This is a genomic window from Arthrobacter sp. N199823 (genome assembly GCF_002929705.1).
Classification (GTDB): domain Bacteria; phylum Actinomycetota; class Actinomycetes; order Actinomycetales; family Micrococcaceae; genus Specibacter.
In genome coordinates, this window is the sequence record NZ_PJIN01000001.1 from 556,915 (window position 1) to 672,257 (window position 115,343).

A 115,343-nucleotide genomic window follows, 5' to 3' on the forward strand; every position below is an offset into this window, starting at 1 on the left:
AGGAGTTGGTGTACATGATCACCAACCCTTAAAACCCCTGAATGGGGAGTCGGTTCAACCGGCATCCCCGCCGTTGTGTCCATAGCTCTATTTTATGAGAGGGTACTGACATTTAAGGGCCGTAGAAGCCCCTGTGGGGACAACTGCAACCCAGCAGTCCCTGTGGAGGAATGAACACCCGTTTTTAGGCTGGAATCTCAACCCTAGGAAGGATTCTCCAGTCTCAGCGCCGGATAGGATTAGTACTATGAACGGCGCCGCAACAAACCCTGATCAGAACGGTCAGACCCGACCCCATCAGCTGCCAGCGGCAGCTCTCAACTCTGCCCCCATCAAACTTGACCCTGCCCGCTTGAAGTCAGAGCTGATGCATCCGCGGGGAGACTTTGGGCGCGTTGATGTGGTGGACTCAGCGGGGTCGACCAACACCGATTTGGCCGCTGGCGCTGCAGACGTCCAGCAGTACTTTCCGTCCCTGAGCGTCTTGATTGCCGATGCTCAACCTGCCGGCAAAGGTCGGCTTGGGCGGGCGTGGGAAGTACCAGCTGGAGCTGCCATGATTTCCAGCGTCTTGGTGTGGCCGGGGGAGCAGTGCGCCGCAGGCGAGTCAGGCGTAGCCAACCCGACAGAAACAGCTTTTGCTGCCACGGGCTACGGATGGCTGTCCATTCTGGCCGGAGTGGCACTCTGTCAGGCGCTGCGGACTCTCACGGGCGTTCCGGCCACGCTGAAGTGGCCCAATGATGTGGTGGTCAACGGCAAGAAGCTGGCGGGGATCCTCGCCCAAGTGGTCCCCAAGCCGATGGCTCCTACCTCACAGATGCCCACATCCCAGGTGCCCACATCCGCAGGTCAGACAGCGCACCAGCTTTCAAGAGCCCGCACGTCAGGCTCCCACCCTTCACAAGCACAGCCCTCACAAGCACAGCCTTCAGCAGTCACCGGAAGAGTGGGGGAACGCACTCAGTCGGGAATCGGCGTCGTGGTTGGGGTAGGGGTCAATGTCAGCGCAGAGCAAACTGACCTGCCTACTGAAAGGGCCACCTCGTTGTTGATTGAGGGGGTTCAGGGGTCAGGGTTGGATAGGAATGAGCTGTTGCCGGCCTACCTGAATAATTTTGCCCGGCTGTACCAGGCGTTTGTAGCTGTGGGTGGGAATGCGCAGGCCCCTATGCAAGGTGGTGCCAGCGCTGTGGATCTGGCCCGCAACCTCATGAGCACGCTAGGTCAGGAAGTGCGGGCAGAATTACCCGGCGACACCCTGCTCTACGGCACGGCTGTGGACTTGAATAGTGACGGCAGTTTGCTGTTGCGCGTTGCCGCCGGCACCGAACATACCGTCAGCGCCGGCGACGTGGTCCACCTGCGCAGGACTGGTCCGGATGGTGCCCTTGGCTATGCATAAGTTGATGCTCGAGCACGAACAGGTGGAGATTCGCTGCCATCCGCATTCGCGAACGTTGGTGGGACCCATTTCCGTGGGTTTGCTGGTCATCATGCTGGGATCTGCGGCGTTGGCGAAACTTCAGCCCCTGACGTTTGCGGAATGGGCGCCTGCTGCGGGGCCATGGCGCCAACCGCTGGTGGTGGTTGTGGTGGCGGCGGTGTGTTTGCTGCTGCTGGTCTATCCGATCAGGCGGGTCTTGCGGTGGGCTGGGACCAAATACACGCTGACCAATCAGCGCTTACTGGTACGCCAAGGCCTGGTGGGCAGGAAGCTGCAGATACACGTCCTGGCCCACATGCAGGAGGTGCGCGCCGTTCAGAATTGGCGCCAACGAATGGTGGGTTCTGGTGATTTGCAACTGATCGCACACCCGGACACAGTAGTGACGGTGCGGGAAATACCGCACTGGAACCAGTTTAATAAGGATGCCCAACAATTTTGGGCCACGGAGTTCCGAGCGTCCATGCAGCAAACTCCCCAAGATCGGGACTACGCTTGGACCGTAGGTATGAGCGAGAAGGAGCTGCGCAAGCTTGGAAGAGACCACTGATCCACCCGAGCCATCGTTAACGCCTGCCTCGCATAATCAAACCAAGGCATTGGAAACGCAGCTTTTGGGCGGCGAACGGACCATGAAGCGCCGTGATGTAGCCGCCGGAGTTGGCGTTTCATTGCTGTCTGCCCGCAAAATTTGGCGCGCCATGGGTTTCCCCAATCTGGGCGACGAAGACGTGGCGTTCACTGAGCGTGACCAGGAAGCGCTGCAAATAGTGGTCACCATGGTGCGCGAGGGTCTGCTGACTGAAGAAACTGCCATTTCCGTCACCCGTTCCATCGGCCAGATGACGGACCGTATGGCTGTCTGGCAAATCGAGGCCCTGGTGGAAGACCTGGTGGTGGAACACGGTGTCAGCGACGCTGAGGCTCGCCGCGCCGTTGTTTCCGAGCTGCCCAACTTGATTCCGCCACTGGAAGAGCTGTTGGTGTATTCCTACCGACGCCAGCTCAACGCTGGCATCCAGCGTCTTGCCGTGCGCGCCCAGGAAGGCTTGGCCTCCAGTGAATTAGGGCGCGACGGCGACGAAGATGACGCGCCGTTGCCCCTGGCCCGCGCCGTGGGCTTTGCCGACTTGGTCAGCTATACCTCTTTGTCTCGGCGCATGAATGAGAAGACCCTGGCTCGGCTGGTTCAGCGTTTTGAAAACATTTGTGCCGAGATCATTAGCGTCGGTGGCGGCCGCTTGGTGAAGACCATTGGCGATGAAGTGTTGTTCAACTGCGAGACGCCTGTGGCTGGTGCTCAGATTTCTCTGGCTCTCGCAGAGGCCATGGCGGCCGACGATTTCCTTCCCGAAGCCCGTGTTGCCATGGTGTGGGGCCGTGTGCTCTCCCGACTGGGCGATATTTACGGTCCAACCGTGAACCTGGCCGCCCGTCTGACATCGTTGGCGCAACCCGGAACCGTCCTGATTGACTCGGTCACGGCCTCGGCGCTGTCCGGCGACGACCGCTTTATCCTGACTCAGCTCCCCGTGGAAAATGTCCGTGGATTCGGCGAAATTGCGCCGGTTCTGCTGGGGCGCGGCACGGGCAAGGGCCTCGTCGTCGACTAAAGGCGGCCTTTTGCTGCCGGCAATGCTGGGCGTAGGGCCTGCGATCCCGTGCCCGTTTCCTTGATCTCGTGTGCCCGTAGCTAGGCCTGTTTCCTTACCTGGCCGCACTGCCACGTACGACGCCGGGTCCCGGCTTCCAGCGTGCCCTCACCGAGGTGCGGCTAGGGTGAGCGCACCCCCAGCGTGTGTCTGTGAGTTGTTGTGTCTCAATTGCGTCTCGACAAAGAAAAATCTGTTGACACTCGAAACCGTGACATGTCATATTTTACTGACAAGCGAAGTGTGATCTAGATTACGTTTGCCAGGCGAACGGGTTATCCCGAACAGCTCGGCCGCGTTGTCACGTCAAAGGAGCTGTAGGCAATGAAACTTCGAATTCCCAAGGTATTGGCTGTAGGGGCCGTGGCCGCAGCGCTCATGGCAACCACTGGCTGTGGTGGCATTCTCAGCGGGGGAGATGAAAATGCGTCGGGCGATTCCGGCCCTATCAAGATTGCTGCGGTCATTCCCTTGTCGGGCTCCAGTGCACCTACTGGCACCTACATGAAGAACGGCATGCAGATGGCGATCGATGAGATCAATGCCAAGGGCGGGGTGCTTGGCCGCCAGCTGCAGTTTGATCCGGAGGACGAGGCCTGTGATCCCACTCAGGCTGCCGCCGCTGCCAACAAAGCGGTCTCCAACGGAGCTGTGGTCTCCGTGGGTGGTTATTGTTCCGGTGCCACCTTGCCTACTCTGCCCATCTTCGCCAAGGCGAACATCCCCATGATCATTCCGGCGGCCAACTCCCAGGAGCTGGTCAACCAGAAGCTGCCCAATGTGTTCCTGATCAATGGCACCGGAGCCCAGCAGTCGGCGGCAGCGGTGAAGTTCATGGCCAAGGACGGCGTGAAGTCGGTGGCTCTGGTCGATGACAACACCAGTTACTCCAAGGACATTGCGGCTCAGACCAAGAAGGATTTGGAAGCGGCAGGCGGCATTAAGGTAGCGCTGGCCACCTCGGTCACGGCCGGTGAAAGCGATTATTCTTCAGTGGTTCACGACATCACAGGCGCCAATCCGGACATGGTCTACTGGACCGGTTATTACCAGGAAGGTGGCCTGATCATCAACCAGCTCAAGGCTGCTGGCTTCAAGGGCAAGATTATGGTCGCAGATGGCAGTGTTGACGCCTCATTGATCGAGATTGCCGGCGGTACCAGCGCTGAGGGCGTCTTCGCCACCATGACTCAGACCCCCGACACCATCAAGGGAGCCGAGACCTGGATCGCCGACTACACGAAGAAGTTTGGCTCGGCCCCGGGCCCTTACTCCACCCAGTCCTATGACGCAGTCCGTCTCGCTGCTGAAGCCATCACCAAGGCAGACAGCACCGACGGGGATAAGATCATCGCCGCTTTGGCCGCCATCGACGGCTTCGAACTGTTCTCCGGACCGCTTAAGTTCACACCGGAACACACGCTCAGTAGCGGTGGATTCCAGATCCTCGTGGTCAAGGATGGCAAGTTCACCCTGCATGACGATCTGAGCTAACCCGCCAAGGGAAAACCACAATGGTCGGGGCGGGTGTTGAAGATGATGCCCGCCCCGGCTGCCATCCTTGAATCAAGGCAGGTCCCATGACACAGCTCCTTTGGAATGGCCTCTTCGTCGGGTCATTCTATGCATTGATTGCCCTTGGCTATTCCATGGTCTACGGCATTATTAAACTCCTCAACTTCGCCCACGGTGACCTTTACATGTTGGGGGCATTCATTGGTTATGCGATGCTCAGCTCCGTCGGCGTCATCCCGGCTTCCATGTCCATCACAGCCCTTCTCATAGTGCTCTTGCTGACCATGATCATCTCGGGTGGCATCGGTGTGGGCATTGAGCGTCTCGCCTACCGACCACTGCGCGGCTCGCCGCGACTCGCGGTCCTGATTACCGCCGTCGGCGCCTCCTTCACTCTCGAATACGGGGTCAGCGCCATCGCCGGCCCCAACCCCCGGGTTTTCCCGGTCCGGCTTCAGGGCGAGACCTTCGATATTCTCGGGGCGCGGGTATCGGCCCCGCAAATTGTTCTCATGGTGATCGCCGTGTTGCTCATGCTGAGCCTGAACTCCTACATTCAACGCACCTCCATGGGCAGGGCCATGCGCGCCATTGCCCTGGACCCCAAGGGCTCACTGCTCATGGGTATCAACGTCAACAAAGTCATCACCTGGACGTTCTTCATTGGCTCCGCGCTGGCAGGTGCCGCGGGAGTCATGGCTGGTGCATATTACGGCAAGATTGATTTCCTCATGGGCTTCATTATTGGGCTCAAGGCTTTTACCGCTGCCGTGATTGGTGGCATCGGCAACATCAAGGGCGCCATGCTCGGCGGTTTGCTCCTGGGCCTGCTGGAAGCCTTCGGGTCCCAGTGGTTGGGCGGGGAATGGCGGGATGTGTTCACCTTTGCGGTGCTCATCGCCTTCCTGACTTTGAAACCCACCGGCCTGCTCGGCGAACGAGTGACGGAGCGTGTCTAAATGAGTGAAAACGTTGACAGCTCCACCGCTCCACGCCTGATCGGCAAACCGGCCAGTGTTGTCTCGCGGCTCTTTGAAAGCAAGCAGTTGGGCTGGGCGGGGTTTGCCATTGCCGTGATCTTCCCCTTTCTGGTCGCCAACAATTACGCGATGAACATTGCCACGACGGCGGTCATCTTCATTCTGTTGGCCTCCGGGCTGAACATCGTGGTGGGCTACTGCGGCTTGCTGGACCTTGGTTACATTGCCTTCATGGCGGTGGGTGCTTATACCGCCGGCATTGTGTCCAAGGCGTGGGAGCTGCCCATCCTGTTCACGATCCCGGCCGTGCTGCTCATGACTGTCCTGGCCGGACTGATCATTGGCGCACCCACCCTGCGGCTACGAAGTGACTATCTGGCCATCGTGACACTGGGATTCGGTGAAATCATCCGCCTCACAGCCAACAACCTGACCATCACTGGCGGACCTTCTGGTATTTACGGCATCCCCGGCGTGGAGTTGTTTGGCCTGGACCTCTCCAGCCCCGTGATGTTCTATTTCTTCTGCGTGGTGGTGGTGAGTTTGCTGGTGCTGGGCTCGGCTCGGCTGGGTAAATCACGGCTCGGACGGGCGTGGCGCTTTGTTCGGGAGGACGAGGACGCCGCCGAAGCCATGGGCATCCACACGTATAAGGTCAAGCTGGCGGCCTACATCTTCGGCGCCATGTGGGGCGGCATAGGCGGGATGCTCTTCGCCGCGCATCTCTCCGCGATTTCCCCCCAAAGCTTCGTGTTCCTGCAATCGGCACTGGTGCTCATGGCCGTTGTGCTCGGCGGCATGGGTAACACCCGGGGCGTGGTGGTGGGAGCCGTGGTCATCTCGCTGCTGCCGGAGTTCCTGCGCGACATGGGCAACTTGCGGTACGTGATCTTCGGTGTGGTGCTGATCGCTGTCATGGTGCTGCGGCCTCAGGGCTTCTGGCCCACCCGGGCGTATGAACCTGAAAAGGCCGGGCCTGACCGGGACGGACATGACCAGGACGACGGCGGCTCCGGACCGGGTGCCCACGGCAGGAAACGCTCCCGGAGGGAACACAGGAAAGTAACCAGCTCCGGCCAAGAGAGAGGAGAGAACGCATGAGCCCGCTCTTGGAAGTCAGTGATCTGCAAATCGCCTTTGGTGGTGTGAAAGCCGTCAATGGGCTGAGCTTTAGCGCGGACGCCGGGGAAATTGTCTCCGTCATCGGCCCCAACGGCGCCGGCAAGACCAGCGCCTTCAACTGCATCACGGGCTTTTACAAGCCTGTGAGCGGCCACGTGAAGGTTGACGGCAAGGACATCACAGGCAAACGCCCCGCCGTCATTGCCGCCACTGGAGTGACCCGCACCTTCCAGAACCTCCGGCTCTTCCCGGACCTGACAGTGCTGGACAACGTCCGCGGCGGGATGCACCTCTACGGCGGCCAAAACGCCCTAGACGCGCTATTTCATACGCCCAGATACCGCAAGAGTGAGGAGTACTTCACGGCTGAGGCGCACCGCTGGCTGGACTTTGTTGGTTACAAGGGAGGGCGCGGCATCCCCGTGCGCAACCTGGCCTACGGCCAACAGCGGCAGGTGGAAATGGCACGTGCCATGGCCCGCAAGGCCAAATTGGTGCTCCTAGATGAGCCGGGCGCTGGCCTCAACCACTCGGAAAAACGTGAGTTGCTGGAACTGTGCCGCAAAATCCGGGACTTGGGTGCCGCCGTCGTACTCATTGAGCACGATATGAGCGTGGTCATGGAGGTCAGCGAACGGGTTGTGGTCATGAACTTCGGCAAGGAAATTGCTGACGGGACCCCGGCCGAAGTGAAGAAGAACCCGGCCGTGATTGAGGCGTATCTGGGTAAGGAAGACGAACCGGAACGTGGCGCTGATGCGCAAAAGGAAGAGGGTGAGTCCTGATGGCCATGCTCGAATTTGAGAACGTGGAAGTTTTCTACGGCAAGATCCAGGCCCTGCGCGGGATCACCGTCCGGGTCGAGGAGGGAGAGATTGTCTCGCTGTTGGGCAACAATGGCGCGGGCAAGACCACAACGTTGTCAGCGGCGTCGGCCATTGTGAAATCGCACGCCGGCAGGATCAGTTTTGCGGGCCAAGAAATTACGAAAGCAAAGCCGTGGGAAGTGGTCGCGGCCGGACTGATCCATGTACCGGAAGGACGGCGCATCTTCTCCACCCTCTCCGTCATGGAGAACCTGCAATTGGGCGGCTATCTGGTGAAGGACAGAGGGGCCGTGCAAAAACGCATTGCGGATGTTTTGGAGCTGCTGCCGCTCTTGGCCGAGCGTCGCAACCAGCAGGGCGGCACGCTCTCCGGCGGTGAGCAGCAGATGCTGGCCATTGGCCGGGCGTTGATCGCCGGGCCCAAGATGCTCATGTTAGATGAGCCGTCCATGGGGTTGGCGCCGCTCATTGTTGCCCAGGTCATGCAGGTGATTAAGGAAGTTAACGCGAACGGCACCACTGTCTTGCTGGTGGAGCAAAATGCGCGGGCCGCCCTGAAGATCACCAGTCGCGGCTACGTCATTGAAAGTGGAGTCACGACCCTGACAGGGACGGGGTCTGAGTTGCTGGCTGACTCCAGGATTGTGGAGGCCTATCTGGGGGCCTAGGCAGGCGCTGCGGTGATGGCTGTCCAGAATTGACGAGTCCCTTGTGTAATGTCATATTGCACTGAGTGGTTTTAGTGATTTTCCGGAACGAGCACATTGGCGAGAGCAAAGCGGCAAGCAGGCAGTTTCAAACAATTTGTACTGGGACGAAGGGTGATCGGCGCGCGTGGATATTCATGACTGGAGCATTGCCACAGTGGACTATCACACGGCGGGGGAGCCGTTCCGAATAGTTCCCGAGTTGCCGTTTGAAATAGCAGGGGACACCGTGTTGGCCAAGCGCGTGAATGCCGCCACCGGCCCTGCCAACGCCCTGCGCCGACTGCTGGTCAATGAGCCGCGCGGTCATGCCGATATGTACGGCGGATTCATCGTCCCGCCCAACGACCCCGGCGCTCACTTCGGTGTCTTGTTCTGGCACAAGGACGGCTTCTCGACGGCGTGCGGCCATGGCACTATCGCGTTGGGGGCATGGGCCGTGCGCAGTGGAATGGTGCCCGCCCAGGACGACGGCGTGACGGAGGTGGTGATCGACGTTCCCTCGGGGCGCGTCACGGCCCAGGTGACAACCGTGGCCGGGTTCATTGAATCCGTCACCTTTTGCAATGTACCTTCCTATGTCGCAGCCCGAAATATTGCTGTACAGACCCCTGACTTCGGCACCCTCACAGTGGATGTGCTCTGGGGTGGGGCACTGTACGCCTCACTTCCGGCACGGGCGGCGGGACTTCATATCACGCCGTCGGACCTCAATGCGCTCATTGCAGCTGGCCGGCAAATCAAGGCCGCGCTCGCAGACCACCCGGCAGCCATACATCCCAGCGAGCCTCGGCTGGACGGGATTTACGGCACCATTTTCCATGAAGACGCCGAGCCGGCCGGCGCTCTACTGGCGCAACGCAACGTGACGATCTTTGCCGACGGGCAGGTGGACCGTTCGCCCTGCGGATCCGGTACGGCCGCCCGTGTTGCTGCCTTGGATGACTCGGGGGAGTTGCTTCATGGCGCCGAGCTGGCACATTTTTCCATCGTCGATTCGTGTTTTACCGCCTCGGTACTGGGGCGCGAAGATGGTTCGGTGGTGGTGGGTGTCCGCGGAAACGCCTATCCGGTAGGGGTCTCCACCTTCACCCTGGACCCCCGGGACGAGCTCGGGTTGGGCTTTGTGCTGCGCTAAGAGACGGTCGATTTGCGCCGCGCTAGGACCACATCGGGCATGCCGGGTGCGCCCATTCCAATCGGGTTCCTGATTCATCGAAAAAGCTATTGTGTGTGACCTGCATCTACATTAGGCTTCTGTAACATGTCACACACTACAATCGATTGCGAGTGCTAATTATGGGGCAAGGAATATCAATGGAGGCGCCCGCAATGCGCCAAGCTTCAGGAACAAGTGCTGTGAATCCCGGCAAAGGTGTGCTGCGTCCGCTGGCAACAGCTGCCGTCAAGATCACGGGGGGACTGTTGGCCCAATGGCAGCAGCGCAACCGCACGGCGACGATCCCACACTCACTGACAGAACTCCGCAAATCGGGGAATCTGGAAAATTTCCGCACGATCATCAACGGGAATGGGTTGGACTTTGTGGGCCGCTATCCGTTCCTCGACACCGACATCTACAAAACCCTTGAAGGGCTGGTCTACGAGCTCGCCCGAGACGGTGCCAGTGAACTTCTCGAGGAACGTGACTTCTACGAAGAGGCCGTCGAGCTCATAGTCGGTGCCCAGTCTGCAAACGGTTACTTGAGTACTTACTACCAGAACCCTACAACCGGTAAGGAAGCCTGGTCGGATCTGACCTGGGGCCACGAACTTTACAATCTCGGGCACTTGATTCAGGCGGCCGTGGCGGCCAAGCGCCAGCTCGGTGATGATCGCCTGCTGGAGGTTGCTCGCCACTTTGCGGACCACGCATTTGAGACTTTCGGCCCTGACGGCATCGAGCAGGTGTGCGGCCATCCGGAAGTTGAAATGGCACTGGTGGAACTGTCTCGGGAAACTGGCTGCCCCAACTACCTTGAACTTGCCACGCTGTTTATTGACCGTCGTGGCCGGGGGCTAGTTGAACTCAACCATTTCCCCGCGGAGTACTTCCAGGACAATCACCCGCTCCGAGAGCTTCCTTCAGTGACTGGGCACGCTGTCCGCATGGGCTATCTTGCCGCCGGAGCAGCGGATGTTGCCGCGGAAACGGCCGACACTACTTTGTTTGCCAGCTTGGAGCGTCTCTGGCAAGACATGGTGAATAGCAAGCTTTATATCACCGGCGGGCTCGGAAGCAGGCACTCCGACGAGGCGATTGGGGATCGCTACGAACTTCCCTCAGAGCGTTCATACAGTGAAACGTGCGCCGCCATCTCCATCATGCAGTGGGGCTGGCGGATGTTCCTGGCCACAGCAGACACCCGCTACATCGATGTCTTCGAGACTGTTCTGTACAACGCCTATGCAGTGGGCCTGTCGCTGGAGGGTACCAAGTTCTTCTATGACAACCCGCTGCAGCGTCGAGGCGATCACGAGCAGCGCAGTGGTGCCGAAACCGATGGGGACCTGCTGCGACGCAGTTGGTTTGGCTGCCCCTGCTGCCCACCGAATGTGATTCGGTGGATGTCCGAGCTCCAGGACTACATTGCTGTTGAGAAGCAGGATTCACTGTTTATCGCGAACTATGCAACCGCCACAATTCGCTCGGGGACGATGGCTGTTGATATGAAGGCGAACTATCCGTGGGATGGCAATGTGCTGACCACTGTGACTGAAGCACCGGAAGGTGAATTCATGCTCGCTTTCAGGGTCCCTGCCTGGGCTAAGGGGGCTACGTTAGCTGTCAATGACGAGGCGGCAGTGGAGGTTGGCTCTGGCTGGGCTCAAGTGGAACGGGAGTGGCGCACAGGGGATCGGGTGCAACTAGTTGTGCCCATGGTTGTGAGCGCTCACATCTCACATCCGCACCTCGACGCGACCCGGGGCAGTGCAGCAGTTGTCCGGGGTCCTCTCGTCTACTGCGCGGAACAACAGGATAACGAAACAAGCGTCGATGACTTGATCATTGACTCTGCAGGTGTGGCTCAGGCGCGGACGTTGGATGCCGCAGCTCCGTCGCTAAGTTCTACACCCGCGCTGGGGGCCGACGTCGTGACGCTCACCATGCCAGTTCGCGTTGCCGAAGCTGCGGATGCCGAGCTGTATCCGCTGCTCGGCCACAGCGGCACGGACACTGTTTTCACACCCGGCACGGCCACCCTGGTTCCGTATTTCCTCTGGGGCAACCGCCAGGCTCAACCCATGAGGGTCTGGCTACGCACTTACTAAAGCAGGCCTTTTTTCGACTGATCTGTCAGTTCAAACAAACGAAAGAGATTTAGATGAAAACCAGGAATCTAGTTCTAGGTGTGGTACTTGCGGCGTCTCTGGCACTGACCGCATGTGGTGGCGGGACCAAGGGCGACGGCGGTGACGGTGCAGACTCTGATGTGCCGCAGAAGGGCGGAACGCTCAGTGTTCTACTCAACGCCGACTACTCCCATCTTGACCCGGCCATGGGATTCGATGGCGGTGTCAACAACTTCTACCGCCTGATCTACCGAACGCTGACGACCAACTCCACGGAGTCGGGAAAAACCTCGGAAATGGTGCCCGATCTGGCCACGGACCTGGGCACGCCCTCCGATGGCGGCAAGACTTGGACATTTACGCTCAAGGACGGACTCAAGTTTGAAGACGGCACTCCCATTACCAGCAAAGAGGTGAAATTTGGCGTCTCGCGGGTCTTTGATCCGGCTCAGGGCATCGGTTCACCCTATGCGAAGACTTTGCTGGATGACGGCTCCGGCTACCAGGGTCCCTACATTGACAAAGGCAAAGACTTTGCCGCCATCTCAACCCCTGATGAGAAGACTGTGGTCTTCCATCTCAACCAGCCCTATGCCGACTTTGCCTCAGTAGTGGGGCAGAACTCCTTCGTGCCGTTCCCTCTGGGCACCGGTGGAGGCACTGCGTTTGATGCCAAGCCCATCGCTTCCGGTCCTTACAAGGTGGAGAGCTACAACCGGGGCAGCGAGTTGACGTTGATCCGGAACACCAACTGGAGCGAGTCGACGGACGCCGTCCGCCTTGCCTACCCGGACAGTTTCGAGTTCACGTTCGGTCTCGATGGCGCCACCATCGACGAGCGCATGCTGGCCGACCAATCCGGGGATAAGAACGCCATCTCCGGAGGCTCATTGCAGCCCGCCAACGTCTCGCGCGTGCAGACACCGCAGATCCAGGACCGGGCCGTGAAGACCACCGCCGTATGCACTACCTACATGGGTTTGAACACCACCAAAGAAAACCTGTCCGACCCTCGAGTCCGCCAGGCCATCAACTACGCCGTGGACAAGTCCTCCCTCCTGACCGCGGCCGGCGGTAGCCAGCTGGCCACGGTGGCCAACACCATCATGGTTCCCTCACTGCTGGGTCGCAAGGATTTCAACTTGTACCCGAGCACCGACAACAAGGGTGATGTCGAAAAGGCCAAAGCACTGCTGGCCGAAGCTGGTCTCCCTGACGGATTTGAGATGGTTATAGACACCCGCGGGCAGCCAAAAATGACAGCACTCTCCGAAGGTATCCAGCAAGCACTGGCCAAGGTTGGCATCAAAGTGACCTTGAACGTCATCGATTCGTCCACGTTCTACGAAGTCATTGGGACCCGCTCGCAGCAGCACGATGCCGCAATCACCGGCTGGTGCCCGGACTGGGCTTCAGGAGCAACCTTCCTACCGCCCTTGTTTGATGGTGCGAACATCGCTGACAAGGGTAATTCCAACCTGGCGCAGATCGATGACCCGGCGGTGAACCAGCAGATCAAGGATATTGCTGCCATGACAGATGTGGACGCAGCCAATGCGGCCTACGGCGAGCTGGATGAGAAAATCATGGAGCTGGCACCGGTTGTTCCGCTCCTTTACGAGAACGGCCTACAGCTGACCGGAAGCAACATTGGCGAGAGCATCACCGGATTCAACGGCGGCATTGATCTTGTCACTGTCGGACTGGTCAAGCCGGGTAAGTAAAGCCCATGACCACAACGCCAACGCAATTGGCCGTTGCGGCCGAGGAAAAGGGGTCGCCGCTCAACGGTGGCGGCCCCACCTCGGCCCGTCGCGTCATTCACACCATGCGTCGCTCACCGGCGGTGCTTTTCAGTGCAGGCTTTATTGTCCTCATTGCACTCATGGCCATCTTCGCGCCTCTGCTGGTGCAGCTTTCCGGCTGGGGCCCTTATGAATACGACGCGAATGCCGTCAACCCGGACCTAGGTGGACTTCCTCACGGGTCCCTAGGTGGCATCGGTGCTGACCATTGGTTGGGAGTTGAACCGCAAAGCGGCCGAGACATCTTCGCCCGCATCGCCTACGGAGGGCGGGTCTCACTCTCAATTGCCGTCAGCGCAACTCTATTGACCACCTTCATCGGCGTTGTCCTGGGCACCGTGGCAGGATTCTTTGGCGGGGTTGCCGACCAGATCATTTCACGCCTGATGGACTTCCTGATGGCGTTCCCCAGCCTGATCTTCATGATCGCTCTGCTCTCAGCCCTACCTGCCGGGAACCGTCCTGTGCTGTTGGTACTGGTGCTGAGCGTTTTTGGTTGGCCCTACATGGCACGCGTCATACGCGGCCAGAGCATGTCCATCAAGAACCGAGAGTTTGTCGAGGCAGCCTACGCATCAGGAGCCTCCAAGCTGCAAATTGTCTTCCGTGAAGTGCTACCGAACCTGACCGGTACCATCATCGTCATGTGCACGCTGTCCGTGCCCGGCTATATCGGCACGGAAGCCGGGTTGTCCTTCCTAGGTGTTGGTGTCACACCTCCCACCGCGTCATGGGGGCAAATGATTGCGGCGGCGGTCCCGTGGTACGCCACCGATCCCATGTTCTTTATGGTCCCAGGAACATTCCTGTTTCTGACAGTTCTGTCGTTCACCGTGTTCGGCGACCACCTCAGCAAGGCCATAGACACCGGAGAGGCTCGCTAATGGTCAGTTACTTTTTGAGGCGGCTATTCAGCGTCGCCGTAATCCTGTTCTTCGTCAGCTTCCTGACGTTCGTCATTTTTTTCCAGCTCTCACCTGATCCTGCCGTCATGATTTGCGGAAAAACCTGCACCCCCGAACGGATCGAGCAGATCCGGGAACAGCTAGGAGTGAACCAGCCGTTCCTCACGCAGTTCTTCACCTTTCTAGGCGGCATATTTGCCGGCCGGAGCTACGGTGCCGGCGAGGCCGCCATTCACTGTGCGGCACCCTGCCTGGGCTTCAGTTTCCAGACCAGCCAGTCCGTCATGGATATGATCGTCTCGCGATTGCCCGTCAGTATCACCATTGCTGCAGGTGCTGCTGTGCTGTGGCTCCTGATTGGCGTCTCTGCCGGACTAATCAGTGCCATCAAGTCCGGCACATGGTGGGACAAGGGAGCCATGATGTTCGCCTTGGGTGGCATCTCCTTGCCGAATTACTTCATCGCACTGGTGCTCCAATACGTTCTCGTCGTACAACTGCAGATCCTGCCGTTTCCGTCCACCCCAGACTTCGCCGAAGACCCCCTGTTCTGGTTCCAGTCCTACATCATGCCGTGGTCGGTGCTCGCCTTTGGTTACGCGTCCATGTACGCACGGCTGACGCGGGCCAATGTGCTGGACACTTTGGGGGAGAATTTCATGCGGACGGCCCGGGCCAAGGGGCTGCCACCGCTGCTGGTGTTGCGTCGGCATGCCCTGCGCCCGTCATTGACCCCGATCGTGACCTTGTTCGGCATGGATTTTGCTGGCCTGCTGGGCGGGGCGCTCATTACCGAGACTGTCTTCGGCCTCAACGGCGTTGGAAAACTGGCGGCAGACTCCATCGGAAAAAATGACCAGCCAGTCATCATGGGTGTGACTCTCATGGCGGCATTGTTCGTGGTGGTGGCCAATGTGGTGGTTGATTTGCTGTACGCGTTCCTTGACCCGCGAGTGAGGATAAAAGCATGAGGCACGATCAAAAAGGCAGTATCCCCGCGAACCACCTGCTGGCCGTCACCGGGCTCGGCGTGAGGTTTCCAACCCCTAAGGGGCCCGTCGACGTCGTGAAGGACTTGTCCTTCACCCTTGATCGGGGACAAACGCTGGGCATCGTGGGCGAGTCGGGTTCAGGGAAGTCCATGACTAGTCTGGCCATCATGGGCCTGCTGCCTAAGGATGCCAAGGTCACCGGGAGTATCCTGCTCAACGGCTCACAGACGGTGGATCGCTCCGATGCAGAGTTGCGCAAATTGCGCGGTGACAGCATGGCCATGGTGTTTCAAGACCCCTTATCTTCACTCAACCCCTACTACACGGTGGGCCTGCAGATCACGGAAGCTTACAGGGCGCACCGGAATGTCAGCCGCAGGGCTGCACGGGCGGTAGCGCTGGAAGCAATGGCGCAGGTGCAGATCAAGGACCCGCAGCTGCGCATTGACCAATACCCGCATCAGTTCTCCGGTGGAATGCGCCAACGCATCATGATTGCCATCGCGTTGTGCTGTGAACCTGATCTGATTATCGCCGACGAGCCAACCACCGCCCTGGACGTGACAGTACAGGCACAGATTCTGGCGCTCATGGCCGATCTTCAAAAAGAGACAGGGGCTGGGATGATCTTCATCACCCATGACCTTGCCGTGGTGAGCCAAGTAGCGCAAAACGTCATCGTCATGAACACGGGCAGACCGGTTGAAAGCGGCACCACCGAGCAGATTTTCTCTGCCCCGGCGCACCCCTATACCCGGGCACTGCTCAACGCCATTCCACGACTTGACGACGATCTTGAGGAGCTCAAAATGGTTCAGGAATTTACTCGCCCCAAAGTCACTCCGGCGGCGGTGACCACCTCATGAGCGCAACTACGAAGACACTGCCGGAGAGCGAACCGGCCCTGCTGGAAGCCCGAAACCTGGTTATGGAATTCGGCACAGCCTCCGGCGGCGTCCTGACTCAGAAGAAGAGTGTTTTCCGGGCTGTTGACGACGTCAGTTTGAGCGTGCGCCACGGCCGCACGCTAGCTGTCGTTGGAGAATCAGGCTCCGGGAAGTCAACCACCGCTCGCATCATAGCGAAGCTGCTACCGGCCACAAGCGGCAGTATCTTCGTTGAAGGAGAGGACGTCACCGATGTCAGCAAGGACGCGCTCAGGCGCTTCCGCCGGCAAGTGCAGGTGGTCTTTCAAGACCCATTTTCTTCGCTCAATCCGCGGCACACGGTGGATAGAATCATCACGGCTCCGTTGGACTATCAAGGGATCACCGTCCCCGGCGGGAAGCGACGACTGGTCAAGGAACTCATGGAGAGGGTGGGGTTGGACCCGGATCACAGCGGTCGGTACCCATCCCAATTTTCTGGCGGCCAGGCGCAGCGCATTGGCATTGCCCGGGCCTTAGCCGTTAAACCGAAACTACTGATCTGTGATGAAGCGGTGTCGGCCCTGGACGTCTCCGTTCAGGCACAAGTCATCAATTTGTTCAAAAGCCTGCAAGCCGAAAACGGCTACAGTATTGTCTTCATCGCCCACGACCTCGCCGTTGTCCGCCAAATTGCCCACGATGTCATGGTCATGAACCGGGGCGCTGTCGTGGAACAGGGGAGCCGGGACGATATTTTTGACCGGCCGCAAGAGCAATACACAAAGACGCTGTTGGCAGCAATTCCCACCATCAATCCGGAGTGGGAAGCGCGGCGTCGGATGAACGAACAGCGAGTGGGGGCAGCCACGTGATAATCAGCCAATACACGATCCCCTCCATGACAGTGACAGACCGCCGGGTAACCGTGCCGCTCGACTGGTTCGAGGAATCGAGCAACGAGACCATTTCCGTCTTTGCTCGAGAGCTCGTCGATCCTGGTCGCCGTCATGAGGACCTGCCGGTCATGGTGTTTTTGCAGGGTGGGCCTGGTGGCAAAGGACCGCGGCCAACCGTCCGTGACGGCTGGATCGGCCAAGTCCTCAAAACTCATCGCTTGGTGCTGCTAGATCAGCGTGGTACGGGCCGCAGCACCAGAGTAGATGCGGACTTCATGTCCCGTTTCGCCGGAAACGGTGCCAGCAACAGTGCTGGGGCCGCGGCGGACTATTTGCTCCACTTCCGAGCTGATTCCATCGTTGCCGACGCCGAACATTTGCGAAAGACCGTCTATGGGGGCCGTCGCTGGACCACACTGGGGCAAAGTTATGGCGGGTTCCTGACACTGACATACCTTTCGCAGGCGCCAGAGGGTTTGACTGCTTCCTATGTGACCGGCGGACTGGCCAGTATTTGTCCCGATGCCTCGGAAGTGTACCGGCGCACCTATCCGCGAACCCGAGCTAAGAACCAGCAATTCCACAGCCGATACCCCGATGACGTGAAGCTGCTTGCCCGACTCGCCGACCGACTCGCTGCCGGGGATGTGCGCCTGCCCGACGGCGATACGCTCACCGTCCGCCGTTTCCAAACACTGGGCATTGACTTCGGCATGAAGCCAGGTTTCGAACGTATGCACTGGCTGCTGGATGAGGCGTTTGCTGATGATGGTGAACGGCTGCACGACGGTTTCCTGGCCCAGGTACTGGCCCGCAGCTCCTATGCGGATAACCCTCTGTTCGCGGTCATGCAGGAGAATATCTACGGCCACGGCGCCAATGGCCCCAGTAACTGGGCGGCACAGGCGGAACACGACAGGAATCCTGACTTTGCGGAAGCGGCCAGGCCTCTGCTGCTAACGGGGGAGATGATGTACCCGTGGATGTTTGAGGAGATTCGCTTGCTGCGTCCGTTCGCAGGTGCCGTCAATGAGCTCGCCCGCAGGGAGAACTTCAGCGAGCTCTACAACGTTGAGCGCCTCGCCGCCAACGAAGTGCCAGTTGCCGCGGCAGTTTACTTCGATGACATGTATGTTGATTCCGGGCTGCAACTGGACACGGCGGCGGCCGTGGGTAACGTTCACGCCTGGGTAACGAATGAGTTTGAACACGACGGCATTGGGGATCCGAAGGTGTTCACCTATCTACAGGACAAGATTGCCAGTTTGGGCGGAGAGAAATGAGAATGAAAATCACTGAAACAACCACGGCAGCAGCGACTTCCATGCCAACACCGACAACCCCGGATCCCCGCATACCCAAGCTGGGCAACATTCCGGCATTCACCGAATATATGAGCCAGGGTTGGGGTACACCGGACCGGACCCCGCCCGTGGTGGCCGGTGCCGCTGCCGCAGCAGAGCACCACCGGGCCCGGCTTTCAGCGGAGTTTGGGGATCGGGCCTTGGTGGTCGGTGCCGGCACCGCGCCGGTACGGGCCAATGACACCTACTACGACTTCCGCCCGGACTCTGACTTCTACTGGCTCACTGGTGCCAGCATCGAGGGTGCCGTGTTGGTGATGACCCCTACTGGTGCCGGGCACGACGCCACCTTGTTCATTCCGGCTCCATTCTTTGCTGGCGATCCGCGGTTTTTCACCAATGCTGCACATGGCGAAATGTGGGTTGGATCAGCCCCAGACTTCTCGGATTGGTCCGAGGCTCTGTCCCTGCCAGTTAAGCCACTGGATGAGCTCGACGCCGGCATCGTTGCGGCGCAGCGCTCCGGTCCAACGGCCTTGGCTGCCGGTGTGGTGCCGCAGGACGTCATTGCGAGTCATGGACTTGATGCCGGCGGTGAACTTGGCCGGGTCTGCTCAACCTTGCGCATGATCAAGGATGACTGGGAGATCGCTCAGCTGCGCGAAGCAGTGGACCATTCGATCAGCGGTTTTGCGGCTGTGCTCAGGGAGGTCCCGACGGCCATCAGATCTGGCGGGGAACGGTGGCTCCAAGGCACCTTTGACCGCCATGCCCGCACCCATGGAAATGGGGCCGGCTATGCAACCATCGTCGGCAGTGGCAAGCACGCACCCACGCTTCACTGGGTACGCTGCGACGGGCCGGTGTTGGAAGATGCGGTTCTGCTGTTGGACATGGGGGTTGAAACCAGAAGTTTTTACACGGCGGATGTGACACGCACTTTCCCGGGTTCGGGCACCTTCAGCCCGATCCAACGCCAAGTCCACGACCTTGTGGAGAAGTCGCACCGGGCCGGACTGGCGGCCGTGGGCCCTGGAAAACCATGGACAGACTTCCACACTGCCAGCATGGAGGTCATCGCCAACGGGCTCCACGACTGGGGCTTGCTACCTGTCTCGGTGGACGAAGCATTGTCGCCGCAGGGCCAGCATCACCGGCGCTATTTGGTATGTGGAGTAGGCCACCATCTGGGACTCGACGTCCATGACTGCGCGCAGTCGAGCTACGAAGACTACCAGGGTGCACTCATGGCACCAGGCATGGTGCTGACGGTCGAACCGGGCCTGTATTTCCACGAGCACGATCTGACCTTGCCGCCGGAACTACGAGGCATTGGTGTGCGGCTGGAAGATGACATCGTTGTTACAGCTACGGGCTCCGACGTCATTTCTGATGCCCTGCCACTGGATGCGAGGGGTATTGAGGCGTGGATGGCACAGGCCCAAAAATAGTCTCCAAAAACACTAGTGGAATGTGACATTGTACTGTTAGTCTGAAGCGGTACCCAGGGTTGGTGGTGCTGCAAACAATGCCAGCAGCACCACCAGCCACTCCGCTGCACCAGAACATCTACAAGGAGATTTCGATGACGAGTCGCACCCGGTCTTGGCAGGGCATTCACGTTGCCACGGCGCTTCCCTTTAATGACGATATGAGCGTTGACTACGAGGCCTTTGCCGAGCATGTTGCCTGGCTTGCGGCCAACGGCTGCGATGGCGTCTGCCCCAACGGTTCACTGGGGGAATACCAGACGCTGACAGACGAAGAGCGGGCCAAGGTCATCGAGACCGCGGTCGCTGCATCTCCCGAAGGATTCACCGTCATGGCTGGCGCGGCCGCCTATGGGGCTGATGAAGCACGCCGCTGGGCCGAACAGGCAAAGGCTGCCGGCGCAGCCTCCATCTTGTTGCTCCCGCCGAACACCTTCCGGGCCGACGAAGAAACAGTCATTGCCCACTACCGCGAGGTGGCCAAGGCCGGCCTGCCTATTGTTGCGTACAACAACCCGCTGGATACCAAGGTAGACCTCACGCCATCGGTGCTGGCGCGGCTGCATGCCGAGGGCCTGATCGTTGCCGTGAAGGAATTCACCGGCGATGTGCGCCGCGCGTACGAAATCGCAGAGCTGGCTCCGGAATTGGACCTGCTCATCGGTTCCGACGATGTGTTGCTGGAGATGGGTATAGCTGGCGCAGTGGGATGGATCGCTGGCTACCCCAACGCCATTCCGCAGAGCACCGTAAACCTCTACAATTTGGCCACGAGTGGCAGCATGGAGGACATCGCCACAGCGCTGCCGATCTACCGCGAACTGCACTCACTGTTGCGTTGGGATTCCAAAACGGAATTCGTCCAGGCCATCAAGCTGTCCATGGACATTGCGGGACGAAAGGGCGGACTCTGCCGCCAGCCGCGATTGCCGCTCAGCGACGATCTGGTCTCCCGAATCACAGCAGACACCGAGGCCGTGCTGGCCAAGGGGTATAAGTAAGTATCAAGTTGGACTGCGTGCACTTAACACCGAGTGCACGCAGAACTATCAGCACTGGCCGACCGTATTGAAGGGACCAATATAGATGCGCAGTAAGCGGGTATTTCATGCCGTGGATTCCCACACCGAGGGGATGCCCACCAGGGTCATCACCGGAGGTGTGGGAACCATCCCCGGAAAAACCATGGCCGAACGCCGGCAATGGTTCATCGACAACTGCGACGAAGTGCGCACCCTGTTAATGTATGAACCTCGCGGACATGCCTCTATGAGCGGTGCCATCCTGCAGCCACCCACCCGTGACGATGCCGATTATGGAGTCCTTTTCATTGAGGTCTCCGGCCTGCTGCCCATGTGTGGGCACGGCACCATCGGCGTTGCCACGGTGCTGGTGGAAACCGGAATGGTTCCTGTTGTTGAACCGGTCACCACCATCCGGCTCGATACTCCGGCCGGGCTGGTGGTGGCGGAGGTCGCCGTCGAGAATGGTGCGGCCAAGAAGGTCACCATCCGCAACGTCCCCTCCTTCTCGCTCGCCCTGGACCAATCCGTTGAGGTCCCAGGCTTGGGGCAGGTGCACTACGACATGGCGTTCGGCGGGAACTTCTACGCCATCGTGGAACTTGCGCAGCTCGGACTGCCGTTTGAACGCTCGGCCAAGGACCAGCTCTTGTCCGCAGGACTGGCCATCATGGAGGCCATCAACGAAGTCAACCCGCCTGTCCATCCCGAACGGGACGACATCAGCGGCTGCCACCATGTTTACCTCAAGGCACCGGACTCAACGGCAGTCCACTCCCGCCATGCCATGGCCATCTACCCCGGCTGGTTTGACCGTTCACCCTGTGGCACCGGCACGAGCGCCCGCATGGCACAACTGCATGCCCGCGGCGAACTGGCTCTGAACACCGACTTTATTAACGAAAGCTACATCGGAACCCAATTCCTGGGCCGGCTCGTGGAAGAAACGACTGTCGGTGGAATGCCAGCGGTCGTTCCCACCATCACCGGCCGAGCCTGGATAACAGGCACGGCGCAGTACCTGCTGGACCCGGATGACCCATTCCAAGCAGGTTTTCTGCTGTGATCGCCCCCGGACATGACTGTTTCCTCACCGAAGAGGAGACAGCCATGCTCGATGGCAGGCTCGGTCCGGGCACGGCCATGGCCATGCGCATGGTGGTTGCGTTGGCCAAAGTGTTGGACGCCGACAGGCTCATTCCGGTCCACAATGCCCACATTGACAGCTGTCTGTACCACGGTCAGGCGGGGCTGGACTTCGCCCAAAAATTGGTTGACCTCGGCGCTCGTGTGGCAGTTCCCACCACGCTGAATGTCAGCTCCCTTGATCTGATGCACCCGGGCCTCATCCGGCTGCCGCCCGAAGAAGCAGTTCCTGCTAGGGCGCTCATGGACGCATACCGGGCCCTCGGCGCCCGAGCCACCTGGACCTGCGCCCCGTACCAAACCCTCGAGCGGCCAACCTTGGGGGAGGACATTGCCTGGGCGGAATCGAACGCCATTGTATTCGCCAACTCGGTGCTGGGTGCCCGGACCGAACGCTACGGCGACTTCATTGACATCTGCGCTGCCATCACCGGACGCGTACCCCACGCCGGGCTGCATTTGAGTGAGCTGCGGGTGCCTACTCTCGAAATCGACTGCTCGGAACTATCACCGCAGCTGCTGGGGCATGAGGCGGGCTGGGCGGCCCTGGGCGGAGTGATCGGACGAATCGCCGGTTCGCGGATCCCTTTGCTGACCGGAATTGACCCGGCACTGATCGACGAGGACAAGCTCAAGGCCTTCGGGGCGACGGCCGCTTCCTCGGGCGGGCTGGCCCTTTTTCATGTTGCCGGCTTCACCCCCGAGGCGCGAGCCGCCGGCTGGAATAGTGCTCCGGAGCGGGAGATCATCACCGCCGCCATGGTCCGCGGGATCCGTGATGAACTAACGACGGCGGGACCTAGCGACGCGCTCGATACCGTCGCCTTGGGCACGCCGCACTTTTCGCTGAGTGAGTTCGGCAAGCTTGCTGCGCTTGTGGGGGTCCAGCCTTCCTTTGCCAAGAGCTGCACCGTATGGATCTCCACTTCCCGTGAAGTTCTGGGACAGGCGAAGGAGGCAGGTCAGGCGCAGCTGGCCCAGGCTCGCGGCGCGCGGATCGTAGTGGACACCTGCACCTACGTGACCCCGATTCTGGGACCGGAGGAACGTTCCGTCATGACACCATCGGGAAAATGGGCTTGGTACGCGCCCATGAACTTGGGTGTTGAGGTCATCTTTGGCACGCTGGAGGAATGCGTCGCCTCGGCGGTCGCCGGAAAGGTGGTGCGCCATGACTGGCAATGGGAGTGATTCAGTGACAGCAAATGTCCTGGAGATCGAAGGTGTCACCTTGTGTCCGGGGGAGGGCTCCGGGCCTCCCCTCTTCTTGGCGCAACCGCTCTCCTTTTGGGGCGGCGCCGACAGATCCACAGGCATGATCATCGACACCCACCACCCGCAGCACGGAGCCCTGTTAGGTGGCACCGTCCTCATGATGGACGCCTCCCGAGGCTCCAGTTCTTCCTCTTCAGTACTGGCCGAACAGCTCCGGGCCGGAGTGGGACCGGCTGCCATTGTGCTCACGGCTCGCGACGCAATTGTGGCTTTGGGCGTGCTCGCGGCCACCGAACTCTACGGCAACACCACACCAGTGGTGCTGCTCTCAGCGATGGACGCGGCAATTCTTCGCAACAGCCTGCCACACGGGCCAGAGGTGCCGTCACCCGGGCCAGCCCGGGTGACGGTGACGGCACACGCTGACGGTTCTGCCGTCGTCGTACTTCAACTACAAACTCCCAGACAAGGACAATCGTGACCCTGCCCTACTTCGATGCCGAGGCGCTCGCCACCCATCTGACACCTGCCCGCGCGGTCGCTGCGCTGGAGGAGGCGCTCTTGGGCGGACTCGATCCGGAACTCGATTCGCCGCGGCTGTTTGCGCCGCTGGAAGCAGGGGAGTTCCTGCTTATGTCAGCCCAGTCGGCCAGGTATGCCGGGATCAAGGTTGCCACGGTAGCCCCTAGGAATCCGGCCAAGGGTCACCCGAAAATCCAGGGCACGTACCTGCTGCTGGACAGGTCCACCCTGACCCCGCTGGCAGCCATGGACGGGGCCGAACTGACCTTGATCAGGACTCCTGCCGTCACCACTTTGGCCATCAAACACCTGCTCGCGATCCGGGGAGCAGCATCGGCGGGTGTGGTTGCCGTGCTGGGCACCTCGCTGCAGGCGGACAGGCATATCGAGGCGATCCATGCGGTGTGCGGCATTTCTGAGCTGGTGGTTATTGGCCGACGGACCGAGGCTGCCGAAGCCTTGGCGCAGAAATGGGCGGGTAGGGGGATTCCGTCCCGCGCAGGTGTTACGCAGGATGTCGCCACGGCTAACGTGGTGGTGTGTGCAACGTCCTCGGCCACCCCTGTTTTTGACGGCCGGCTGATCGCTGACAACGCTATCGTGGCGGCCATAGGATCGCACGGGCTGGACGCCCGGGAGGTCGATCCGGTCCTTGCGCTACGGGCGGAGGTGGTGGTGGAGGGTGTTGCCTCGGCACTTCGAGAGGCTGGAGATCTGATCCCGGCGCGGTCCGCAGCGCAGTGGAAAGAACGTGGTTTGTGCACCCTATCGGAGCTCGTGGCGGGACGATTCGCGCCCGTTGCAGGGAAGCCGTTGCTGTACACAGGCGTGGGCATGTCCTGGGAAGACATCGTGGTTGCCGGGCGGGCTTTTGAGATACTCCACGATTCCGATGCCAAAGTACACTAAAATTTCATATTGCAGTGCAACATTGCGCTGACACCAAGTGCCTCTGGGGAGATGGAGTGGGTATGGACCCGCAAGGAACATCGCATCTGACAGTCGTCAAAAAGAATATTAGCCTGCGTGAGACGGTGACTCAGGCGCTGCGTGCAGCCGTGATTTCCGGTGAAATGAAGCCCGGTGAGGTCTATTCTGCGCCTACGCTCGGGAAGCGATTTGGGGTATCTCCGACTCCTGTCCGTGAGGCGATGCTGGACTTGGCCAAGGAAGGCCTAGTCATTTCATTGCCCAACAAGGGGTTCCGGGTCACGGAAGTCTCTGATGAAGACTTAGATGACATCGCCGCACTTCGCCTGCTGATCGAGCCGCCCACTGTCAAGGAAGTTACGCCCTTGATCGATGGCGTTGGTTTGGCCCGCCTGCGCGAGATGGCTGCTGACATTGTTGACTATGCCGGTAACAGTGATCTGATCGGCTACACCGAGGCGGATATGAAATTCCATCTGGCCATCTTGGAGTACAGCGGCAACCGCAGGCTGGTGTCCCTCATTGCCGATCTGCGCTCTCACACCCGCCTGCTCGGCTTGGCCCCGCTGGCTGCCAGCGGCAAGTTGCGAGAGATGGCGTTGGAACATATTGAACTCGTTGACCTGATTGAGGCCGGCAAGGCCGAGGAAGCGCAAGAGCTCATGAAAGTGCACATCGGCCACGTTCGATCGGAATGGGCCCAACAGTAGTGCTCCGTTGAAGCAGGGCCTGCAGTGATTTGGGCCCTGCATCATGGGTCACATGTTTCTCTTTGTGATAGGCCTGTGCCCTTGATCCGACCATTTTTGAGTGCGCAAAAGATGGCGAAAATTTATGACTAGAGACCCTATCAACAAGCAGTAACATGTGACATACTACTGTCATGAATCTTCCCCGTACCGCCGACGTTGTGGTCATCGGCGCGGGTGCCGTTGGCGCGGCGTGCGCCTACTACGCTGCACGTGCCGGCTTGAAAGTAGCTGTCGTGGAGCAAGGTGCCATTGCCTCGGGGACCTCGAGTGCCTGCGAAGGCAACATCTTGGTCTCAGACAAAGAGGCCGGAGCCGAACTGACCCTGGCCCAGTATTCGCAGGAATTGTGGCGGGGCGACTTGGCCGAATATTCAGGGCTGTGGGAGTTTGAATCCAAAGGTGGGCTGGTGGTTTCTGCCCAGTTAGGAACGCAAGAAAATTTGGCCCGGCTTGCCCAACGCCAGCGCTCCGCCGGGATTGGTGTGGACCTGCTCTCCGGCGCCGAGCTGCTGGAGCGTGAACCCAACCTTAATCCGGCGATGGCAGGCGGGGCTTTTTATCCTCAGGATGCGCAGGTCCAGCCCATGCTCGTGGTGGCGCACCTGCTCAGACTTGCCCGCGGGATGGGCGCTACCGTTCACCCGCTAACGGCCGTCACCGGGTTCCTGCGCAGCGGCGATTCCGTCACCGGGGTGATCACTAGCAAGGGCGCCATCACAGCTCCCGCTGTAGTCAACGCCGCCGGTACCTGGGGCGGGGCCGTCGCCGAGCTGGCTCGTGTGCAGGTGCCCGTTCTGCCCCGTAAGGGTTACATCATGGTCACCGAGCCGCTGCCGGTCTTGGTGCACCACAAGGTTTACGCTGCGGAGTACGTGGACAACGTGGCCAGCTCCGACGCCGGACTGCAAACATCCCCGGTGATCGAGGGGACCGACGGAGGGACCATCCTGATCGGTTCAAGCCGGGAACGCGTGGGATTTGATAAGCACTTTGAGGTGCGGGTGTTGGCCGAAATGGCGCGAAAGGCCATTGCCCTATTCCCGTTCCTCTCGGAAGTGAAGGCGCTGCGAAGCTACTTTGGCTTCCGCCCCTACGCTCCAGACCACCTGCCAGTCATTGGCCCTGATCCACGAGCTCCCGGACTATGGCATGCCTGCGGGCACGAAGGAGCTGGCATTGGGCTCAGTGTAGGCACCGGAGCCTTGATCGCGGCATCACTGACGGGGTCCGAGCTGGCTATGGACCTTGCCCCATTTGCTCCGGAACGCTTTGAATCACACACCACTGCGGAGAACGCACATGCCTGAAATTAGACTGACACTCGACGGCGTGCCCGTCACGGCCCGGCCCGGCCAAACTGTGGGTGCTGTCCTCACCGAGGCCGGGATCACCAGCTGGCGCACCACTCGAAAAGAGGGCCGTCCCCGGGGCCTGTTCTGTGGCATCGGCATCTGCTTTGACTGCTTGGTGACGGCCGACGGCGTCCCTAACCAGCGAGCCTGCCTCACCCCTGCCCGTGACGGCATGGCCTTGGAAACCGGTCGCCTGACGCCGGAAAATGCAGTGGCCGCCGGAGTGGCTCCCGCGGCGGAAACCGCAGCGGATCTCACGGCAGACGAGGTGAAGAGCCATGATGTTTGACGTGGCAGTGGTTGGTGCTGGCCCCGCGGGACTGGCTGCCGCCGTGCACGCAGCGGAGGCTGGGCTGTCAGTGGTTCTCATTGATGCCGGACATCAGCCTGGCGGCCAATTCTGGCGCCATGCGGATGAGAACGCCAGCTCGGCAACGGGCCATCGAGAAACGGCCAGTTCAACTCCTGCCGAAAAGTCTGCGGAGGGGGAGGGACACCACGATTGGAAGCGCTTCTCCCAGCTTCGGGCCAGACTCTACTCTGCCGAAGAGTCCGGTGCAGTGGCCTATTGGCGCAATACCCAGGTCTGGCTCATTGAAGGTAGCGCGCGTGAAGACCAAGTTCCTGAAGGCACAGCCCGCCGGAGTCGATGCACCACCCTGCGGCTGACGCCGACCTTTGACGACGCAGCTGCTCCTGACGACGGCAGCGATACCAGCAGCCTGACTGACAGCGGTACAAGTAGTCCTGCTGCTAGCGTGCCGGATCTGGTCCGGGCCACTCATGTCATCCTGTGCCCCGGAGGCTACGACCGGCAGCTACCCGTACCCGGCTGGGAGCTGCCAGGCGTCATGGCTGCCGGCGGGGTCCAAGCCCTCCTCAAGGGCAGCGGAACAGCGGCGGGAAGTGTCGCCGTCGTGGGTGGAACAGGGCCGTTCCTGCTCCCTGTCGCCACCGGGCTGGCGAAGGCTGGCGTGAAAGTGGCAGCTATCTGCGAGGCCAATAGCCCCCTTGGATGGCTGCGCCAGGGCGCAGGCGCCATCAGAGCACCTGAAAAGGCCGGCGAAGGGCTTGAGTACGCGGCCGCACTGGCCAGGCATCGCATTCCATACAAGGTGCGCACGGCGGTGACCAGCATTCATGGCACCGACCGTGTGGAGGCTGTGACCATCTCGAAGGTGGGCTCCAACGGTTCTCCCGTTCCGGGCTCCGGACGGCGGATCGCGTGCGATCTGGTCGCCCTCGGGTGGGGCTTCAGCGCCCAGCTCGAACTCGTCATGGCGGCGGGTGCCGAGACGGAGATAGACGTGGATGGCTCCCTGGTGGCGATAGTCGATGAGCGGATGATGTCCACAGTTCTCGGGGTCAGCGTGGCCGGAGAAGCAACAGGCGTAGGCGGGGCCGCCATGGCCGTCACGGAAGGCGAGCTGGCCGCCTTATGCGTGGCTGCCATGAACGCTGCCATGGACGCCACTTCTACCGAGGACTCACAACGTGCCGCCCGCATCGCCTGGCTGACGAAAGACCGGGCACGGCTGCGGGCCTTCGCTGTTGCGATGCACCGGGCCAACCCAGTCCCGGCCCGCTGGCATGAATGGCTGACGCCGGAGACCACCGTGTGCCGTTGCGAAGAAGTCAGCTACGGCTCCCTATGCGAGGCTCACGAACAGTTGGGAGCAGATGACGCTCGCAGCCTCAAATCCTTCGCTCGTCCCGGCATGGGGTGGTGCCAAGGACGAGTCTGTGGCTATGCCACCGCAGATATTGCGGCACACCTTGCCGCCCGGCCTCTGGAAGCTGACGACCTGCGCGCCATGTCCAAACGCTCACTGGCAGCACCCATCTCACTCGGCAAACTCGCCGCCCTTGATTTCACGCCCGACACGACTGACACATCGGGCACACCTGACACATCAGAACCGCCTGACGCTGGTGCCGCAATCCCTCAAGAAAAGGATCACTCCCATGGCAGCAACTGACACAGCACCCACCCCCGGTGCCGAACTGGAAACCATCATGGCTGCGACGGCGGAAGCCGCCCAGCAATGGGGAGCCCGGCCAGCCGCGGACCGGGCAGCAGCCCTACGTGCCATGGCTGATGCACTTGATGGTGCGGCCGAGGAACTCATCCCACTGGCAGGGGAGGAGACGAACTTGCCCCCGGCCCGGCTTGGCGGCGAACTCAAACGCACCACGTTCCAACTCCGGCTCTTCGCCGAAATGCTGGACGAAGGCGGCTACCTTGACGCCCGCATCGACCACGCCGACCCTGCGTGGCCCATGGGTGCCCGCCCCGACATTCGCCGTGTGCTTGAACCGTTGGGACCGGTGGTGGTTTTTGCTGCCAGCAACTTCCCCTTTGCCTTCAGCGTTGCCGGCGGAGACACTTGTTCGGCGCTCGCCGCCGGGTGTTCGGTGGTGCTCAAGGTGCATTCCGGGCATCCGCGGCTCTCTGCTGCAGTTGGCCGTATAGCAGCGGCGGCACTTGATGCCGCAGGTGCACCGGCCGGCTTGCTGCAATTGGTCTTCGGCACCCAGGCAGGGCGCGACGCGCTTCTGGACCCGAGGGTCAAGGCTGGCGCCTTCACCGGTTCCATTCCCGGTGGGCGGGCCCTCTTCGATCTGGCCAATTCGCGTGACGAACCCATCCCGTTCTACGGCGAACTGGGCAGCGTCAACCCGGTCTTCGTGACCCGTGCAGCAGCCCATGAACGTGGCAGCGACATTGCGGCCAACTTCCTGAGCTCCTTCACCATGGGAGCTGGGCAATTCTGCACCAAGCCCGGCATCTTGCTCGTTCCGGCAGATTCCACCATGGTGGAGCAACTGGCAGATGCTGCCCGGCCGGCCCCCGCGAAGTTGCTCAACGATCGCATCCAGTCCGGCTTTGTGGAGTCACTGCAGGAACTGCGCCAACACAAGGACGTCACCGTGCTGGGTGATTCAGAAGACGCCTTTGATTTTCCGCCTGCTCCGTCCCTCACGGCCACCACGGCGGCAGCCCTTCTGGCGGATCCCGAGGGGCTAATCACCGAATGCTTTGGGCCCACGGCCCTCGTGGGGAGCTACACGGATGAGTCGGAGCTGCTTGCCGTGGCCGCAGTCCTGGACGGTCAGCTGACAGCCACCATCCATGGTGAAGACACAGACGTGATTGCTCCCGAGTTGGTGCGCCTGCTCGCCGCCAAGGCAGGCCGAGTGCTCTGGAACCAGTGGCCCACAGGGGTTTCGGTGACGTATGCGCAGCAGCACGGTGGCCCTTACCCCGCCACAACGGCGCCCACCTCCACATCCGTCGGCACCGCGAGCATCAGCAGATTCTTGCGTCCTGTGGCCTACCAAGGCTTGCCCGCCCATTTGCTTCCTGCCGCTCTGCGTGATGACAACCCGCTCGGTGTTCCGCAGCGGATTGACGGCTTGCTGGCCTAGAAATTACCCCGCGCCTGAGGCCACAAAGGTGCCGGCGCGGGGTGTCCCATCTTCGTTCTTGGCCGGAAAATTAAGCCATCATATGGATCAATCGAGTATTATGGCAGAGGTCCCCGTGTTAAACGGGGCCGGTCTCTAGTTCGTACCCGAACTTTTACGCGCAAGTTGGGGATAAGCAAAGGTTTGTCATGGCTCTGAGCGATCTGTTTCCTGGAAACGCCAGTAAAAAACAATTCTTTACTGCTTCTGCAGCCATCGCCGTGGCAGCCGTTGTTGTCACCGGCGCCGTTGTATACCCCGGGTTCACCACGGCTGATGTTGACCTCAATGACGGCAGTGTGTGGGTCACTAACCGTGCCGACGGACTGGTGGGCCACCTCAATGACCAGTCCAAAGTTCTTGACGGTGGATTCGCAGCGACCTCCACCACTTTTGACGTGACGCAGGATGCTGGGAACGTCTTTGTCAAGGGCGACGGCGGCAGCCTCCTTAGCCCTGTCAACGTCCACCTGATGGCCATGGCCTCGGAGACGGGACTCGGCGGCGGCAAGCAAATCTCACAGGGCACCAGCATTGTGTCTTTGACCGATTCCGGCGGGGGCAAGGTCTGGGCCATGGACAACTCCGCCGTCCCGGCATTTAGCGAGAAGACCTCCCCTCCTATCCTCAAGGGCCTGCGCAGTGCCGTCTCCGTCACCGCCCCCGATGACACCATTTTTACTGTTGATGCCGAGGCGGGGGAGCTCATCACCACCACCCTGGATGGCGCCGGCAAGGTCGCCGCTCAGGACCGGGCGCCGGTTGAGGGGTTGGCTGGGAGCAGGGACGTCCAGCTGACTGTCGCCGGTGGCAAAGCCGTTGCTTTCTCTCCGGAGTCCGGCACCTTGTTCCTCCCGGGCGGAAAGAGCGCCACCATTCCCGAGGCAACAGGGGCAGTGCTGGCGCAGCCTACGGCTGACGGAAACTTTGTTGCCGTGGAGACCTCTACGGCCTTGTTCACCGCGCCGCTGGACGGTTCGGCCGTGAAGGTGCTGGAGCTGGGAACCACGGGGAAGGCTGTGGCGCCGGTGGTCCAAAACGGCTGTGTACATGCGGCGTGGTCGGGAGCCAACAAGTATGCGCTCTCCTGCAATGGCGCAGGGGACTTGGTGGACATCCCCAAGGCCTCAGCGAAATCGGAGTTTGTGTTCCGCAAGAACCGCGATGTGGTGGTCCTGAACGACGTCAACACCGGCAATGTCTGGCTCGTCAACCAGAACATGCTGTTGGTCAACAACTGGGATGACCTGAAAACAGATTTGAAGAAGGCAGACAACGCGGACAAGGAATCGGCTGATCCCAACGTGGTCAGCACCCTGCCAGACCGCACCAAACCCAACCGCCCGCCGGAGGCAGCCCCGGACTCCTTTGGTGTGCGTGCCGGGCGGACCACCATCCTGCCGGTCTTGTTCAACGATTCCGACCCGGACGGTGACGTGCTCACGGTGGGGGAGCCCGACGTCGAGCCTTCCCTTGGTGCTGTGACCTCCATCTATGACGGAACTGGGTTGCAAATCACCGTCCCTAACGAGCAAACCGGTTCGGGGACGTTCCAGTATGCGGTCAATGATGGCCGCGATGGAAAGGCCAAGGGCAACGTGGATGTGCGGGTGGTGCCGGAAAGTGAAAACACCGCACCGCGCACCATGCGCAACACCACGCTGGTGGTGGAGCAGGGCCAGACGATGAAGCAGAATGTGCTGACCGACTGGATCGACCCTGACGGTGACGACATATTCCTGAACAGTGCGGTGTCCGACGACGAGTCCGCCGTCATCAAGACCACCCCCGACGGCGAACTGAGCTACACCGACGACGGCGAGAAGCTCGGCATGAAAACCATGACGGTTTCGGTGTCCGACGGCCGCGACATCACGGAAAAACAGCTCAAAGTCAACGTCTTGCCCGCAGGCGGAGTGCCACCGGTGGCGAATGCGGACTTTGTTCGCGCCGTGGCCGGCAAGCCGGTGGTGTTGGCGCCGCTGAAGAACGATCAAGACCCGTCAGGCGGCCAGCTCCGGCTGGCCAGCGTCTCCAGGCTGGCCACTGCAAAAGTTTCCGAAATTGCGGACAATGGCACCGTCACGTTCAGCTCTGACACTGTGGGCGCCGTCTATCTGGAATATCAGGTGACCAACGGGCCCATGAGCGCCACAGGCCTGATCCGCGTAGAGGTAGTGGAAGCCGATCTGCAGGGGTTGCCCGTGGCCGTGAAGGACCTGGTCATGTTGCCCTCCGGTGGATCCGCCCTGGTGGATGTGTTGGGCAACGATTCCGACCCGGCCGGCGGTGTCTTGGTCATCCAGTCTGTTGAACTGCCTGCGGGTTCGCCCGTGGCTGCCAGCATCATTGACCGCAACATCATCAAACTGACTGATCTGCGCGGACTGAAGGACACGCTGGGGATCAAATACACCATCTCCAACGGTGCCGGCAGCGCCACGGGTGAAATCTCAGTGGTGCGTATCCCGGCCCCGGACAAGCAACGAGCGCCGCGCGTGGAACCCGACAAAGCCATTGTGCGCGTTGGCGATGTGGTCAGCATCCCTGTTCTGGCCAATGACACCGACCCCAACGGCGAGGTTTTGAAGGCTCCTGAGGTGGTTGAGGCGCCGGACGGCGAATTTGGCAAGCTCTTCACCGACCAGAACCAGCTGCGCTTCATTGCCGGCCCCACACCCAAGACGGTGCAAGGCGTCTACAAGGTCACGAACAGCTCCGGCCAATTCAACTCGGCCCCGGTGACCATCACCATTGTGGCCGCGGATCCCGAGCACAACCTGCCTCCAGTTCCACAGAACCTCACAGGCCGCGTGATTGCCGGCGACCAAGTGCGCATTCCCGTGCCGCTGAACGCGATTGATCCCGAGGGCGATTCCGTTGAGCTCGTGGGCATCGACAAGGGCCCGGCCCTGGGTACTGCCGAAACGGGCAACGGCTACATCTTCTACACAGCTGGCGGCAGCTCAGCGGGCACAGACACCTTTAGTTACCGCGTGCGGGACAGGCTCGGCGCCGAAGCTGTGGCCCGGGTTGACGTTGGTGTGGCCCCGCCGCTGGAGGTGAACCACCCGCCGGTCACGGAGGATGACTACATTACGATGCGACCGGGGCGCAAGGTCTCCTTGGACGTCATGCTGAACGATTCGGATCCTGACGGCGGCCAGTTGGGTCTGGTTAAGAACGGCTTCAAGGGTTCTGAAGAAATGCAGCCCTCTGTCACGGACAAGGGCAAGGTTCTGGTGACCTCCCCCGCGGCGCCGGGAATTGCCACCATGATGTACACCGTGGCGGACAAGTTCGGCGCCACCGCCACCGGGAACATCCGCATGACAGTGACCCCGGATGCCCCCTTGAAGGCTCCCATTTCCCGCGATGACCGGGTCACTATCAAGCAAATGCTCGGCAAGAACACTGTCGACGTGCCGGTTTTGGAGAATGACGCCGATCCCGACGGTGTCACTGACGACCTTAAGGTCAGCATCCAAGCGGTTGAGGGCATCAAGACGGAGAACGCCTCCGTCACCGGCAGCGGTGCCGTGCGCGTTGTACTGGCCGCGGGTGAGCAGATGATCCCGTACACGGTCACCGACCAAGATGGCCTGAAATCCACGGCCGTCATTTGGGTGCCGGGCCAGGACAAGCAGTATCCGGTCCTCAAGAGCAATAAGGTCATTCGGCTGACAGCCGGAAAAAGCGCCACCATGAAACTTTCCGACTATGTTCAAGTCCGCGAGGGCCGTAAGCCGCGCCTGACCGAGGCGTCCAAGATTTCCCTGGTGGGTGCCGGCAGCGAGAACGTCATTGTTGGCGAGGGCGAGGGCGTCAACTACGCCGCGAACATCTCCTTCTACGGGCCCGGGTCCATCACCTTTGAGGTCACAGACGGTAAGGGCCCGGATGATCCCCAAGGGCTGAAATCCACCCTGACAGTCATGACCCTGGTGGATCCGGCGCCCACCGGCTCTAAGGACGAGAAGAAGAAGGAGGAGAAGAAGAACACGCCTCCTACCTTCACCGGTTCCTCGCTTGAGGTGCCCCAGCAGGAGAAGGTCACGCTCGACGTCGGGCCCCTCGCCTTTGACATTGACCCGGGGGACAAGGAGAAATTCAAGTACGCGTTGTCCGGCAACAAGCCCGGTAACTTTGACGTTGACTTCTCCGGCACCGTGTTGACGGTGACCCAGCGGGACGGCACCAAGGTCGGTGAGACGGCCAGCGTTCAAGTCTCTGTTTCTGACGGGAGCAACGAACCGGTGACGGCCGATGTAGTGCTGCGGGCGACGTCGTCCTCGCTTCCCTTGCCAGTGGCAAACGACGACGTTGTGGCCGACGCCCATGCGGGCCGGGCCGAGACGGTCGAGGTCTTGAATAATGACGTCAACCCGTTCCCGGACACAGCACTGCGGGTGGTGGACACCATGACGGAGACAGGCAGTGCGGGTGTCACAGTCACGCACACGGATGGTGCCGTCACTGTCAACAGCGATGAGGATTACAAAGGCACCGTGGTGGTGCGCTACGTGGTTGAGGACAAGACCAAGGATGATGCGCGCCACGCCACCGGCCGCATCAAGATCACCATCAAGGGCCGCCCGGATGCACCCGCCAAGCCACAGGTCCTGGAGGAACAGGACAATGCTGTGCTGCTGACATGGGACCCGCCGGCGGACAATGGATCGCCCATCACCAAGTACACGGTGGCGTGGGCTGGCGGATCGCAGGACTGTGCCACCAACACGTGCACTATTTCCAAGCTCAAGAATGCCCAGAAGTATCGCTTCACGGTGACGGCCACGAATGATGTGGCTACCTCAACGGCATCGGTTCAGTCCATTGAGGCTATTCCGGACCGCAAGCCGGATGCCCCTGCCGCACCCACCACCAAATTTGGTGACAAGGCCGTGACAGTGGACTGGGTGACGCCCGTGGGAGAGTTCTCCACCGTGACCAAGTTCAACGTGGAGATTTCACCGGTCCCTGCGGGTCAGAACGCCCAACAGACCGGGCTTACAGGGAACTCGTTTACGTGGCCGGGTCTAGAGAACGGTACCGAGTACCAGTTCCGGGTGCAGGCCATCAACAATGCCCCGAAGCCATCAGACTGGGGGCCGTATTCGGCATCCGTGGTTCCTGCAGGCGTGCCGGCCGCACCCAACGCACCCACGGTGCAGGTCTTGGAGCAGGTTGGATCCCAGAACCAGATCTCGGTGCAGTGGAATGAACCGTTCATCAACGGTGCCGCCATCAAGTCCTACACTTTGACGCAGTCCGGCGGCGGTGACGGCGTGAAGACCTATACGCCCACTACGAACAGCCAAACGGTCACAGTGGGCACGTCCACGGCGCCGTACACCTTCACAGTAACGGCCACCAACAAGGCTGGTACCGGTGCGGCCAGCGCCGCCTCAACGCCGCAACGTGCAGTGGGCAAGGTAGCGACCATGGGGACTCCGAGTATCAAGATCACTGGGGACGACGCTGCCGGCGGGCGGGTGATCGTGACTTATGACCCCTTGAATGAGGCACAACGCAACGGCTATGCCGCCAATGAAGTGACATACTGCGTGACCCTTTCCACTTCGGCTGAACAGTGCGGGGTGGCCTCGGGTGCGGTACTGGCATCGCCCAACGGTGCCGGGGTCTTCGCCACCGTTCGGGCGAGAGCAGCGGCTGGTGGACAGAGCTCAGTGGGAGATGCATCGCCGGCCTCTGCGACTGTTGTTCCGCACGGTGTGCCAGGTTCAGCGAAGGTGTCGGGCTCCAACGGCGCCCAGGACTCCCAAAATGTGTCCTACTCATGGTCTTACCCAACCGGTGCCGTAGATGCAAAGTCCATTGAGGTGAAAGTAGGTACCGGTGGCTGGACTGCCAAATCCGGCAACGGCAGCGACACCCACAACACTGGCGGCTTCAGCACCTCGGTGACCATCAAGGTCCGGGCCAAGAACTCGATAGGACAATACGGAGCTGTAGACTCCGTGACTCTCAAGAGCGGAGCCAAGACTCCTCCACCGCCTGTCACGTTTGTCATTGTCAAGGAGGACATCTGGCATTCCTGCACCCAGGGTCCGGGAGAGGGCGACAATTACCAGACCGGCCCTATCCGATGCGATGGCACTCCGTCAGTGGCTGGAAATACGAATATGGGAGGTAAGTGGTTGGACCGTGCAGACGGCTGGGTTAAGGTGTCCGGCTGCGGCCCCGGCTACTACAGTAATTGGTATCAGATAGCGGACGGCCAGCATCATGCTGGCCGCTGGGTCCGTGGTGGTTCACGTGACAAGAACACGGTGGATGTACGCGACGAAAACGGCGGAAACATACGCTGCTAGGCCCCACGCCCTCCCAAAGCTCGTGCCTCGCTTCGGGGCCCTCGGGTGCGTGGGCCCACCACCCTGCCGGCGTGTAGCCGCTAGCGCGATTTCCGGGGAACCTGGCGAGCGTGGGCCCACCACGACCTCCCGACATGATGCCGCTGGCCAGTGGGCCCAATCGGTGGGGGAGCACTTCCACTAGGGGAGTGCTCCCCATTGCCGTATTCGGATATCTACTGGAAGCTGAAAGAGTCACAGGTATTGACCCGCCGAGATTAATCCATTCGGCGTATAATATTCTCTGGTGCCGCTTCCACTGGAGGATGGCCCATATTTTTTGCAACACATGAAGTCGCACGGGCAGTTAATCTTTTGGAGTTTCGCACATGGCATTGCAGTCGCTTACAGGACGATCACTGCGCAAGAAGGATGTCCTGGGGATCTCCGGAACCATCGTGCTGGCGGCCTCCTTGGTCACTGGTGCCATTGTCTACCCCGGATTCACCACTGCAGATGTTGAGCTCAATGACGGCAGCGTCTGGGTCACCAACCGTGCCGACGGCCTGGTAGGTCACCTCAATGACCAGTCCAAAGTCCTCGACGGCGGGTTCGCTGCAACCTCCACCACCTTCGATGTGGTGCAGGATGCGGGCAATGTGTTCATGAGTGGCGACGGCGGCAGCCTCTTAAATCCAGTCAATGTCCCCATGATGGCCATGGCCTCGGAGACTAATGTCGGCGGTGGCAAGGCGAGCTCGCAGGGGACCAGTATTGTCACGCTCACGGATTCCGGACAGGGTAAGGTCTGGGCCATGGGCAACCAGGAAGTGCCCGGTTTCAGCGATAAGACCACGCTCCCCATCCTCAAGGGCCTGCGCAGCGCCGTCTCCGTCACGGCCCCCGATGACACCATTTTTACTGTCGATGCCGAGGCGGGGGAGCTCATCACGACAACTCTGAACGGTGCCGGCAAGGTCGCCTCTCAAGACCGCGCCACGGTTGAGGGGCTGGCTGGGACAAAAGACGTGCAGCTCACGGTGGCCGGTGGCAAGCCGGTCCTCTTCTCGCCTGAGTCCGGCTCACTGTTCCTCCCCGGAGGAAAGAGCGTGAAGGTTCCTGATTCCAAGGGCGCCTTACTGGCGCAGCCCACGGACGACGGCAACTTTGTGGCGCTGGAGACCGGCACGGCCCTCTTTACTCAACCGTTGGACGGCGGTTCTGCAATGGTTCTGCAGCTCGGAACCACCGGCAAGCCCGTGGCACCGGTCATTCAAAATGGGTGTGTTCACGCTGCGTGGTCGGGCGCCAACAAGTACGTGCTCTCCTGCGCCGGTGCGGGAGACGTGGTAGAGATCCCCAAAGCCTCAGCAAACTCCGAGTTCGTGTTCCGCAAGAACCGCGACGTGGTGGTCCTGAACGACGTCAACACCGGCAATGTGTGGCTCGTCAACCAGAACATGCTGCTAGTCAATAACTGGGACGACCTCAAGACGGACCTGAAAAAGGCAGACAACGCCGAGAAGGAATCGGCGGATCCCAACGTGGTCAGCACCCTGCCGGATCGGACCAAACCCAACCGTCCCCCGGAAGCTGCGCCGGACAGCTTTGGTGTCCGTGCAGGCAAGACCACAATCTTGCCGGTGCTCTTCAATGACTCCGATCCTGATGGTGACGTGCTCACAGTGGAGCCTCCCGCCGTCGACCCTGTCATGGGCGCGGTCCAAACCATCTACGGCGGAACCGGACTCCAGATCAACGTGCCTGCGGATAAAAAGGGCTCGGGAACCTTTGACTACACAGTCAATGACGGCCGTCAGGGCACAACCAAGGGCAACGTGGACGTGCGGATCGTGCCGCCCAGTGAAAACTCGGCACCCAAGGCCATGCGAGATTCCCCCATGGTGGTTGAGCAGGGTCAGACCATGAGCCAAAACGTGCTCACGGACTGGATCGACCCCGACGGGGACGATATTTTCCTCACGGGCGCTGTCTCCGACGATGAGAGTGCCGTCATCAAGACCACGCCCGACGGCGAACTTAAGTACACCGACGACGGTGAAGAAGCCGGCATGAAGTCGATGACCATCACTGTCTCGGACGGTGTTGATAGCACCGAAAAGAAAATCAAGGTCAACGTCAAGACTGCCGGTACCGTGCCCCCTGTTGCCAACGCGGACTTCTTCCGCGCAGTGGTGAATCAGCCTATTGCGCTGGCCCCGCTGCGCAACGACCAAGACCCGTCCGGCGGTTCGCTGCGCCTGGCCAGTGTTTCCAAGGCCGCGAACACCACCATCTCCAAGATTGCTGATAACGGCACCGTCACCTTCACCGCCAGTGCGCCGGGGGAAGTGTACCTGGAGTACCAGGTGACAAATGGGCCCATGAGCGCAACCGGTCTGATCCGGGTCGATGTGGTGCCTGAAAACACTACCGGGTTGCCCGTGGCTGTGAAGGACTTGGCCATGTTGCCGGCCGGCGGATCGGTGTTGGTGGATGTGCTGGGCAATGACATGGATCCGGCCGGGGGAGTTTTGGTCATCCAGTCAGTGGATGTCCCCGGCGGATCTCCGGTCTCGGCCACCATCATTGAACGTAACGTCATCAAGCTCGCCGACGTGCGCGGGCTGACCGGCTCCATGAGCATCAAATACACCATCTCCAACGGCGCCGGCAGTGCCGTCGGCGAGATCTCGATCATCCGTATTCCTGCTCCAGATAAGTGGCTGGCGCCGCGCGTGGAACCCGACACCGCCATTGTCCGGGTGGGGGACGTAGTCAGCATTCCCGTGTTGGCCAATGACACGGACCCCAACGGTGAAGTACTGAAATCCCCTGTTGTGGTGGAAGCTCCCGAGGCAAAATTTGGCAAACTCTTCACCGACCAGAACCAGCTGCGCTTGATCGCCGGTCAGACCCCTGGAAAAGTGCAGGGCGTGTACAAGGTCGCCAATAGTTCGGGCCAATTTGGCTCGGCGCCGGTCTCCATCACCGTTGTGGCCGCCGATGCCGAGCACAACCTGCCCCCGGCTCCGAAGAACCTGACCGGGCGCGTTATAGCCGGTGACCAGGTCAAGATCCCTGTCACCCTTAACGGTATTGATCCCGACGGTGATTCCGTGGAGCTGGTGGGCATTGACAAGGCCCCCTCGCTGGGCACCGCCGAAACCGGCAACGGCTACATCTATTACACGGCTGGCGGTAACTCATCTGGAACGGACACCTTTAGCTACCGGGTCCGTGACCGCCTCGGGGCCGAGGCCATTGCTCGTGTGGATGTGGGTGTTGCGCCGCCGCTGACCATGAACCACCCGCCGGTCACCGAAGACGATTTCATCACCATGCGTCCCGGGCGGAAGGTTTCGCTGGATGTTATGCTCAACGACTCCGATCCTGATGGTGGCCTGCTGGGCCTGGTCAAGAACGGTTTCAAAGGTCCTGAAGAAATGCTGCCCACAGTCACGGACAAGGGAAAGGTGTTGGTTACCTCACCGCTGGAACCGGGCACCGCCACCATGATGTACACGGTCGCTGACAAGTTTGGAGCCAAGGCCACCGGCAACATTCGCATGACCGTCACTCCGGAGGCGCCCTTGAAGGCGCCCATTGCCCGCGATGACCGGGTCACAGTGAAGCAAATGTTGGGCAAAAACACTGTGGACGTTCCGGTTTTGGAGAATGACGCCGATCCTGACGGTGTAACTGAGGAACTCAAAGTGGCCGTTGAGTCGGCTCCGGGTACATCGGCGCCCGATGCCTCCGTCACGTCAAAGGGCGCCGTTCGCGTTGTCCTGGCGGCAGGGGCGCAAATGATCCCATACACCATCACTGATCAGGACGGTCTCAAAGCCACTGCCGTGATCTGGGTTCCAGGCCTGGACAAGCAGTACCCCGTGCTCAAGAGCCAGAATGTCATCCGCTTGACCGCCGGTGAAAGTGCCGTCATGAAGCTCGCGGACTATGTTCAGGTGCGCGAAGGCCGTAAACCGCGTCTGACCGAGGCCTCCAAGATCTCGCTTTTGGGCGCTTCCAATGAGGACGTCATTGCGGGCGACGGCTCAGCCATTAACTACGCCGCCGACATCAAGTTCTACGGGCCCGGCTCCATCACCTTCGAGGTCACTGACGGTTCCGGACCCGATGATCCAGAAGGCCTGAAATCAACGTTGACGGTCATGACACTGGTGGATCCTGCCCCTGTCAAGGAAAAGCCCGCAGACGACAAGAAGGAAGAGAAAAAGAAGGAAGAGGAAAAGAAGAACACGCCTCCCACCTTCACCGGTTCCATGCTGGATGTTCCGCAGCAGGAAACTGCCACCCTTGACGTTGGACCCCTGGCCTTTGATATTGATCCTGGCGACAAAGACAAGTTCAAGTACGCCATGGTGGGCGGTGCCCCCGCCGGCTTCAAGGCAGCGCTGAAGGGCACGGTCTTGACTGTTTCACTCGATGACAACACGAAGGTAGGTGCCGGTGGAACCGTCACGGTGCAGGTTGAGGATGGCAGCAACGATCCTGTTTCAGCCGAGGTTGTGCTGAAGGCCATTTCCTCCTCCGAGCCGCTGGCCGTGGCAAACGAGGACATTGTCCTGGACGCCCACGCCGGCCGTGAAGAAGTCATCAAGGTTCTGGACAATGACGTGAACCCGTTCCCGGGCACGCCCCTGGAAGTGGTGGGCACCTCGATCGAGACCAGCAGCGATGGCATCACCGTCACTAACAAGAAGGATTCCGTCTCCGTCAACACGGCCGACAATTACAAAGGCACCGTGGTGGTGCGTTACATCATTGCGGACAAGACGAAGAACGAGGACCGCTACGCCAATGGCCGCATCCGAATCACCGTCAAGGGCCGCCCGGATGCACCAACCAAACCCCAGATTGTGGAAGAGAAGGACGGGGCTGTTCTGCTGACCTGGGACCCGCCTGCCGACAATGGCGAGCCGATCACCAAGTACACGGTGGCGTGGGCAGGCGGCAGTCAAAACTGTGACACAAACACTTGCACCATCACCGACCTGACCAACACCACGGCATACAAGTTCACCGTCACTGCCACGAACGACGTCGGCACCTCACCGGCGTCGAAGGCTTCCGTCGCTGCCACCCCGGACCGTATGCCCGACGCACCGTTGGCGCCGACAACAGTTTTCGGCGACAAATCCGCTGAGGTCAAATGGGTGACACCTGTTGGTGCGTACTCCGCAGTGACCAAATTCAATGTGGAGATTTCCCCGGCGCCTGCTGGCCAGAACGGCCAGCAGGCCGGTGTTACGGGCAACTCGCTGACGTGGCCCGGGCTGGAGAACGGTACGGAGTACCAATTCCGGGTGCAGGCCATCAACAAGGCCCCCAACCCTTCCGAGTGGGGAGCGTATTCTGCCTCCGTGATCCCGGCAGGTGTGCCAGGCGTTCCGGCTGTGCCCACCGTGCAGACCAACCGCGCCGTGGGCTCCAACAGCCAGGTGAGCGTTTCCTGGTCACAGCCGTTTATCAACGGCGACCCGATTTCCAAGTACGAGGTGCAGCGGTCGGGCGGCGGGCAAGCTCCTGTTAGTCAGACCGTCACCGGGCTGAGCACCACATTCTCGGTGGGCACCTCCACAGAGGGCTACCAGTACCGGGTGCGTGCCACCAACAAGGCAGGGACTACTGCCTGGGGCGGAATGTCGGCTCCGCAACGGGCGTTGGGCAAGATCTCCGGAGTCCCGCAGGCACCAGGGATCACTTTGGTAGGCACTAACGCAGCTGGCGGGCAGGTCAAGGTCACCTATAACGCTCTGGCTCAGAGTCAGCTCAACGGCTATGCCTCCTCTGAGGTGCAGTACTGCGTGACCTTGTCCACGGGTGCTGCCGCTTGCGGCGTACAGAGCGGGGTGGTCATGAACTCTCCGAATGGCTCCAACGTCTACGCCAATGTGTATGCGCAGCCAACTTCCAATGGCAACGACAGGAGCGATTCTTCAGGTGCTTCCGCAACCGTCAACCCGTTCGGTGTCCCGGGTCAGACGGGCGTCAACGGATCCACTGCGCCTCCTGAGCAGAAGACTGTGAGCTGGAATTGGACCACGCCAGCGGCGAATGGCCGGGCCATCACCCGTTACGAAGTCAGCCTCAACAATGCTGGCTGGACCTCGGTGGGTATGAATGGCAGCTACTCCACCGGCACGGCCAACTACAACGATTCCGCCAACCTCAATGTTCGAGCCTGCAACGAGGGAGGCTGCGGCGCGGCTTCAGGAAACGTGACCTCACGTGCTGGCTCGGCACCGCCGCCGCCCGTGACGCAATGGAATATGACGCACAATGTTGGTTCCAGGACCTGCATGGACGAACTGGGCAGCACCCACTGGGTGGGTGGCACATGCAGTAGCTCCACCTACTGGCTCAACCCCGGCGAAACCATCGTCACCAAGTGTTACGTCAACCGAAGCGGTTCCATCCCCGGCAAGTGGTACCGCCAGGACGCTCCAGGGGGAGGAGCCAACGCAGCCAACAACGGCCTGTTTGCCCGCTGGGACTCCTTCAGTGCCGACCAGCGCAACCAGCCGATTCCGGAATGCCCGCAGCCACATGGCTGGTAACGGGCAGTCCGCAGGGACCCGGCCAGTGGTGATCTGGCAGTAGGCCGATGGCGGCACGCACTCACCAGACGCGTGCCGCCGTCGTTAGTCTCAGCAGCTAATGGCGAGTAACACTAATAAGTGGATAAACTAATGCAGGTTTTTACTGCAAACAATTTTTGAACCAACACGATCGAAAGAGGATGAACTATGTCCATGACTCCCGAACAGGCCACGTGGTTTGCAGGAACATTTGAGAAATTAGTGGCCAACGTTGGCCAGGCAATCTTGGGCAAGTCTCAAGTCATCAGCCTGACCTTGGCGGCCATGCTTGCTGAGGGCCACGTATTGTTCGAGGATGCACCGGGCACGGGAAAGACCATGCTGGCTCGCGCTCTCTCGGCAACGGTCAAGGGCACCAACTCTCGTATCCAGTTCACCCCTGACCTGCTGCCTTCCGACGTGACGGGCGTGATGATTTACGATCAAAAAATTCAGGAATTTGAATTCCACAAGGGACCCATCTTCGCCACCATTGTGCTGGCCGATGAGATCAACCGCGCCTCACCGAAGACCCAGTCGGCTCTGCTGGAAGTCATGGAAGAGTCCCGCGTGACCATGGACGGCATCACCCACGAGACGGGCCGGCCGTTTATGGTGCTGGCAACCCAGAACCCCATTGAGCAGGCCGGTACCTACCGCCTCCCCGAAGCCCAGCTGGACCGCTTCCTGGTCAAGACCTCCATTGGCTACCCGGACCACGCCTCCACGGTGCAGCTGCTAGCCGGTTCCAGCCAACGCGACCGCACCTCAAGCCTGCAGGCCATCATCACACCGCAGGCCGTCTCCGAGATGGCGGACTTGGCCGCCACCACGCACGCAGACGCCGCCGTGTTGGAATACATTTCCCGCCTCTGCGAAGAGACACGCAACGCCCCCGAAACCCGTCTGGGTGTTTCGGTCCGTGGCGCCATTGCCATGGTCCGCATCGCCAAGGTCTGGGCCGCCGCCAAGGGCCGTAACTACGTGCTGCCGGACGACATCAAGGAACTGGCTCCCTACGTGTGGACGCACCGCTTTGTCATGGATCCGGAAGCGGAATTTGCCGGTGCCACTCCCGAGGCTGTCCTGGGCCGCGTCATGGCCGAGGTCGCCGCACCGCAGCAACGCGGATCGGTCTAGCTAGCAACCGCAAGCGGCAGTTTTTAGCTGGCCACCGCCGCGGGCCATGCGCCCGGCCAAGCCACCCAGCAGCACCGCCACACCACAGCCATGACGAAGGTAAACCATGAGCATTAAAGCCAGCGCAGGGAAAGCAGGGGAGTTCCTCTCCCGCCCCTTCCGACGCGAAGGAACACCGACACGCCTGCACCCTGCATCGCTTACCCGCGAGGCGGGCAAGGTGGCCACCATCTATTTTGGCCCCGCATGGACCGCGGTGTCCGGCTGGTTCAAACGTTGGATCAGCCCGGCACTGGCCACTGTCAGCACGCTGGGCTGGGTGGTGTTGGCAACAGCCGTGCTGCTGTGGATCCTCGGCGCGATCTTCGGCTGGCAGGAAGCCAAGGTGGCCGCGCTGCTGGCCGTGGTGTTGATGCTGATTGCCATAGCCTTTGTGCTGGGCACCTCAATGTATGCCGTCAAGCTCGATCTGGCCCGCACGCGTGTTGCCGTGGGCGACAACGCAGTAGGCAGCATCGCCGTGGCCAACACTTCGCCCCGCCAGGTCCTGCCGGCCGCCCTGGAACTGCCCGTTGGTCAGGCGACGGCGCTGTTCCACCTGCCGCGCATGGCGCCTAATCAGATCCACGAGGACCTATTCACCATTCCCACCACCCGCCGTGCCGTGATCACCGTTGGCCCGGTGCGCTCCGTGCGGGCCGATCCGCTGCAACTCTTGCGCCGCCAAATGCTGTGGACGGACCCCACAGACCTGTTTGTGCACCCCCGCACCACCGCCTTGGACGGCCCTGCCGCCGGATTCCTGCGTGACCTCGAGGGCCTGACCACCCGCGAGCTCTCCAGCTCGGACATTGCCTTCCACGCCCTACGGGACTACGTCCCCGGGGACGATCGCCGCCATATCCACTGGAAGACCACTGCCCGCACCGGCAAGCTCATGGTGCGTCAGTTTGAGGAAACCCGCCGCTCCCACATGGCCGTTGCCCTCTCCATTAACTCCGATGAATACGAGCACAACGACGATTTTGAGTTGGCGATTTCTGCTGCGGCTTCGCTGGGGAGACAGGCCATCAAGGAAAGTCGCGAGCTCAGCGTCATCACCCAGAAGGGGCCCATCCGTTGTGAGACGGGCAAGAACCTGCTGGATGACATGACTCGGCTTGAAGGCTTCAACCGACGGGGCAACTCCGTTGACCTGGCCCGCACACTCTCCGACCTGGTCCCCAATGCCTCCGTGGTGTTCTTCGTGGTGGGCTCAAAGGTGACCCCGGCGCAACTGCGCAGTGCGGCGGCCTCCGTGCCGCCGGGCGTGCGTGCCTTTGCCATCCGATGCTTCACCGGGGCCAATGCGGCCCGGGCAAACATTGCCGACCTGACAGTCCTTACCTTGGGCGAACTCAGCGATCTGGCAGCAGTTCTCAGAAAGGCCGTCGCTTGAGCGCCCGAAGGAGTGCGGCAGCACAGCCGCAGGAAAACCAGCCTGGAACCCCCGGGCAAGCCAGCAGCCGTGCCGGACGCCGGGCCCAGCGCGGTGCCGGCGCCGCAGCGCCGAAGGAAAGAGTGCCGAATGAAAGGGCGCCCAGGCCCGTCCATGTGCGCCAATCCTCGGCGTTCGCAGGCGGCCGTCTCTGGTGGCACTTCATCCTTGACGGTGCCGTTATCGCGGTCTTGCTCGGCATCGCCATTTTGGGATTCGGCCCCACATTTGGCCACGATCCGGCGTACCTGGTGGCCGGCTTCGGCGCCATTGTGCTGGGTCTGGGCGTGGCCGCCATGGGTGCCCATTGGCGCCTTGGCCTGATCTCCATGGTGGGTGTGGGCTTCCTGGTCTACATGATCTTTGGCAGCGCCCTGGCCGCACCTCAGGAGGCACTTCTAGGCTTCCTCCCCAGTGGGGACTCGCTGCGCGGGCTGCTGTTGGGCATCATGCTGTCCTGGAAGCAGTTGCTGACGCTGGCGCCGCCGGTTGGCACCAGTGTTGATGTCCTGGTGGTTCCCTATCTCTCAGCCTTTGTAGCGGCCATAGTGGCCGGCACCCTGGCCTGGCGGGTACGCAACGCTTACTGGGCGCTGGTGCCGGTGGTGGCCCTGTTCATCACGGCTATTCTCTTTGGCACGGCCGAGGTGTTCCTTCCTGTGCTGCGCGGCTCCCTGCTGACGGTGGGTGCAATTGTTTGGCTGGCCTACCGCCACGAGCTGCTGCGCCGTGAAATGGCCGGATCCATCTCGGCCAATCAGCAGGTGCAGGACGCCGCAGGTGCCCGTACCTCACTCTTGCGCCGTATTGGACTAGGTGCCGGGGTCATTCTCGTGGCCAGCGCCGTCACGATGGCCGCAGCCCCGGCTCTGACCCAGTCGAGCGACCGGGAGGTGCTGCGCGATACCGTGATACCGCCGCCGGATCTGCACGCTCTGCCTTCTCCTCTGACAAAGTTCCGCGACTATGTGAAGAATGAAAAGGACACCGTCCTGTTCACCGCTGAGAGCTTGCCCAAGAACGGCCGGGTCCGGATTGCGGCCATGGACAACTATGACGGCGTCGTTTTCAACGTGGACCCCAACTCCTCGGCATCCTTTGCCCCCATTGGAGATCCGAACGCACTTAGCCAGGGCAGCAAGGGTGAGGGATCCGCCGTCGGACTGGTCATTGATGGGTACTCAGGCGTGTGGATTCCCAATGTGGCCGTGGCGGGCAGCCTCAGCTACCAGAGCGCCCAAGGTGCCACACCCACCCTGTACCTGAACAAGGAATCCGGAACCGCACTGAACCTGGCCGGCGTGACCAAGGGGGATGCCTACTCCATGGACGTTGCGTTCCCGCAGGTGGACGGCAACAAGCTGGCCGGCTCCGACTTTGGCCGAGTCAATCTGCCCAAGCTGGAAAATGTGCCGCAGGTGGTGGGCACCAAGGCCAATGAGTTTGTTGGCGAGGCGGACACCCCGCTGAAGAAGGTGCAGGCCTTGGAAGGAGCCTTCCAGCGTGAGGGCAAGTTCAGCAACGGCCTGGAGGGGCAAACCCAGTCCAATTCGGGCCATAGTGCCGCGCGCATCACCAAGATGCTTAGCGGCAAGGAAATGGTGGGTGACGACGAACAGTACGCCACGGCCATGGTGCTCATGGCACGCCACCTGGGCATTCCCGCTCGCGTGGTCATGGGCTTCTATCTGGATGAAAAGGATGCCAACAATGGCGCCTCCACCATCAAGATGAAGGGTGCCGATGTCCACGCCTGGGTAGAGGTGAACTTTGCCGGACTCGGTTGGGTGCCGTTCAATCCGACGCCGGACAAGGACCATGTGCCGAACCCGCCAGAGCCGCAGAACGCCTCCAAGCCCAAGCCGCAGGTGCTCCAGCCCCCGCCGCCGCCGCAGGAACCTGCCGATCTGCCGCCGGACAGTGCACCCGATGCGCTGGACACCGACAGTAAGAAGGATAGCCAGGCCGGTATCTGGGGGACCATCCTGATGATCGTTGGCGTTGCTGCCATTCCGATCATCATCATTGCCCTGCCTCTGATTTTGATTGTGGTGCTGAAATCGCGTCGCCGTAAGAAGCGCCATACTACGGGCCTGCCCACGGATCGGGTGGGCGGTGGTTGGTCAGAAGTCATGAGCTTGGCCACTGACCTGGGTGCCAGCGTCAACAGCAGCGGAACCCGCCGGGAAACGGCTGTTTCGCTCTACAGCGCCTTCCCAACCACGCAAGGCACCACCGCGCTGCTGGCCGAAAAGGCCGATGCAGCCATCTTCGGACCGGGCCAACCCAGTGAAGAAGATGTCGCCACATACTGGCAACATGTGGAACATTCCGTCCAAGGCATGAGTGGGTCGGTAGGATTCTGGAAAAGGCAACGAGCAAAGTTCTCACCGCGTTCGTTGCTGGCCGATACAAAGGCCCGCGCCCAAAGCCGCGCCCAAAGCAAAGCCTTGAGCCGGGAGCAGAGCAAGGATTCACCAGGCGGCCATTGGGCCACCGGGCCGGCGCAGGACCAAGGTGGCGACGGTATCCGTTCCAAGTTGGCGCAGATGATGAAGAAGAAGTCCTAAGAAGGGTACGTAAGGAAATGGCGCAAAATATGGCGGAACCTTGCCGGAATTGTGGGGCGGCCCTGAACGTAGGGGCGGCTTTTTGCACGATCTGCGGTGGCGCGGTGTCCAATCGGGCTGCCTCGCCCACGCCATCCTCGGTTCCTTTGGGTGGTCCTTCGGCGAATCCCTTCGCTGCTGGCGGTAACCCCTATGCTCCAGGACCCGGTGCGCCTAGCAGCTCGGGCGGTGCGCCAGAGTTTGGTGCGCCCGGTTCACAGACTCTGCCTGCCCAGAGATTGCCAGGAATAGTCAACGTCTCCACAGCCACCGGAGGCCCCCTTCTTCCCCCCGTGCAGGTAGGGGTGGATCCTCGCGCAGCCGAGGCAACAGCCCTGGCCAATGGTGGGGCGGGCCGGCGCTTGGCCGCCAAGATCATTGACGGCGTACCGCCTGCAATCCTCTTGGGTGCGGGCGCTGGCATCGGCTCGGCGTTAATCTCCACCTCTGCAGTGACTGGCGGAACGCAGTTGAACCTCACGTGGTTAATAGTCTTGCTGAGCGTGGCCTCGGTGCTGTCCATTGCCTACGTTGTGTGGCAGTGGATGTGGGAAGCCAAGACGGGTAAGACGTTGGGTAATGTGATGCTCGGGTTGCGCACCACCGATATGGCAGGCCACCCCGCGGGTTTGCTGGCCATCTTCTTGCGCTCTCTCATGGTTAGCCTCAGCAGCGTGATCCCCACCGCCGGACCTATCGTCATGCTGATTTCCAACATCTGGGACAAGAACGGCAAAAAGCAGGGTTGGCACGACAAGGTAGCTCATACGCTGGTCTTCAACGTCTCCAAGGGCCGCAATCCACTGGAGACTGGCGGCATTGGGGACCGGGAGAACTTCTCTCCGGCCCCTGTCGCCACCATTTCGCAGGTACAGTCGCCGTTGGCCCGCCCAGCCGATCGTCCTGCTGCGCCGAGTTCTCCTTATAATTCCGCTCCGGCGTCAGCTCCTCCTTCAGGGCAGGGTGTAGCACCCGGTGCAGGGCAGCAATTTGCAGGGCAGTTCCCCGGCGCTCCGGAAACGGCCGCCGCCGCTCCAGCTCCAGCTCCAGCTACCCGCGCCGGACGCCGAAATAAGAAGAAGGGGCTTGCTGTGGATCCCTTCGCGCCTCCCGTGATTCAATTCCAGAGCCAGCAGGGGCAGCAGTTCGCCGGCCAGCAGGGGCAGAGTCAGTTCCAGAACCCGAACCAAACGCCGGGCCAATTCCAGGCCCCGCAGGGACATGGACAGCAGAACCCGAACCCGCAGGCATACGGCCAGCTTCAGACCCCGAGCCAGAGGCCGGGTCAGTTCCAGGCTCCGCAGGCAGTTGGGCAACAGAACGCGAACCCGCAGGCACAGGGCCAGTTCCAGGACCCGCAGGGACCTGGACAGCAATTCAACCCATTTGCGCCGCCGCCCTCGGCGCCTGCTGGCCAACTGCCGGTGGATCAGGGACCTATCACCAATGTTCCGGGGATCACCCGTCCACCAGTTGCCCCTGGCCCCGAGGAGCAGCAGTTTCATCAGCAGAACGTGCAGCAAGAGCCTGCAGCCCAGCAGGCAGATCAGTTCCGGCAGGGCGAGCAAAGCCAGCCGTCACAGCCGTTCAGTCCGCAGGCCCAACAGGCTCAATCTGCGCATCCCGTCTCGGCCAACCCGTGGGCACAGACTCCAGCAACAGCTGCGCCCGATGATGAGGCGGGGGAGACCCGCGCTCGTCCGCAAGGAGCCAGGACTGCGCTGCGGTTGAGTTTCGATGATGGACGGACCGAGGAGTTGGGGTCAACGGCGCTCGTTGGCCGCAATCCAGCCGGATACGATGGGGAGATGATTTCCCGTCTTATCCCTATTCAGGACTCCACCCGATCTGTGTCTAAGACCCACATTCACCTGAGCGTTTCGAGCGAAGGACTGTGGGTTACCGATCGAAATTCCACTAATGGCAGCGCCATTAGTTCTTCCAACGGAGCGAAGATCCCATTGGTGGGTGGAACCCCAGCCCTGGCTCGGCCTGGCTCCCGAGTGCATTTTGGCGACAGGTCTTTCTTGGTGGAAAACGTATGAGTTCAGGGGACGGCAAGCACGGCGAAAATAGCTCGGGGGTCCGCCTCGGCTTCGGCTTTGGCACCGACCGAGGACTTCGGCGAGAGCTAAACGAAGACGCCTTCCTGGCCGCCGATCCGCTCTTTACTGTTGCCGATGGCATGGGCGGGCATGAAGCAGGCGAGGTCGCAAGCCGAGAGTGCATTGAAGTGCTCAGTAACCAGCGGTTGCTGAGCGCTGGCTCCCGGGAGGCAACGGCGCTGGACTTGCAACAGGCGTTGCGCCAAGCCGACGCGCGCATCCGCGAACTAGCCAACGCCCGGGCCGGCACCACTGTCAGTGGCGTGGTCCTGGTGGAAGAACGCACAGTGCCGTATTGGCTGGTGTTCAACGTTGGTGATTCCCGAACCTACCGGCTGAGTCAAGGCGTTTTTTCCCAGATCAGCGTGGACCATTCCGAAGTCCAAGAGATGGTGGATGGAGGGCTGATCACTGCCGAGGAGGCGCTGGTGCACCCGCGCCGTCACGTGGTGACTCGCGCTCTGGGTACTGGATCCGAGACTGAGGCTGACTTCTGGCTGGTCCCCGTTGAAGAGGGAGACCGGATTTTGGTCTGCTCCGACGGTTTGACCGGGGAGCTGAGCGATGAGCAGATTCACCGCGTTCTGAGCACCTTGCGTCACCCGCAGGATGCTGTAGATTCCCTGATCCAGGCTGCCCTGCGCTCTGGAGGCCGCGACAATGTCACTGTCATCGTGGTCGATGCCAGCAACGTCCTGGGCGGTGCGGGCGAGCAAACCCTGAACAACCCCAACGCCGCCGAGTCCGATCCGGATGACACCTTGCCGCGCATGCCTGTTGTCGTGGAGGAACTGCTGGAATCCATTCCGGCCTCAGTGAAGGACCCGGGACAGGGTGCAGCCACAGAAACAGCCACAGAAGCTGCTCCCGCACCTGAAAACGAGCAAGCAACCAGCAGCACACCCGCCATGGGACTGCAGCTCCCGTCCCACGCCCCAGCAGTCCCGGCCATGGCAGCTCATGCCTTTGCCGCAGCTTTTTCACCCAAGGAGAATCATGGTTAGCAGCACGTACCGCACAGGAACTTGGCTTGGCATTGTGCGTTCCGGCTCTGTCATCGTGCTGGAGAGCAATACCAATCCGGACATCGTGAACCAGCTGTGGGATTTCCTCGGCCAGGACCCCACCATTCACGGTGTCCTGAACGAGGTGACGAACCAATTTGGCACGGGCCTCACAGGTCTGCCCAGCTTCGCCATCCTGGTTCAGAGCGATAAATTGCATGCCATCCTCCGCGGAGACATCACCCTCATCGCGCACCTCAATGGATCCGCCGAGGTAGTTTCCGGCCGTGACGTGAGCACCTGGAGCGAGCGGTCACTGGTGCTTCCGGAGTCGTTGGAACTGACCATGGCCGACCCCGAAGCCGATGACACCGCGCTTGACCTGGCTGTGAGCGAAGCCGTGGTCCGGTTGCAGTCGTTGCTCCTGGACACTGCGGGTGACCGCGTGGCTGAGGGCGTCGCGGCTAACGATGAGCCCGTTGCCGCTGAGCTGGCTAGCTCCCCTGAGGCTGCAGAGGTGTCCGCTGATACCGAGTACGACGCCGATGCGCCCGCCACTGTTTGGGCTGCTGACGACGAAACAGCGGCTGAGCTTGCGCCGGTGACCGGCTGGGCTCAGGACACCGATGCCGATTTGGATGGCACCACCGTGTACTTCCCCACTGCCGGCACGGAGCAGCTGACGGACCAGGACACTGGAGATCACTCTGACGCTGCCCTGTCTGCACACGGTGCTGCGGACGCTGAATCCCCAGCATTTACTGATGAGACTGCGGCCGATGAAACTGTGCCGGAGGAGCAGGGAGCTTCGCTGGCCAAGGACGATTGGTTTGCGCCCGAGGAGGAAGCTGCTGGACAAGCAACAGAGGAACAAGCCACAGGGGGGCAGTTCACTGAAGCTGAAAGCTCAGAGGAGCTCTTCAGCGAGGATGACAGCTCAGCGCCGGACGTAGAGGCGCCATCTGCTCACGAGAACACTCACGAGGACACCGCGGATGAAGCGGACGCCTATGCCGGGTTCGCCATGGCGGCCGAGGCTGCTGATGCCGAATGGGTTGCCCAATTGGCTCCTGTGCAAGCAAACGACGTAGATGCCATCAATGATTTGAATCTGACCATCCGCCCCGATATGCACGATGAGGACTCTGCCGCTGGCGATTCGCCGGAGGCGGAGTACTCGGGCGAGCAGTTCACCAATGATGCCGAGCAGTTCGACTCTGCCAGCCATACACCTGAGCAGCATGATGGCAGCCAGGACCAGGACCAGGACCAGGACCAGGATCAGCCCGATGAATCCGATCAGGACAGCGATGGTTCGGCAGTGGAAGATCCAGCTACATCATCGCCTGCCGATGACGGCTCGTTCACCACTAGTTATGATCACTTGTGGGGTCCCACGGTGACCCGAAGCGTGGAAGACGCAGCCGTTCGTTTGGATGAAAACGGCTTGCCGATCACCTCGCCGAATGCTGATCCCGTGCTTCCGCCCCTTCCATCGCTGCCTCCGCTGACAGGCAACGACCACGAAGGTGCGCAGGATTCGCAGGACTCGGAATCTGCACAATACTCCCCGGAGACGGGCTCAACCACCGGCGCCCTGGACACTGCGGCAGCCGAGGAACCAACGCCGTCCCTCATGATTGACTCGGTGCCGTGGGGTAAGCCCGGCGCACTGGATGCTCAGGAATCACTCCCGCAAGACCAGCAAGACCAGCAAGGGGAAGCTGCTGAAAACCAGCCTTTTGACCCCGATCATGATGGCCAGACAGTCATGAGTAGCGATGTGAAGAGGGAGGAGGGTCTGGCTGCCGCGACTCCTTTGGAATCACGGCCGCCCACCGGACCGATGGTTTTGGCACGGTTGTGCTTGCATGGCCATGCCAACCCGCCAAGCCGTTCACAGTGCTCAGATTGCGGTGCGGTGCTCAACTCCGAACCCCGTGAAGTGGGCCGTCCGCGACTGGGCACCATGCACATTTCCAGTGGCGAATCGGTGGAACTTGACCACTCGCTCATTATTGGCCGCCAACCATCGGTGTCCCGGGTCATGGGCGGCGCCATGCCCCGACTGGTCCAGGTCAAGAGCGGCAACGACGATATTTCACGCTCTCACGTCGAAGTGCGCCTTGACGGCTGGGACGTTCTCCTGGTGGATCTGAAGGCCACCAACGGAACTGTCCTGGTGCGCGAAGGCCAGGCCCCGCGCCGCCTGAGCCAGGGAGAAGAAGCCATTTTGCTCAACGGGGATATTGCCGAACTGGGAGACGGCATCTCTCTCCTCTTTGACGGACTGTTGTGAGCAATAGACGCGCAGCTGCGGCGCCCCCGCAACTTCCGGGCTACACCTTTATCTCCGGTCTGGGATCGGGCGGTTTCTCTGAGGTGTACCTGTATGAGCAGGAACGCCCCCGGCGCAAGGTTGCCATTAAGGTCCTTACCGCAGACCTGAAAACGGCTGGTGCCAGGACCCGCTTTGAGTCTGAGGCGAACCTCATGGCCGAGCTGTCCGCACACCCGTACATTGTCACCATTTACGAAGCCGAGATTACCGATTCCGGGCACTCGTACCTGGCCATGGAGTACTGCTCGCGACCCAGCCTGGACATGCAGTTCAAGCAGGGCCGTTTCAGTGCCGATAAAGCCATGGAAATTGGCATCCAGGTGGCCTCCGCCGTGGAGACCGCGCACCGTGCGGGCATTGCACACCGGGACATCAAGCCTGCCAATATTCTGGTCACGGACTACAACCGGCCAGCACTGACCGACTTTGGTATTTCCGCAACCATGGATGCCCTGCAGGACGACGGCGGCGGCATGTCAGTGCCGTGGTCACCACCTGAATCCTTCGCCTCAGGGGCAACGGATGGCGTCAAAGTAGATATCTGGGCCCTGGGCGCCACGATTTATACCCTGCTGGCCGGGCATTCGCCGTTCGTCATTCCGGGTGCCGAGAATTCCTACCGGATCCTGGGCGACCGGATCGCCTCCATGCCGCTGCCCCGATTGGGTCGGGCTGATATTCCCGAAGCCTTGGAAATGGTCTTGGCCACAGCCATGGCCAAACACCCGAGTTCGCGCTACAGCAGCGCGAAAGATTTTGCCCGGGCACTCATGCGTGTGCAGGCGGACCTGAACTATTCGGTCACGCCCTTTGAGGTGCAGGAAGATATTGTTGTCCACGACGGACGGCCCAGCCAAACTGATGATTATTCAGAGGCCACCCGGGTGCGCTCCATCATCTCCATCGATCCGGACGCTGGCACCAGTAACCCCAGTTTCCCATCGCGTAACACTCCCAGCGCGAGCGCCTCCTTCACGGCGCCGCCGCAAATCAACAACGTCCCCGGAGTTGCTGGCTCTGGCATGACTAACCCCGGGGTGACGGCTTCTACCGGCAACCTGACGCGCAATGGCCAGACAGTCCCATCTCTTGACACCACGGGTGGGGCCACAGTCCCCAAGAGCTACTCGAATATCGCCTCGCCCACAGCCTGGAACGACACCGGCAGCCGCAGCGCTGCACCTGCGCAGAACCCTACCGGCCAGAACTCTGCCAGCCAGATCCAGTTCGGCCAGCACCATGGTGCCTCCAGCCATGTTCTGGACCAGACAGTGGGACGCAACGAACTACTGGCCCCGGCCGCAGACTCCTACGTACCCGAGCTGGAACCGGCGAAGAAAAAGGGGATGTGGCTGGGAGTCGTCTCGGGGCTGGTACTTGTGGCCGCCGTCGTCGTTGGCATTGTGGTCTTCCTCAACGTGGGGGCACCGGACAAAATTGACACGGTGGTCCAACCCACCGCGCCACCCACGGCGCTGGTGGTGGGCTCCGATGTGCCGCAGGTGACTGATTTGGCCGCCAAGCCCATCAACGGCGGGGCCGAATGGACGTGGAAGAATCCGGATCCGCAGGAGGGCGACCAGTACATGTGGGCCGCCGTCAGCGTAGTGGATTCGGGGGAGTTCAAGAGAGTTCCGGAGAACAGAGTTTTTGTGGTCAACGGCGCCAATGGAGAGTCATGCATTGCCGTGAAACTGCTGCGCAAAAGCGGAAATGTCTCGGACGAGACCAGAAAGTGCTCCAAGTGACCTTGAATCACCATGAACCAACTAGGGGGCTGCCGTCATGGCTGAACTGACAATTGATTTTTGTGGCGAATGGTATGAACCCTCGCCCGAGGGCGTCTTCAGCATTGGCCGTGAGGGCGATATTGAGGTTGACGATAACCCGTATCTGCACAGGAAGTTCTTGGAAGTCAGCAAATATGACGGCATCTGGTGGCTCACCAATGCCGGCACCATGCTCAGTGCCACCATCGCCGACGCTGCCGGTGGCATGCAGGCGTGGATGGCCCCTGGGGCGCGCATTCCGCTCGTGTTCCAACAGACCAACGTGATTTTCACGGCTGGCCCCACCACGTACGAGTTCTCAGTGCATTTGGATTCGCCGTCGTTCATGTCCCAGAGCCGGGAAGATGACTCCGCCGGCTCCACCACCATTGGTCCGGTGGTGTTCACGCCCTCGCAGAAGGCGCTGATTGTGGCCTTGGCCGAGCCCATGCTGCGCCGCGGCGGAACGGGCTTTAGCTCCATCCCGTCCTCGGCCCAAGCAGCCAAACGGCTGGGTTGGGCCCTAACCCGGTTCAACCGCAAGCTCGATAACGTGTGCGACAAGCTAGACCGTGTGGGCGTTGTGGGGCTGCGTGGCGGCGGTGGAAAACTAGCCACTAACAGGCGTGCCCGGCTGGTGGAGCATGCTGTGACCTCGCACTTGGTCACCTCCGATGACCTGCCCCTGTTGGATACCCAACGCGGAATGGATGATGAATGAGGCTGCGACTGACGCTTCGGCGCGAACCGCAAGGGGATAAGAACCTCGCCGTGACGGTGGACGGCATGGCCTCGGTGGGTGACATTGCCACGGAGCTGTACCTCTCCGACCCCTCACGTAAGGGGGCGCAGGCGCCGGAAAACCTGTCCCTGCTCGTGGAGGAATCCATGGTGGGCGGCGTTCGAGGGCGCACCCTGCCGCCGGAGGGTAACTTGCTGGAATCCGGGCTGCGCCCCGGGGCCACGGTTTCACTCACCCAGGTCAGCGAGTCCTTCTCCTTGCCCAACCAAGACAGAGGGCCGGCCGCGGCCACGCTGCGCGTCATGGCCGGCCCGGATGCCGGCAAGGAATTCGCACTGCCGTCGGGCACCAGCTACGTGGGGCGTGACTTTGACGTAGATGTGCGGCTCAGCGACCCCATGACCTCAAAACGGCATGCCCGCATCACGGTTGGCGAGACAGTGGAAATCGTGGACACCGGTTCCGCCAACGGGCTCATGATGGAGGGGATCCAAATCTCCCGGGCCATGCTGGGCTCCTCGGATGAGGTGACGCTCGGGGAGACCACCATTTCCGTGGTCAGCCTGGGCCGCGGCTCCCACGCCGGTCCTACCAGCCCCCTGGTGGAATTCAACCGCTCTCCGCGTGTGGTGGCGCAATTCAAAATTGAGAAGCAAACCGTCCCCGCGGGTCCCAAGCGACCGCGTCGGGATCGCTTCCCTCTGGTCATGCTGGTTGCCCCGATACTCATGGGTGCCGTCATGTTTGGCGTGACCAAGAGCCTGTTCAGTGTCATCTTCATGGCCATGATGCCGTTGATGATCATTGGCGGTTTTGTGGATCAGAAAGTCAATGCCAAACGCGAACTCCGCGAATCCATCGAGCAGTTCCGTGGCTCCGTCAAGGAGTTCCGCCGCCAAATGACGGCGCGTGCGCAAGTTGAGCGTGCCATCCGTCTCTCCGAAACGCCGTCGACGGCGGAAACTGTTGACGCTATTTACAAGCTGGGCCCGCTAATGTGGACCCACCGTCCTGAACACAAGGCATTTTTGTCCCTGCGTCTTGGTGTTGGCCGCCAGCCTTCACGTACCCCCGTTGAAGTCGGTGACAGTAACGAGACACTACCGGAATACATGGCAGAAATTCAGGACCTGAAGACTGAATTCTCCGACATTGACGGTGTCCCGGTGGTGGCACAGTTGCGCAACAGCGGCGCCCTAGGCGTGGCCGGCCCGCGCGGCGTGGTGGACGATGTGGCCCGCGCTCTGGTGCTCCAGGCCGTAGGTCTGCACTCGCCAGCGGAACTGGCCGTGGCCGCCATGACCTCCGCTGAGTCCAAGCAACGCTGGGAGTGGCTGCAATGGTTGCCACACGTGGACTCCGTCCATTCCCCGCTAGGCTCGGATCATTTGGCCTCCGGCAGCGGGGCGGCGAGTGTGTTGCTGGCCGCATTGGAGGACCTCATGGTCACCCGCGGCGTCAACCTTTCCGCCCATGCCGCCGCCCACCGCGGCAGTCAAGACCCGGCCAAGGCAGAAACGCCGGCGCCGGCAACCCCCGTCATGCTGGTCATCATTGAAGATGATGTCAAGGTGGACCGGGCCCGACTGACCCGCCTGACCGAATATGGCGCAGATGCCGGCATTCACATCATGTGGGTTGCCGGTTCCGTGGAAGCCTTACCGGCTCCGTGCCGCGACTTTGTCCATGTTGCCGAAACCGCCACCACCGGCCAGGTCCGTCTGGGCCAACTGACGTACCCCGTGAGCTGTGAAAGCGTCAGCCTGGACTTGGCCTCCCAGCTGGCCCGCATGATGGCACCCGTGGTTGACTCCGGAACGCCTGTCGACGACGATTCTGACCTTCCGCGGAGCGTGTCCTATGTGGCACTCGCCGGCCACGATCTGGTGGAAAGCACCTCCGGCATTGCCGATCGGTGGCTGGAAAACAACTCTGTTGCCTCCCGGGCCGTGAAGAACCGCAAGTACCAAGGTTCCCTGCGGGCATTGGTGGGTTCCAAGGGCGTGGAACCCATGTACCTGGATTTGAAGACCGAAGGTCCGCACGCCCTGGTGGGTGGAACTACAGGTGCCGGAAAGTCCGAGTTCCTGCAGGCGTGGGTCCTGGGCATGGCCGCCGCCTACAGTCCTGACCGGCTCTCCTTCCTGTTCGTTGACTACAAGGGTGGCGCGGCTTTTGCCGACTGCGTGAAACTGCCGCACACCGTGGGTCTGGTCACTGACTTGTCCCCGCACCTGGTGCGCAGGGCTCTGACCTCGCTGCGTGCTGAGCTGCATTACCGGGAGCATCTGCTCAACCGGAAAAAGGCCAAGGACCTGCTCGCCATGGAGCGGGAAGCGGATCCGGAGGCACCGCCGTCGTTGATCATTGTGGTGGATGAGTTCGCCGCACTGGCCAAGGAAGTGCCGGAGTTTGTTGACGGCGTGGTGGATGTGGCTGCACGTGGCCGCTCACTGGGCCTGCACCTGATCTTGGCCACCCAGCGTCCGTCGGGTGTCATCAAGGACAGCCTGCGCGCCAACACGAATATGCGTATCGCCTTGCGCATGGCCGACGTTGACGATTCTCAGGACATTTTGGGGGAGCCCACCGCGGCGTACTTCAGCCCGTCCATTCCAGGGCGCGGCGCTGCCAAGACTGGGCCCGGGCGCATTCAGGGTTTCCAGACCGGTTATGCCGGTGGTTGGACCACGCGCACCCCGCAACGTCCACGCATTGACATTGTGGAGATGGACTTTGGCGCCGGCGCCCCGTGGGAGCAGGAGCTCGCTGTGGCGCCTGTGGAGGAATCGGCAGGGCCCAATGACATCGCCAAGGTCGTGGCCAATATTTCCCTGACCGCGGTGGAGCTGGGCATTAAGCCGCCCCGCAAACCGTGGCTGAGCGAACTCTCCGAAATCTACGACTTCTCCAAACTGCCCAACTCCCGCACAGATGAGCAGTTGGTGTTGGGTGTCATGGATGATCCGGAGCACCAGGCCCAGCCCACCGTTTTCTTTGAACCCGACAAGGATGGCAATATGGCCATTCTAGGTGCCAGTGGTTCGGGTAAATCCGCGGCCCTGCGCACCATTGCCGTTGCCGCTGCCATCACCCCGCGTGGCGGTCCCGTGCAGGTGTACGGCATCGATGCGGCCTCCAACGGTCTGCAAATGCTCGACGCGCTGCCCCATGTGGGCGGCATTATCAATGCCGAGGACGCCGAGCGCGTGGGCAGGCTGCTGCGTTATGTGCGCGGCCTCATCGAGGAGCGGTCCGAAACGTTCGCGGCCGTGAAGGCTGGCAGCATTGCCGAGTACCGCCGCCTGGCCAACAAGCCCAATGAACCGCGCATCATTGTCATGGTGGACGGTTTGGCTACCTTCCGGGAGCTGTACGAATTCCGGGTGGGCATGACCCAGTTCGAAACCCTGCAGCAGATTGCCACTGACGGTCGTCCCATGGGTGTCCACATTGTCATTGCCGGTGACAGCCCGAAGTCGCTCCCGGCGTCGTTGGCGTCCTCCGTGCAGCGCCTGCTGGTGTTCCGCATGGCAACGGCTGACGACTATTCCAACCTGGGCCTGCCCCGCGACGTCCTTGACGCCGCATCGCCTCCCGGGCGCGGCATGATCGACGGCGGCGAAATCCAGATGGCGATCTTCGGCGGAACGCCCAACTTGGCTTTGCAGGCGCGTCAGGTGGCGAGCCTGGGCGAGACCATGCGCCGTCAGGGCGTGCCAGCTGCCCCGCGGATCGAGTCGCTGCCCGAGAGCCTGGATTTGAACGTGCTCCCCGAAGCAACCCCTGGCAACGTCATCATTGGCGTGGACGATTACAACCTGGAGCCGGCAGGACTGCAAGCCAGCGGCGCGCTCATGCTCACAGGGCCGCCGTCGTCCGGGCGCACCACTGCCCTGGTCACCTTGGCGGAGGCGTTCAAACGGTCGACGCCGGGCACTCGCCGCGTGTACTTCGGCTCGCGACGATCGGCGGTGGCCAACCTGTCGGTGTGGGACGAGGCCATCGTCACGGCTGCGGGGCTGGAACCGGAGCTGCAGCGCTTCATTGACCTTGTGGAAAGCGAAACCACGCCGGTGGCATTCTTCATTGAGGGGGTCACGGAGTTTGCCGATTCTGAGGCCGAAATGGATCTGGTCACCTTGATCAAATCGGCCATTAAGGCGAACCTCTTTGTGGTGGGCGAAGGCGAGACCTCCACCTGGGCTGCTGCATGGAGCATTGCCGGGCTGTTCAAGTCAGGCCGCCGCGGCCTGCTGCTGAACCCGAGCGACATTGAGGGCGACACCTTGATGAATACCTCGCTGGGCCGGTTGCACAACAATAAGTTTGTCCCGGGCCGCGGATTCGTCGTGGGCAGGGGCAAGGCGTTTAAGCTGCAAGTGGCCACCACCATGGATCACGAGCGCTAGCTGCTTGGCGCCCCGATCGTGAGGGTCCCGGCGCGAGCTTGCGAGCGGCAGGGGAGTTGTCCCCATCGCACATTGGAAATGTAGTTGTTAGATTATTAACAGTCGCCCGGTTGGACAAGCCAGCACAGGGTCTCTTACTTCAGCAAAGGATGTACATCGTGGCAATGATTGGTAACGATCCCCAGGACATGGCAGAACTGGTCGCCAAGTTGGCTAACGCCATCGACCAGATCACCTCCGCAATGAGCACCTTGGACGGCAAAGCACAGTCCGTTCGCTGGGAAGGCCCTGACGCCAGCCGCTTCAAGGGCACCACCTGGCCCACCTCCAAGAAGCAGCTCAACAACGTCATCCAGGATCTGACTCACGTCAAGTCCGTGGTGAACAAGCAGAAGCAGCAGCAGATCGACGCTTCGAGCTAGTCCCCACGCCCTCCCTCTGCTCGTTCCTCGTAGCAGGACCCTCGGGCGCGTGGGCCCACAGCTTCACATCAAGCAACCCCCGGCCTCGGCTGGGGGTTGCTTTGTTTAACGCTGGCATGGGCTCGTCCTTGGCCGTGGCTTGGCGGTTCGGTCAAATAGGCTTGTGGGCATGCCAGAAAACAACCAACTGCCTGATCCTGTCCCACCGACTGGTTGGGGTTTCCTTCCTCCCGCTACGCCGTCTGCGCCGCAGTTCGTTGAGATTCCTGGTGTGAGGCGTAAACACAAGGCGATGCTCTGGGGCCTGCTGGGGCTAGTCGTGTTGATTTTCCTTTTCACGGCGGGTGTTGCTGCCACAAGCGGAGCCTCCACACCCATAGACGTGGCCATCCCCCTGCTTATCGTGGGGGCCGGGTTTGTCTTCGTGCTGTTCATTTTTGCCTTGATCTTGATACCGATGGTCCTGTTCATGCGCCGCAGGCAGGCTGTGGACAAGGCCGCCCAGCCGCACACTGTCGCCTTCCTGACGCAGCGCACGCCCGAGCTCCGTGCCGCCCTCACCGCCATTGGACAGGGGCATCAGGGGTTGGGTTTGACGCCTGTGGTCACGGTTGGTCCGGGCGGAATCGAGCTGAGGCGTTCCGCCCAATCAGGAGCTCCGTACGCCACTTTGGCGTGGTCCGCCGTCGCCTACGTCCACCCCGAGCATTACGTCATTTTCAATGGACGAAGGAGCTTCCCGGTCCTGACCATGCGGGTATGCCTTAGAGGTGGCGGCCAGCCGGTGGAGATTCCGTTGCCGATCATGGGGCGCAACGGGCTCATGTTCGCCTTCCCTGATCAGGCCAACTTCCTGCTTGGGGCTGTTGGCCGCTATTGCACGGTCGCCTGACCGATGCACGCAGCCCCGCTCAGCAACGAACCCTTGGCGACGATTCAGAGTCGGGGGAGCGCACGGGGTAGATTTACGGCAAGATAGTACCGTGAGCAGCGAGAATGCAGTATCCCAGCCAGAGTCCACCGAACCCACCGGCGTCGCCGTGCCTGAAGCTTCCGGCGCCACAGTGCCCGCCGACGCCGTCCCGGCAGATGCCGACAGGGAACGCTACGGCGAGTTGGTTGACCTGGTCCAAAAGTACCGCGCCGCGTACTACAACGAGGACGCACCGCTGGTTTCTGACGCGGAGTTCGACGTTTTGTACAGCGAGCTGGAAAAGCTTGAGGCGCTGCACCCAGAGTTGGTGACCAACGATTCCCCAACCCAGCTGGTGGGTGGGGATGTCTCAGTGGCGTTTGCCGCCGTCGACCATTTGGCCAGAATGTACTCGCTCGAGGATGTTTTCTCCCTAGAAGAACTTCAAGCGTGGCTACTCAAGGCGGCTGCATCGGTTGAGAAGCAGGGCGGGCAGGCGCCGAAGTGGCTGACCGAGCTGAAGATCGACGGTCTGGCAGTGAACCTGCTTTACCGCAACGGCGTGCTGGTGCGGGCGGCAACGCGCGGCGATGGGACCACAGGCGAGGACATCACGCACAATGTGGCCACCATCAAGGCCATTCCACAGAAGCTGCACGGCGATAATTTTCCCTCCGAGGTGGAGATTCGCGGCGAGGTCTTCATTGCCTCGAAGGACTTCGCCATTCTGAACGAGCAGATGGTCGCAGCCGGGAAGGCGCCGTTTGCGAACCCGCGCAACTCCGCAGCTGGCTCGCTACGCCAGAAGGACCCGGCGGAGACTGCCAAGCGCCCACTGAGCATGTATGTCCACGGGATCGGCGCCCGCGAAGGGCTATCCACCGCCACCCAGTCCGAGACATACGAGCTGCTGAAATCGTGGGGCATGCCCATCAGCCCCTACTACAAGGTGCTTGATACGCTGCCCGAGATCATGGACTTCATCGCCTACTACGGTGAGCACCGTCATGATTTGATTCACGAAATTGACGGCATTGTGGTCAAGGTGGATGACTTGGCTACGCAGCGCAGGCTGGGCCATACTTCGCGCGTGCCGCGGTGGTCGGTGGCGTATAAGTACCCGCCGGAGGAAGTCCACACCAAACTTTTAGACATCCGTGTCAATGTGGGCCGAACCGGCCGGGTCACCCCCTACGGGGTCATGGAACCGGTTACGGTAGCGGGTTCCACCGTGGAAATGGCCACCTTGCACAACCAGGATGTGGTCAAGGCCAAGGGCGTCATGATTGGTGACATCGTGGTGCTACGCAAGGCAGGGGACGTGATCCCGGAGATCGTGGGCCCGGTCATGGCGCTGCGCGAGGCGCAGGATCCGCCCGTGCGTGACTTCGTGATGCCCACGCACTGCCCGTCCTGCGGTACAGAGCTGGCACCGGCGAAGGAGGGCGACATCGACATCCGCTGCCCCAATACCAGATCGTGCCCTAGCCAGCTGACCGAGCGTGTAGCGCATCTGTCAGGCCGCGGTGGATTTGATATTGAGGCGCTGGGCTATGAGGCCGCCATGGCGCTGACCTCCGGTCCGGGAGACGACCCAGCCGAGAACGGTGGGGCCATTGCCCCGGCTGGTCCCGGCCCTTTAACGAGTGAAGCGCAGGTCTTCGAAATCGCCCAACTGGACCTGTCCGGCGTCGTAGTTTGGCGTGAGATTCGGTCCAAGGGGGAGGGGACCGGGCGTTATCAACAGGTGCCGTACTTCTACACGAAGGCCACCGCGAAGAAGCCGTCGGTACCCACCAAGACCACGGAAAAGCTGTTCGAGGAGCTGGAAAAGGCGAAGAAGGCTCCCTTGTGGCGTGTGCTGGTGGCGTTGTCGATCAGGCATGTTGGGCCTACGGCATCGCGTGCGCTGGCCACCCGCTACGGTTCCATGGAAGCGATCCGGGACGCGTTGGCGGCTCCGGACGCGCGCGAGCAGTTGGCCAATGTTGACGGAGTGGGCGCCATCATTGCCGAGGCGCTGATCGAGTGGTTTGCCGTGGATTGGCACCAGGAAATCGTTGCCACGTGGGCTGCCTCCGGTGTGCTGATGGCCGATGCCGTGGATGAATCCGTGCCACGTACCTTGGAGGGCCTGACCATTGTGGTGACCGGAACGTTGCCAACGCTCAGCCGCGACGAAGCCAAGGAAGCCATCATCACTCGAGGCGGAAAAGCGGCCGGATCGGTCTCTAAAAACACCTCGTACGTGGTGGCTGGGGAGGCTGCCGGCACCAAGCTGGACAAGGCGGAAGCACTGGGAGTCCCCGTGCTGGATGAAGAAGCGTTCTTGCTTCTTTTGGCATCCGGACCTACTGCGGCCGAGCCTGCCACTGAGCCTGCCACTGAGCCTTCCGCTGAGCTTCCAACCGAGACCGACTAACAAAGGATCCTCATGAATCCGTCCTCCGTGACCGTTGACGAACTTCTTGAAGTGGCTTTGCGTGCTGCCGCCGCCGGGGCCGCCGTGCTCGCTGTCCGGGACCCGGCCGGTTTCGCAGCGACGGAGAAATCATCCGATGCTGACTGGGTGACGGCCTTCGACGTGGCTGCCGAGAACGCGGTGCGGGCAGTCATTGCCGATGCCCGCCCGCATGACGTCATCACCGGCGAGGAGTTGGCCCCGGCGCTTCCGCCCGAGCAGTCGGGGTACCGGTGGAGCATTGACCCGCTCGACGGCACCATGAACTTCATCCGCAACATCGCCTACTACGGCACCTCGGTTGCCGTAATGGGGCCCGACGGCGAATGGTTGGCTGGGGTGGTTAACGCGCCGGCGCTTCGTCGGATCTACTTCGCGTCCTTGGGCGGTGGAGCTTGGCTGGATGAAACTCGTGCAGACGGTGTTCAGTCCGTGCGTCAGCTTCATGGTCCGGTGGAAAAGCGTGGTGGCACCTTGCTGTCCACATCGCTGAGCTACGACACCGATGTGCGACGGCGGCTGGTGTCCGAATTGGACTCACGGATGGACCACTTTGGTGATGTCCGCCGGCTGGGTTCTGCGGCGCTGGAACTGTGTGGTGTGGCCGACGGATCCGTAGACGCTTATCTGGAATACGGCTTGTTCGAGCATGACTTTGCCGCCGGAGGTCTCATTGCCGAGGAGGCCGGTGCCTGGGTGCACCGTCCGGTGCTGAGCCCTGCTATCAATGGGCTGCCAACCAGGGAAGAAGTGCTATCCGTGTGGACCGCTGCCTGCGTGCCGGGTTTGGAAGACGGCTTCGCCCCGGCGGAGTAAGTCGTGGCGGTTGGGTGATTCGAAACTACAGATCAGGTGATGACCAGGGCGCTTAATCGTATTAGCTGTTGCTGGGAAACGGCGCTGGTTGGTCGCTGGTGTGGACGAAAGGGTGTCGCCATGAAAATTACAGGCTCGGGGGCGCTTGCCTCGGCGTTTGATGTCACCGGGTTTGCCGTTACAGCCATGGCTGAAGCCGGGCAGGCAGTGGCTGATCTGGCCCAACGCTTCGGTGCCGCACCTCCGGATGTCTGCGTTGACCGGGGTCTGGCGTCTCTCTGGTTCGGTACGTCGTTCACGCCCGTTGGCTGGACTCTGCCACCAGTCTGGGATGCCATCGCCGGCGACTATCGCTGTGCCGACGGCTGGATTCGCCTCCACACCAACGCCCCACACCATAAGTCCGCCGCCCTGCAGGTGCTCGGGCTGGAATCCGGCGCTGATTGCGCAACGGTGGCTGCCGCCGTCGTGCAGTGGAATGGGGAGGCCTTGGAAAACGCGATGGTTGCCGCGAACGGTTGTGCGGCGCTGATGCGCTCTCCCGCTGCGTGGTTGGCACATCCGCAGGGTCAGGCTGTTGCTGTTGAACCGCTGATCTCCTGGGGTGATCCGCGGGCCGTTGCAGATTTACGGGACGCTGGCGGAGCCTCTGCCCGCTCCCGGCCCGCGGATCCGCAGCGACCCTTGACAGGTGTGCGGGTGCTGGATCTGACTCGGATTATTGCCGGGCCAGTTGCTACGCGTTTTCTGGCGTCATACGGGGCCCAGGTGTTGCGGATTGACCCGCCGGACTGGGAAGAGCCGGTGCTTGAGGCGGAGCTGACAGTAGGCAAACGCTGCGCCAGACTGGACCTGAAATCTCCGGACGGACTGGGGGCGCTCCATGAATTGCTGGCTGGGGCTGATATTTTCGTTCACGGCTACCGGGGCGATGCGCTGGAGAAATTGGGCATCTCGGAGGCGGAGCTGGCCCGGCGCTATCCACATCTGATTGATGTGGCGCTGAATGCTTATGGGTGGGGCGGACCGTGGAAGCATAGGCGCGGTTTTGATTCGCTGGTGCAGATGAGCTGTGGCATTGCTGACGCCGGAATGGCGTACTTTGGCTCGGCGGCACCCCATCCGTTGCCGGTTCAGGCGCTCGATCATGCCACGGGGTATTTGTGTGCGGCGGCCACCATCAACGCCTGGCGCGACCGCCTCGACGGGACAGTTCGCAGTGCGCGTCTTTCGTTGGCGCGCACTGCGGTGGAGCTGATGCGCACGGCACCCTCGGAGCCGGATGCGCCTGCCCCGGAGCTGGATCCTACTGGGTTGATCCCTGAGAACACCCAGTGGGGGCCTGGATTGAGGCTGCCTCCAGCGGTCCAAATACCAGGCGTGGAGCCGGTCTTTGACGTGCCGGCTCTCGGGTTGGGTTGGGCCGAACCTCGGTGGGTCTAGCCTTCCGGCCGGATCTGCTTGGGAGGTCAACTCCATACCGCAGATCAGGCAGTTGATTCAGCGGGTTTGGTGGTTCGGCTGACTTCACCTCGACTTCACGTCTGCTCTGCAATCGAAACAGCAGATAACGGGGGTGTCATAGCTGGGCGTCATTCCAATTGGCAGGTAAAGGGGGTGTAAGAGGCTGGCACCCCCTTTACCTGCTGTTTGGAAACACGGAGAAGCCTCGCACTCCCTTTATCTGCTGTTTCGAATCGTAGGTGGCTGAAGAGTCCCGGTTCTGGAGAAGCTCAGGAGTCCGGCTGCCGCTTGCGAATTTCTCCAGCGGCACCGAGGTACGGAAGACTTAGGCAGACACGCTCTGGCGTCGACCCACTGCCAACAACTTGTGCCAGCAGCGGTTCCAGAAACGCCCCGGACAACAGGCTCAGGAATTAGTTCTATGAGTCTGTGCCAGTGACAGCCCCAGGAAACTACCAGAAAGCCATATGTATGAGCACCACAGTTCGCCCCATCGCCGAAGACGACTACGACGCCGTCGCCCGGATTACCGCCGATGCCTACCTCGGGGCCGGGTACTTTGACAGCGCCGAGTACCCCTACATGCAAAAGATTATGCAGGTGGGGGAGCGGGCGGCTGTGGCGCCCATGATCGTGGCGGAGAGGGACGGGGTGGTGATTGGCTCGGCGACCTTGGCCGTATACGGTGATGTCTGGGCGGACATCGCACTCGAAGATGAGCTGGAATTCCGGCTCCTCGTGGTGGACCCGGCGGTGCAGCGCAGTGGCGCCGGCAAAGCCATGGTGGAGTGGATCCTGGACCGAGCCCGCCACACAGAGGGCATCCGGGCCGTGAGCCTGACCACTGGCGACGACTGGCACACAGCACACGCACTGTACAAAAAGCTGGGGTTTACTCGCGCTCCGGCGCGTGATTGGCCCATCCCGGAGAACGGCAAGATGCTGCGGGTATACCGAATGGCACTTTAGACGCGGCAGTATGATGGCCGTATGTGTCATGGTGTGTACAAAGCAACCGTCCCGGGGTGCCGTAATTGAGCGCGCCGTTGAAGCCACAAGTGGCCGGCAGAACTTGGCGTTCACGGGGCCGGTCCTTCACCTCCATGGCGGACTACTCGGCGTTCATCTTCGGCGGAGTCGCGGCCCTATGGCTGGCCTATCTAGTGCTCTCCGAAGGCTTCTTCAGCGGCTGGTATATGGTCCCGTTCATATTCCTGTTTTGGATGGTGCTGGCGTATCTGGTGTTGCCGCGGCTACACCGTATTCTGACCACCATTTATGTCCCCGACTACTTCATTGGCCGGGCCCGAACCAGTGACGGGCTGCTGGGTGATCCAATTAATCTAGCCATCGTTGGCAGCGAGGCACAGCTGCATGAGGCGATGACTCGCGCCGGCTGGATTAGGGCGGATCCAGTCACGCTGCGTTCGAGCTGGCGCATCGTCACCTCAACGGTCCTGAGGCAAAGCTACGATGAAGCCCCTGTCAGTCCGCTGCTGCTCTTCGGCCACCCGCAGGATTTGGCCTATCAACAGGAAGTGGCCGGCAATCCCGCCAAACGCCACCATGTGCGCTTCTGGCGTTGTCCTGAAGGGTGGATGCTCCCGGGCGGGCACCGTGTCGATTGGATGGCGGCTGGCACCTTTGACCGAGCCGTTGGTTTTTCCATCTTCACCCTGCAGCTCACGCATAAAATCGCCGCGGATACCGACACTGAACGTGACCATATTGTGCGCACCCTCCAACAAGGTGAGCAGGATATCGAGGTGCGGGTCATCAAGGAATTCTCCAGCGGCTATCACTCGCGTAATGGGGGAGGGGACACCATTGTCACCGACGGGGACCTGCCCGTGGTCGACGTCGGACACGTCACCATTGCGCCTGATGGAATACCGCTCGGGCCAGACACCGATGCTCGGCGTGCAGCGCTGGCGAACAGGCGCCCCATACAAACCACCCTCGGCGTGCTGCTGATGGGCATCCGTTGTGTGGTGGGGATTGTAACCATTGCCCTGATGGCTAAGGGCTGGAACACAGCGGTGGTCAGCACCGCCTCCAGCTTGAACACAGCGAATCAGCAAAGCGTCGATGCGCTACTGATGGTGGTGATTGGACTCTCCAGCATTGCCTTTATCCTCTACGGACTGCTGATGGTGTTGATTCTCCGCGGCAGCAACTGGGCGCGGCTTGCTGCCTTGGCCTTTAGTGTTGGCTTCGTTATACAAGCTGCCCTCAGGTACCTGCACGGCGAGAAAGTTTCACTGTCAGAAAGTCCGCTGGGTCTGCCTCTGGACATTCTGGTGCTGCTGGCTCTTTCAGCCAGCAGTTCCCGCCTGTGGGCCCGGCGCAGCAAGGGCACACGCACCAAGACTGAGCCCGTAACAGAGACAGGCATCTCCTAGCGGGCGGGATTTAGGCTCTGCCATGCGAGATAAGCTAGTGGGGATAACTTTTTTCTTTTTTGTAGGGGAGATCCATGGCTGCGATCAACCGTGACGACGTGGCGCACTTGGCGCAACTGGCTCACATCGAGATGAGTGACGAGGAACTGGACCGCATGGCCACCGAGCTGGCAGTAATTGTGGATTCAGTCAAGAGCGTCAGCGAAGCTGCAGGGGCGGACGTACCTGCCACCTCGCACCCGATTCCGCTGACCAACGTCATGCGCGAAGACGTTGTGGGCCACGTGCTCACTGTCGAAGAAGCACTCTCGGGTGCCCCGGACGCATCTGACGGCCGTTTCAAGGTTCCCGCAATCCTGGAGGAGAGCTAATCCATGAGTGCATCTGAATTGATCCGTTCCAGCGCCGCCGTCATGGCTGCAAAGCTGGCCGCCGGCGAAATCACCTCCGTTGAGCTGGTCCAGGCTCACCTTGACCGCATTGCCGAGATCGACGGCGGTGAGCGCGGCATCCACGCGTTCCTGCACGTCAACGGTGAAGAGGCGCTCGCCGTCGCTGCCGATGTTGACGCGCGCCGCGCCGCCGGTGAGGAGCTCCACGAGCTCGCCGGTGTGCCAATCGCCATCAAGGACTTAATCGTGACGAAGGGCCAGCCCACCACGGCTGCTTCCAAGATCCTCGAGGGCTGGATGAGCCCCTACGACGCCACAGTGATCAAGAAGATCCGTGCCGCTCGTATGCCGATGCTGGGTAAGACCAACCTCGATGAGTTCGCCATGGGTTCCTCCACGGAGCACTCCGCCTACGGCCTCACGCGCAACCCTTGGGATCTTGACCGGATCCCCGGCGGTTCAGGTGGCGGTTCCGCTGCCGCCGTTGCCTCCTTCGAAGCTCCTCTGGCTCTGGGTACCGACACCGGTGGCTCCATCCGCCAGCCGGGCTCTGTCACCGGAACCGTTGGCGTGAAGCCCACCTATGGTGCGGTTTCGCGGTACGGTGCCATCGCCATGGCGTCCTCGCTGGATCAGATCGGCCCGGTTTCGCGCACCGTCCTGGACTCGGCACTGCTGCAGGAAGTCATTGGCGGCTACGACCCCCAGGACTCCACCTCCCTGACCGATCCGTCCACTGGCCTTGCCGACGCCGCCCGCGTGGGTAACGTTGCGGGCATGAAGATTGGTGTCATCAAGGAACTGCACGGCGAAGGCTTCCAGGCCGGCGTTGAGAACCGTTTCAACGAATCTCTGGAACTCTTGCGTGAAGCAGGTGCGGAGATCGTTGAGGTTTCCTGCCCCAACTTCGGTTACGCCTTGGGTGCCTACTACCTGATCATGCCGAGTGAGGCGTCTTCTAACCTTGCCAAGTTCGACGGCGTCCGCTTTGGTGCGCGCACTTTGCCCACCGAGGGCCCGCTTACCATTGAGCGCGTCATGGGTGCCACTCGCGCTGCCGGTTTCGGTGCCGAGGTCAAGCGCCGCATCATCTTGGGCACCTACGCTCTGAGCGCTGGTTACTACGATGCCTACTACGGCTCAGCCCAGCGTGTACGCACCCTGGTGCAGCGCGACTTCGAGGCCGCCTTCGAGCAGGTTGACGTGCTGATCTCCCCGACCACGCCCACCACGGCGTTCAAGTTGGGCGAGAAGCTTGATGACCCGCTGTCCATGTACCTGCAGGACGTTGCCACCATTCCGGCAAACCTGGCAGGCATCCCCGGGTTGACCTTGCCCGGTGGCTTGGCAGACGAAGACGGCCTGCCCGTGGGCATCCAGCTGCTGGCTCCGGCCCGCGAGGACGCCCGCGTTTACCGTGTTGGTGCTGTTTTGGAATCCCTGCTCGAGGCCAAGTGGGGCGGCCCCATGCTGAACCAGGCCCCCGAACTCGCTACCACAGCTGTTGCAGCCGAGGAGGCTAACTAATGAACACCGAAACCATTTTGAGCTTCGAAGAAGCCATGGAAAAGTACGAGCCCGTTCTCGGGTTCGAGGTTCACGTCGAGCTGAACACCAAGACCAAGATGTTCTCCTCCGCCCCCAACGTGTTTGGCGACGAGCCCAACACGAACGTCAACGAGGTGTGCCTGGGACTGCCTGGCGTGCTGCCGGTGGTGAACAAGAAGGCCGTTGAGTCATCGATCTTGATCGGCTTGGCCTTGAACTGCAAGATTGCCCCGCACAGCACCTTTGCGCGCAAGCAGTACTTCTACCCGGACACTCCGAAGAACTTCCAGACCTCTCAGTACGATGACCCCATCTGCTACGACGGCTGGATCGACATTGAGCTCGAGGACGGCACCGTTTTCCATGTCGAGATCGAACGCGCTCACATGGAAGAGGACGCCGGAAAGCTGACGCACATGGGTGGCTCCACGGGCCGCATCCAGGGCGCCGACTTCTCGCTAGTGGACTACAACCGTTCAGGTGTGCCGCTGGTTGAAATCGTCACCAAGACCATTGAAGGCGCCGGCTCACGTGCCCCCGAGTTGGCTAAGGCGTACGTTGCGGCCATCCGTGAAATCGTGAAGAACCTGGGCGTTTCTGAGGCCAAGATGGAGCACGGCAACGTCCGTTGCGACGCCAACGTTTCCCTGCGCCCGCACGGCCAGGAAAAGCTCGGCACACGTACCGAGACGAAGAACGTGAACTCTCTGCGCGCCGTCGAAAATGCCGTGAAGTTCGAGATCCAGCGTCACGCTGCTGTTCTTGATTCCGGCGTGGCAATCACGCAGGAAACCCGTCACTGGCACGAGGACACCAAGTCCACCACCTCGGGCCGCCCCAAGTCTGACGCTGACGATTACCGCTACTTCCCGGAACCGGATCTGGTGCCCATCGTCACCAGCGCCGCCTGGGTTGAGGAACTCCGTGCCACCTTGCCCGAGCCGCCGGCCGAGCGCCGCAAGCGTCTGCAGGCTGACTGGGGCTACAGCGACCTCGAGTTCCGCGACGTTGTCAACGCCGGCCTCATGGACGAAATTGAAGAGACCATTGCTGCCGGTGCCACCGCTGCAGCTGCCCGTAAGTGGTGGATGGGCGAGATCGCCCGCCGTGCCAAGCTGGCCGATGTGGACCCCGCAGCACTGGGTGTCACTCCCGCCGTCGTGGTTGAAATTGAGAAGCTCATCGCCTCAGGCGCCATCAATGACAAGTTGGCCCGCAAGGTGCTCGACGGCGTCCTTGAGGGAGAGGGCACGCCCACCGAGGTTGTGGCCAAGCGTGGCCTGGCAGTGGTTTCCGACGACGGCGCTCTCCAGACCGCGATCGACGAAGCCCTGGCAGCTCAGCCCGACGTTGCGGAGAAGATCCGTGGCGGCAAGGTCCAGGCTGTTGGCGCCATTGTTGGTGGCGTTATGAAGGTTACTCGCGGACAGGCCGACGCCGGCCGCGTGCGCGAGCTGATCCTGAAGACGCTCGGAGTCGAAGGCTAACTCCGGATTCGCCAGCGGTAAAGAAATGCCGCCGCTCCTGCTTGTTGCTGCCGCTATAGCGGTGGCGATAAGCAGGAGCGGCGGCATTTTACATTCGGGGACCTGAATCACCCGATGCGCGCCCTGCTAACTAGGTTGGATGTTAGGCTAGTCAAAATATCAACCTAGCTGGGGTGTGGGGATGCGCAGTACGAGCGGTAAGTCTGAATGGCAGGACAAGATTTTGGTGTGGCCGGAGCAAGATCGGGATTGGGCACGCGCTTACGCTCAAGCGATGCTGCTGGCAGGTGCTGCCGAATCTGGTGTCGCCGCCGCATTGTCGGATTCTCTTGCTGCAGTGCAGGCAAGTGGTGAGCGTCCCGGGGAACTTTTTGGCTCGGCTGGCGCCTACGGCCGGGCCTGTGGGCGTGGGCTCATTCCCGCAGCTGATCGACTTGAGCGGGACCTGACGTTCAGCTCCCTGCCGCTGCTTGGCGCTGCCATGCTGCTCAGTGTGGGAGGTGTTGTCGCCTTGCTGGGGGTGTTCATCGGGCTGAGCGACGGGTGGACAGCTGAAGTGTTTCAAGGCAAAATCACCCTACTATTCCCGCTCATCGGTGCCTTGCTGGCCGTCTTCATATGGGGCTGGACGGTGCGGACCCGGGGGCATTTGAGGCAGGCAGCGCTTTTATGGATTGCTGCGAGTGTCCTCATGGTGTCCCTGCCGGGCATCATGATGGCCTTACCGGAGATGTCCTTTTTGAGATTGCCCGGCTGGGCGTTGGTCATATTTGGCGCAGTATTGCTGGGGGTCGCGGCACTGCTACCCAAGATTAAGTCACGCAGACTTGTTGCGGATTCCCAATGGGACTCCGAACGCTGGTTTGCCCATGCGCAGGCGCTGCTTCGCGGCCGGTACTTGTTCAGCCGCGCCCAGGCGCAGGCTGCCGTGCGGGAAGCGAGAACTCACCTCGAACTAGCGGGCGAAGTAGCGGGCACGCCGGCTCAGGAATTTGGCAATGTGGAGATTTTCGTTGCGCGTTTGGGTGCGGCCGAGCACACGTCCGCACAGCGAACTGTATTACTGAAGAGGGTGGGTTTCCTCCTGGCCGCAGCTGTCCTGTTTACGCTGGCGGTTACGGGTGTCATGCAGGACGGAAACTGGTGGATGGGCGCATACGGGGCCATCGTGGGCGCCTGGTGTTTGTCCCGGGGCTTGTCCAAAAAGAGCGGTCGGGCAGCCCTGCGGCTACAACGAAGGCGTCGAGCAGACGTTGTAGCCATGGCGGATGATCTCCATGACTGAGGAACCGACAATACTCGGGACGCAAGAAGCTATCGATACGGACGTGGGCGAATTTCCTCAGGTCTGGCAACGGGCAGTACTGCCTCTGCGGCTCTTGACTGAGCTGGGTAAGGGCCCAAATTATGGGTATGCGGTTGCCGCCTCCATGGTGGGTCATGGCTTTTCGCGGGTCAAAGGGGCAACGCTCTATCCGGCGTTGAGCAAATTGGAGCTCGACGGATTTCTCAGTACCTCATGGGAAGACGGTCAGGGAGGGCCGGGCCGGAAGGTCTACCAGCTAACGGAGCAGGGGCGTGAAGAACTGCAAAGACTGGAGCATGCATGGTCGGCATTTCATGTGCAGGTTACGGGGCGCTGATCTGTCAGGCTCCGTTGGCCCGGTAGATACGTGGCGCGTATGAAATTCCGCTGATCATCGACGTTTATGCGCCCGATCCCGCTTTCCGATCCCGATATCCCGGGATCAGAAAGCGGGATCGGGCGCATTTTTTTTGCGTCGCCCCATCCTTCATTGACTGTTTCTGACTTTTTCAAAAGAACATGCTTCAACATCTTGCATATGTGGTGCTAGTCACTTATCGTTGTTAATCGGTTAACCAATGAGTGTCGAAACCGCCAATTCGGTGCTGAGACACGGGAATATACCGTTCCGCAAAGATCAGGAGTACCTATGAGTCAGCTGCAACAGGAGTCGGCAGAGCAACTTGCCGCCTCCGTTGAACTTCCGGGGGCCGCCCCCGTCAGTGAGGGCAAGCCGGGAAAGAAGTCCGGCAAGGGCCACCAGCAGCAAGCGGACATCCCGCTGCGAAAGATCTCGTGGCGGACGCGTTTGGGCCGTGACTGGCAGATGCTCGTCATGATGGTTCCGGGCGTGCTGTTCCTGGCGCTGTTCTTCTACATCCCGATCCTGGGCAACGTCATTGCCTTCCAGGACTACCAGCCGTTCCTGGGCATCTCGGGCAGCGACTGGGTGGGCCTGCAAAACTTCGTAGACCTATACTTCAACCCGGATTTCTGGGTGGCGCTGCGCAACACCATAGTGCTGGCCGTCTGGCAGCTGGTCTTGTTCTTCCCAGTGCCCCTCGGCCTGGCGTTGATTGTGGACTCGCTCGTCAGCAACAAGCTGCGACGCTGGTTCCAATCACTGGTATACCTGCCCCATTTCCTTTCATGGGTGCTTGTCATCGCCTTGTTCCAGCAGGTACTCGGTGGTGCCGGACTGGTCAATAACACGATGCGCGACCTGGGCCTGGACACCATTCCGTTCATGACCAATCCGGAGACGTTCCCGCTACTGGCCACCATCCAGCTGGTCTGGAAGGACGCTGGCTGGGCCATGATCATCTTCCTCGCTTCACTGGCCTCGATCGACGGCACACTCTATGAAGCCGCAGCGGCCGACGGCGCAGGTCGCTGGCGGCGCATGTGGCACATTACGCTCCCGGGGCTGCGCTCCATCATCGTCCTCTTGCTGATTTTGCGCATCGGCGACATCCTCAGCGTTGGCTTTGAACAGTTCTTACTTCAGCACGACGCCGTCGGCGCCGGAGCCGCCGAGGTCTTGGATACCTTCACCTACTTTGCCGGAATTGTTGGCGGCGGGTGGAGCGCCGGTGCCGCGGCCGGTCTCGCCAAGGGTGTTGTGGGGGCGCTGCTGATCTTTGCCGCGAACAAGGTGGCCCACCGGCTCGGCGAACCCGGAATCTTCCAGAAAAAGGTGGGTTCATGAGCGTCCCAACCATCACCAAATCCACCAAGGAGAGCAGCATGACGGCAACACTTTCCGACCGGCGCGCCACGAAACGCTTGAACAAGGAGTTGAACTACAACCCGGGAAGGCCCGCGTGGAAAGAACCAGCATCACCGCTCTACAACGCCATCAAAGGTGTCGTTCTTGGCGGAATCACCCTCTCCATCGTCATCCCGTTGCTCCTTGTCATCTCCACCTCTCTGGCCGATGACGAACAACTTATAGCGGCAGGTGGATTCGTGCTCTGGCCAACTCACCCCAGTTTCGCCGCGTACCAGGCCATTTTCAGCGGACAATTCATGATCCGGGCTCTGGGCGTCAGCGCGTTCATCACAGCGGTGGGCACCTTCTTGGCGCTGTTCATCACGATCACCATGGCCTACGCCACGAGTCGCCCTGTCATGTTGGGCCGCCCCGTGTTGTTGTTGGTGCTGTTCACCTTGCTCTTCGCCCCGGGGTTGATTCCCATGTTCTTGATGGTCAAGCAATTGGGCCTGTTGAACACCGTCTGGTCACTGATCCTGCCGGGAACCTTTGCCGCTTTCAACTTCGTGGTGATGCGCTCCTTCTTCATGAACATCCCCACAGAACTCATCGAAGCAGCCCGAATTGACGGTGCCAGCGACTTCATGATCCTGCGCAAGGTTGTCCTGCCGCTATCCAAGGCAGTCATCGCCGTAGTGGGCCTGTTCTATGCCGTGGGATTCTGGAACGCCTTCTTCAACGCCATGATCTACATCAACGATCAAACCCTGTACCCGGTTCAGCTGATCCTGCGGAACTACGTTGTCCAAGGCGGCTCCATGGCCGACGCCATTGGGGTGACGTCCACGCCGCCGCCACAATCCATGCAAATGGCCATTGTAGTGGTGGCCCTGCTGCCCATCTTGCTCGTCTATCCATTCCTCCAGAAGCACTTCACCAAGGGCGTCATAACAGGCGCCATCAAGGGTTAGTACCTTCAAAATTTCTGACAACTGTGAAAAGAGAAAGTGGTTTAACATGAAGCGTTCCATCAATTCCGTTGGAGTCTCACGACGCAACTTCCTAGGACTGGCCGGCATCTCGGTCGCCGCAGTGGCCCTGACCGGCACACTGTCCGCCTGTGGCGGTGGTAACGGGGCGAACGACGGCGGTGCAAAAGCCTCCAAATCGCTCACCTTGCCCACCTACAAGGAATTCACTGCCGTTGTTGCTGAGCTTCCCGGAAACGCCGATGGTCTGGAGGCAGGCTTCCTCACCATGCCCGAGCCCGTGGCCTCCACCAAGTCCAAGCCGCTGACCGGACCGGTTAGCGTGCTGTCCGAGACGTTTGAGCTCATGGCTCCGGCCATGCCCGACAACCCCTTCTGGCAGCGGTTGAACTCCGCCTTGGGTGGCGAGTTCAACATGCAGATCGTTGAAGATATAGGCGATGGCTACCCGGCCAAGTTCGCTACCATCCTTGCCGGTGACACACTTCCGGACTTGATGTGGATTCCGCCAAACCAGGGCCTGCCCAATGTTGGCCCCATGCTCGAGGCGAAGTTTGAAGACCTGACCCCCTACCTCTCAGGTGACGCCGTGCTTGAGTACCCCAACCTTGCCGCGCTTAAGCCTGATTCCTGGCGCACCGCCGTCGTCAATGGAAAGATCTGGGGTGCACCGATCCCGAGCACCCCCTTTGGTCAGGTGATGCTCGGAAGTAAGAAAACCTGGGCCAAGGTGGACGGACTGAACGCCAAGGACGCCGATGAGTTCTTCGACAAGGTCAAGGAGCTCAGTAACCCGGGCAAGCAGCAATATGCGCTGGAGCCCGCTTACATCAACGTCCTGAACATCGTCAACCAGTGCCTCGGCGCGCCGAACGGTTGGGCCGTCAATGCGGACCGGAGCTTGACGCACCAGTACGAAACCGATGCATACCTGGCCGGACTGGAATTTGTCGCCAAGCTTTTTGCCGCCGGCGCGTTCTACCCGGACGTCAATATGACGAACGCCAAGACCCGTATTGTCAATGGCTCCCTAGGTGCCATGGTGGTTTCCGGGCCCCGCGACGTGGGCAGCTTCCGCACCCTGGACCCTGACGCGGACATGGAAATTCTTGTTCCCTTCAGCTTTGACGGGACCATCAAGCCCACCTACAACATGGGTTACGGCACCGTAGGTTATACGGCGTTCAAGAAAACCGATGAGAAGCGCATCAAGGAACAGCTGGCTCTTGTCAACTGGCTCTCGGCACCGTTTGGCACCGAGGAATACTTGGCCAAAAACTACGGCGTCAAGGGCAAGGACTTTGACCTCGATGCGGATGGCAACCCGATCCTGAATGCGGACGGCTTGAAGAACCTGCCGGGCGTGGTCAGCGCCTTGAATATCATGACGGCACCGGAGCGGGTGAACTTCAACCCGGGCTATCCGCAGGTCACAAAATATGTGTACGAGACGGAGAAGAAGCTGCTGGAATTTGCCTGGCGCAACCCCACCAACGGCTCCTACTCCAACACCAACGCCAAGGTAGGTCCCAAGATCGCCAAACCGATGACCGACAAGGTTGTGGACATCATCACGGGCCGGGCCAAAGTTTCGGATTTTGCCGCAGCCTTGAAGCGGTGGAAGTCCGAAGGTGGCGACAAAATTCGCGAGGAATACCAGGCTGACCTGAACCCTGATGCGCCGGTATTCACACAGCAGGCGGTTCCAAAGTAGCCACCAAACGTCCACGAGGTTGCCGACACGCCGTCGTAACGTGTCGGCAACCGTGCCACGCCGCCGCAACAGTGGCCATATGTTAGAACCAACAACAAAAACCAAACGGCACCACATCAGGAGTAGACAGGCATGATTCGGCCCACCATCAAGACTGTGGCAGCTGAAGCGGGAGTCTCCACGGCAACTGTTTCCTATGTCCTGGCCGGACGCACCAGGAGCAACGGTTCGGGAATTTCCCCGGCAACCGCTCAACGTGTCCACGCGGCTGCCAGCAAGGTGGGCTACCTCCCCAATCAGGCGGCACGCACCATCCGGACAGGCAAGTCCAACCTGATGATGCTCTCCTTGACCATGCTCTCGGATCCTTGGTCCCTGTCCGTCAGCAAGGCGGTGGGAGCGGCTGTTGCCACGGCCGGGATCACCCCCATGATTCTCGCCGACACGGATTGGCGCACGGCCATCAAACGCCAAGGCGCCGACGTCATCTTCATTGATGCCGCGGAACGGGACGGGGATGCCGAACTTCTGGCTGAACTGGCCCGGACCAACAACCTTGTGGTGTTCAGCGAGACGCTTGAGCCTAATGGCTTTGATGTCATTCGGTCCGTAGCCGGAGGCAGCATGGACGCAGCCATGGATCACCTGACATTGCAGCACACCAAAGTGGCCTGCTTGACGTCCCGAGGTAGCCTGCAGGTGCCGTCTACAAAGAGATATGGCGCCTATTTGGCGGGACTTCGACGGGCTGGAATCTCTTTCCGCGAAGACTACGTGGCGCCCTTTGACGGTGACGAGTTCGGGGCTTACGAGGCGGCAGTATCCCTTTTGAGTCGGCCTGATCCGCCCACAGCAATCTTCGCCACCTCTGATTTTGTCGCCATGGCGGCTATCAATGCGGCGCAACGGTTGCGGCTTTCTGTGCCGGGGGACGTGGCCGTGGTGGGTGTGGGAAACACCCTTCAAGGCGAGGCCATGGAACCGTCGTTGAGCAGCGTGGGCCCCGTGGACTTCTTTAATAGTTTGGCTAAATTTCTGGTGGAACGGGCCTCCGACGAGTCCGCGCCACACCAGGTGCTGGAGTTCCCGTGGCAACTCTTTGCCCGTGATTCGGCGCCGCTTACACCTATAACTTTTGATCGTTAGATAGAGAAAAGACATATTGTGACAGATGTAGTTCAGGAACGCCCGGACACGCTTCCGGCAACTAAAGATATGCGCGTGGGGATTGTGGGCTTTGGTCTGCGAGCCTCGTTGTGGAAGCAGGTCCACAAGCCCGGGCAGGGTTCGGAAGTCGTGATGGTGTGCGACCTCTCCGAGCGTGGCCGGGCCGATGCTGCGGCGAGGATTCCTACGGCGGTCATCACGGCCAACCTCGATGAGTTGCTCGCCGCAGATTTGGACGCAGTGTTGGTTCTAACCCCCGACAACCGCCACGCCGAAGTTGCTGTGCAGACGCTCACGGCGGGCATCCCCACTTTCTGTGAGAAGCCGCTTGATGTCAGCCTTGAGGCAACAGACTCGATTCTTGCCACCGCGTTTGAAACCGGCACGCGCCTCTACGTTGGCCACAACATGAGGCACATGCCGGTAGTGGTGCAGATGCGTGAGTTGATCCAGGCCGGCACCATTGGCGAGGTCAAGGCTGTCTGGTGCCGCCACTTTGTGGGCAACGGCGGTGACTACTACTTCAAGGACTGGCACGCCGAGCGAGCCAACACCACCTCCCTCCTGTTGCAAAAGGGAGCCCACGACATTGATGTGATCCACTGGCTGGCCGGTGGCTACACCAAGAGGGTTTCCGCCATTGGGGACCTAGCCGTCTACGGAGACGTCACCTCGCGCAGAGACAACACCGACAGGCGCATGGGGGACTGGTTCTCGCTGGATAACTGGCCGCCCGCCGAGCAGACGGATCTCAACCCCATCATCGATGTTGAAGACATCTCCATGATGCAGATGGTCCTAGACAACGGAGCGCTGGCCTCCTATCAGCAGTGCCACTTCACCCCGGACTACTGGCGCAACTACACCGTCATTGGCACCAAGGGCCGTATCGAGAACTTTGGGGACGGACCCGGGGATGTCATCAAGGTCTGGACCAGCCGATCTCAGGGCGGCTTTGTGACGCCGGATCAAGAGATTGAAATTCGTGACGGTGACGGCGGTCATGGTGGAGCTGATCCGCTGTTGATTGCCGAGTTCCTGCGCTTCGCCAGAGATGGTGGAGTCACCGATACCTCGCCAATTGCGGCCCGGGAAGCTGTTGCGGCCGGTGTCCTGGCCGCGCAGTCGCTGCGATCCAGAGGAAGCAGCCTGGATATTCCGCCGCTACCCGCAGCATGGATCGAGTACTTCAACGCCGGGCAGCCCGCGCGCTAAACCACCGCTGCCGCAGATGCGGTGTTGGAAAGCGGGTGTTCGCCCTAGCCTCCGGGGTAACTCATAATGGACTGGGCTGCAGTGTTGCCCAATACGCCGCAGGCAGAGCCAGTCAAGATCCAGAGAAGCTATGAAGGAGACGCTGTCCAACCGTGTCGAAGCCAAATGTAATTCTGATTTGTGTTGATGAGTGGCGTGGTGATGCCTTGTCATCAGCGGGGCACCCGTTTGTGGAGACACCCCATTTGGATGAGTTGGCGCGGGGTGGCGTCAGGTTTTCCAGGGGCTATTCGGCGACGCCCACCTGCGTACCGGCACGCGTTGCGTTGTTCACCGGGCAGTCGCAGGAGAGACACGGCCGGGTGGGCTACGACGAGGGCGTGCCCTTTGACGTGGCGCACCCGGTCACTATCCAAAGTGAGTTCAAGAAGGCCGGTTATCACACTCAGGCCATTGGAAAGATGCATGTCCACCCGGAAAGGGCTCGCATTGGCTTTGACGACGTCATCCTGCACGACGGGTTCATGCACTATTCGCGCAGAAAATTCAAGCAGAACTTCGCCTTCTTCGATGACTATGTTCCATGGTTGCGGCGTCAGCCGGGCAGCACCCCGGAGGCGGAGTACTTCGACAACGGGGTGAACTGTAATTCCATCGTGGCCCGTCCCTGGGACAAGGCGGAACATCTGCATCCCAGCCATTGGATTGGCACACAGGCCATTGACTGGATGTACCGGCGAGACCCGTCCAAGCCCTTCTTTCTGTACCTATCCTGGCACCGGCCGCACCCGCCGTATGATCCGCCGCAGTGGGCGTATGAGCAGTACGTCGACATTGACCCCTACAAAGCAGTGGAAGGCGACTGGGAGCAAGATTGGGATGAGTTTCGCAAGGACGGTGACTATCAGGCTGCCTTTGGGACGCTGCCGGATAGAGCCGTGCACCGCGCCCGTGCAGGCTACTACGGCCTCATGGCCCAGATTGACCTGCAGATCAACCGGATCAAGGAATCCCTCGTAGATTTTGGCCTGGCGGAAGACACCATCATCGCGTTCACCTCAGACCACGGGGAAATGATGGGTGACCACCACATGTTCCGCAAGGCGCTGCCCTATGAAGGTTCGGCGCGCGTCCCGTTCATCATTGCCGATGCGCCCTCCGTCAAGGACTCGGCCCGGGGCGCCGTCATGGATGACGTGGTCGAACTGCGGGATTTGATGCCCACGCTGCTGGACTTGGCGGGTGTGGACATTCCAGATTCAGTGGACGGTAAGTCGCTCGCGCCCCACGTCCGGGGCGAGAAGGCAGCTGGCCCGGTCCGGGAGTACCTGCACGGTGAGCACGTCTATTTCGGGCAGAACATCCATTGGCTGACGGACGGCAAGGTCAAGTATGTGTGGGGTTCTGCCCAAGGCGTGGAGCAGCTCTTTGACCTGGCCGCCGATCCCGATGAATGCCACAATCTGGCACGTGAGGAAGCGTCGGCTCCGCTACTGTCCCGGTGGCGGGGGCGAATGGTGGAGTCGTTGGACGGCCGTGAGGAGGGCTTTGTGCGCGACGGCGAACTGGTGATTGGCCGGCCCGTGGTCTCGATTCTGGCGCACACGCGAGAGCGGATCGCCGCAGGGCGGTAACTGTGAAGTTGTCGCGAGAAATGCCGTCGCTCCCGTATTTTGCCGCCGTAGACCTTCGGCAATATACGGGAGCGACGGCATCTTACGTTCAGGGGGCGCTCTTGGCCGGCCCGGTGGGGAGCTCAGCCAGCGGTGAGCTCAGCCATGACCTCCTGCATCGCTTGGGCTACCAGTAGCACCGAGGCACGTCGCAAGTTCTCCGGCCGGGCCAGTAGGTCGATCCGGCGCCGGGTGTTAATGCCTGTCAGCGGCAGCAGCACCACCTGGGCAGTGGCAGCACCCCCGGGATTTAGCACTGGGCCGGAGGTGTAGCGTGGCAGCAACCCAATGACCTCGCCCGTGGACACCAGCGCCGCGGCGGCCGAATAATCGTTGATCCGGTGCACCACCTCCACCGGATGGCTGGCCATGGCGCCCACGGCCATCAGCACGTCGGCGGGGGAGTAACCGCTGCGACTGCTGACCCAGGGATAGCGCACGACGTCGGCCGCGGACACCGCTGTTTTGGCGGCCAGTGGGTGGTCAATCGCCACGGCAACGTCGAGGGGTTCCCTGGCCAGGGGGATGACGCGCAGCCCAGGTTGTGGCCACGGCGGACTGTGGTCCATGCGGTGTGCCAACACCAGATCGTAACGGGCCGTCAAGGCCGCAAAGTCCTGCTGCGCCACGTCCTCATCAGAGAATCGCAGCTGCGGCACTGAGCGCGCATCCCCGGTAACACGCAGCGCCGCCAACTTCCGCACCAGCGGGGCGAACAGGGCCTGACCGGCGCTGTGGAAACCGCTGATAGTGACGGTTCCGCTGGTGTCGTCCTGATAGGTGCCGATGGCCGCCTTCGCCGTGGCCATGGCGTCGATGACCTGGGCGCCGGCTGCTGCGAGCACCTTGCCGGCTTCCGTCAGCACCAGGTTTCGTCCGTCCTTGCGAGTCAGCGGTGTTTCCACCTGACGTTGCAGCAACGCAATTTGCTGGGACACGGCGGAAGGGGTGACGGACAGGGTTTCGGCCACAGCCTTGACGCTGCCCAGCTCGCCCAGCTCACGGAGCATGTGCAGTTGATGGAGTTCCATGCCACTAGCCTACAGTTTAGCTTTTGCTTAATCGACGAGTGAGAGATTGTCGATTGTCCTAAACGGTTTTGCAGGTTGTAATGGACGTAAAGCGTACTCACCACCAAACACCGGACATCGACGTCCGCACCACGAAAGAGCTGCCCATGAAAGCACTGTACAAATCCGGTCCACACGCTGGGTTCGAACTTGTGGACCGTCCCGAGCCTTCCGCAGGGGAGGGTGAAGTCAAGATCCGCGTACACACCACAGGTCTTTGCGGCACCGATCTGCACATTCAGGCATGGGACGCGTGGGCCGCGGAAACCATCAACGCACCACTCATCGCGGGCCATGAATTTTATGGCGAAGTGGTGGCAGTGGGCGGTGGCGTGCACAGCACCAAGGTGGGGGACAAGGTCTCCGGCGAGGGCCATGTGGTGTGCGGAATGTGCCGCAACTGCCGCGCCGGCCGCCGCCACATGTGTATCAACACCATTTCCGTGGGCGTGCAGCGTGACGGCGCCTTCGCCGAATACGTGGTCATCCCCGAGTCCAATGTGTGGGTGCACAAGGACCCGTCCATCACGCCAGAGCTGGGTGCCATCTTCGATCCGTTGGGCAACGCCGTCCACACTGCACTGAGTTTCGGCTTGGTTGGCGAAGACGTTCTAGTCACCGGTGCCGGCCCCATCGGCCTGATGGCCGTCGCCGTGGCCCGCCATGCCGGAGCCCGCAAGATTGCCATCACCGACGTCTCCGAACCGCGCCTGGCCATGGCCACCGCAATGGGCGCCGACCGCGCCATCAACGTCGCCACCACCCGTGTGAAGGATGCGCAACTGGAATTGGGCATGTGCGAAGGCTTCGACATCGGCCTGGAAATGTCCGGCCACCCCACCGCGCTGCCGGAAATGATCGACAACATGAACCACGGCGGCCGCATCGCCATGCTCGGCCTGCCGAGTGAATCGATCGACATCAACTGGGGCAAGGTCGTCACCCACATGCTCACGCTCAAGGGCATCTACGGGCGCGAAATGTTTGAAACCTGGTACGCCATGAGTGCCATGCTCTCCTCCAACCCCGTGCTGCGCGCAGCCGTTGCCTCGGTGGTCACGGACACGCTGCCGGCTACTGAATGGGAGCAGGCTTTCGAGATCGCCCGCTCCGGCCGGGGTGGCAAAGTGGTCCTCGACTGGACCGTTTTCGCCTAGTTTTTACGTACGACGGCGGGACCCCGCCTCCCGCCGTCGTGGATCCCGCCGCACTACTCGCCCCAGCAGCACCAGCACAGACCACTCGCCCCAGACTAAGGATTCCCATGTACACCTCCATGAAAGATGCGCTCACCGCCGAACTGGATGAGATCCGCACCGCCGGACTGTTCAAGACCGAGCGCAAGATCACCTCGGCCCAGTCCAGCCACATCACAGCCGGCGCGCTCGATGGCGCCGGCGCACCCGTGCTGAACTTCTGCGCCAACAACTACCTTGGCCTGGCCGATCACCCGGACATCATCGGCGCTGCCAAGCAAGCCATGGACAGTCACGGCTTCGGCATGGCCAGTGTGCGCTTCATCTGCGGAACTCAGGACCTGCATCTGGAGCTGGAGGCAGCCGTCTCCGCGTTCCTAGGCACCGAGGACACCATCCTCTTCTCGTCCTGCTTTGATGCCAACGGTGGCGTCTTTGAATCGCTGTTCGGTGCGGACGATGCCATCATTTCCGACTCCCTGAACCACGCCTCAATCATCGACGGCATCCGCCTGTCCAAGGCTGCGCGTTTCCGCTATGCCAACCAGGACATGGCGGATCTGGAAATCCAGCTGCAGGCCGCGGCAGCACTCAACAATGGTGCAGGGGCACGGCGCACCATCATCGTCACCGACGGCGTGTTCTCCATGGACGGTTTCCTGGCCCCGCTTGAGGCCATCTGCGATCTCGCCGAGCAGTACGGCGCCCTGGTCATGGTGGACGATTCCCACGCAGTGGGCTTCATGGGCGCCACCGGGGCCGGCACACCGGAGCACGCCGGCGTTAGCGACCGCGTGGATATTTACACCGGCACCTTCGGCAAGGCTCTGGGCGGGGCGTCCGGCGGCTACGTCGCCGGCCGCGGCGAAATCGTCGCGATGTTGCGTCAAAAGGCCCGCCCGTACCTGTTCTCCAACTCCCTGGCCCCGGCCATTGTGGCGGCAACACTCAAGGCGCTTCAGCTAGTGGCCAGCTCGGGCGAACTGCGCAGCCGTTTGTTTGAGAACGCCGCACTGTTCCGCCGCCGCATGAGCGAGGAGGGCTTTGAACTGCTCCCCGGCGAGCACGCCATTGTGCCCGTCATGTTCGGCGACGCTGTGGAAGCTGCCCGCGTGGCCGATGCCATGCTGGAGCACGGCGTGTTCGTCACCGCCTTCAGTTTCCCCGTGGTCCCGCGCGGTGCAGCCCGCATCCGGGTGCAGCTTTCGGCTGCGCACAGTGCGGACGACGTCGAAACATGTGTCCGTGCCTTTGTCGCCGCCCGTGGGGGAGCCGAGTAGTTATTGGCCGGGCGGTGTAATCTGTGAGCTGGTCCGGTAATGGGCTGTCAGCTGTTTTGAGGGGGCCAAACAATGAGTGGACCACAGCCATGGCCGGGCCCGCAGGGCAATGCTGCCGGCCATCAAGGAGCACCGCCACCACCACCCGTGGGCCCGCCTTCACCCGCTGGCCCGCTTCCGCCTGCTGGCCCGCCCAGCGGTGCGCAGCCTAAGGGAGCGGGCAAAATTATTGCCTGGACAGTGGCCGGAACCGTGCTGGTGGGCGCCATTGTGGTGGGTGCTGTCATTGCCGCCAACACGCTCTGGGGCACACCGGCAGCACCCGCCCCGGTGGCAGTTAGCTCCAGCCAAGAGCAGGCAGTTCCGGAAGCTGCCGCGCCCGAAGCCGCCCACGCAGCTCCGCCGTCCGCCACGCCTGCCCCAAGCAGTGTCCCCACGCCTGATACTTCGGGCTACTCCAATGCGGACAAGGCGTATTGCAAATGGCAGGGGAAGGTGATTTTTGTTGGCGCCTCAGATTCCTTCCGCGCAGCAATTTGTGAGATCAACGGCCAAACCACGTATTTGGGCTTGGATAAGAAAACTGGATTGGCCACTGTTCTGCCGGCCTACCGGTCATCCGATTCGGCCACAGCGCACAAAGACAACTACGCCTATAACCTGAATTCCAGCGCGTTCGAGATCACCCAGAACAATAAGGTCATCGCCGAGGAAAAAATGTTGAGCTGGTGGACGCCCAGCGCTCCGGAAATGCAACTTCCTGGCGACTTGGGACTCAGCCAACCCATCTCCTATCCGTCCTGCAATGGCAGCGGCGTCATTATCTTGGGGACGTTCTTCGACCCAGCAACGAATGTAGCAGCCATTGACCGGGCGCTAAAGAACAACCCCGGCTCCATGTACCTGCGCACCGATCTCTCCTGCGGCAACTTCCGCGGTCCCTCGCTGGACAACAGCAACGGAAACTCCATTTATGCCGTGGTCAAGGCCATTCCGGGCAGCAAATCGGATGTGTGTGAGGCCATGAAACAGTACGACGCCGCAGGAGAGTGGCTGGAAAACGGCGTGGACGCGGCTAAGAACATCCAGTGTTCTTAATGCGGGAACTGGCAGGATAGGGATATGAGATTTGCTTGGGATATCCGTGCCCGCGTCCAGTTTGAAGGTGATGCCCATGTCCTGGAGGACAGCTGCGGCTTCAACGGACCCAACGCGTGGATCATAGACGGCGCCACGAGCCTGCTCGAACCCCTGGACTTGCCCGCCGCCTCTGATCCGCAGTGGCTGGCCCAGCAACTGTCCATAATTTTGGCGCAGATCTCCAGCAGTCCCGGCAATCCCGCCACCCCAGACACCCCCGGCCGCGACGGCGTGCGTGGGCTGTTGGCCGCCGCATTGGCTGCGATCGACGTCACCGGATCGGTGCTGGTTGGCGCGGAAAAGGTGCGTTTTCCCAGTGCCGCCGTTTCGCTCGCCCAGCTCTCTGCTGACGGAGTAGAGATTGCCAGCCTGGCCGATTGCACCGTGGTGGTGCGCACGCACGACGGCGCCACTCACCTCGTGCGCGCTGAGCTCGCCGACTCCCGGGTTCCGGACGGGACACCGGAACAACGCCTGCGCCTGCTCCGGCAAGACCGCGAAATGCGCAACACTCCCGGCCGCTTGTGGGTGGCACGGCGGGAAGCCGCAGCAGCGGATCATGCCCACGTTGTCCGGCTCGGACCGCCAGAGATCATGGTGATGGCGAGCGACGGAGCCTGGCGCGCCGTCGACCTTGGTTTGGTCAGTGGACCCGAGGAATTCTTGGCGCGCACCTCCACCACCGTGGACGCCCTGGGCCTCATGCACGAATTGCGCGTCCATCAGGGCCGGATCGGCGAAGTGGCCGACGACGCTACCGTACTGACGCTTGCGCCGCGGCCGTGAATCAGCGGATCACGTGGGCCCAGCTGCCGGTGGCCGTCCGAGAGGGCGTCGAGAATATTTTGGGAGACGTGGTCGCCGAAGCTGCCTCTCAGCCGTTCGGCTTCTCGCCGGGATCGGCTGACCGGGTGACTTTAGAGTCGGGCCGGCGGGCGTTTGTGAAGGCCGTCTGCGCGGACGTCAATGCGAGCTCGCCGGAGCTGCACCGCCGCGAAGCTGCCGTTACCGCGGCGCTACCGGAGGGTGTGGCGGCTCCGGATTTCCTGGGGATGTACGACGACGGCACATGGGTTGCGCTGGTCCTGGCCGATGTTGCGGGCCGGCATCCGCAGGAACCCTGGGTGGAAAGCGAGGTGCGGCAGGTGCTGGATGCAGTGGCTGCAGTGGGGGAGATCGAGCTGCCAGACGATATTGATCTGCCGCTGTATCAGGACTCTCTCCGTGATGCGTTTAGAGGATGGGAAAAACTTCAAACGCGACCCCTATCCGGCATGGACTCTTGGGCAGCCGGGAACATGCCGCGGTTGATTGAATTGGCGCGACAGGGCACCGGATTTCTGGCAGGGGAATCGCTGGTCCATGGAGATCTGCGTGCCGACAACATCCTCTTGACCGATCAAGGTGTGGTGCTTTTGGACTGGCCGTGGGCTGCTCGCGGCGCCGCCTGGGTTGAGGGACTCAGCGTGCTGCTCAACGTCAAGACACTTGATCCGAACGCCTCGGTGGAACACTTCCTGGCCGATCATCGCGTCTTTGCTGAGATACGCCCGCAGGCGATCACTGCCGTCATGGCAGGGTGGGCCGGCTATTTCCTTGACATGTCCCGGTGCCCGGCACCCCCTGGTATCCCCACGCTCAGGGAGTTTCAGCGGCGGCAGGCGGACGTCCTGATCCACTGGCTCCACGCCCGCGGGCTATGAATGTGGCTACAGGGCAATCGTTCTGAACCCCAGGTTGCCGCTAGCCGATTCGGGGGAGTTGGAGCTCCGGGCGGCCAGCCTGTAACGGTTGCAGTAGGAATCGTGGCATAGATAGGAACCGCCTCGCATGACGCGGCCGCGTCCTATGGTGGGGCCGGGCGGATCCGCAACTGTGCCTTGGTTCAGGCAGCTTTTGTAGTACTTGGGCAGGAACCAGTCTGTGCACCATTCCCAGACGTTGCCGCTGGTTTGGAAGAGACCGTAAGCATTGGGCGTGAAGCTGTCCACGGGCGCGGTGGTGAGGTATCCGTCGTCGCACGTGTTTTCTGCGGGAAAGGTTCCCTGCCAGATATTGCAGTGGTGCAGGGTTTCACCGGCGGAATCGGTGCCGTGGAGCTCGTTGCCCCACGGGTAGCGCGAATCGGGCAGGCCGCCACGGGCCGCATATTCCCACTGAGCCTCCGTGGGAAGTGCTCGGCCGGCCCAGGCGCAGTAGGCCAACGCGTCCGTGTGCGATACCTGGGTGACGGGGTGATCTGCCGCGTCTTGCCAGTGCGAACGGGGACCGGAGGGATGGGCCCAGTCGGCGCCGCGAACATTGAGCCACCAAGGAGTCCCTGCGGCCGTGCCCAAAATGTCGGCCGCGTCGGCCTGGACAGCAAGGTGGAAGACCGCTGAGGTGCCGTAGAGCTCGGATTCGGTGCGGTATCCGGTGGCATCAACAAAGGCAGCAAAATCGGTGTTACTCACGGCCGTGGTGGAGATCCTGAAGGCGGAAATGAAAACGTCGTGGACGGGGGTTTCGCCGTCGGCCGGGTAGCCCTCGTCAAAGGGATCGCCCATGGAGAAAGTGCCAGCCGGTATGAGGGCATCTCCACGTACGGTGAGGCCTTCTTGCCCAGCAGCCACCTCATGGTGGTGAGAGCCCTGCGCTTGTGGGACGCTCAGCGAGAAGACTTGGGGGGCGGCTGTGATGCCGGGGGTGTGGCCGTCTCGGCCTTCGGGACTGCAACAGCTAGACATGGGCTCACTTTGGCGCGGGGAATTACGGACGTTTCCACCAGTCTATTCAGAGTTGAACGCACATGTTGCAGGCACGGTTGGCTCAGTGGCGGACATTAGGATTGAGTCTTGGCTTTTGAATGAATAGGTGAATATGAGTCCTTCAACGATCTATCCGTCCGGACCCCGGCTAAGCTACCGCGACTTTGGCGCGCCTGATATCCCCGCTGTTCATGAATACACTGCCGATCCGTTGGTCACTCGGTTCTCCACCTGGGGGCCGAATACTCTGGAGCAGACCACGGCATTTGTTGAAGAGGCCGCGCAGGCACACCTGTTAGAGAATCGCACAGCTTTTTCCCTGGCCGCCGTTTTGGATGGCAAGACCATTGGATCGGTAGGTATTTGGACTACTGATGCGCATGATCGCAACGGCGAGCTAGGTTACACGTTCCACCGAGCGTATTGGGGCAAGGGATACGCGAGCGAGGCAGTGGCCATGCTCCTGAGTTTCGGCTTCACCACGCTTGGGTTTGAGCGCATCACTGCCACGTGCCACCCCGAGAATCAGGGGTCTATTCGGGTGCTGGAAAAGAGCGGGTTCTCTTGGGAAGGGCGGCTGCGTTCGCATCGGCTGGTCCGTGGGAAGCGCCGGGACTCCATGCTCTATTCCATCCTCCGCGGGGAATAGAGACAGGCGTATCATGCGGATCACTGCATGTTTCTACTCTCATCTCAGGCGTCCAATTGAGTTAAAACAGGCTTGCCAGCTGAGTCCGCGGCGTTTCTTTAGGGGAACGGCGGATTCTGGCGGTCATTGCAACAGGAGGGGTTCGATCAGTTCGATCGGTTTCTTGAACTCTAGTCGTTTGCGTGGTCTGTCGTTGAGCTCGGCGGCGACCCAGTCAAGATCCTGGGCACTGTGGATGCTCAGATCAGTGCCTTTGGGGAAATACTGGCGCAGCAGTCCATTTGTGTTCTCGTTGATACCGCGTTGCCAGGGTGAATGCGGGTCGCAAAAGTAGATCTCGATCCCGGTATCCATCTTCACCGTTTTCCAGTCCTGCATTTCGATGCCTTGGTCCCACGTCAGGGAATGCCGCAGTGCTTGCGGGAGTGTTTTGATCTTCGCGGTCAACGCTTCACGCATCTGCTCGGCTTTGTAGCCATCGGGTAGGTGAACGAGCATTGTGTAGTTGGTAGTCCGCTCCACGAGGGTCCCGATAGCGGTCTGGTTACCCTTGCCGATGATGAGGTCCCCTTCCCAGTGTCCTGGTACGGCACGGTCCTCTACCTCGGGTGGGCGCTGGGAAATATTGATCATGTCTGGGATCCGGTTCTTACGCTGACCGGCCTTCCGGGAGGGGCGGCGCACGGCCCGCCCAGTGCGTAAACACGCGGTCAGATCCCGATTCAAGGTGCCCCGGGACTGGACGTACAGTGACTGGTAAATCGTCTCCGGTGACACCCGCATCTCCTCTTCGTCGGGGAACTGGACCCGCAGTCGTCCTGCGATTTGTTCCGGTGAATACTTCTTAGCAAGGTCCTCTTCCACTACTGTACGCAGGGCCATGTTCGTGTGGAGTTTGGCCGGTTTCGGCCGACTGGCACGCTCGTAGGCGAGCATATGAGCCGAGGTTGCCCGATAGGCGGTGCCGGGTTTCGTGTTGCGACGCAACTCCCTGGATACCGTCGAGGCAGACCGGCCAATAACCTCCCCAATCGCTCTCAAGGACAGGCCCTGAGCGTAAAGAATCGCGATCTCTTCACGCTGGGCGAACGTCAGACACCGGCCCTTCAAATTCCTGCCACGGCGAGGTCGGACGCCACCGGCAGCGGCCAAGACAGTGCGCCCTGTACGCCTACTGGTATTAATCGGAATAACGGCATCAGTGATGAAATCACCTGCCTGCATCCCTGCCCAAAAGACCTGCAATAGATCCGGCCGGAAAAGGATTGAATACTTCGCCATATCAACACTCATTCACTAAGTGTTGCAATCACCGCAAGAACCCAAGGAACCCTCACTGGGACGGGTTTGTCGTATCGGGCGTCCTTTTCCGTTAGTGGTGGCGGATTGAGGAGTCGATGTCGTTGTTTGAGGGCTGGTAGGTGGGTCCGGACTGCCTTATGGTTCGAAGTGGGTGGTTGGTGCTTCCAGATCTTTTTCCGCGACCAGGGCTGCTGCGATCTGGCGTAGCTTGATGTTACGTCTGGACGAGGCGGCCTTGAGGATCTCAACGGCACGTTTTTGACTGCAGTTGTTTTGTCCCATGATCATTCCCACGGCAAGGTCAATGGTTGTCCGGGATTTCATCGCTTCCACAGCGTCGGTGGCGGTGTCTTGGTGACGTGCCATTCTCAACGCAATAGCGAAAGCTTGGGAGGCTTCGTCGGCATAGCCTTGTGCGAGGTTCTTCATTTCGGCGGTGAATTTGTGGGGAATCTTGCTGTAGAGGTTCAGCGCTGCCTGGTCTCCCTGCTCGAGTTGGAAGGGGACGGCCAACACCGAGCGGATCCCGCGGTCTACGACGTTTTGGGAATATTCAGGCCAGCGTTCTTCGGCTTGCAGGTCGGGGATGTGTTCGAGGGTTGGGTTTCGTGCAGCATTGAGGCATGGCCCGTCTTTGTAGCTGTATTGAACTTCGTCCAAGTCCTGGGCGTCTTGGCTGCTGCTGGCCACGGTGGCGGCGCGTTTATGCCGCAGCAGTGTGATTCCGCAGAGGACTTCCTCGCTTGCATCGGAGAGTTCATGAACGGCCAGGCGGGTTAGTGCGTTGAGGAAACTTTCAATTTCGCTGGATTCCAAGATTAGCCGCTGTAGATCGCGGCTCTTGGTCACCCGGTGGTCATGTGTCACGAAGCGGCCCCTGCGTCACAGACTTCATCCTGAGCGATGGCCCCAGAAGCGCCCATTTGATGCGGTGCGACTGGGAACCCTCTGAAGGTCGTCTTCGAAGACATGTCTGGGCTGACTGCTTAACCCATCCCTTCTGCCCCAACCTACTCTCAATGCGCGTGTGATGGTGCGGTTTCGTCCGGGTAGTTTTTGCGGCACCTCATTTTGCAAGCCCTGCTCTTGTACACCCCCATGTAGCGGCAACCTTAGGATTCCGCAGTCCAAATGGACACATTCACTGTGATGGATGTAACATGCTAGGCAACAAACCTCATGGTTTATTGCCTAAGACAATGGCAGGGTGGACCACCACCCACATCGGTTATCGCATGGCCGGCATCTATCGGAATCATTCCAGAAAACGATGCCACGTCACGGCGATGACTCGCCAGACTCGTAGGACTGCCAGGAGAAGCTACGTGACGAATGATCCGTTCACCAATCATCATGATGAATTTGTCGACGGTATGGAATCGACATTGCAATGCGAGGGCTGTCAAACGGCCAAGCACTTAATGATCGAATCTATTGGTCCCATCCAGCCGATAGTCGTCGGCCGTGTTGCAGTGGAGTATAGCTGCGGACAATGCGGCTCCTTCTTCGGTCATGACGCCACCGTCCAGCAGGTGGCCAAGCTCCTCAACGCCACGGCCACTGCGCCGGGGATCTTGCATTTCGGGCGCTACTTCATCCATTGTGGTGAGCCGATGGAGGAACTTGGGGGCAGTGTTTCGCATCTCCACCCTCCAGTAGGCGGCCACACCGGTTCTCCTGACCGGGTTTCGCTTCGAACTCGCCGGCTCAAATGCCAGTGTGGATTCCAACTGGAAGTGCCGCTATGAGGCAACTAGGAAGCGACTTCATTCCCAGAGCAACCGTGGAAACGGTCCTTTCGTCAGGAAAATTGGGTCACCCGGGCCTAGTTCGTGCCACATTAGGCACCCGCGAGGTCGGGACGGCGCAGGTCTTAGCCGGTCAATCATGCCAGACGAAGGAGAACCAGTCGGGGCCCGACTCGTTATCGGGTGACCGGTCATCATCCTCCGTCTGTAGTAGCGGTGACCTCCCGGTGGTCGGCAAGCTTCAAGGCGACACTGCCTGGAAACCTGTTCCGATACGGCTCAGCGTCGAATCGATCACCCAGACCAAAGACCCAGGGAACTTTCCGTCCGGGCGAGAACTAGACCAGAGTCAGTTCGCTCGGAAATGGAGTCAGCAAAGGGCCCGGGCATTAACCCATACATCGCCGTCGAGTAAAGAGGAGAAAAAATGACTGGAAGAATCGAACTGCATCAGGAGACGAACGGACGCTACCGGGCAAAACTGGTCGATGACCTTAGAAACATACTCGCCGTCTCCACGGAGTTCGAATCGAAAAAGGCGGCCCTCGACGGCATCTTTACCCTGCGGGAAATTGCCGGCACAGCGCACATCAGCTACTGCAACTCCCAAGAAAATACAGCGGAACACGCACTCCGTGGCCCCACCCCGGAAAGTCTGAAACCGCTCCTACCCACGACACTACCGAAAGAATTCTGGCCTAACCGGTAGCAGCCAACGGGTGGCTAGGGGACACAAAAACTGTCGATCGATAGCGGATCGGCACTGGCCAGCCCATGAAGCAGCCCACAAACCTGTCTTCCACGGGAACGCTGAGCGGACATGACCAATAGCGTGAAGTGCTGCCTCTCGTTGAGTCGTTCCATCATGGAAGTATTTTTAATTGGGTAATTTCATTCCAAAAATCTTCCACGTCGGCAACACCGTCCGGCGACTCATAGCGCTCTGTTCTTGTGAACGCCTAACTGCCCGTGCCGAAAATTTTCTCATCCCAGCCGTGCGCAAGGTGCCTCTGAGAGGGAGAATGAAGTCCAGTATTTGCCATCAGTTTGGAGCGAAAAATGACCATTGAGGAATCAAATACACCCGCAGAATTAGCAGCCGGGAGTAATCGGGCCACAACCCGCATCGATACGTTCTTTTACTGGGCTGTCCGCAGTGTATCCACCCTTGGCGTTGCTGTTACCGTCTGGGCGGCCATCTCCACCGGTGGAATGCTCGTCCATGGGCACCCCGCATATGCAATTCTCTTGGGAATTGTTTTCATCAGCTGTGCGGTGGTTGCCGCACGCTCCTGGCTTGCTCGCGCAGACACCCGCCGCAGGTTTAAAGTCATGCGGGGGATCGGCCTAGTGGTCTCGTGTGTGGTCTTGGCTCTTATCTGGTGGCTGGTTCCCTACAGCGCCGCACCTCCTGCCCTCGCGGCCATGACATCTGATGACACCGTCACCGTCACCGAGACCCCGAGCCAGATAGTGATGACACCAACAGGTACCGCAAGCGAGGTGGGGGTGTTCTTCCAGCCTGGAGCCCTCGTTGATGCCAGAGCCTATGCCGCTGTCTTGCGACCGCTGGCCAAGAGTGGCCGCATTGTGGTCATTCCGAAGCAGCCGTTCGGTATCGCTTTTCTGTCCACCGGCGCATTCACCTCAGCACGAACCCAGCACCCGCCCGTAGAGCGTTGGGTACTCGGTGGCCATTCACTCGGTGGCGTCGTCGCCGCCAATGATGCCCAAGCTTTCTCTCAAGAACCCGGTGACCTTGTGGCCGGCGTTCTGTTTTTCGCGTCCTACCCAGCGTCAGATATGAGCACGTTACCTATACCGGTGCTCTCAATCTCAGCATCCAACGACGGATTGGCTACGCCAGAAAAAATCAATGCCGCAAAAGCTACCCTTCCGAGGGACACCACCTACTCGGTAATCGAAGGTGGTGTTCACGCAAACTTCGGTGACTACGGGCCACAGGCTAGCGACGGAAAACCAACCATTTCCAGCGATGACGCTCGCACAGAAATTTCACGTGCCAGCCTCGCATTTGTAGAATCACTCAGCAAGTAACACCTACAGTTCCACGGCGGACTGACTCCGAGCCATGGACCGCCGGGAAACCGGTGCCGTCTCTACGCCTGCAGAACCAAGAGTTGAAGCCCACGTGTCAGTTATCGGCAATTCCTCTCTCCAATAGAGCGCGGATCGCGGTTCTCGATCGCAGTCGTTCTTGCCACGAACGAGCATTTAGTGCAGGTCATCTATTAGGAGCCGGTTCATAGCCAAGGTGTCAGCTGGATCTCCAGGAGAGCCTCCCGTGCATCGACCTCCCGGTCAACTGGTACTTCTCAGCTGCCCTCCGGGTCGGTCGGAGAAGCCGCCACTAAAGTGCGCCAGGAGGGAGCAGACGATGTCGTGTCACCATTTTTGTCCGGCGCGGACATTATTCTGCGGTCTCCGTATCCCTCGCCTCCGTCGCTGGGATTAGCCCCTTGGATAAGCCGCGGCAATGCACGCCACTTCAATCGGCGGCCGCTGGCTTCAACAGTCATAGCACCTTCTAAAATATCCGGGTGTCTAAGTAGTGCTATTCCTTGCCACTTGGGCTAGGTTCTTCAAGATCGAGGAGGATCTCGTTATGACGCACGAACCATGGCTTGAACGGCGGATCAAATCTGGCGAATCGAGGTGTTCCCAGTGAGGTCAGTCCGGTTTCCTTCAGGGCAGTTCTCAGCATCTGTAGGTGCTGCTGATAGTTCCGAGTGCTCCAGCCGCCACTGAACCGGATAACTGCCGCGAGGCCGGCGGGGACCGGTCTCAGGTGAACGTTCGGGTTTGTGGGTGAAGGCGCGTTCTGCAGCGTGAAACCTTCCGGCAAAACGAAAGCAATCCGGAACTTTGGTGTCCTCTGATTCTCGTCTTGAGTCGCAAACGCCTGCTGCAGAACCGGAGCGGTCATCTCCAGCCGTTCTGAGGAGAGGTCCTGCACCACGGGCGCGGTCATCGAGATTTTTTGGGTGGCTTGGTTCTCTCCGCTGATATAGGCGAATAGGTAGCGGAACCCGCGATTGCCGGCGCCTTCAAAGCTCCCCCCGCTTTCGATCTCGGCAAGTAGGTGCTCGGGATAGCGGCGCACCTCAAACTGATCGTATTCTTGAACCACTTGGTAGGGCTGTTTTTCAGTCATTCCACCACCGTACTCCGGCAATGCCGGGCTACGGCTGATACAGAACCCTGCGGAGTATTTGGGACTGCCCCGGCATTCATTCCGAGTTAGATCCTAACCAGACCCGCCGCGCAAATGATAGATCTAGACCGAGCTGGGACCCTTCAGCACCAGAAGAGTAACGCGCCCTCGAACAGGGAAGCATGCAGTGGGCCAGGAAACCTGGGCATTCGAGCCGAAACGGCCCGCTCTGACTGCCCAGGATTACAAACGACGAAAAGTATCACCGCATGTCAGTGCATGTTGAGCATTCAAAACCCATCATTAGATATCAACGTCTAACACCCTTCCCTCTTCACCAACGGGACTGTCCCGGCGTAGCCAGGTTTAATGGGCCCAGACCAAATACGCGCCCTATATGTAGGGGCATCCGAATGTTCACCGACGTTGTGCTCGGGCATCCAGTGAACGTCCGTCTCCTCACAGTAGGGCATCTCTCGATTGACGAGAATGGATCGTGGAAGATCTATGCATTATTAGAAGTCGGCGGCACAAATATCAGCACTCGTCTGCACGGCCATACCGCGTACGTAGGACAATCCTTCTGGGGGACAATGGATGGCAACAAGAACTTGGTCAGACCGGATCCTCATGGCGCGATAGCAGCACCGGCGGGGCGGGTGCCGGCTGGTAGGTTCGTTCAATGAAGATGTTCCGGTACGTATATGTAGCCACTTTCCTTTTTGCTGTGGCGATCGCGTTCATCGTGGACCTGCCTATGTGGGCGAAACTTGCTGTTCTTACCTGGACTGCGGTCCCAGCTCTAATTAACGAGTACCAGTTAAGGAAGCAAGCCGCTGCTGCTGCGGAGGGGGCTAATCACTCCTCGAATGCTCTGCCAGATCAGATGCTGCACGCTTACAAAGAAAGTTCCTAGGCAGCGACCACTCGCCCGAAACGGGAACGGTCTACGGGACCAATGGTCCGGGCTCAGTGTGCCCACATGAAGAGTGGAGTAAAGGCGACGTTCGCCTGGTTATGAATCAACTCGGTAGGGTAGCTGTAGAAATCAAGCGCGAGGGGAAAGCGTTGTGAGGAAGATTGGCATTGTCATCGCTGCGATCGTTGTGGCCCTGGTGGCTGGATTTTTGCTGATTCCGCCCATCCCTGCGAACCCGGTAATCAGCGCGTTAGACCGTGACGCAACGCCGTCCGATGCCGTCCCCACTGGTGTTCCACCCTTCTCGTTCGGAGAATCCACGACCAGGCTTTTGGCCACACATGGCGGAATCCGGTATTTCGTAGGTCAAGCCGCGGACGCAACGGCAACCTGTTTGACCATTTATCCTGATCAGCAACCAGCTGAATGGACTACTGCTTGTTGGAATGGTGCAGATTCGGGCGCGGAACTGGTCCGAATAGGTGTAGAAGGTCGTGTAGAAGTTGTGCTTGTTTCGGACAATTACGATGTATCCGGGCTTGTCCGCGAGGGGTTCGAGAGTGTTCATCCGAATATCTATGTCATGAAGTCCAACAGCGTCTTGGGCTCGCAATCCCGGAGAACCTGACGCTGCAATTACGTTGTTCCGCCTACTGAATCCGAGGGGCAGATCAAGTTGGAAAACCAGCGTGACAGTTTTTGGCCTTGATGGTGGTCCCGTTCCATTGCGGAAGGGCATAAGGGATATCGAACTATCTCAGGGCAGCTGATTCGGCGATGCGTCGTTTTAGAGTTGAGGCGAAGTTCCGGTAACCGTCATATGGCTCCCCTGGTTTGTTATCGAATTCAGCGAGCTGGCCGTTCAAATAGTCCGTTGCTTCCTCATTACGGCTGAGAAGCCACAACGCGACAGGCGCACGGACCACTGTCTGCCACCGGTGGCCCTCGTTCGCCACCAGCGCTTGGGCCATGGTCTCCAAGGTTGCTCTCTTGCGCATGTAGGACAGACCAGCGGTTTCAACACAGTTCACGATGTCGGCAATAACCACAGCGTTTGCTTCAGGAGTGTCACGAAAAAGAACCCAATTTGATGCCACGCCTGGCCTAGCCAGATAGTGCAACGGATCAGATAACGTCGGAGGATTATATTGATGGAACTTTCCGCCAGTAATCTCTGCCACGCTGCGTTCCAGCGACTGAATACGCACACCACAGACAGGATTCATATTTAGCTGGCCAGGGATACCGGCGCGGCTGGCGTAGTTCAGCCCGAGCCAGCCAAGAGCATCATCGTCATCGTCGAAGGCTAAGGTGAAAATCTCATCGGCACGCTTCCTAAATCCGACGCCCACCAGAGCATCGAACAATGCCACCAGGCCGGGATGTGTTCGTGAGCTCGCCATTTCGTCCCCATACTTCCTATTCGGATATCGCCGCGCGGGCCGCGGAGGAGAAAATCCTATTGAACAGGGATTCCTGCCCATATGGCCAGTTCCTGTGATTTGAAAACGCGGCGACCGCCAATCGCCTGATCACACTGTATGACCAGAGCGGGCAGCTCTGCAGCAAAGTCGAGGAATTCCCCAACATCCCACTGTCGAAAAGAACGAACACTTCCTTTCACTTGGAACTCTCGCAACGTCCGAAAGGGGTGTCCCACTTAGACGTGCGCAAACCGTCCCGCAAGCCGGTCCGGTTCCGGAACGTTTAACCGCCCAGCTCAACAGTCGATGCGTGATCGATGGCGCTGCCCGCAGGGGAACCTCTTGCGGGACATGACTAGGGGAGACAACGATTTTCATACAATGTCCATCTGCATGGCGGGGGATTGATGACCGCCATTACATTCACAGTGCGGCAGACTGTTGTTCATGGACCCATTTGAATCAGAATTGAGAGTCATTGCGGCAGCCGAAGAACTGGCAGAGACGCTCGGAGCAGACAAGAACCATACGGTCGCGGCTGCCGCGATGGATACGAACGGCGTTATTCATCGTGCTGTGAATGTCTACCACTTCACGGGTGGACCGTGCGCCGAGTTGGTCGTCATGGGGCTCGCTGCCACAGCGGATGTCGGACCGCTGATAACGATGGCTGCCGCCGGCGATGGTGGACGTGGCCTGATATCCCCGTGCGGAAGATGCCGGCAAACTATGTTGGACATTCATCCTGACGTCATGGTGGCTGTACCGACAGATAAGGGCCCGAGGATGCGTCCGATTCGAAAGATGCTCCCCGACACGTATTTCTTCCCGGATGCAGATTCTCGTCGCCTACTGAGATTCAACAAGCGTTACTACGAAGCTGTCGCGAATGGAACAAAGGTAACGACCGTTCGATTTGACGATCCGGTGACACTGGGCCCGCACACCTTTGTTTTTGAGGACGACGCTGAGCATCGAACACTGGATGGACGGGTGACAGCAGTTCAGCACCATCAGCTCGATCAGATGACAGCTGAACAAGCTCGCCTTGGGCCAGGAACATCCGTAGCGGATTTTCGCCGCGGTCTGCGCACTCATTATCCGGCGCTCTCCGATAAAGATGAGGTCGGCGTGGTCGCCTTTGAAGTTCTCTGAATCGCCTTCACCTCTGAGAGGTGGTGCAACGACTATGCCCGTTCCTGGAACCCCTACCGGGCCGGTGGGTATGGCGTGAGGCATTCCGATTCGTAGGGTGCCATTTTTGCCGGCGATGTCATTTGCGTGAACGATCTTTCCTTGTCGCCAGGACTATGACCACAAGGCACACGACAAGCAGTGCGGCGTAGAGCCCCTTAACGAGTGCCCCATTTCCGATGAAGATCATCACCACGCTGAGAGCAGCTAAGAAGGCAAAGCCAATTTTCCATGCTTTCAAAATGTTCTCCTATGGTCGTATGCTCCAGTAGACACTGGATGGCCTAGATGGGGAACCTCCTGCAGTACAGCGCTTCGGGCGGCAGGAAATTGTGACACTGAATGTCCACTTCTGAGCAAAGAGTGCGGAGATCCTGACAGACGGATTCGGCAGCGTTAACGACTGACGATTCTCATCTACTTGATCGCCACTTCTTGTAGGCACTGGGCAGGAAAATAAGGACCAAGACCACGATGGCGATGCTCGGTACCAAGACACCCAGATTGGGGTTGCCCGCGGACCCAAAGATAACGAGCAGCATGCTAACGATTCCGAGCACTAGTAGTGAGATGTGAATCCAGAACATGGCTCGCCAGAATCTCAAGTCGCTTTTTCGGCTGGCTGCTTCCCAATCCACCATGAGCCCACCCTAGAACGCCAGCAAGAATTTGGATAGCAGCGAAGTGCGTCCCGAAAGGGGTGTCCCGTTTAGACGATGCCAAAGCGTCCCGCAAGCCGGTCCTCTAGACGAACGCCCGGAAGCGGAACCCTGTGCGGGTCACCGATACTGTGATGCACCGGTGTGGATCCTATTCTTAATATTCCACGTCGGCAAAGGCTTTAACTTCCTCGCGGATCTGCTCAGCAATGCTGGCGCCCTCTGCTATCCAGGATCGTTCATTTTCGGTGGTACTCCAACCGTTCTCATACAAGTTCTCGGCATCCCACACGTCATACCAGGTGCGCAGTCGCTCGGTAAGACTCTGCGACAGCCCAAAATCTGCTGGCTCCATGGTGTATTTGGTCGGTCTTTCGCGGGTGCTGTTCTCCCATAGCGGCCATCGATGGCCGTAATCAGGAAACAAGCGTATGACGCGCCGCACGGATTTATCTGACATAGCCGAATCGTAACTCGCTTCCGATCAGTTGGCGGAAACGCTACTGAAAGGCGGCAGCCAACAATGGCTGGCATCCTGGAGATGCCTCGACCAAGCTGCTGCTGCGTGTCAGAATCACGTCACCGTATTAGGAACCTCTTGCGGGACCGTCGGCGTGCATGGAGATGTCATAGAGAACGCCACGAACCCAAGACCTTTGCCGCTATGGGACTATCAAGGCCTTGATCTCCAGATTGTCACGTTGGAATGGCCAGGCATGAACTAGGGCATGGGTTTCAAGTGCGCTATGGAGCGGCACTGAATCCAGCGGCGTGACTCTTTGCAAACTGCCGTAGCGCTGGAATGGACGGCAAATCTGCCCAAAGCCTGGAAGAGCTGGGATCAACTCCAGCACCGCCGATGAGGTATCGGTCATGTCCAATACTGTCCAGGAGCGCTGACATAGCTGCCGCCTTAGATGTCGTAACGTATCCGACTTTGCGTCCTTTTCCGTAGATCGCGACGGCGTTCTCATCATGCTTATTCTTTGGTTCTCGGACGAGCAAATACTCCATGCCACCGTAAACGGCTCGTTCTCGTGTCGTTACCCAAAATCCTGACCCCACAATCCGAGCCCGCACAGTCTGAAGCTCGGTGAGGTCTAAAACCGAAAAATCACCAGACGGTAAGGTGACCGTCTCCACATCTTCGTTCGTATAGTTATCGACGGACCGAGTCCCGACGAGATCCGTCGCTGGCAATGGTTCGGGAGTCTGCGCAGCAAGGTTCGACATTGGCGGGAGTGATGATGTCGGCATCTTTGGCGCATCCGCACTCCCACGTTGCTCTGATCGACCAAAAATACGCCCCAAAAGTCCCATGAGCGAAGCATAACAAGCGACAGGCGCGCCGCCGTCATATGTGAGTACCTCCTCAATGCCTTCAAGGTACTTGTTGCCACGCTCCGATCTCCATGTATCCCAACGCTCTGTGGGACGGTGTTGGGTCTGGCCAAGGTTTCGTCTCATTCCAATGTGGCGACTAACCTCGAAGATATGAAGAGACTGGCAGTGGTTACCGGTGCGAGTCGGGGGTGGGGCAGGGCTCTTGTCGATGAGTTCTCAGACTCTGGATGGATCGTCATCGCGATGAGTCGGTCGAAGGCCGGCCCACTGAATTGGAATTCGCCTGGCATTGTTGAAACTGTGGTGCACGACGTCCGGAACGAAGACTTCCAGGAGCTACATACTGTCATCGGTGAGCGTCCCGTTGACCTCTTGATCAACAATGCTGCCCAAGGCGCAAAGCATCAACAGCTTGGATCTATATCTACTCTCGGTGTGATGGATGCTGTCGATGTCAATGTGGGAGGGCCGCTGCGTCTGGTGCAAGCGCTGCTTCCGAACCTTTTGGCAGCTTCGGACCCGCTCGTTATCAACGTAACCTCGCGACTTGGCTCCGTATCAGCCCAAGCCAGGGGAGACTTTTCGGGCCTGTCAACGAGCTACGCCTACAAGATCTCCAAAGCGGCTCAGAACATGCTGACGATCTCGCTTGCCCAGGACCTTCAGGGAAAGGTCAGAGCTTGGGCTGTCCACCCAGGGAAGCTGGCCACAGGCATGGGCCAGCCTGATGCGTCCAAACACCCCGCGCTTGCGGCACGACAGCTGCGGGAGCTGGTCGACTCTGGCGACTCGACTTCACCACGATTCTGCTCTCTCGGCGACGAAGACCTCGGCTGGTGAAGCCGGCTGAACTGCCCAACGAACCAACGACGGGCATGCCGGCACCGTGAGGCGCTTGCGCTACCGACTGGGTTCACAAGGGAACGATAACCGGGACACTTCACCGTTCCTCAGGTGAATCCTTGTACGCGCACGGGACATCTGCGGATGGACTGGTCGGCGACCAACATCAACCAGCTGCACATTGGTCCTTTTCGGTCTTGAGTTCAGCGCCCAGCTGGTACTCCTCGGACCTGAAGGAGACCGTATTTTCCTACCGCGGCCTGATGATTTTTTTCTCGGCGGCCGCGAACGTGCCTCCAATAACTTTGTCCGCCATGCTCCGAGCGTCAGCTTCGTTGTCATAGCCTTGGTTGCCATCAACCGCGATGATCTGGCCGTTGTCGGCTTCCAGACGCCACGCCCATTTGCCGTCCGGACGGGAGTACAAGATGCGTTTTGACATTCAAATTCCCCCTTTTTTAATTGACTAAGCTACGCAAACGATTATAGTAATGCCACACTTCTGTCTGCAATCAGTCTGCCCCATCCGCGGTGTCCGCTATGGAAAGTTAGCCTCGATTGGGGATCCCTCAGCGGGCACCTGAACCGAGAAGTCGCCGGGTCCAGTCGGCCAGCGCTTCGGTTGCGCTCACAGAGATGGTGGCGGTCGGCATCATGCTCGTGAAGCCGTGGAAGGCTCCCGCCCACACGTGCAGTTCCACGTCACCACCGGCAGCCCACAGCCCGCTGGCGTAGGCGACCGTCTCGTCGCGGAAGACCTCCGCGCTTCCGCAGTCGATGTAGGTTCGAGGGAGTCCGGAGAGATCGGTCGCTCGCGCCGGTGCTGCATAGACAGACACGTCCCCGCCGGCTCGGCGGGAGCCGAGGTAGGCGTCCCAGCCGAAGCGGGTCATCTGCCGATCCGCGACCCCGACACCGTCGATCTGCTTCGTCGACACGGTGGAGTCGCGATCGTCGAGCATGGGTGACACCAGGATCTGCGCCAGGAGCGCCGGCCCTTTCCGGTCGCGAGCGAGCAGGGCGGTTCCGGCGGCGAGCCCGGCGCCGGCACTCTGCCCGGCGATCACGATGCGCTCGGGGTCGATGCCGAGCTCGCGGACGTGGGCGTGTACCCAGACGAGCCCGGCGTAGCAGTCCTCGACCGGGTACGGGTCGGGGTATTCGGGGGCGAGGCGGTAGTCGATGCTGATGAGCACGACGTCGTGGTCGTCCAGCAGCCAGTCGTCGTACGAGTCGAGGTTGCCGAGGTAGTGGCCGAACATCATCCCGCCGCCGTGGATTGTGTACACCGCGCTCGTGGCTCCGGTGCGGCCGATCCGTTGGATGACCGCGAGGGTGATCGGATCCCCGAGGTGGCCGGGCACCGTGAGTGTTCGCCGCTCGTACCCACGAGACCGCAGCCGCTCGTCGAGCGCTTCTTCGGTGATGTCGAGTCCGCGCATCCGGGGCAGCATCTCGGTGGTCAGGGTAAACGGCCCGCGGGCCTCGAGGGCGGTGAGGAATGTGGCGAGCTCAGGATCGAACGGAGGGCGGGGCATGAGGTCAGACATAGGAAGGCTCCTGGGTGGTGGGCTGGGCGGGGGCCCGGCGCGAACGGTGGATACCGATGCAGACGAGCGCGGCCGCGAGGGCGGTGATGGTCAGGCCCGCGATAAGGAGCGCCTGCTGGAATGACGCGAGCTGATCCGAGGTGAAGGTCATTGTTGCGATACTGCTGCCGACGAGAGCGGCGAGGATCGTGCCGGTCGCGGCGATCCCGACAGCGGTCGCGATCTCGCTGGCCGTGTCGACCAGGGCAGCACCGATGGAGGTGCGATTCTCGGGGAGACCGCGGAGCACGTTGTTTCCGGCGACGACGCCGACCACCCGCATCCCGGCGGCGACGAGCACGAGGGCGACCAGCACCCAGGGGTAGCCGAATCGGCCGAGGAGCGCGAACACGGCGAGTCCGGCGACCACGGCGGCAGCGCTCATCCAGGCCGCCCGGTCGAGGCCCACACGTTTCACGAACGGACCGACGAAGCGGCCACTCGCGAGAAGCACCACGACCTGCGGCAGCGTGCCGACAGCGGCTAGAGCCGGTGGCCACCCCCAGGCAAACTGCAACTGCAACGTCACCATGTACGACAGCCCGGCCATCGCGAGCCCGGCCGCGGCCTTGTAGGCCAGGCCGCTGGCGACCAGCGGCTGTACGACGAGACGAAGCTCCAGCAGCGGGTGGCGCGCGGTGCGCTCTCGGGCTACGAAGCCGACCACTGCGGCCACGGTGGCAGCCGCTGCACCCCAGGCCAGAGCGACGTCGGTGCCGGCGACGAACAGGGTCGGTGTGAGGAGGACGCCGACGACGGTCGCCGTGCCCAGGACGGCACCGATCACGTCGACGGGGTCACGGTGGAGGTCGGTTCGACGATCGGCGGCGATCCCGGCTCGAATCCCGAGCAAGGCGATCACCGCGATGGGAGCGTTGGCGAGGATGAGCACTTGCCACGGTGCCACGGCGAGCACGAATCCGCCGATGGTGGGCCCGACGGCCAAGCCGACCAGCCCCGCGGTCGAGATGACCGTCAGGGCGCGCACGCGCAGATCGTCGTCGTCGAACAGGCGGAACGCCAACGCCATCGATCCCGGCGTCGTCATCGCCGCGGCGACCCCCAACAGAGCCCGCACGGCGATCAGCTGCTCCACCGAGGTGACGAACAGGGTCAGGATGCTCACGACCGCGAGCAGCGTCAGGCCGACGAGCATCACCCGGCGCCGGCCGACACGGTCTGCGACCGCGCCGAACAGCAGCATCAGGCCTCCGAACGCGACCGAGTACGCGCCGGAGACCCATTGAAGCGACGCGGTGGACGCCGCCAGCTCGCGCCCGATAGTCGGAAGCGCCACGTTCAAGACGGAGTTGTCGAGCATCTCGAACAGGAACACCGCCGAGAGGCCGGCCAGCGGAATCCACGCGTCGCGGAGACGCTGCGGTGGGGCCGCTGTGGCTGGGGAGGTCATGGGTTCGCACATGGGCGCACTCCTTCGATGAAGAAGTGGCGACTCCCACGAGACGCTTGTGCGTTTCCGCCGGCCGGAGCCTGACGGGATTTTTCCCTCTGCGATAATGCTACCGCATCTGTGCTCAGCTGGACGCGTCCAGACCTCCCGCATACCGATTCACTATCAGTGCCCGTAAGACGGTCCCTCACCGGACGAACCATCTCCTGACCTGCGGTTATATGATGGCGGCTTTTGGACTGTCCCGTAGGGGTAGCCCGGTGAGCTGTCGAGTGAGCGGGCGTCATATGGGACACTGCTGAGCATGTCTGAATTACTAATTGGGTATGCAAGGGTTTCCACCGACGAGCAAGACTTGACCGCGCAGCGCGACGCGCTGGCGGCTATGAATATAGGCGAGGATCGGATCTACGTAGATCACGGACTGACTGGATCAAATAGGAACCGTCCAGGTTTGCGTGAGGCGTTGGCCGCTTGCCGTGCCGGGGACACGCTCGTTGTGACCAAGCTGGATCGACTGGCTCGCTCCGTAAGGGATGCCCATGAGATCGCTGACCAGCTCGCCAGCCGGGACATTAAGTTGAATATTGGCGGATCAGTCCACAATCCGCTAGATCCCATAGGAAAGCTGCTTTTCAACGTTCTGGCGATGGTTGCTGAATTTGAAGGAGATCTCATCCGGGCGCGAACGCGCGAAGGAATGAAGGTCGCTAAGGCCAAAGGCCGCTTGCGCGGGAAGCCACCGAAACTGTCGCCAGCCCAGGAACGCCACCTCGTTGAGCTTCATGCAGCTGGCGAGCACAGCATGTATGAAATCGCCGAGCTCTTCTCTGTCGCACGGTCAACGGTCTACCGGGCGCTCGAGAGGGCGAAGAGTACAGGCGACAGCAACCCGGCTTAGTGACAGGATCCTGGTATTGATGGCCTGGACGGTTTCGCCACCTCGGCCACCTCAAGGTATGGACGCAGACTAGCGCCCGAGCCAAATCCTGGTATTCCACCCGTGTAATTTGCTTCTGGGGGATCCACTCGAGCCGGTATCTGTTGTCTGGTCCGTGCAGCTCGACCAAACCGTAGGAGCGGCGCAAGGGCAATCCGCCGCCTGGTCGCAGACTTTGACGACATCTTTGGAGTCAAGAAGGGGGAGTTCATCCAGCTGAAAGGGGGAGCAGTTCGTTTTTGGCCCTAAATAGCTTTGACCTGCAGTATGAAACCGCAGGTCAAAGGCTCGTTTTGATGCCCCAGGTGGACTCTAGCCGGGGCCCCGAGAATCATATTCGAGTGCTGGAAAAGAACGGGTTGTCTTGGGAAGGACGGCTGCGTTCGCATCGGCTGGTCCGTGGGAAGCGCCGGGACTCCATGCTCTATTCCATCCTCCGCGGGGAATAGTGACAGGCGTATGATGTGGATCACTGCACGCTTCTACTCTAGTCTCAGGAGTTGGCCGCCATGCAAGAACTTCGAAAGCTACCCCGATGGGCGCTGATCTTTTCTTCTTGCGTGGCCGTCGTAGCAGTTGGGTTTGTGGTCATGGGGGTAGTCGACCTGCTGACAGGGGCCGGGATGGACAGGTTCGCCTTAGATGTTCTGGCCGCAGCTGCCTTCGCGTTAGCTGCGTGGTCCATCGCAGTGAAGGGTAACCCTGCCCTGTCGCGACGTCGAGATGAAGCGCCCAACCGTCGGAGTCCTCTGGAGTGGTGAGCTGCATCTTGGTGCACGTGTGCTTGTGATTGAGGATGAACTGCTACAAACTGGCACACATGAGTGATGTTGCCAAGGCTGAGTTACGCCGATATTTGCAAGAAGGCCGCGATGCGATGGTGTGGAAGCTTGGGGGACTCTCTGAATACGATCTGCGTCGTCCCCTAACCACCACTGGTACCAACCTACTGGGGTTGGTGAAGCATTTGGCAGGGGTCGAGGCTGCGTACTTTGGCGCGGTCTTCGGCCGTCCCTTCCCCGAGAATCACCCTTGGATGGCAATCGACGCGCCGGAGAATGTGGATATGTGGGCCACCGCAGAGGAGTCCAGCGAAGAGCTCGTGGCCCTTTACAAACGAGTGTGGGCCCATGCCGATACTACGATTTCCGAGCTCCCGATGGATGCAAGCGGTCAGGTGCCATGGTGGCGCAAGGCAAGTAACCCTGTCAGCCTGACCCGCATCCTGGTGCATGTCACCGCCGAAACACTGCGGCATGTTGGTCACGCCGACATTGTGCGCGAGTTGATCGACGGCAGCGTCGGACATCGGGACGATAACGACAACATGGCGGAGGGGGACTCAGCCTGGTGGCACAGCTATCGCGAGAACTTGGAAAAGGTGGCCAGCAGTTTCGCCGGGCCAGAGCTAGCGGCGAGGTCCTCGCTAGAGGATTAGTTTGAACCCCACGTGAGAGGCGGTGAAACCCAGCCGCTCGTAGAACCTGTGCGCGTCCTGACGGGCTCTGTCACTGGTCAATTGGACCAAGGCGGCGCCACGCCGTCGTCCTTCTTCTACAGCCCACGTCATCATGGCCGATCCCAGCCCGTTTCCACGCAACTTCTCATCCACTCGCACCGCCTCCACCAGCAATCTCGTGGAACCCAAGCGGGCAAGGCCTGGAATGAGGGTCAGCTGCATCGTGGCAACAACATTCTCCGCGTGATCTACAACCACAATTAACTGTTGCGCCGGTTCGGCGTCAATGGCGCGGAAGGCCGCGATGTAGGGAGCTTGGTCCTGGGCAGCAGCAGAGTTCTCCGCCGCTCGAATGGGATCGTTGTTCATGAGCTCAATAATGGGCACGACGTCGGACTCGACCGCCCTGCGCAGGCGGAAGTTTGTGCCGGACAGGGTGAAGATTTCCAAGACCATGTTTTCATCCTTTCACGGCCGTGCGTGCATTGGTGGGCGTGAACGCGAAGCGCCCCGCAGCAGCAGTCGTTTTGTTGGGCTATCAGGGAGGCTGGGCTACCAGGGAGACAGGGCCGTTGACGCATCGAGGGGCCCGCGGCCGGCAAGCCATGCCATGAAGGAGCGGCGATCAGCCAGTGATTCAAGCCGCTCAGGGACAGAGGCGAGCAGCTCTGAGAGATCCCACGCCACGTAGTCATCCGGCCAGTCCGAGGGCGTGTAGCCCATCCCGAGATCCACGTGGTGCATTTCCACTTCGCGCAGCCTGTGAGCAGGACACTCGGAGGCGCCATAGTGCCCGCCGCCCAGCAACTGGCCATTGGGCCAGCCTGCCGCCGTGCATCGCGCGAAAACTTCCTCGAGTTGGACAATGCTGGACTTGAGGTCCTCGATGATCTCGGCGGCCGGACGTGTTGATCCAAGCTCAATTTCTTGCCTGCGCTGATCCTCACCGCCAACATATTTCGGAACGTCTTTGCCCTCCAAGGCGCCGGCCAGGCGGCGAGCATGGCCGTCAGCATTGCGTGCCAAGTGGGTCAATACGTGGCCAACGCTCCAACCGGGAAGAAGGCTTGGTGAGGCGATGTCTTTGTCGCTCAGCTGCGCAACGCGGCCAGCTAATCGCAGCTGCGCTTCGCGGCAGAGTTGGGATGCATGCTCGGGATCATTCTCAAGGTTCACGGGACTATCAGCCTCTCTTGGTTACTGCTTTCTTTCCTCAGCCTTCCATCATCTGTTCAGCTACGGCAATTTCATGACAGGGGGAGGATATGCGTGGCGGGCTCCGGGATAGGGGAGTGCGTGCTGGTTACGTGCAAGACTCGGTGGATGACTGAGATTCCTCTGGGCACGTTGCACCATGTTGAACTGTGGGTACCTGATTTTGCACGGGCCACTGATGAATGGGGCTGGCTACTGTCCAGCCTTGGCTACGAGTCCTTTCAAACGTGGCCGAACGGCGGCAGCTGGAAACAGGGCGCTACGTACATAGTCGTGGAAGAGTCCCCGGCTCTGAGCGCGCGAATTCATCAGCGGACGGCTCCTGGGTTGAACCACCTGGCTTTCCACGCAGGCACGGCAGATCGTGTTGACGCTCTCTTAAAAGAGGGGGTTGAGCACGGTTGGAAAGCACTGTTCGCAGACAAATATCCCCATGCTGGCGGCGCCGGACACTATGCTGCATACTTGGAAAATTCTGCTGGTTTCGAGGTCGAGCTCATTGCCAGCACGTGAAGCCATGACCACGTCGTTTGTGCTCGAATTTCCGTCAAAGAGTAGCCGGGGCCGTGGATCTCTACACTCGAGTCATGGGTGAAAAAGCGAAGACCGTCGAAGAGTATCTCAGTGCGCTCGACCCGGCGTGCCGAGCAGAACTTGAGCGGATCCGTGCGCTCGTGACTCAGCTCGTCCCGGACACCGTGGAGACCCTGAGTTACGGGATGCCGACGCTCAAATACAGGAACCGGGCACTGGTGTACTTCACCGCGTCCAAGAAACATTTGAGCTTCTATCCCTCCTCGTGGGCGATTGACGAGCTGAGAGACCAGCTCAAGGACTACAAGACAACCAAACACGCGATCCAATTTACTCTGGACAAGACCCTGTCCAGCCGCCTCATCGAAGACCTTGTGAGCGTACATGTGCGCGAAATTGACGCCAACAGGCAATAAACCGCTGGCATCCAACGATCCAGCATCCTTGGGGCTGCATTGTCCCATCTGTCTCGGGTAGCCGTCCTGCCAAGCGCTCGTCTGATGATGATCGCGTATGGCCGGGAATGTCGGGTTCATCTTGCGTGAACGTCTGTCACTGACCGGGCCGGCCGGCGTTTTGTTGTCTGCGGTGGACACTCGCCGGGTCGGGCGGCACGATTGAGGGACATCAACGACTGGAGAAGCCCATGCGCGTCATCCGCGTCACGATTGACCTCACGGTGCCCGACATTGAGGAGGCGAGGGCCTTCTACTCGGACTACCTTGGGCTCGCCGGGGAAGACTTGGGTCTTGACTGGGTCACTCGCTTTGTCGTGCCGAGTTCTGGGGAGCACATTCAGCTCGTGTCGCGGGACGCTGCGGCGCCCGAGAACCCGCTGCTCACCGTCAAAGTCGATGACGTCGACGACGCCTACGCCCAGGCTCGTAGACGCGGCTATGAGATTGTCCACCCTTTGAGCACGGAGCCTTGGGGTATTCGCCGATTCTTCGTCCGTGCCCCTGACGGGACGGTGATTAACATCGCCGCGCTCCGCGAGCCATGACGTCGCACGCTTAGCCGACCACCGCCGCACGGGCATCTCAGATTCGATGACCGGCTCAGACGATGGCACCACGGACCCGTTGCAGATCCCCAGTCGGCAGATATCTTGGGATCATGCGAAGTGTTTGGGATGCTGAAGAATCGGGTGTGATGCGGTTGCCGTCGGGCCGATTGCTGCGCGGGCGCGGCCTTCATCAGCCAATCCCAAGTGGAGCTCCACCCGACTTCGCGCTCTACCTCCTGGGCAAGAGACCGGCCACGCCAACATGGGAATCACGATGGGTGCTGTGGCCCGATTTTCGGCTACCCAAGGACCACGACGACGCACTGGACGCACTGCGTGAAGCCTGGATTCGTTCTCAAAGAGAGCGAGTCGAGATCGACTGCGACGGTGGTCATGGCCGCACGGCTACCGCGCTGGCGTGTATCGCCGTGCTCGACGGCGTGCCCGCCGACAAAGCTGTGAAGTTCGTTCGTGAGCGTTATAACCCACGCGCCGTCGAGACACCGTGGCAACGCAGGTACGTCGCGCACTTCACCGCGGACTAACCCACTCCAAGCAGCCCGTCCCGCTGGAGGCGCCCCTGCGAGGCGGATTCATAGGCTGGCTGATCCAAGTCGCAGTCGATCTGCAACTTCTGGCCTCTGGCGAACCGCTGGGTTCCGGCATAGCGTGGCGAGATGACATCCCCAGAACAATTCATGAACGAAATTCCCCAACTTGTTGCCATCGTTGACCTGGTTGAAGCAGCGATCCGACATCCCTGGCCCAAGAATCAATCCGAAAATGATGCCTTGTTCAAGCGTCTGGGATGGGGCCACGGAAAGAAGTCTCCCGCAAACACTAACGATGTTCGTGATATCGCGGACCATTTTCACCTAGAAACAGGGAATGAGGGCCCTCCCATATTCGCCACTTCGCGGGAACTTGGCGGACTCATAGAATCCATACATTTAAAGCTCCGACTGGATTCGGCGCCTCCAAACCCCGATGCAACGCGTTGCTTCGAAGCCATTCTCAGTCAACTGATAGACCTCCACGGCGAGCCAACCATTCCATGGCACGGGCAGAGAGGCCTGCGGAAGATGTGGAACGTCAACGGTATCGACATTGATGTCACCTACAACGACAGCCGCAGCTCCCTCACAATTGGAATTCAGGACGAACGATTCTTTGCCGAAGTGGAAACATCCGCCCGAGCCAACAGCGTCGAGTGAACTCCGGTGAAGGCCTTGGCTAAGCTCTGACTATCGAAATTCTCGAGTTGAGATCTACCCGAGATTTCCCTGCCGGTGCTTCGATCTGAACACTCAGTGGGCCACTTGCTGGTTGAGATACCTTGTTGGGGAACCAGAGCCGTTCCTGTTGCACAACGATCAGGAGGCCATCATGGCTGCCCATTGAGGCGAACATGCTGGAGCAATCGTAATAGTTGGGGATAGCCAATTCTTCGGACAGTGTTGCTACGGTGGCCAGCACGTCTTCCACGCCAATCCCAACTTCACTGATGGACAACATATGCGGATTTTTGCCCTTGCTGATCAGAGTGGAGGCATCAGCCTCGCGAGCGATGAACTCCAAGATAATGCCTTCGGGTCCCAAAAAGTACAGCGAACGAGATTGCCATTCCTTCGAACCGAGGATGACATCTGAGCCGTCTGCCTGAAGTAGGGAGACGCGTCGGGCCAGCCATTCGTGGGCAAAATCAAACTCTGATGGCAGGATGCCGAAGGCGAGGTGATGGACACCCTCAAAACTATCTCCGGCACTCAGCGTTAGTCGGCTTGAGCCAATGGGGACCACCACGCTGGTGGAAGTCACTTCGACAGGTAGCAGCAGGTCATCACGGTAGAACTGAACTGCTTTCGCGAGGTCACGGACAGTGATGGAGACGTTGAGGATTTTCATTCTTGATATTCCTTGTCTGAGAAGTGGTTGCCGGATGCCCAAGCTTCTCCTTGTGTTCGAGTGCGTACGCTTCATAGAACTAGCTAAAGCTAACTTGAGGTCAAGCTGGTGGCATGCAAGCATGAGCACATGACCACCGCCATACCCAGAAGCCTGCTGCCAATCGGTGAAATTGCCAGCCGTGCCGGCTTGTCAGTTCCGACTGTCAGGTATTACGAATCTCGAAACCTGATATCTTCCGAACGCACCGCGGGCAACAAGCGCCTCTTCCGCCGCTACACCCTGCGGCGGCTGGCCGTCATCGCCGCAGGGCAACGAGTGGGACTCACGCTGGCCGAAATTGCGGAAGCACTGGCCGAACTGCCCTCAGACAAGGCTCCGTCTCAGGACGATTGGCATCAGCTGAGCACACATTGGACGCTGCTAGTGGCACGAAGAATCCGCCAGCTAGAAAAGCTCCAAGGATCGCTCGATGACTGCATCGGCTGCGGTTGCTTGTCCCTCAAGAAATGCCATCTCTTCAATTCGCAAGACGAGGCGGCATCCGAAGGCCCTGGCTCGCGTTGGATTCGCAATAGTATGGAATACGACGAAGACTAAGGTACGGACGCTGAGGTGTGGTCGCTAGCTCCGGGGCGTGAACTGGACCTGGAGGTACTTGAGTTCAGCGCGTGGAAGCACGGCTGTCACGACGCCACCGCCTGCCAGTTGGGCTCCGATGCCGTACACGAATGGGTCCGTATCGACCTCCGCGCCGGGCACGTCGACCCCGTTGATGACGGTCCTGGCCCGGCCGTTGACCATCCGGCCGGTTACCGCGGGTTCGTGCTAGTCCCACGGGTTACTGCCCGGCCAGAGCTCCTGCCGGTACAAGTTCATGAGGATGTGGTTGACGTGATCTGCCAGTAAGCTCTGGACGGTAGAACGCTCGGAGGGATCGCGGGTCCAAGTGGTTCGCACCGCTTCCCACAGCTGAGGGTAATGCATTCGCTCCACGTGCTCGATCAGCCAGGGGGGTTGAGGCCAGGGAGGGGCTTCCTCGATTGATCTGCGTGTCTGCTCGTCGAGGACCGCAAGGTTTACCGGGTCTGAGCGGTCATCCGGGTTTCGCCAGAGCGTATAGGTGATGCTCGCAGTCATTTCGCTATACCCACCATCACCCCCGCTGTAGCTCGGACTGACGGCATCCGTGTCCTCCAATGATGGTTGGGCCACGAGCCCCATCACCGGAATAGGCATGAGTTTCAGATTCTCGACCCCTTCGGCACGAGGATCGGGGGCGTCTTCGGGGAGAATTCCAGCTGTTCTCATACCTCGACTATGAACCAACCGGGGGAGCCTGTAAACGGGATCGAGTTTAAGCCTCTAGATGTCCCGATGGAAAAGTATTGAAGAATTCTTCAGCATGTGTCGATCTGGCCTAGCGCCGTTCGACCTATGGGTGAGAAGGTCAAAGAGCGACCTTCCAGAACCAAGGAGTACACAATGGCCAAGTACATGCTGATCATGCGCGCAACGGAGGAGTCGTTCGCCAACTTCATGAGCGCCGACTTCACCGAGGTCCTCGAGGCGATGGGCAAATTCAACGACGAGTTGATCCGTGCTGGAGTCCTGCTGGCGGCCGAAGGTCTCGACGATGCAAATAACGGCGTCGTGGTCGACTTCACGGGTGAGACGCCGGTCGTGACTGACGGTCCCTACGGAGAAATCAAGGAACTCTTCAACGGCTACTACATCCTCGACGTCGCCTCGATTCAAGAGGCAGTCGAATGGGCCAAGCGTGCACCGATGACCGCGGGAAGTAAGACCGAGATCCGTCGTGTGCCCTCGATTGATGAGTTCCCCCAGGACAACACCTGGATACAGAAGGAGCGCGCCTGGCGCGAGCAGACCGGGCAGCTCTGATCGAGTGAGCAACACAGAGGCGCGGCGCGCCGTCGAGGTGGTGTGGCGCAGAGAGTCCGCCCGCGTCGTTGGCGCCCTCGCCCGCTATACAGGCGATTTCTCGCTGGCCGAAGACCTTGCGCAAGAGGCCTTGGCCGAGGCGCTCGTTTCCTGGTCTGTCGATGGAGTCCCGGCCGAGCCGACAGGTTGGCTACTGACGGTGGGTCGACGCCGGGCGATCGATGCCTTTCGGCGCCGGTCCGCACAAGACGATCGCTATGCCCTGCTTGCCCGCGA

At 60.5% G+C, this 115,343-nt stretch carries 94 protein-coding genes and 1 pseudogene (1 of these 95 running past the window's edge); 78 read left to right on the top strand and 17 right to left on the bottom strand.

The genetic code is table 11. From position 1 onward, the window contains the following. Positions 1–247 precede the first annotated feature (247 nt). The 56 genes from CXQ93_RS02410 to CXQ93_RS02685 all read left to right on the top strand — a co-directional run bounded on the left by CXQ93_RS02410 (position 248) and on the right by CXQ93_RS02685 (position 82,374). On the top strand, positions 248–1,405 hold the full coding sequence (locus tag CXQ93_RS02410; RefSeq protein WP_104108866.1) for a biotin--[acetyl-CoA-carboxylase] ligase: 1,158 nt from the start codon (positions 248–250) through the stop codon (positions 1,403–1,405). Further along, positions 1,398–1,997: a PH domain-containing protein gene (locus tag CXQ93_RS02415; protein ID WP_181036019.1), complete on the top strand. Its 600-nt coding sequence runs from the start codon at positions 1,398–1,400 to the stop codon at positions 1,995–1,997. Before CXQ93_RS02410 ends, CXQ93_RS02415 begins: the two co-directional genes overlap by 8 nt. After that, positions 1,981–3,060, top strand: coding sequence for an adenylate/guanylate cyclase domain-containing protein (locus tag CXQ93_RS02420; protein WP_256939440.1), 1,080 nt, complete (start codon positions 1,981–1,983; stop codon positions 3,058–3,060). The genes CXQ93_RS02415 and CXQ93_RS02420 overlap by 17 nt, the downstream gene beginning before the upstream one ends. Positions 3,061–3,423: 363 nt before the next feature. After that, a complete protein-coding gene (locus tag CXQ93_RS02425) occupies positions 3,424–4,593 on the top strand; it encodes a branched-chain amino acid ABC transporter substrate-binding protein (protein ID WP_104108868.1) in 1,170 nt (389 codons plus the stop codon). 86 nt (positions 4,594–4,679) lie between these two features. Further along, positions 4,680–5,573, top strand: a complete 894-nt coding sequence (locus tag CXQ93_RS02430; protein ID WP_104108869.1) for a branched-chain amino acid ABC transporter permease — start codon at positions 4,680–4,682, stop codon at positions 5,571–5,573. Beyond that, positions 5,574–6,695 carry a branched-chain amino acid ABC transporter permease gene (locus CXQ93_RS02435; protein ID WP_104108870.1) on the top strand — a complete coding sequence of 374 codons (1,122 nt, stop codon included), beginning with the start codon at positions 5,574–5,576 and terminating at the stop codon, positions 6,693–6,695. Next, complete coding sequence (locus tag CXQ93_RS02440) at positions 6,692–7,501, top strand: ABC transporter ATP-binding protein (RefSeq protein WP_104108871.1); 810 nt, start codon at positions 6,692–6,694, stop codon at positions 7,499–7,501. Before CXQ93_RS02435 ends, CXQ93_RS02440 begins: the two co-directional genes overlap by 4 nt. A 5-nt stretch (positions 7,502–7,506) precedes the next feature. Next, complete coding sequence (locus tag CXQ93_RS02445; RefSeq protein ID WP_374953383.1) at positions 7,507–8,211, top strand: ABC transporter ATP-binding protein; 705 nt, start codon at positions 7,507–7,509, stop codon at positions 8,209–8,211. Positions 8,212–8,377: 166 nt separating this feature from the next. After that, on the top strand, positions 8,378–9,388 hold the full coding sequence (locus CXQ93_RS02450; protein ID WP_258068535.1) for a proline racemase family protein: 1,011 nt from the start codon (positions 8,378–8,380) through the stop codon (positions 9,386–9,388). Between the two features lie 179 nt (positions 9,389–9,567). Continuing rightward, on the top strand, positions 9,568–11,523 hold the full coding sequence (locus CXQ93_RS02455; protein WP_104108873.1) for a glycoside hydrolase family 127 protein: 1,956 nt from the start codon (positions 9,568–9,570) through the stop codon (positions 11,521–11,523). A gap of 53 nt (positions 11,524–11,576) precedes the next feature. Then, positions 11,577–13,268: an ABC transporter substrate-binding protein gene (locus CXQ93_RS02460; protein ID WP_104108874.1), complete on the top strand. Its 1,692-nt coding sequence runs from the start codon at positions 11,577–11,579 to the stop codon at positions 13,266–13,268. A gap of 5 nt (positions 13,269–13,273) precedes the next feature. After that, positions 13,274–14,233 carry an ABC transporter permease gene (locus CXQ93_RS02465; protein ID WP_104108875.1) on the top strand — a complete coding sequence of 320 codons (960 nt, stop codon included), beginning with the start codon at positions 13,274–13,276 and terminating at the stop codon, positions 14,231–14,233. Next, positions 14,233–15,225 (top strand): ABC transporter permease, encoded by a 993-nt coding sequence (locus tag CXQ93_RS02470; RefSeq protein ID WP_104108876.1) that lies wholly within the window; start codon positions 14,233–14,235, stop codon positions 15,223–15,225. The genes CXQ93_RS02465 and CXQ93_RS02470 overlap by 1 nt, the downstream gene beginning before the upstream one ends. Continuing rightward, complete coding sequence (locus tag CXQ93_RS02475; protein WP_104108877.1) at positions 15,222–16,112, top strand: ABC transporter ATP-binding protein; 891 nt, start codon at positions 15,222–15,224, stop codon at positions 16,110–16,112. Before CXQ93_RS02470 ends, CXQ93_RS02475 begins: the two co-directional genes overlap by 4 nt. After that, positions 16,109–16,987: an ATP-binding cassette domain-containing protein gene (locus CXQ93_RS02480; protein WP_104108878.1), complete on the top strand. Its 879-nt coding sequence runs from the start codon at positions 16,109–16,111 to the stop codon at positions 16,985–16,987. The genes CXQ93_RS02475 and CXQ93_RS02480 overlap by 4 nt, the downstream gene beginning before the upstream one ends. Positions 16,988–17,013: 26 nt before the next feature. Further along, a complete protein-coding gene (locus CXQ93_RS02485; protein ID WP_258068536.1) occupies positions 17,014–18,294 on the top strand; it encodes an alpha/beta hydrolase in 1,281 nt (426 codons plus the stop codon). Between the two features lie 2 nt (positions 18,295–18,296). Continuing rightward, positions 18,297–19,766, top strand: a complete 1,470-nt coding sequence (locus CXQ93_RS02490) for an aminopeptidase P family protein (protein ID WP_258068539.1) — start codon at positions 18,297–18,299, stop codon at positions 19,764–19,766. Between the two features lie 134 nt (positions 19,767–19,900). After that, positions 19,901–20,806: a dihydrodipicolinate synthase family protein gene (locus CXQ93_RS02495; RefSeq protein WP_104108880.1), complete on the top strand. Its 906-nt coding sequence runs from the start codon at positions 19,901–19,903 to the stop codon at positions 20,804–20,806. A gap of 85 nt (positions 20,807–20,891) precedes the next feature. Beyond that, positions 20,892–21,893 carry a proline racemase family protein gene (locus CXQ93_RS02500; RefSeq protein WP_104108881.1) on the top strand — a complete coding sequence of 334 codons (1,002 nt, stop codon included), beginning with the start codon at positions 20,892–20,894 and terminating at the stop codon, positions 21,891–21,893. Then, positions 21,890–23,164, top strand: coding sequence for an aconitase X catalytic domain-containing protein (locus CXQ93_RS02505; RefSeq protein WP_258068540.1), 1,275 nt, complete (start codon positions 21,890–21,892; stop codon positions 23,162–23,164). Before CXQ93_RS02500 ends, CXQ93_RS02505 begins: the two co-directional genes overlap by 4 nt. Further along, a complete protein-coding gene (locus tag CXQ93_RS02510) occupies positions 23,145–23,669 on the top strand; it encodes an aconitase X swivel domain-containing protein (RefSeq protein ID WP_104108883.1) in 525 nt (174 codons plus the stop codon). The genes CXQ93_RS02505 and CXQ93_RS02510 overlap by 20 nt, the downstream gene beginning before the upstream one ends. Then, a complete protein-coding gene (locus tag CXQ93_RS02515; protein WP_219817312.1) occupies positions 23,666–24,619 on the top strand; it encodes an ornithine cyclodeaminase family protein in 954 nt (317 codons plus the stop codon). Before CXQ93_RS02510 ends, CXQ93_RS02515 begins: the two co-directional genes overlap by 4 nt. 62 nt (positions 24,620–24,681) lie before the next feature. After that, entirely contained in the window at positions 24,682–25,350 is a 669-nt protein-coding gene (locus CXQ93_RS02520) for a GntR family transcriptional regulator (RefSeq protein ID WP_104108885.1), read from the top strand. 173 nt (positions 25,351–25,523) lie between these two features. Then, positions 25,524–26,699, top strand: coding sequence for an FAD-binding oxidoreductase (locus CXQ93_RS02525; RefSeq protein ID WP_104108886.1), 1,176 nt, complete (start codon positions 25,524–25,526; stop codon positions 26,697–26,699). Further along, the gene (locus CXQ93_RS02530; protein WP_104108887.1) at positions 26,692–27,033 is read left to right on the top strand and encodes a (2Fe-2S)-binding protein; all 342 of its coding nucleotides are present in this window, start codon (positions 26,692–26,694) and stop codon (positions 27,031–27,033) included. The genes CXQ93_RS02525 and CXQ93_RS02530 overlap by 8 nt, the downstream gene beginning before the upstream one ends. Continuing rightward, the gene (locus tag CXQ93_RS21240) at positions 27,023–28,723 is read left to right on the top strand and encodes an NAD(P)/FAD-dependent oxidoreductase (RefSeq protein ID WP_104108888.1); all 1,701 of its coding nucleotides are present in this window, start codon (positions 27,023–27,025) and stop codon (positions 28,721–28,723) included. Before CXQ93_RS02530 ends, CXQ93_RS21240 begins: the two co-directional genes overlap by 11 nt. Further along, positions 28,710–30,173, top strand: coding sequence for an aldehyde dehydrogenase (NADP(+)) (locus tag CXQ93_RS02540; protein WP_104108889.1), 1,464 nt, complete (start codon positions 28,710–28,712; stop codon positions 30,171–30,173). Before CXQ93_RS21240 ends, CXQ93_RS02540 begins: the two co-directional genes overlap by 14 nt. Positions 30,174–30,361: 188 nt before the next feature. Then, positions 30,362–36,547 (top strand): Ig-like domain-containing protein, encoded by a 6,186-nt coding sequence (locus CXQ93_RS02545; RefSeq protein ID WP_104108890.1) that lies wholly within the window; start codon positions 30,362–30,364, stop codon positions 36,545–36,547. Between the two features lie 368 nt (positions 36,548–36,915). Further along, on the top strand, positions 36,916–43,110 hold the full coding sequence (locus CXQ93_RS02550; protein ID WP_104108891.1) for an Ig-like domain-containing protein: 6,195 nt from the start codon (positions 36,916–36,918) through the stop codon (positions 43,108–43,110). Between the two features lie 189 nt (positions 43,111–43,299). Further along, the gene (locus CXQ93_RS02555) at positions 43,300–44,271 is read left to right on the top strand and encodes a MoxR family ATPase (RefSeq protein ID WP_104108892.1); all 972 of its coding nucleotides are present in this window, start codon (positions 43,300–43,302) and stop codon (positions 44,269–44,271) included. 106 nt (positions 44,272–44,377) lie between these two features. Next, entirely contained in the window at positions 44,378–45,709 is a 1,332-nt protein-coding gene (locus CXQ93_RS02560) for a DUF58 domain-containing protein (protein ID WP_104109182.1), read from the top strand. Beyond that, positions 45,706–48,318 (top strand): transglutaminaseTgpA domain-containing protein, encoded by a 2,613-nt coding sequence (locus CXQ93_RS02565; RefSeq protein ID WP_258068542.1) that lies wholly within the window; start codon positions 45,706–45,708, stop codon positions 48,316–48,318. The genes CXQ93_RS02560 and CXQ93_RS02565 overlap by 4 nt, the downstream gene beginning before the upstream one ends. Before the next feature lie 104 nt (positions 48,319–48,422). Further along, the gene (locus tag CXQ93_RS02570) at positions 48,423–50,402 is read left to right on the top strand and encodes an RDD family protein (RefSeq protein WP_181036020.1); all 1,980 of its coding nucleotides are present in this window, start codon (positions 48,423–48,425) and stop codon (positions 50,400–50,402) included. Then, positions 50,399–51,466: a PP2C family serine/threonine-protein phosphatase gene (locus tag CXQ93_RS02575; RefSeq protein ID WP_104108895.1), complete on the top strand. Its 1,068-nt coding sequence runs from the start codon at positions 50,399–50,401 to the stop codon at positions 51,464–51,466. The genes CXQ93_RS02570 and CXQ93_RS02575 overlap by 4 nt, the downstream gene beginning before the upstream one ends. Then, positions 51,459–53,765: an FHA domain-containing protein gene (locus CXQ93_RS02580; protein WP_181036021.1), complete on the top strand. Its 2,307-nt coding sequence runs from the start codon at positions 51,459–51,461 to the stop codon at positions 53,763–53,765. The genes CXQ93_RS02575 and CXQ93_RS02580 overlap by 8 nt, the downstream gene beginning before the upstream one ends. After that, the gene (locus tag CXQ93_RS02585; RefSeq protein WP_104108897.1) at positions 53,762–55,555 is read left to right on the top strand and encodes a protein kinase; all 1,794 of its coding nucleotides are present in this window, start codon (positions 53,762–53,764) and stop codon (positions 55,553–55,555) included. Before CXQ93_RS02580 ends, CXQ93_RS02585 begins: the two co-directional genes overlap by 4 nt. A 37-nt stretch (positions 55,556–55,592) precedes the next feature. Continuing rightward, on the top strand, positions 55,593–56,297 hold the full coding sequence (locus tag CXQ93_RS02590) for a hypothetical protein (RefSeq protein ID WP_104108898.1): 705 nt from the start codon (positions 55,593–55,595) through the stop codon (positions 56,295–56,297). Then, on the top strand, positions 56,294–60,730 hold the full coding sequence (locus CXQ93_RS02595; protein WP_104108899.1) for an FtsK/SpoIIIE domain-containing protein: 4,437 nt from the start codon (positions 56,294–56,296) through the stop codon (positions 60,728–60,730). Before CXQ93_RS02590 ends, CXQ93_RS02595 begins: the two co-directional genes overlap by 4 nt. Positions 60,731–60,888: 158 nt before the next feature. Further along, positions 60,889–61,152 carry a hypothetical protein gene (locus tag CXQ93_RS02600; RefSeq protein WP_146073141.1) on the top strand — a complete coding sequence of 88 codons (264 nt, stop codon included), beginning with the start codon at positions 60,889–60,891 and terminating at the stop codon, positions 61,150–61,152. A 169-nt stretch (positions 61,153–61,321) separates the two neighbouring features. Next, a complete protein-coding gene (locus tag CXQ93_RS02605; protein WP_146073142.1) occupies positions 61,322–62,044 on the top strand; it encodes a hypothetical protein in 723 nt (240 codons plus the stop codon). Between the two features lie 172 nt (positions 62,045–62,216). Next, complete coding sequence (ligA, locus tag CXQ93_RS02610) at positions 62,217–64,487, top strand: NAD-dependent DNA ligase LigA (protein ID WP_374953384.1); 2,271 nt, start codon at positions 62,217–62,219, stop codon at positions 64,485–64,487. 12 nt (positions 64,488–64,499) lie between these two features. Further along, positions 64,500–65,342, top strand: coding sequence for an inositol monophosphatase family protein (locus tag CXQ93_RS02615; RefSeq protein WP_104108902.1), 843 nt, complete (start codon positions 64,500–64,502; stop codon positions 65,340–65,342). 120 nt (positions 65,343–65,462) lie between these two features. Continuing rightward, the gene (locus tag CXQ93_RS02620) at positions 65,463–66,785 is read left to right on the top strand and encodes a CoA transferase (protein WP_219817313.1); all 1,323 of its coding nucleotides are present in this window, start codon (positions 65,463–65,465) and stop codon (positions 66,783–66,785) included. A gap of 492 nt (positions 66,786–67,277) precedes the next feature. Further along, positions 67,278–67,775, top strand: a complete 498-nt coding sequence (locus CXQ93_RS02625) for a GNAT family N-acetyltransferase (RefSeq protein WP_104108904.1) — start codon at positions 67,278–67,280, stop codon at positions 67,773–67,775. An 89-nt stretch (positions 67,776–67,864) separates the two neighbouring features. Then, positions 67,865–69,208 (top strand): LssY C-terminal domain-containing protein, encoded by a 1,344-nt coding sequence (locus tag CXQ93_RS02630; RefSeq protein ID WP_258068543.1) that lies wholly within the window; start codon positions 67,865–67,867, stop codon positions 69,206–69,208. A gap of 74 nt (positions 69,209–69,282) precedes the next feature. After that, positions 69,283–69,579 (top strand): Asp-tRNA(Asn)/Glu-tRNA(Gln) amidotransferase subunit GatC, encoded by a 297-nt coding sequence (gene gatC, locus CXQ93_RS02635; RefSeq protein WP_062291064.1) that lies wholly within the window; start codon positions 69,283–69,285, stop codon positions 69,577–69,579. Positions 69,580–69,582: 3 nt separating this feature from the next. Beyond that, positions 69,583–71,127: an Asp-tRNA(Asn)/Glu-tRNA(Gln) amidotransferase subunit GatA gene (gene gatA / locus CXQ93_RS02640; protein ID WP_104108905.1), complete on the top strand. Its 1,545-nt coding sequence runs from the start codon at positions 69,583–69,585 to the stop codon at positions 71,125–71,127. Further along, positions 71,127–72,635, top strand: coding sequence for an Asp-tRNA(Asn)/Glu-tRNA(Gln) amidotransferase subunit GatB (gatB, locus tag CXQ93_RS02645; protein WP_104108906.1), 1,509 nt, complete (start codon positions 71,127–71,129; stop codon positions 72,633–72,635). Before gatA ends, gatB begins: the two co-directional genes overlap by 1 nt. A 181-nt stretch (positions 72,636–72,816) precedes the next feature. Then, positions 72,817–73,920: a hypothetical protein gene (locus tag CXQ93_RS02650; RefSeq protein WP_104108907.1), complete on the top strand. Its 1,104-nt coding sequence runs from the start codon at positions 72,817–72,819 to the stop codon at positions 73,918–73,920. Beyond that, the gene (locus tag CXQ93_RS02655) at positions 73,913–74,278 is read left to right on the top strand and encodes a PadR family transcriptional regulator (RefSeq protein ID WP_104108908.1); all 366 of its coding nucleotides are present in this window, start codon (positions 73,913–73,915) and stop codon (positions 74,276–74,278) included. Before CXQ93_RS02650 ends, CXQ93_RS02655 begins: the two co-directional genes overlap by 8 nt. 312 nt (positions 74,279–74,590) lie before the next feature. Continuing rightward, entirely contained in the window at positions 74,591–75,649 is a 1,059-nt protein-coding gene (locus CXQ93_RS02660) for a sugar ABC transporter permease (RefSeq protein ID WP_104108909.1), read from the top strand. Between the two features lie 38 nt (positions 75,650–75,687). Beyond that, positions 75,688–76,626: a carbohydrate ABC transporter permease gene (locus CXQ93_RS02665; protein WP_104109185.1), complete on the top strand. Its 939-nt coding sequence runs from the start codon at positions 75,688–75,690 to the stop codon at positions 76,624–76,626. Between the two features lie 46 nt (positions 76,627–76,672). After that, positions 76,673–78,358: a sugar ABC transporter substrate-binding protein gene (locus CXQ93_RS02670; RefSeq protein ID WP_104108910.1), complete on the top strand. Its 1,686-nt coding sequence runs from the start codon at positions 76,673–76,675 to the stop codon at positions 78,356–78,358. 132 nt (positions 78,359–78,490) lie between these two features. Continuing rightward, positions 78,491–79,504, top strand: a complete 1,014-nt coding sequence (locus CXQ93_RS02675; protein WP_104108911.1) for a LacI family DNA-binding transcriptional regulator — start codon at positions 78,491–78,493, stop codon at positions 79,502–79,504. A 69-nt stretch (positions 79,505–79,573) separates the two neighbouring features. Continuing rightward, the gene (locus tag CXQ93_RS02680) at positions 79,574–80,740 is read left to right on the top strand and encodes a Gfo/Idh/MocA family protein (protein WP_104108912.1); all 1,167 of its coding nucleotides are present in this window, start codon (positions 79,574–79,576) and stop codon (positions 80,738–80,740) included. 152 nt (positions 80,741–80,892) lie between these two features. Next, positions 80,893–82,374 (top strand): arylsulfatase, encoded by a 1,482-nt coding sequence (locus CXQ93_RS02685; protein ID WP_104108913.1) that lies wholly within the window; start codon positions 80,893–80,895, stop codon positions 82,372–82,374. 122 nt (positions 82,375–82,496) lie between these two features. Here CXQ93_RS02685 and CXQ93_RS02690 read toward each other — a convergent pair whose 3' ends face one another. Then, positions 82,497–83,444, bottom strand: a complete 948-nt coding sequence (locus tag CXQ93_RS02690; RefSeq protein ID WP_104108914.1) for a LysR family transcriptional regulator — start codon at positions 83,442–83,444, stop codon at positions 82,497–82,499. 146 nt (positions 83,445–83,590) lie between these two features. Here CXQ93_RS02690 and tdh point away from each other — a divergent pair, with 146 nt between their 5' ends. The 5 genes from tdh (at position 83,591) to CXQ93_RS02715 (ending at position 88,802) form a co-directional block, all read left to right on the top strand. Beyond that, positions 83,591–84,640, top strand: a complete 1,050-nt coding sequence (gene tdh / locus CXQ93_RS02695) for an L-threonine 3-dehydrogenase (protein WP_104108915.1) — start codon at positions 83,591–83,593, stop codon at positions 84,638–84,640. Positions 84,641–84,747: 107 nt separating this feature from the next. Next, positions 84,748–85,959, top strand: coding sequence for a glycine C-acetyltransferase (locus tag CXQ93_RS02700; protein WP_104108916.1), 1,212 nt, complete (start codon positions 84,748–84,750; stop codon positions 85,957–85,959). Between the two features lie 72 nt (positions 85,960–86,031). Then, a complete protein-coding gene (locus CXQ93_RS02705; RefSeq protein WP_146073143.1) occupies positions 86,032–87,057 on the top strand; it encodes a hypothetical protein in 1,026 nt (341 codons plus the stop codon). Between the two features lie 24 nt (positions 87,058–87,081). Further along, positions 87,082–87,885 carry a hypothetical protein gene (locus CXQ93_RS20580; RefSeq protein WP_104108918.1) on the top strand — a complete coding sequence of 268 codons (804 nt, stop codon included), beginning with the start codon at positions 87,082–87,084 and terminating at the stop codon, positions 87,883–87,885. Beyond that, positions 87,882–88,802: a phosphotransferase gene (locus CXQ93_RS02715; protein WP_104108919.1), complete on the top strand. Its 921-nt coding sequence runs from the start codon at positions 87,882–87,884 to the stop codon at positions 88,800–88,802. The genes CXQ93_RS20580 and CXQ93_RS02715 overlap by 4 nt, the downstream gene beginning before the upstream one ends. Before the next feature lie 6 nt (positions 88,803–88,808). On the opposite strand, the gene CXQ93_RS02720 is transcribed toward CXQ93_RS02715, so the two are convergent. Beyond that, the gene (locus CXQ93_RS02720) at positions 88,809–89,825 is read right to left on the bottom strand and encodes a formylglycine-generating enzyme family protein (RefSeq protein WP_104108920.1); all 1,017 of its coding nucleotides are present in this window, start codon (positions 89,823–89,825) and stop codon (positions 88,809–88,811) included. Positions 89,826–89,958: 133 nt separating this feature from the next. Between CXQ93_RS02720 and CXQ93_RS02725 the strand changes: the two genes are divergently transcribed. Continuing rightward, on the top strand, positions 89,959–90,495 hold the full coding sequence (locus CXQ93_RS02725) for a GNAT family N-acetyltransferase (protein ID WP_104108921.1): 537 nt from the start codon (positions 89,959–89,961) through the stop codon (positions 90,493–90,495). Positions 90,496–90,618: 123 nt separating this feature from the next. On the opposite strand, the gene CXQ93_RS02730 is transcribed toward CXQ93_RS02725, so the two are convergent. Both CXQ93_RS02730 and CXQ93_RS02735 read right to left on the bottom strand, forming a co-directional pair. Further along, entirely contained in the window at positions 90,619–91,788 is a 1,170-nt protein-coding gene (locus tag CXQ93_RS02730) for an IS30 family transposase (RefSeq protein WP_258068544.1), read from the bottom strand. A 144-nt stretch (positions 91,789–91,932) separates the two neighbouring features. After that, a complete protein-coding gene (locus tag CXQ93_RS02735) occupies positions 91,933–92,664 on the bottom strand; it encodes a GAF and ANTAR domain-containing protein (protein WP_181036022.1) in 732 nt (243 codons plus the stop codon). Positions 92,665–93,122: 458 nt separating this feature from the next. On the opposite strand from CXQ93_RS02735, the gene CXQ93_RS20360 reads away from it, so the two are divergent. The 3 genes from CXQ93_RS20360 to CXQ93_RS02750 all read left to right on the top strand — a co-directional run bounded on the left by CXQ93_RS20360 (position 93,123) and on the right by CXQ93_RS02750 (position 95,603). After that, entirely contained in the window at positions 93,123–93,545 is a 423-nt protein-coding gene (locus CXQ93_RS20360; protein ID WP_146073145.1) for a hypothetical protein, read from the top strand. 427 nt (positions 93,546–93,972) lie between these two features. Then, the gene (locus CXQ93_RS02745; protein WP_062290971.1) at positions 93,973–94,254 is read left to right on the top strand and encodes a YegP family protein; all 282 of its coding nucleotides are present in this window, start codon (positions 93,973–93,975) and stop codon (positions 94,252–94,254) included. Positions 94,255–94,604: 350 nt separating this feature from the next. After that, positions 94,605–95,603, top strand: a complete 999-nt coding sequence (locus CXQ93_RS02750) for an alpha/beta hydrolase (RefSeq protein WP_104108924.1) — start codon at positions 94,605–94,607, stop codon at positions 95,601–95,603. Positions 95,604–96,120: 517 nt separating this feature from the next. Here CXQ93_RS02750 and CXQ93_RS02755 read toward each other — a convergent pair. Both CXQ93_RS02755 and CXQ93_RS02770 read right to left on the bottom strand, forming a co-directional pair. After that, entirely contained in the window at positions 96,121–96,720 is a 600-nt protein-coding gene (locus CXQ93_RS02755) for a heme-binding protein (RefSeq protein ID WP_104108925.1), read from the bottom strand. A gap of 1,671 nt (positions 96,721–98,391) precedes the next feature. Then, positions 98,392–99,042: a hypothetical protein gene (locus CXQ93_RS02770; RefSeq protein WP_104108928.1), complete on the bottom strand. Its 651-nt coding sequence runs from the start codon at positions 99,040–99,042 to the stop codon at positions 98,392–98,394. Positions 99,043–99,510: 468 nt separating this feature from the next. On the opposite strand from CXQ93_RS02770, the gene CXQ93_RS02775 reads away from it, so the two are divergent. Beyond that, a complete protein-coding gene (locus tag CXQ93_RS02775; protein ID WP_104109187.1) occupies positions 99,511–100,218 on the top strand; it encodes an ASCH domain-containing protein in 708 nt (235 codons plus the stop codon). A 452-nt stretch (positions 100,219–100,670) separates the two neighbouring features. Here CXQ93_RS02775 and CXQ93_RS20365 read toward each other — a convergent pair whose 3' ends face one another. From CXQ93_RS20365 to CXQ93_RS21335, 4 genes and pseudogenes are all read right to left on the bottom strand, one after another. Further along, the gene (locus CXQ93_RS20365; RefSeq protein WP_146073146.1) at positions 100,671–100,898 is read right to left on the bottom strand and encodes a hypothetical protein; all 228 of its coding nucleotides are present in this window, start codon (positions 100,896–100,898) and stop codon (positions 100,671–100,673) included. A 175-nt stretch (positions 100,899–101,073) separates the two neighbouring features. Continuing rightward, a complete protein-coding gene (locus tag CXQ93_RS02780) occupies positions 101,074–101,376 on the bottom strand; it encodes a hypothetical protein (protein ID WP_146073147.1) in 303 nt (100 codons plus the stop codon). A gap of 202 nt (positions 101,377–101,578) precedes the next feature. Further along, positions 101,579–101,791, bottom strand: coding sequence for a hypothetical protein (locus CXQ93_RS21010; RefSeq protein WP_258068545.1), 213 nt, complete (start codon positions 101,789–101,791; stop codon positions 101,579–101,581). A gap of 19 nt (positions 101,792–101,810) precedes the next feature. Then, a pseudogene (locus tag CXQ93_RS21335) lies at positions 101,811–102,383 on the bottom strand (HIRAN domain-containing protein); the annotation flags it as partial. A 27-nt stretch (positions 102,384–102,410) separates the two neighbouring features. Here CXQ93_RS21335 and CXQ93_RS02790 point away from each other — a divergent pair. After that, complete coding sequence (locus CXQ93_RS02790) at positions 102,411–103,100, top strand: SDR family NAD(P)-dependent oxidoreductase (protein ID WP_104108931.1); 690 nt, start codon at positions 102,411–102,413, stop codon at positions 103,098–103,100. Between the two features lie 253 nt (positions 103,101–103,353). On the opposite strand, the gene CXQ93_RS02795 is transcribed toward CXQ93_RS02790, so the two are convergent. From CXQ93_RS02795 to CXQ93_RS02805, 3 genes are all read right to left on the bottom strand, one after another. After that, positions 103,354–103,545, bottom strand: coding sequence for a YegP family protein (locus tag CXQ93_RS02795; RefSeq protein ID WP_104108932.1), 192 nt, complete (start codon positions 103,543–103,545; stop codon positions 103,354–103,356). 127 nt (positions 103,546–103,672) lie between these two features. Then, positions 103,673–104,653, bottom strand: a complete 981-nt coding sequence (locus tag CXQ93_RS02800; RefSeq protein ID WP_104108933.1) for an alpha/beta hydrolase — start codon at positions 104,651–104,653, stop codon at positions 103,673–103,675. Beyond that, positions 104,646–106,115, bottom strand: a complete 1,470-nt coding sequence (locus tag CXQ93_RS02805; protein ID WP_258068546.1) for an MFS transporter — start codon at positions 106,113–106,115, stop codon at positions 104,646–104,648. Before CXQ93_RS02805 ends, CXQ93_RS02800 begins: the two co-directional genes overlap by 8 nt. Positions 106,116–106,407: 292 nt before the next feature. Here CXQ93_RS02805 and CXQ93_RS02810 point away from each other — a divergent pair, with 292 nt between their 5' ends. From CXQ93_RS02810 to CXQ93_RS02825, 3 genes are all read left to right on the top strand, one after another. After that, positions 106,408–107,004: a recombinase family protein gene (locus CXQ93_RS02810; RefSeq protein ID WP_104108934.1), complete on the top strand. Its 597-nt coding sequence runs from the start codon at positions 106,408–106,410 to the stop codon at positions 107,002–107,004. A 548-nt stretch (positions 107,005–107,552) separates the two neighbouring features. After that, positions 107,553–107,804 carry a hypothetical protein gene (locus tag CXQ93_RS02820; RefSeq protein WP_104108936.1) on the top strand — a complete coding sequence of 84 codons (252 nt, stop codon included), beginning with the start codon at positions 107,553–107,555 and terminating at the stop codon, positions 107,802–107,804. Between the two features lie 59 nt (positions 107,805–107,863). After that, on the top strand, positions 107,864–108,481 hold the full coding sequence (locus CXQ93_RS02825) for a DinB family protein (protein WP_104109189.1): 618 nt from the start codon (positions 107,864–107,866) through the stop codon (positions 108,479–108,481). Here the strand turns inward: CXQ93_RS02825 and CXQ93_RS02830 are convergent. Further along, positions 108,470–108,958 carry a GNAT family N-acetyltransferase gene (locus tag CXQ93_RS02830; protein WP_104108937.1) on the bottom strand — a complete coding sequence of 163 codons (489 nt, stop codon included), beginning with the start codon at positions 108,956–108,958 and terminating at the stop codon, positions 108,470–108,472. The genes CXQ93_RS02825 and CXQ93_RS02830 overlap by 12 nt on opposite strands. 96 nt (positions 108,959–109,054) lie before the next feature. After that, positions 109,055–109,678: a maleylpyruvate isomerase N-terminal domain-containing protein gene (locus CXQ93_RS02835; protein WP_104108938.1), complete on the bottom strand. Its 624-nt coding sequence runs from the start codon at positions 109,676–109,678 to the stop codon at positions 109,055–109,057. Positions 109,679–109,825: 147 nt separating this feature from the next. On the opposite strand from CXQ93_RS02835, the gene CXQ93_RS02840 reads away from it, so the two are divergent. From CXQ93_RS02840 to CXQ93_RS02860, 5 genes are all read left to right on the top strand, one after another. Then, the gene (locus CXQ93_RS02840; RefSeq protein WP_104108939.1) at positions 109,826–110,230 is read left to right on the top strand and encodes a VOC family protein; all 405 of its coding nucleotides are present in this window, start codon (positions 109,826–109,828) and stop codon (positions 110,228–110,230) included. A 74-nt stretch (positions 110,231–110,304) separates the two neighbouring features. Continuing rightward, positions 110,305–110,667 carry an iron chaperone gene (locus CXQ93_RS02845; protein WP_146073148.1) on the top strand — a complete coding sequence of 121 codons (363 nt, stop codon included), beginning with the start codon at positions 110,305–110,307 and terminating at the stop codon, positions 110,665–110,667. Between the two features lie 230 nt (positions 110,668–110,897). Beyond that, positions 110,898–111,254, top strand: a complete 357-nt coding sequence (locus CXQ93_RS02850) for a VOC family protein (RefSeq protein WP_104108941.1) — start codon at positions 110,898–110,900, stop codon at positions 111,252–111,254. A 113-nt stretch (positions 111,255–111,367) separates the two neighbouring features. After that, entirely contained in the window at positions 111,368–111,802 is a 435-nt protein-coding gene (locus tag CXQ93_RS02855) for a protein-tyrosine phosphatase family protein (protein ID WP_104108942.1), read from the top strand. 132 nt (positions 111,803–111,934) lie between these two features. After that, complete coding sequence (locus tag CXQ93_RS02860; RefSeq protein ID WP_146073149.1) at positions 111,935–112,471, top strand: hypothetical protein; 537 nt, start codon at positions 111,935–111,937, stop codon at positions 112,469–112,471. A 19-nt stretch (positions 112,472–112,490) separates the two neighbouring features. Here CXQ93_RS02860 and CXQ93_RS02865 read toward each other — a convergent pair whose 3' ends face one another. After that, positions 112,491–113,162, bottom strand: coding sequence for a VOC family protein (locus CXQ93_RS02865; protein ID WP_104108944.1), 672 nt, complete (start codon positions 113,160–113,162; stop codon positions 112,491–112,493). 129 nt (positions 113,163–113,291) lie between these two features. Between CXQ93_RS02865 and soxR the strand changes: the two genes are divergently transcribed. Next, positions 113,292–113,762: a redox-sensitive transcriptional activator SoxR gene (gene soxR, locus CXQ93_RS02870; RefSeq protein ID WP_104108945.1), complete on the top strand. Its 471-nt coding sequence runs from the start codon at positions 113,292–113,294 to the stop codon at positions 113,760–113,762. Between the two features lie 228 nt (positions 113,763–113,990). Here the strand turns inward: soxR and CXQ93_RS02875 are convergent, their stop codons facing one another. Continuing rightward, on the bottom strand, positions 113,991–114,473 hold the full coding sequence (locus CXQ93_RS02875; protein WP_258068548.1) for a hypothetical protein: 483 nt from the start codon (positions 114,471–114,473) through the stop codon (positions 113,991–113,993). Positions 114,474–114,647: 174 nt separating this feature from the next. Here CXQ93_RS02875 and CXQ93_RS02880 point away from each other — a divergent pair, with 174 nt between their 5' ends. Both CXQ93_RS02880 and CXQ93_RS02885 read left to right on the top strand, forming a co-directional pair. Continuing rightward, on the top strand, positions 114,648–115,067 hold the full coding sequence (locus CXQ93_RS02880) for a YciI family protein (protein ID WP_104108946.1): 420 nt from the start codon (positions 114,648–114,650) through the stop codon (positions 115,065–115,067). A 4-nt stretch (positions 115,068–115,071) separates the two neighbouring features. Next, a protein-coding gene (locus tag CXQ93_RS02885) for an RNA polymerase sigma factor (protein WP_104108947.1) crosses the window boundary here: on the top strand, positions 115,072–115,343 show its beginning. 982 nt of this gene lie beyond the right edge of the window; 272 of the gene's 1,254 nt are visible here — the first part of the coding sequence; its start codon is at positions 115,072–115,074; the stop codon falls past the right edge of the window.

Bases quoted from the DNA above. Each gene is read 5' to 3' on its own strand.
- CXQ93_RS02410 (WP_104108866.1), top strand. From the start codon at position 248: ATGAACGGCGCCGCAACAAACCCTGATCAGAACGGTCAGACCCGACCC.
- CXQ93_RS02415 (WP_181036019.1), top strand. From the start codon at position 1,398: ATGCATAAGTTGATGCTCGAGCACGAACAGGTGGAGATTCGCTGCCAT.
- CXQ93_RS02425 (WP_104108868.1), top strand. From the start codon at position 3,424: ATGAAACTTCGAATTCCCAAGGTATTGGCTGTAGGGGCCGTGGCCGCA.
- CXQ93_RS02430 (WP_104108869.1), top strand. From the start codon at position 4,680: ATGACACAGCTCCTTTGGAATGGCCTCTTCGTCGGGTCATTCTATGCA.
- CXQ93_RS02435 (WP_104108870.1), top strand. From the start codon at position 5,574: ATGAGTGAAAACGTTGACAGCTCCACCGCTCCACGCCTGATCGGCAAA.
- CXQ93_RS02440 (WP_104108871.1), top strand. From the start codon at position 6,692: ATGAGCCCGCTCTTGGAAGTCAGTGATCTGCAAATCGCCTTTGGTGGT.
- CXQ93_RS02445 (WP_374953383.1), top strand. From the start codon at position 7,507: ATGCTCGAATTTGAGAACGTGGAAGTTTTCTACGGCAAGATCCAGGCC.
- CXQ93_RS02455 (WP_104108873.1), top strand. From the start codon at position 9,568: ATGGAGGCGCCCGCAATGCGCCAAGCTTCAGGAACAAGTGCTGTGAAT.
- CXQ93_RS02460 (WP_104108874.1), top strand. From the start codon at position 11,577: ATGAAAACCAGGAATCTAGTTCTAGGTGTGGTACTTGCGGCGTCTCTG.
- CXQ93_RS02465 (WP_104108875.1), top strand. From the start codon at position 13,274: ATGACCACAACGCCAACGCAATTGGCCGTTGCGGCCGAGGAAAAGGGG.
- CXQ93_RS02470 (WP_104108876.1), top strand. From the start codon at position 14,233: ATGGTCAGTTACTTTTTGAGGCGGCTATTCAGCGTCGCCGTAATCCTG.
- CXQ93_RS02475 (WP_104108877.1), top strand. From the start codon at position 15,222: ATGAGGCACGATCAAAAAGGCAGTATCCCCGCGAACCACCTGCTGGCC.
- CXQ93_RS02480 (WP_104108878.1), top strand. From the start codon at position 16,109: ATGAGCGCAACTACGAAGACACTGCCGGAGAGCGAACCGGCCCTGCTG.
- CXQ93_RS02485 (WP_258068536.1), top strand. From the start codon at position 17,014: ATGACAGTGACAGACCGCCGGGTAACCGTGCCGCTCGACTGGTTCGAG.
- CXQ93_RS02490 (WP_258068539.1), top strand. From the start codon at position 18,297: ATGAAAATCACTGAAACAACCACGGCAGCAGCGACTTCCATGCCAACA.
- CXQ93_RS02495 (WP_104108880.1), top strand. From the start codon at position 19,901: ATGACGAGTCGCACCCGGTCTTGGCAGGGCATTCACGTTGCCACGGCG.
- CXQ93_RS02500 (WP_104108881.1), top strand. From the start codon at position 20,892: ATGCGCAGTAAGCGGGTATTTCATGCCGTGGATTCCCACACCGAGGGG.
- CXQ93_RS02510 (WP_104108883.1), top strand. From the start codon at position 23,145: ATGACTGGCAATGGGAGTGATTCAGTGACAGCAAATGTCCTGGAGATC.
- CXQ93_RS02520 (WP_104108885.1), top strand. From the start codon at position 24,682: ATGGACCCGCAAGGAACATCGCATCTGACAGTCGTCAAAAAGAATATT.
- CXQ93_RS02525 (WP_104108886.1), top strand. From the start codon at position 25,524: ATGAATCTTCCCCGTACCGCCGACGTTGTGGTCATCGGCGCGGGTGCC.
- CXQ93_RS02530 (WP_104108887.1), top strand. From the start codon at position 26,692: ATGCCTGAAATTAGACTGACACTCGACGGCGTGCCCGTCACGGCCCGG.
- CXQ93_RS21240 (WP_104108888.1), top strand. From the start codon at position 27,023: ATGATGTTTGACGTGGCAGTGGTTGGTGCTGGCCCCGCGGGACTGGCT.
- CXQ93_RS02540 (WP_104108889.1), top strand. From the start codon at position 28,710: ATGGCAGCAACTGACACAGCACCCACCCCCGGTGCCGAACTGGAAACC.
- CXQ93_RS02545 (WP_104108890.1), top strand. From the start codon at position 30,362: ATGGCTCTGAGCGATCTGTTTCCTGGAAACGCCAGTAAAAAACAATTC.
- CXQ93_RS02550 (WP_104108891.1), top strand. From the start codon at position 36,916: ATGGCATTGCAGTCGCTTACAGGACGATCACTGCGCAAGAAGGATGTC.
- CXQ93_RS02555 (WP_104108892.1), top strand. From the start codon at position 43,300: ATGTCCATGACTCCCGAACAGGCCACGTGGTTTGCAGGAACATTTGAG.
- CXQ93_RS02560 (WP_104109182.1), top strand. From the start codon at position 44,378: ATGAGCATTAAAGCCAGCGCAGGGAAAGCAGGGGAGTTCCTCTCCCGC.
- CXQ93_RS02575 (WP_104108895.1), top strand. From the start codon at position 50,399: ATGAGTTCAGGGGACGGCAAGCACGGCGAAAATAGCTCGGGGGTCCGC.
- CXQ93_RS02580 (WP_181036021.1), top strand. From the start codon at position 51,459: ATGGTTAGCAGCACGTACCGCACAGGAACTTGGCTTGGCATTGTGCGT.
- CXQ93_RS02590 (WP_104108898.1), top strand. From the start codon at position 55,593: ATGGCTGAACTGACAATTGATTTTTGTGGCGAATGGTATGAACCCTCG.
- CXQ93_RS02595 (WP_104108899.1), top strand. From the start codon at position 56,294: ATGAGGCTGCGACTGACGCTTCGGCGCGAACCGCAAGGGGATAAGAAC.
- CXQ93_RS02605 (WP_146073142.1), top strand. From the start codon at position 61,322: ATGCCAGAAAACAACCAACTGCCTGATCCTGTCCCACCGACTGGTTGG.
- CXQ93_RS02615 (WP_104108902.1), top strand. From the start codon at position 64,500: ATGAATCCGTCCTCCGTGACCGTTGACGAACTTCTTGAAGTGGCTTTG.
- CXQ93_RS02620 (WP_219817313.1), top strand. From the start codon at position 65,463: ATGAAAATTACAGGCTCGGGGGCGCTTGCCTCGGCGTTTGATGTCACC.
- CXQ93_RS02625 (WP_104108904.1), top strand. From the start codon at position 67,278: ATGAGCACCACAGTTCGCCCCATCGCCGAAGACGACTACGACGCCGTC.
- gatC (WP_062291064.1), top strand. From the start codon at position 69,283: ATGGCTGCGATCAACCGTGACGACGTGGCGCACTTGGCGCAACTGGCT.
- gatA (WP_104108905.1), top strand. From the start codon at position 69,583: ATGAGTGCATCTGAATTGATCCGTTCCAGCGCCGCCGTCATGGCTGCA.
- gatB (WP_104108906.1), top strand. From the start codon at position 71,127: ATGAACACCGAAACCATTTTGAGCTTCGAAGAAGCCATGGAAAAGTAC.
- CXQ93_RS02650 (WP_104108907.1), top strand. From the start codon at position 72,817: ATGCGCAGTACGAGCGGTAAGTCTGAATGGCAGGACAAGATTTTGGTG.
- CXQ93_RS02655 (WP_104108908.1), top strand. From the start codon at position 73,913: ATGACTGAGGAACCGACAATACTCGGGACGCAAGAAGCTATCGATACG.
- CXQ93_RS02660 (WP_104108909.1), top strand. From the start codon at position 74,591: ATGAGTCAGCTGCAACAGGAGTCGGCAGAGCAACTTGCCGCCTCCGTT.
- CXQ93_RS02665 (WP_104109185.1), top strand. From the start codon at position 75,688: ATGACGGCAACACTTTCCGACCGGCGCGCCACGAAACGCTTGAACAAG.
- CXQ93_RS02670 (WP_104108910.1), top strand. From the start codon at position 76,673: ATGAAGCGTTCCATCAATTCCGTTGGAGTCTCACGACGCAACTTCCTA.
- CXQ93_RS02675 (WP_104108911.1), top strand. From the start codon at position 78,491: ATGATTCGGCCCACCATCAAGACTGTGGCAGCTGAAGCGGGAGTCTCC.
- CXQ93_RS02680 (WP_104108912.1), top strand. From the start codon at position 79,574: ATGCGCGTGGGGATTGTGGGCTTTGGTCTGCGAGCCTCGTTGTGGAAG.
- CXQ93_RS02690 (WP_104108914.1), bottom strand. From the start codon at position 83,444: ATGGAACTCCATCAACTGCACATGCTCCGTGAGCTGGGCGAGCTGGGC.
- tdh (WP_104108915.1), top strand. From the start codon at position 83,591: ATGAAAGCACTGTACAAATCCGGTCCACACGCTGGGTTCGAACTTGTG.
- CXQ93_RS02700 (WP_104108916.1), top strand. From the start codon at position 84,748: ATGTACACCTCCATGAAAGATGCGCTCACCGCCGAACTGGATGAGATC.
- CXQ93_RS02705 (WP_146073143.1), top strand. From the start codon at position 86,032: ATGAGTGGACCACAGCCATGGCCGGGCCCGCAGGGCAATGCTGCCGGC.
- CXQ93_RS20580 (WP_104108918.1), top strand. From the start codon at position 87,082: ATGAGATTTGCTTGGGATATCCGTGCCCGCGTCCAGTTTGAAGGTGAT.
- CXQ93_RS02720 (WP_104108920.1), bottom strand. From the start codon at position 89,825: ATGTCTAGCTGTTGCAGTCCCGAAGGCCGAGACGGCCACACCCCCGGC.
- CXQ93_RS02725 (WP_104108921.1), top strand. From the start codon at position 89,959: ATGAGTCCTTCAACGATCTATCCGTCCGGACCCCGGCTAAGCTACCGC.
- CXQ93_RS02730 (WP_258068544.1), bottom strand. From the start codon at position 91,788: ATGAGTGTTGATATGGCGAAGTATTCAATCCTTTTCCGGCCGGATCTA.
- CXQ93_RS02745 (WP_062290971.1), top strand. From the start codon at position 93,973: ATGACTGGAAGAATCGAACTGCATCAGGAGACGAACGGACGCTACCGG.
- CXQ93_RS02750 (WP_104108924.1), top strand. From the start codon at position 94,605: ATGACCATTGAGGAATCAAATACACCCGCAGAATTAGCAGCCGGGAGT.
- CXQ93_RS02755 (WP_104108925.1), bottom strand. From the start codon at position 96,720: ATGACTGAAAAACAGCCCTACCAAGTGGTTCAAGAATACGATCAGTTT.
- CXQ93_RS02770 (WP_104108928.1), bottom strand. From the start codon at position 99,042: ATGGCGAGCTCACGAACACATCCCGGCCTGGTGGCATTGTTCGATGCT.
- CXQ93_RS02775 (WP_104109187.1), top strand. From the start codon at position 99,511: ATGGACCCATTTGAATCAGAATTGAGAGTCATTGCGGCAGCCGAAGAA.
- CXQ93_RS20365 (WP_146073146.1), bottom strand. From the start codon at position 100,898: ATGGTGGATTGGGAAGCAGCCAGCCGAAAAAGCGACTTGAGATTCTGG.
- CXQ93_RS02780 (WP_146073147.1), bottom strand. From the start codon at position 101,376: ATGTCAGATAAATCCGTGCGGCGCGTCATACGCTTGTTTCCTGATTAC.
- CXQ93_RS21010 (WP_258068545.1), bottom strand. From the start codon at position 101,791: ATGACCGATACCTCATCGGCGGTGCTGGAGTTGATCCCAGCTCTTCCA.
- CXQ93_RS02790 (WP_104108931.1), top strand. From the start codon at position 102,411: ATGAAGAGACTGGCAGTGGTTACCGGTGCGAGTCGGGGGTGGGGCAGG.
- CXQ93_RS02795 (WP_104108932.1), bottom strand. From the start codon at position 103,545: ATGTCAAAACGCATCTTGTACTCCCGTCCGGACGGCAAATGGGCGTGG.
- CXQ93_RS02800 (WP_104108933.1), bottom strand. From the start codon at position 104,653: ATGTCTGACCTCATGCCCCGCCCTCCGTTCGATCCTGAGCTCGCCACA.
- CXQ93_RS02805 (WP_258068546.1), bottom strand. From the start codon at position 106,115: ATGTGCGAACCCATGACCTCCCCAGCCACAGCGGCCCCACCGCAGCGT.
- CXQ93_RS02810 (WP_104108934.1), top strand. From the start codon at position 106,408: ATGTCTGAATTACTAATTGGGTATGCAAGGGTTTCCACCGACGAGCAA.
- CXQ93_RS02820 (WP_104108936.1), top strand. From the start codon at position 107,553: ATGCAAGAACTTCGAAAGCTACCCCGATGGGCGCTGATCTTTTCTTCT.
- CXQ93_RS02825 (WP_104109189.1), top strand. From the start codon at position 107,864: ATGAGTGATGTTGCCAAGGCTGAGTTACGCCGATATTTGCAAGAAGGC.
- CXQ93_RS02830 (WP_104108937.1), bottom strand. From the start codon at position 108,958: ATGGTCTTGGAAATCTTCACCCTGTCCGGCACAAACTTCCGCCTGCGC.
- CXQ93_RS02840 (WP_104108939.1), top strand. From the start codon at position 109,826: ATGACTGAGATTCCTCTGGGCACGTTGCACCATGTTGAACTGTGGGTA.
- CXQ93_RS02845 (WP_146073148.1), top strand. From the start codon at position 110,305: ATGGGTGAAAAAGCGAAGACCGTCGAAGAGTATCTCAGTGCGCTCGAC.
- CXQ93_RS02850 (WP_104108941.1), top strand. From the start codon at position 110,898: ATGCGCGTCATCCGCGTCACGATTGACCTCACGGTGCCCGACATTGAG.
- CXQ93_RS02855 (WP_104108942.1), top strand. From the start codon at position 111,368: ATGCGAAGTGTTTGGGATGCTGAAGAATCGGGTGTGATGCGGTTGCCG.
- CXQ93_RS02860 (WP_146073149.1), top strand. From the start codon at position 111,935: ATGACATCCCCAGAACAATTCATGAACGAAATTCCCCAACTTGTTGCC.
- CXQ93_RS02865 (WP_104108944.1), bottom strand. From the start codon at position 113,162: ATGAAAATCCTCAACGTCTCCATCACTGTCCGTGACCTCGCGAAAGCA.
- soxR (WP_104108945.1), top strand. From the start codon at position 113,292: ATGACCACCGCCATACCCAGAAGCCTGCTGCCAATCGGTGAAATTGCC.
- CXQ93_RS02875 (WP_258068548.1), bottom strand. From the start codon at position 114,473: ATGAGAACAGCTGGAATTCTCCCCGAAGACGCCCCCGATCCTCGTGCC.
- CXQ93_RS02880 (WP_104108946.1), top strand. From the start codon at position 114,648: ATGGCCAAGTACATGCTGATCATGCGCGCAACGGAGGAGTCGTTCGCC.